At 41.4% G+C, this 115,343-nt stretch carries 108 protein-coding genes and 1 tRNA gene (2 of these 109 only partly in view); 60 read left to right on the top strand and 49 right to left on the bottom strand.

Going from position 1 to position 115,343, the window contains the following annotated elements; genetic code table 11:
• The 5 genes from metH to J0X14_RS10525 all read left to right on the top strand — a co-directional run.
• Positions 1-1,440, top strand: the 3' portion of a protein-coding gene (gene metH / locus J0X14_RS10545; protein WP_207097742.1) for a methionine synthase. Its footprint begins 1,281 nt before the window's first position; only the last 1,440 of its 2,721 coding nucleotides appear in the window; its start codon lies off the left edge, out of view; the stop codon is at positions 1,438-1,440.
• A 3-nt stretch (positions 1,441-1,443) separates the two neighbouring features.
• Complete coding sequence (gene metF, locus J0X14_RS10540; protein ID WP_207097741.1) at positions 1,444-2,397, top strand: methylenetetrahydrofolate reductase [NAD(P)H]; 954 nt, start codon at positions 1,444-1,446, stop codon at positions 2,395-2,397.
• Positions 2,398-2,416: 19 nt separating this feature from the next.
• Entirely contained in the window at positions 2,417-3,517 is a 1,101-nt protein-coding gene (locus J0X14_RS10535; RefSeq protein ID WP_207097740.1) for an acyloxyacyl hydrolase, read from the top strand.
• Positions 3,514-4,338, top strand: coding sequence for a head GIN domain-containing protein (locus J0X14_RS10530; RefSeq protein ID WP_207097739.1), 825 nt, complete (start codon positions 3,514-3,516; stop codon positions 4,336-4,338). Before J0X14_RS10535 ends, J0X14_RS10530 begins: the two co-directional genes overlap by 4 nt.
• A gap of 83 nt (positions 4,339-4,421) precedes the next feature.
• Positions 4,422-5,513, top strand: coding sequence for a serine hydrolase domain-containing protein (locus tag J0X14_RS10525; RefSeq protein WP_207097738.1), 1,092 nt, complete (start codon positions 4,422-4,424; stop codon positions 5,511-5,513).
• Between the two features lie 50 nt (positions 5,514-5,563).
• Here the strand turns inward: J0X14_RS10525 and J0X14_RS10520 are convergent, their stop codons facing one another.
• Genes J0X14_RS10520 through J0X14_RS10505 form a run of 4 tightly spaced genes read right to left on the bottom strand, consistent with a single transcriptional unit; the run spans position 5,564 to position 8,461 of the window.
• Complete coding sequence (locus J0X14_RS10520) at positions 5,564-6,244, bottom strand: hypothetical protein (RefSeq protein WP_242527996.1); 681 nt, start codon at positions 6,242-6,244, stop codon at positions 5,564-5,566.
• Positions 6,241-7,071 (bottom strand): ABC transporter permease, encoded by an 831-nt coding sequence (locus tag J0X14_RS10515; protein ID WP_207097737.1) that lies wholly within the window; start codon positions 7,069-7,071, stop codon positions 6,241-6,243. Before J0X14_RS10515 ends, J0X14_RS10520 begins: the two co-directional genes overlap by 4 nt.
• Positions 7,068-7,925 (bottom strand): ABC transporter ATP-binding protein, encoded by an 858-nt coding sequence (locus tag J0X14_RS10510; RefSeq protein WP_207097736.1) that lies wholly within the window; start codon positions 7,923-7,925, stop codon positions 7,068-7,070. Before J0X14_RS10510 ends, J0X14_RS10515 begins: the two co-directional genes overlap by 4 nt.
• Positions 7,922-8,461, bottom strand: a complete 540-nt coding sequence (locus J0X14_RS10505) for a hypothetical protein (RefSeq protein ID WP_207097735.1) — start codon at positions 8,459-8,461, stop codon at positions 7,922-7,924. The genes J0X14_RS10510 and J0X14_RS10505 overlap by 4 nt, the downstream gene beginning before the upstream one ends.
• A gap of 275 nt (positions 8,462-8,736) precedes the next feature.
• Between J0X14_RS10505 and J0X14_RS10500 the strand changes: the two genes are divergently transcribed.
• A complete protein-coding gene (locus tag J0X14_RS10500) occupies positions 8,737-9,459 on the top strand; it encodes a helix-turn-helix domain-containing protein (RefSeq protein ID WP_207097734.1) in 723 nt (240 codons plus the stop codon).
• Positions 9,460-9,524: 65 nt separating this feature from the next.
• A complete protein-coding gene (locus J0X14_RS10495; RefSeq protein ID WP_207097733.1) occupies positions 9,525-11,849 on the top strand; it encodes a TonB-dependent receptor domain-containing protein in 2,325 nt (774 codons plus the stop codon).
• A gap of 4 nt (positions 11,850-11,853) precedes the next feature.
• Here the strand turns inward: J0X14_RS10495 and J0X14_RS10490 are convergent, their stop codons facing one another.
• From J0X14_RS10490 to J0X14_RS10480, 3 genes are all read right to left on the bottom strand, one after another.
• On the bottom strand, positions 11,854-13,293 hold the full coding sequence (locus tag J0X14_RS10490; RefSeq protein WP_207097732.1) for a pyridoxal phosphate-dependent decarboxylase family protein: 1,440 nt from the start codon (positions 13,291-13,293) through the stop codon (positions 11,854-11,856).
• 67 nt (positions 13,294-13,360) lie between these two features.
• A complete protein-coding gene (gene gldA / locus J0X14_RS10485) occupies positions 13,361-14,254 on the bottom strand; it encodes a gliding motility-associated ABC transporter ATP-binding subunit GldA (RefSeq protein ID WP_207097731.1) in 894 nt (297 codons plus the stop codon).
• A complete protein-coding gene (locus J0X14_RS10480; RefSeq protein ID WP_207097730.1) occupies positions 14,255-14,599 on the bottom strand; it encodes a hypothetical protein in 345 nt (114 codons plus the stop codon).
• 346 nt (positions 14,600-14,945) lie between these two features.
• Here J0X14_RS10480 and J0X14_RS10475 point away from each other — a divergent pair, with 346 nt between their 5' ends.
• The 5 genes from J0X14_RS10475 (at position 14,946) to J0X14_RS10455 (ending at position 19,678) form a co-directional block, all read left to right on the top strand.
• Positions 14,946-15,776, top strand: a complete 831-nt coding sequence (locus J0X14_RS10475) for a prephenate dehydratase (protein ID WP_207097729.1) — start codon at positions 14,946-14,948, stop codon at positions 15,774-15,776.
• Positions 15,773-16,915: a pyridoxal phosphate-dependent aminotransferase gene (locus J0X14_RS10470; protein WP_207097728.1), complete on the top strand. Its 1,143-nt coding sequence runs from the start codon at positions 15,773-15,775 to the stop codon at positions 16,913-16,915. Before J0X14_RS10475 ends, J0X14_RS10470 begins: the two co-directional genes overlap by 4 nt.
• 2 nt (positions 16,916-16,917) lie before the next feature.
• Complete coding sequence (locus tag J0X14_RS10465; protein WP_207097727.1) at positions 16,918-17,778, top strand: prephenate dehydrogenase; 861 nt, start codon at positions 16,918-16,920, stop codon at positions 17,776-17,778.
• 8 nt (positions 17,779-17,786) lie between these two features.
• Positions 17,787-18,869 (top strand): bifunctional 3-deoxy-7-phosphoheptulonate synthase/chorismate mutase type II, encoded by a 1,083-nt coding sequence (locus J0X14_RS10460; protein WP_207097726.1) that lies wholly within the window; start codon positions 17,787-17,789, stop codon positions 18,867-18,869.
• Between the two features lie 134 nt (positions 18,870-19,003).
• Entirely contained in the window at positions 19,004-19,678 is a 675-nt protein-coding gene (locus tag J0X14_RS10455; RefSeq protein WP_207097725.1) for a head GIN domain-containing protein, read from the top strand.
• Between the two features lie 68 nt (positions 19,679-19,746).
• On the opposite strand, the gene J0X14_RS10450 is transcribed toward J0X14_RS10455, so the two are convergent.
• Positions 19,747-20,166, bottom strand: coding sequence for a hypothetical protein (locus tag J0X14_RS10450; RefSeq protein ID WP_410548703.1), 420 nt, complete (start codon positions 20,164-20,166; stop codon positions 19,747-19,749).
• Between the two features lie 137 nt (positions 20,167-20,303).
• The gene (locus J0X14_RS10445; RefSeq protein WP_207097723.1) at positions 20,304-20,744 is read right to left on the bottom strand and encodes a hypothetical protein; all 441 of its coding nucleotides are present in this window, start codon (positions 20,742-20,744) and stop codon (positions 20,304-20,306) included.
• A 94-nt stretch (positions 20,745-20,838) separates the two neighbouring features.
• Between J0X14_RS10445 and rsgA the strand changes: the two genes are divergently transcribed.
• The 13 genes from rsgA (at position 20,839) to J0X14_RS10380 (ending at position 35,891) form a co-directional block, all read left to right on the top strand.
• The gene (rsgA, locus tag J0X14_RS10440; RefSeq protein ID WP_207097722.1) at positions 20,839-21,780 is read left to right on the top strand and encodes a ribosome small subunit-dependent GTPase A; all 942 of its coding nucleotides are present in this window, start codon (positions 20,839-20,841) and stop codon (positions 21,778-21,780) included.
• Positions 21,777-22,229, top strand: a complete 453-nt coding sequence (dtd, locus tag J0X14_RS10435; RefSeq protein WP_207097721.1) for a D-aminoacyl-tRNA deacylase — start codon at positions 21,777-21,779, stop codon at positions 22,227-22,229. The genes rsgA and dtd overlap by 4 nt, the downstream gene beginning before the upstream one ends.
• 76 nt (positions 22,230-22,305) lie before the next feature.
• Positions 22,306-24,201 (top strand): DUF3857 domain-containing protein, encoded by a 1,896-nt coding sequence (locus J0X14_RS10430; RefSeq protein ID WP_207097720.1) that lies wholly within the window; start codon positions 22,306-22,308, stop codon positions 24,199-24,201.
• A 2-nt stretch (positions 24,202-24,203) separates the two neighbouring features.
• Positions 24,204-26,210: a DUF3857 domain-containing protein gene (locus tag J0X14_RS10425; protein ID WP_207097719.1), complete on the top strand. Its 2,007-nt coding sequence runs from the start codon at positions 24,204-24,206 to the stop codon at positions 26,208-26,210.
• A 14-nt stretch (positions 26,211-26,224) separates the two neighbouring features.
• Entirely contained in the window at positions 26,225-28,186 is a 1,962-nt protein-coding gene (locus J0X14_RS10420; RefSeq protein WP_207097718.1) for a DUF3857 domain-containing protein, read from the top strand.
• A gap of 66 nt (positions 28,187-28,252) precedes the next feature.
• Positions 28,253-28,579 carry a nucleotide pyrophosphohydrolase gene (locus tag J0X14_RS10415; protein ID WP_207097717.1) on the top strand — a complete coding sequence of 109 codons (327 nt, stop codon included), beginning with the start codon at positions 28,253-28,255 and terminating at the stop codon, positions 28,577-28,579.
• Between the two features lie 71 nt (positions 28,580-28,650).
• Positions 28,651-29,880, top strand: a complete 1,230-nt coding sequence (locus tag J0X14_RS10410; protein WP_207097716.1) for a 3-phosphoshikimate 1-carboxyvinyltransferase — start codon at positions 28,651-28,653, stop codon at positions 29,878-29,880.
• Positions 29,881-29,966: 86 nt separating this feature from the next.
• Complete coding sequence (queA, locus tag J0X14_RS10405) at positions 29,967-31,016, top strand: tRNA preQ1(34) S-adenosylmethionine ribosyltransferase-isomerase QueA (protein ID WP_207097715.1); 1,050 nt, start codon at positions 29,967-29,969, stop codon at positions 31,014-31,016.
• 76 nt (positions 31,017-31,092) lie between these two features.
• The gene (rlmN, locus tag J0X14_RS10400; protein ID WP_207098052.1) at positions 31,093-32,133 is read left to right on the top strand and encodes a 23S rRNA (adenine(2503)-C(2))-methyltransferase RlmN; all 1,041 of its coding nucleotides are present in this window, start codon (positions 31,093-31,095) and stop codon (positions 32,131-32,133) included.
• A gap of 215 nt (positions 32,134-32,348) precedes the next feature.
• Entirely contained in the window at positions 32,349-33,323 is a 975-nt protein-coding gene (locus tag J0X14_RS10395) for a polyprenyl synthetase family protein (RefSeq protein ID WP_207097714.1), read from the top strand.
• Positions 33,324-33,433: 110 nt separating this feature from the next.
• Entirely contained in the window at positions 33,434-34,003 is a 570-nt protein-coding gene (locus J0X14_RS10390) for an RNA polymerase sigma factor (RefSeq protein WP_207097713.1), read from the top strand.
• A 10-nt stretch (positions 34,004-34,013) separates the two neighbouring features.
• Positions 34,014-34,733, top strand: a complete 720-nt coding sequence (locus tag J0X14_RS10385) for a hypothetical protein (RefSeq protein WP_207097712.1) — start codon at positions 34,014-34,016, stop codon at positions 34,731-34,733.
• An 84-nt stretch (positions 34,734-34,817) separates the two neighbouring features.
• Entirely contained in the window at positions 34,818-35,891 is a 1,074-nt protein-coding gene (locus J0X14_RS10380; RefSeq protein WP_207097711.1) for a hypothetical protein, read from the top strand.
• Positions 35,892-35,940: 49 nt separating this feature from the next.
• Here J0X14_RS10380 and J0X14_RS10375 read toward each other — a convergent pair whose 3' ends face one another.
• Positions 35,941-36,183: a zinc-ribbon domain-containing protein gene (locus tag J0X14_RS10375; protein WP_207097710.1), complete on the bottom strand. Its 243-nt coding sequence runs from the start codon at positions 36,181-36,183 to the stop codon at positions 35,941-35,943.
• 120 nt (positions 36,184-36,303) lie between these two features.
• On the opposite strand from J0X14_RS10375, the gene J0X14_RS10370 reads away from it, so the two are divergent.
• Positions 36,304-36,933 carry a 2OG-Fe(II) oxygenase gene (locus tag J0X14_RS10370; RefSeq protein ID WP_242527994.1) on the top strand — a complete coding sequence of 210 codons (630 nt, stop codon included), beginning with the start codon at positions 36,304-36,306 and terminating at the stop codon, positions 36,931-36,933.
• A 3-nt stretch (positions 36,934-36,936) separates the two neighbouring features.
• Here J0X14_RS10370 and J0X14_RS10365 read toward each other — a convergent pair whose 3' ends face one another.
• From J0X14_RS10365 to J0X14_RS10355, 3 genes are all read right to left on the bottom strand, one after another.
• Positions 36,937-37,248: a phosphoribosylpyrophosphate synthetase gene (locus J0X14_RS10365; RefSeq protein ID WP_207097709.1), complete on the bottom strand. Its 312-nt coding sequence runs from the start codon at positions 37,246-37,248 to the stop codon at positions 36,937-36,939.
• 13 nt (positions 37,249-37,261) lie between these two features.
• The gene (locus J0X14_RS10360) at positions 37,262-39,112 is read right to left on the bottom strand and encodes a Xaa-Pro dipeptidyl-peptidase (protein ID WP_207098050.1); all 1,851 of its coding nucleotides are present in this window, start codon (positions 39,110-39,112) and stop codon (positions 37,262-37,264) included.
• A gap of 128 nt (positions 39,113-39,240) precedes the next feature.
• Positions 39,241-39,888, bottom strand: a complete 648-nt coding sequence (locus J0X14_RS10355) for a hypothetical protein (protein WP_207097708.1) — start codon at positions 39,886-39,888, stop codon at positions 39,241-39,243.
• A gap of 146 nt (positions 39,889-40,034) precedes the next feature.
• Here J0X14_RS10355 and dnaG point away from each other — a divergent pair, with 146 nt between their 5' ends.
• Entirely contained in the window at positions 40,035-42,008 is a 1,974-nt protein-coding gene (gene dnaG / locus J0X14_RS10350) for a DNA primase (protein ID WP_207097707.1), read from the top strand.
• Between the two features lie 57 nt (positions 42,009-42,065).
• On the opposite strand, the gene J0X14_RS10345 is transcribed toward dnaG, so the two are convergent.
• The gene (locus J0X14_RS10345; protein WP_207097706.1) at positions 42,066-42,695 is read right to left on the bottom strand and encodes a response regulator transcription factor; all 630 of its coding nucleotides are present in this window, start codon (positions 42,693-42,695) and stop codon (positions 42,066-42,068) included.
• Positions 42,696-42,854: 159 nt separating this feature from the next.
• Complete coding sequence (gene nadE, locus J0X14_RS10340; RefSeq protein ID WP_207097705.1) at positions 42,855-43,643, bottom strand: NAD(+) synthase; 789 nt, start codon at positions 43,641-43,643, stop codon at positions 42,855-42,857.
• A gap of 66 nt (positions 43,644-43,709) precedes the next feature.
• Here nadE and gldB point away from each other — a divergent pair, with 66 nt between their 5' ends.
• Entirely contained in the window at positions 43,710-44,699 is a 990-nt protein-coding gene (gene gldB / locus J0X14_RS10335; protein ID WP_207097704.1) for a gliding motility lipoprotein GldB, read from the top strand.
• A complete protein-coding gene (gene gldC, locus J0X14_RS10330; protein ID WP_207097703.1) occupies positions 44,699-45,037 on the top strand; it encodes a gliding motility protein GldC in 339 nt (112 codons plus the stop codon). Before gldB ends, gldC begins: the two co-directional genes overlap by 1 nt.
• A 1-nt stretch (position 45,038) precedes the next feature.
• Here gldC and J0X14_RS10325 read toward each other — a convergent pair whose 3' ends face one another.
• Positions 45,039-45,536 carry a hypothetical protein gene (locus tag J0X14_RS10325; RefSeq protein WP_207097702.1) on the bottom strand — a complete coding sequence of 166 codons (498 nt, stop codon included), beginning with the start codon at positions 45,534-45,536 and terminating at the stop codon, positions 45,039-45,041.
• A 59-nt stretch (positions 45,537-45,595) separates the two neighbouring features.
• Between J0X14_RS10325 and J0X14_RS10320 the strand changes: the two genes are divergently transcribed.
• Positions 45,596-45,985, top strand: coding sequence for a GTPase (locus J0X14_RS10320; protein ID WP_207097701.1), 390 nt, complete (start codon positions 45,596-45,598; stop codon positions 45,983-45,985).
• A 26-nt stretch (positions 45,986-46,011) separates the two neighbouring features.
• Here J0X14_RS10320 and J0X14_RS10315 read toward each other — a convergent pair whose 3' ends face one another.
• The 3 genes from J0X14_RS10315 to J0X14_RS10305 form a co-directional block, all read right to left on the bottom strand.
• Complete coding sequence (locus J0X14_RS10315; protein ID WP_207097700.1) at positions 46,012-46,740, bottom strand: pirin family protein; 729 nt, start codon at positions 46,738-46,740, stop codon at positions 46,012-46,014.
• Positions 46,741-46,851: 111 nt separating this feature from the next.
• The gene (yihA, locus tag J0X14_RS10310; protein WP_207097699.1) at positions 46,852-47,463 is read right to left on the bottom strand and encodes a ribosome biogenesis GTP-binding protein YihA/YsxC; all 612 of its coding nucleotides are present in this window, start codon (positions 47,461-47,463) and stop codon (positions 46,852-46,854) included.
• A 103-nt stretch (positions 47,464-47,566) separates the two neighbouring features.
• Positions 47,567-48,331, bottom strand: coding sequence for an alpha/beta fold hydrolase (locus tag J0X14_RS10305; protein ID WP_207097698.1), 765 nt, complete (start codon positions 48,329-48,331; stop codon positions 47,567-47,569).
• A 266-nt stretch (positions 48,332-48,597) separates the two neighbouring features.
• On the opposite strand from J0X14_RS10305, the gene mraZ reads away from it, so the two are divergent.
• The 15 genes from mraZ (at position 48,598) to J0X14_RS10230 (ending at position 65,017) form a co-directional block, all read left to right on the top strand.
• A complete protein-coding gene (mraZ, locus tag J0X14_RS10300; protein ID WP_207097697.1) occupies positions 48,598-49,053 on the top strand; it encodes a division/cell wall cluster transcriptional repressor MraZ in 456 nt (151 codons plus the stop codon).
• Positions 49,046-49,948, top strand: coding sequence for a 16S rRNA (cytosine(1402)-N(4))-methyltransferase RsmH (gene rsmH / locus J0X14_RS10295; RefSeq protein WP_207098049.1), 903 nt, complete (start codon positions 49,046-49,048; stop codon positions 49,946-49,948). The genes mraZ and rsmH overlap by 8 nt, the downstream gene beginning before the upstream one ends.
• 103 nt (positions 49,949-50,051) lie before the next feature.
• Complete coding sequence (locus J0X14_RS10290; RefSeq protein ID WP_207097696.1) at positions 50,052-50,369, top strand: FtsL-like putative cell division protein; 318 nt, start codon at positions 50,052-50,054, stop codon at positions 50,367-50,369.
• Positions 50,369-52,378: a penicillin-binding protein gene (locus tag J0X14_RS10285; RefSeq protein ID WP_207097695.1), complete on the top strand. Its 2,010-nt coding sequence runs from the start codon at positions 50,369-50,371 to the stop codon at positions 52,376-52,378. The genes J0X14_RS10290 and J0X14_RS10285 overlap by 1 nt, the downstream gene beginning before the upstream one ends.
• Positions 52,375-53,838: a UDP-N-acetylmuramoyl-L-alanyl-D-glutamate--2,6-diaminopimelate ligase gene (locus tag J0X14_RS10280; protein WP_207097694.1), complete on the top strand. Its 1,464-nt coding sequence runs from the start codon at positions 52,375-52,377 to the stop codon at positions 53,836-53,838. The genes J0X14_RS10285 and J0X14_RS10280 overlap by 4 nt, the downstream gene beginning before the upstream one ends.
• 140 nt (positions 53,839-53,978) lie before the next feature.
• Complete coding sequence (gene mraY / locus J0X14_RS10275; RefSeq protein ID WP_207097693.1) at positions 53,979-55,199, top strand: phospho-N-acetylmuramoyl-pentapeptide-transferase; 1,221 nt, start codon at positions 53,979-53,981, stop codon at positions 55,197-55,199.
• A complete protein-coding gene (gene murD / locus J0X14_RS10270; protein WP_207097692.1) occupies positions 55,200-56,534 on the top strand; it encodes a UDP-N-acetylmuramoyl-L-alanine--D-glutamate ligase in 1,335 nt (444 codons plus the stop codon).
• Between the two features lie 12 nt (positions 56,535-56,546).
• Positions 56,547-57,752 carry an FtsW/RodA/SpoVE family cell cycle protein gene (locus tag J0X14_RS10265; RefSeq protein ID WP_207097691.1) on the top strand — a complete coding sequence of 402 codons (1,206 nt, stop codon included), beginning with the start codon at positions 56,547-56,549 and terminating at the stop codon, positions 57,750-57,752.
• On the top strand, positions 57,739-58,833 hold the full coding sequence (gene murG / locus J0X14_RS10260; protein ID WP_207097690.1) for an undecaprenyldiphospho-muramoylpentapeptide beta-N-acetylglucosaminyltransferase: 1,095 nt from the start codon (positions 57,739-57,741) through the stop codon (positions 58,831-58,833). The genes J0X14_RS10265 and murG overlap by 14 nt, the downstream gene beginning before the upstream one ends.
• Positions 58,834-58,942: 109 nt before the next feature.
• A complete protein-coding gene (gene murC, locus J0X14_RS10255; RefSeq protein WP_207097689.1) occupies positions 58,943-60,292 on the top strand; it encodes a UDP-N-acetylmuramate--L-alanine ligase in 1,350 nt (449 codons plus the stop codon).
• Entirely contained in the window at positions 60,282-61,001 is a 720-nt protein-coding gene (locus J0X14_RS10250) for a cell division protein FtsQ/DivIB (RefSeq protein WP_207097688.1), read from the top strand. The genes murC and J0X14_RS10250 overlap by 11 nt, the downstream gene beginning before the upstream one ends.
• Positions 61,002-61,004: 3 nt before the next feature.
• Complete coding sequence (gene ftsA / locus J0X14_RS10245) at positions 61,005-62,330, top strand: cell division protein FtsA (RefSeq protein ID WP_207097687.1); 1,326 nt, start codon at positions 61,005-61,007, stop codon at positions 62,328-62,330.
• Between the two features lie 46 nt (positions 62,331-62,376).
• Positions 62,377-64,380, top strand: coding sequence for a cell division protein FtsZ (ftsZ, locus tag J0X14_RS10240; protein ID WP_207097686.1), 2,004 nt, complete (start codon positions 62,377-62,379; stop codon positions 64,378-64,380).
• Positions 64,381-64,482: 102 nt separating this feature from the next.
• On the top strand, positions 64,483-64,932 hold the full coding sequence (locus J0X14_RS10235) for a GatB/YqeY domain-containing protein (RefSeq protein WP_207097685.1): 450 nt from the start codon (positions 64,483-64,485) through the stop codon (positions 64,930-64,932).
• An 11-nt stretch (positions 64,933-64,943) separates the two neighbouring features.
• Positions 64,944-65,017 (top strand) — tRNA-Arg (locus J0X14_RS10230).
• A 73-nt stretch (positions 65,018-65,090) separates the two neighbouring features.
• On the opposite strand, the gene J0X14_RS10225 is transcribed toward J0X14_RS10230, so the two are convergent.
• The 3 genes from J0X14_RS10225 to J0X14_RS10215 all read right to left on the bottom strand — a co-directional run bounded on the left by J0X14_RS10225 (position 65,091) and on the right by J0X14_RS10215 (position 67,554).
• Positions 65,091-65,726 carry a hypothetical protein gene (locus tag J0X14_RS10225; protein WP_207097684.1) on the bottom strand — a complete coding sequence of 212 codons (636 nt, stop codon included), beginning with the start codon at positions 65,724-65,726 and terminating at the stop codon, positions 65,091-65,093.
• A gap of 67 nt (positions 65,727-65,793) precedes the next feature.
• Entirely contained in the window at positions 65,794-66,126 is a 333-nt protein-coding gene (locus J0X14_RS10220) for an ArsR/SmtB family transcription factor (RefSeq protein WP_207097683.1), read from the bottom strand.
• A gap of 72 nt (positions 66,127-66,198) precedes the next feature.
• Complete coding sequence (locus tag J0X14_RS10215; RefSeq protein ID WP_207097682.1) at positions 66,199-67,554, bottom strand: AGE family epimerase/isomerase; 1,356 nt, start codon at positions 67,552-67,554, stop codon at positions 66,199-66,201.
• A 200-nt stretch (positions 67,555-67,754) separates the two neighbouring features.
• Between J0X14_RS10215 and J0X14_RS10210 the strand changes: the two genes are divergently transcribed.
• The 4 genes from J0X14_RS10210 to J0X14_RS10195 all read left to right on the top strand — a co-directional run bounded on the left by J0X14_RS10210 (position 67,755) and on the right by J0X14_RS10195 (position 70,579).
• The gene (locus J0X14_RS10210; protein WP_207097681.1) at positions 67,755-68,198 is read left to right on the top strand and encodes a YHS domain-containing (seleno)protein; all 444 of its coding nucleotides are present in this window, start codon (positions 67,755-67,757) and stop codon (positions 68,196-68,198) included.
• 139 nt (positions 68,199-68,337) lie between these two features.
• On the top strand, positions 68,338-68,823 hold the full coding sequence (locus J0X14_RS10205; protein ID WP_207097680.1) for a DinB family protein: 486 nt from the start codon (positions 68,338-68,340) through the stop codon (positions 68,821-68,823).
• The gene (locus J0X14_RS10200) at positions 68,811-69,539 is read left to right on the top strand and encodes an NRDE family protein (protein WP_207097679.1); all 729 of its coding nucleotides are present in this window, start codon (positions 68,811-68,813) and stop codon (positions 69,537-69,539) included. The genes J0X14_RS10205 and J0X14_RS10200 overlap by 13 nt, the downstream gene beginning before the upstream one ends.
• Complete coding sequence (locus J0X14_RS10195; protein ID WP_207097678.1) at positions 69,536-70,579, top strand: D-alanine--D-alanine ligase; 1,044 nt, start codon at positions 69,536-69,538, stop codon at positions 70,577-70,579. Before J0X14_RS10200 ends, J0X14_RS10195 begins: the two co-directional genes overlap by 4 nt.
• A 12-nt stretch (positions 70,580-70,591) precedes the next feature.
• On the opposite strand, the gene J0X14_RS10190 is transcribed toward J0X14_RS10195, so the two are convergent.
• The 7 genes from J0X14_RS10190 to J0X14_RS10160 all read right to left on the bottom strand — a co-directional run bounded on the left by J0X14_RS10190 (position 70,592) and on the right by J0X14_RS10160 (position 78,856).
• Positions 70,592-71,341 carry a hypothetical protein gene (locus tag J0X14_RS10190; RefSeq protein WP_207097677.1) on the bottom strand — a complete coding sequence of 250 codons (750 nt, stop codon included), beginning with the start codon at positions 71,339-71,341 and terminating at the stop codon, positions 70,592-70,594.
• A gap of 44 nt (positions 71,342-71,385) precedes the next feature.
• The gene (locus tag J0X14_RS10185) at positions 71,386-72,372 is read right to left on the bottom strand and encodes a YpdA family putative bacillithiol disulfide reductase (RefSeq protein WP_207097676.1); all 987 of its coding nucleotides are present in this window, start codon (positions 72,370-72,372) and stop codon (positions 71,386-71,388) included.
• Positions 72,372-73,031, bottom strand: a complete 660-nt coding sequence (gene rpe, locus J0X14_RS10180; RefSeq protein ID WP_207097675.1) for a ribulose-phosphate 3-epimerase — start codon at positions 73,029-73,031, stop codon at positions 72,372-72,374. The genes J0X14_RS10185 and rpe overlap by 1 nt, the downstream gene beginning before the upstream one ends.
• A gap of 63 nt (positions 73,032-73,094) precedes the next feature.
• The gene (locus J0X14_RS10175) at positions 73,095-74,372 is read right to left on the bottom strand and encodes a serine hydrolase domain-containing protein (protein ID WP_242527991.1); all 1,278 of its coding nucleotides are present in this window, start codon (positions 74,370-74,372) and stop codon (positions 73,095-73,097) included.
• Between the two features lie 244 nt (positions 74,373-74,616).
• The gene (locus J0X14_RS10170; protein WP_207097673.1) at positions 74,617-76,827 is read right to left on the bottom strand and encodes a DUF5916 domain-containing protein; all 2,211 of its coding nucleotides are present in this window, start codon (positions 76,825-76,827) and stop codon (positions 74,617-74,619) included.
• Between the two features lie 201 nt (positions 76,828-77,028).
• Complete coding sequence (locus J0X14_RS10165; RefSeq protein ID WP_207097672.1) at positions 77,029-77,781, bottom strand: LytR/AlgR family response regulator transcription factor; 753 nt, start codon at positions 77,779-77,781, stop codon at positions 77,029-77,031.
• A gap of 7 nt (positions 77,782-77,788) precedes the next feature.
• The gene (locus J0X14_RS10160) at positions 77,789-78,856 is read right to left on the bottom strand and encodes a sensor histidine kinase (RefSeq protein ID WP_207097671.1); all 1,068 of its coding nucleotides are present in this window, start codon (positions 78,854-78,856) and stop codon (positions 77,789-77,791) included.
• 292 nt (positions 78,857-79,148) lie between these two features.
• Here J0X14_RS10160 and J0X14_RS10155 point away from each other — a divergent pair, with 292 nt between their 5' ends.
• From J0X14_RS10155 to J0X14_RS10140, 4 genes are read left to right on the top strand one after another with little or no spacing between them, the layout of a single operon-like run.
• The gene (locus tag J0X14_RS10155) at positions 79,149-80,870 is read left to right on the top strand and encodes an IlvD/Edd family dehydratase (protein WP_207097670.1); all 1,722 of its coding nucleotides are present in this window, start codon (positions 79,149-79,151) and stop codon (positions 80,868-80,870) included.
• A 26-nt stretch (positions 80,871-80,896) separates the two neighbouring features.
• Positions 80,897-82,228 (top strand): GntP family permease, encoded by a 1,332-nt coding sequence (locus tag J0X14_RS10150; protein WP_207097669.1) that lies wholly within the window; start codon positions 80,897-80,899, stop codon positions 82,226-82,228.
• 4 nt (positions 82,229-82,232) lie between these two features.
• Positions 82,233-83,066: a fumarylacetoacetate hydrolase family protein gene (locus J0X14_RS10145; protein WP_207097668.1), complete on the top strand. Its 834-nt coding sequence runs from the start codon at positions 82,233-82,235 to the stop codon at positions 83,064-83,066.
• A gap of 14 nt (positions 83,067-83,080) precedes the next feature.
• Positions 83,081-84,655, top strand: coding sequence for an aldehyde dehydrogenase (NADP(+)) (locus J0X14_RS10140; RefSeq protein WP_207097667.1), 1,575 nt, complete (start codon positions 83,081-83,083; stop codon positions 84,653-84,655).
• A gap of 180 nt (positions 84,656-84,835) precedes the next feature.
• On the opposite strand, the gene J0X14_RS10135 is transcribed toward J0X14_RS10140, so the two are convergent.
• From J0X14_RS10135 to rpsO, 3 genes are all read right to left on the bottom strand, one after another.
• Positions 84,836-85,699 carry an RNA polymerase sigma factor RpoD/SigA gene (locus J0X14_RS10135; protein WP_036382919.1) on the bottom strand — a complete coding sequence of 288 codons (864 nt, stop codon included), beginning with the start codon at positions 85,697-85,699 and terminating at the stop codon, positions 84,836-84,838.
• 163 nt (positions 85,700-85,862) lie between these two features.
• The gene (locus J0X14_RS10130; protein WP_207097666.1) at positions 85,863-88,094 is read right to left on the bottom strand and encodes a polyribonucleotide nucleotidyltransferase; all 2,232 of its coding nucleotides are present in this window, start codon (positions 88,092-88,094) and stop codon (positions 85,863-85,865) included.
• Between the two features lie 219 nt (positions 88,095-88,313).
• Complete coding sequence (rpsO, locus tag J0X14_RS10125) at positions 88,314-88,583, bottom strand: 30S ribosomal protein S15 (RefSeq protein ID WP_207097665.1); 270 nt, start codon at positions 88,581-88,583, stop codon at positions 88,314-88,316.
• Between the two features lie 150 nt (positions 88,584-88,733).
• Here rpsO and J0X14_RS10120 point away from each other — a divergent pair, with 150 nt between their 5' ends.
• Entirely contained in the window at positions 88,734-89,594 is an 861-nt protein-coding gene (locus tag J0X14_RS10120; protein ID WP_207097664.1) for a hypothetical protein, read from the top strand.
• A 133-nt stretch (positions 89,595-89,727) separates the two neighbouring features.
• Here the strand turns inward: J0X14_RS10120 and accD are convergent, their stop codons facing one another.
• From accD to J0X14_RS10105, 3 genes are read right to left on the bottom strand one after another with little or no spacing between them, the layout of a single operon-like run.
• A complete protein-coding gene (gene accD / locus J0X14_RS10115; RefSeq protein ID WP_207097663.1) occupies positions 89,728-90,588 on the bottom strand; it encodes an acetyl-CoA carboxylase, carboxyltransferase subunit beta in 861 nt (286 codons plus the stop codon).
• 27 nt (positions 90,589-90,615) lie between these two features.
• Positions 90,616-91,683: a class II fructose-bisphosphate aldolase gene (gene fbaA / locus J0X14_RS10110; protein WP_207097662.1), complete on the bottom strand. Its 1,068-nt coding sequence runs from the start codon at positions 91,681-91,683 to the stop codon at positions 90,616-90,618.
• A 55-nt stretch (positions 91,684-91,738) separates the two neighbouring features.
• Entirely contained in the window at positions 91,739-92,821 is a 1,083-nt protein-coding gene (locus J0X14_RS10105; RefSeq protein WP_207097661.1) for a serine hydrolase domain-containing protein, read from the bottom strand.
• Between the two features lie 202 nt (positions 92,822-93,023).
• Here J0X14_RS10105 and J0X14_RS10100 point away from each other — a divergent pair, with 202 nt between their 5' ends.
• Positions 93,024-94,073, top strand: coding sequence for a helix-turn-helix domain-containing protein (locus tag J0X14_RS10100; protein ID WP_207097660.1), 1,050 nt, complete (start codon positions 93,024-93,026; stop codon positions 94,071-94,073).
• A 32-nt stretch (positions 94,074-94,105) separates the two neighbouring features.
• Here J0X14_RS10100 and J0X14_RS10095 read toward each other — a convergent pair whose 3' ends face one another.
• Positions 94,106-96,694 carry a BamA/TamA family outer membrane protein gene (locus J0X14_RS10095; RefSeq protein WP_207098048.1) on the bottom strand — a complete coding sequence of 863 codons (2,589 nt, stop codon included), beginning with the start codon at positions 96,692-96,694 and terminating at the stop codon, positions 94,106-94,108.
• Between the two features lie 24 nt (positions 96,695-96,718).
• Between J0X14_RS10095 and J0X14_RS10090 the strand changes: the two genes are divergently transcribed.
• A complete protein-coding gene (locus J0X14_RS10090; protein ID WP_207097659.1) occupies positions 96,719-97,435 on the top strand; it encodes a TrmH family RNA methyltransferase in 717 nt (238 codons plus the stop codon).
• A gap of 55 nt (positions 97,436-97,490) precedes the next feature.
• On the opposite strand, the gene J0X14_RS10085 is transcribed toward J0X14_RS10090, so the two are convergent.
• From J0X14_RS10085 to ubiE, 3 genes are read right to left on the bottom strand one after another with little or no spacing between them, the layout of a single operon-like run.
• Complete coding sequence (locus tag J0X14_RS10085) at positions 97,491-97,901, bottom strand: DUF6326 family protein (protein ID WP_207097658.1); 411 nt, start codon at positions 97,899-97,901, stop codon at positions 97,491-97,493.
• 47 nt (positions 97,902-97,948) lie between these two features.
• Positions 97,949-98,647, bottom strand: coding sequence for a porin family protein (locus J0X14_RS10080; RefSeq protein ID WP_207097657.1), 699 nt, complete (start codon positions 98,645-98,647; stop codon positions 97,949-97,951).
• 4 nt (positions 98,648-98,651) lie between these two features.
• Positions 98,652-99,380 (bottom strand): bifunctional demethylmenaquinone methyltransferase/2-methoxy-6-polyprenyl-1,4-benzoquinol methylase UbiE, encoded by a 729-nt coding sequence (gene ubiE / locus J0X14_RS10075; RefSeq protein ID WP_207097656.1) that lies wholly within the window; start codon positions 99,378-99,380, stop codon positions 98,652-98,654.
• A gap of 195 nt (positions 99,381-99,575) precedes the next feature.
• On the opposite strand from ubiE, the gene trkA reads away from it, so the two are divergent.
• Entirely contained in the window at positions 99,576-100,925 is a 1,350-nt protein-coding gene (gene trkA / locus J0X14_RS10070; protein ID WP_207097655.1) for a Trk system potassium transporter TrkA, read from the top strand.
• Positions 100,925-102,415 carry a TrkH family potassium uptake protein gene (locus tag J0X14_RS10065; protein ID WP_207097654.1) on the top strand — a complete coding sequence of 497 codons (1,491 nt, stop codon included), beginning with the start codon at positions 100,925-100,927 and terminating at the stop codon, positions 102,413-102,415. The genes trkA and J0X14_RS10065 overlap by 1 nt, the downstream gene beginning before the upstream one ends.
• A gap of 54 nt (positions 102,416-102,469) precedes the next feature.
• Here J0X14_RS10065 and J0X14_RS10060 read toward each other — a convergent pair whose 3' ends face one another.
• On the bottom strand, positions 102,470-103,657 hold the full coding sequence (locus tag J0X14_RS10060) for a pyridoxal phosphate-dependent aminotransferase (RefSeq protein ID WP_207097653.1): 1,188 nt from the start codon (positions 103,655-103,657) through the stop codon (positions 102,470-102,472).
• A 16-nt stretch (positions 103,658-103,673) separates the two neighbouring features.
• Entirely contained in the window at positions 103,674-104,774 is a 1,101-nt protein-coding gene (locus J0X14_RS10055; RefSeq protein ID WP_207097652.1) for a fatty acid desaturase family protein, read from the bottom strand.
• A 114-nt stretch (positions 104,775-104,888) separates the two neighbouring features.
• On the opposite strand from J0X14_RS10055, the gene rsmG reads away from it, so the two are divergent.
• Positions 104,889-105,524, top strand: coding sequence for a 16S rRNA (guanine(527)-N(7))-methyltransferase RsmG (rsmG, locus tag J0X14_RS10050; protein WP_207097651.1), 636 nt, complete (start codon positions 104,889-104,891; stop codon positions 105,522-105,524).
• 288 nt (positions 105,525-105,812) lie between these two features.
• Here rsmG and J0X14_RS10045 read toward each other — a convergent pair whose 3' ends face one another.
• The 8 genes from J0X14_RS10045 to J0X14_RS10010 form a co-directional block, all read right to left on the bottom strand.
• Entirely contained in the window at positions 105,813-106,793 is a 981-nt protein-coding gene (locus J0X14_RS10045; RefSeq protein ID WP_207097650.1) for a prolyl oligopeptidase family serine peptidase, read from the bottom strand.
• Positions 106,790-107,827, bottom strand: coding sequence for a DJ-1/PfpI family protein (locus J0X14_RS10040; protein ID WP_207097649.1), 1,038 nt, complete (start codon positions 107,825-107,827; stop codon positions 106,790-106,792). Before J0X14_RS10040 ends, J0X14_RS10045 begins: the two co-directional genes overlap by 4 nt.
• A 74-nt stretch (positions 107,828-107,901) precedes the next feature.
• Complete coding sequence (locus J0X14_RS10035) at positions 107,902-108,870, bottom strand: GlxA family transcriptional regulator (RefSeq protein WP_207097648.1); 969 nt, start codon at positions 108,868-108,870, stop codon at positions 107,902-107,904.
• A 329-nt stretch (positions 108,871-109,199) separates the two neighbouring features.
• On the bottom strand, positions 109,200-110,048 hold the full coding sequence (locus J0X14_RS10030; RefSeq protein ID WP_207097647.1) for a hypothetical protein: 849 nt from the start codon (positions 110,046-110,048) through the stop codon (positions 109,200-109,202).
• A gap of 283 nt (positions 110,049-110,331) precedes the next feature.
• Entirely contained in the window at positions 110,332-111,960 is a 1,629-nt protein-coding gene (pruA, locus tag J0X14_RS10025) for an L-glutamate gamma-semialdehyde dehydrogenase (protein ID WP_207097646.1), read from the bottom strand.
• A 79-nt stretch (positions 111,961-112,039) separates the two neighbouring features.
• Positions 112,040-112,426 (bottom strand): Co2+/Mg2+ efflux protein ApaG, encoded by a 387-nt coding sequence (apaG, locus tag J0X14_RS10020; RefSeq protein ID WP_207097645.1) that lies wholly within the window; start codon positions 112,424-112,426, stop codon positions 112,040-112,042.
• 3 nt (positions 112,427-112,429) lie between these two features.
• Entirely contained in the window at positions 112,430-113,629 is a 1,200-nt protein-coding gene (locus tag J0X14_RS10015; RefSeq protein WP_207097644.1) for a DUF3667 domain-containing protein, read from the bottom strand.
• A gap of 29 nt (positions 113,630-113,658) precedes the next feature.
• Positions 113,659-114,882 (bottom strand): type IX secretion system plug protein domain-containing protein, encoded by a 1,224-nt coding sequence (locus J0X14_RS10010; protein WP_242527990.1) that lies wholly within the window; start codon positions 114,880-114,882, stop codon positions 113,659-113,661.
• Positions 114,883-115,054: 172 nt separating this feature from the next.
• On the opposite strand from J0X14_RS10010, the gene J0X14_RS10005 reads away from it, so the two are divergent.
• Positions 115,055-115,343: the 5' portion of a Na(+)-translocating NADH-quinone reductase subunit A gene (locus J0X14_RS10005; RefSeq protein WP_207097642.1), read on the top strand. 1,064 nt of this gene lie beyond the right edge of the window; 289 of the gene's 1,353 nt are visible here — the first part of the coding sequence; its start codon is at positions 115,055-115,057; its stop codon lies beyond the right edge, outside the window.

The following is a 115,343-nucleotide window of genomic DNA, read 5'->3' as shown; positions in this document are numbered from 1 at the left end:
GATATTGGTAAAAACATCGTGAGCGTGGTATTGGCCTGCAATAATTATGAAATTGTGGATTTGGGGGTAATGGTTCCTCCAGAAAAAATCATCAACAAGGCCAAGGAAGAACAAGTGGACATTATTGGTCTCAGCGGATTGATTACTCCTTCCTTGGATGAGATGGTGTTTTTGGCCAAGGAAATGGAGCGTCAAAACTTTGAGGTTCCCCTTTTGATTGGAGGTGCAACGACCAGCAAAGCCCATACCGCGGTAAAAATAGATCCAGTGTACAGCAAATCGGTGGTACACGTGAACGATGCCTCAAGAGCTGTAACAGTGGTGGGCGACTTGCTTCAGGATGAAACCTCCATCATGTATAAGAAATCCATCAAACTGGATTATGAGAGTTTTAGGGAAAAGTTCCTAAGTCGTTCCCGAACAAAGGAGTATTTGACCTTGGATGAGGCTCGAGAAAATAAACTAAAAATTGAATGGAATCCTTCGGAAATAAAAAAGCCCAACCAATTGGGCATTCAGGTTTGGGAGGATTTTGATTTGACCAAGCTGGAAGAGTTTATTGATTGGTCGCCGTTTTTTAGAAGCTGGGATTTGCATGGAAAATACCCGGATATTTTGACGGATGAAGTGGTTGGCGAACAGGCCAAGGAACTTTTTAAGGATGCGAAGGAGCTTTTGAAGAAAGTGTTGGATGAAAAATTATTGAAGGCCAAGGCCATTTTTGGGCTGTTTCCAGCAAATTCCATTAATGATGACGATATTGCCCTTGCCCTTCAACCAATAACAATGGACAATGGGTCATTGAGCGGAGTCGAAATGACCAAGGATGTGGTTTTCAGAACACTTCGTCAACAGCTCAAAAAGCGTGAGGGGGTGCCCAATATCGCTTTGGCGGATTTTATTGCACCAAAAGAATCTGGAATTCAGGATTACGTAGGCTGTTTTTGCGTGAGTACAGGATTTGGTACCCAAGAGTTGGCGGCCAAATTTGAGAAAGAGCATGATGATTACAACTCCATCATGATCAAAGCATTGGCCGATCGTTTGGCGGAAGCTTTTGCGGAATACCTCCATAAAGAAGTGCGAACCAAATATTGGGGTTATGCTGTTGATGAGGCTTTGGACAACGAAGCCTTGATTAAAGAGAAATATCAAGGAATTCGTCCAGCACCCGGGTATCCAGCCTGTCCAGATCACTTGGAAAAATTGACCATTTGGGAACTGTTGGGGGTAGAGGAAAAAATCGGAGTAAAGCTGACCGATAGTTTAGCCATGTGGCCTGCCGCCAGTGTTAGTGGGTATTATTTTGCACATCCGCAGGCGAAATATTTTGGATTGGGGAAAATAGAGCAAGATCAAGTAAAGGATTTTGCCAAAAGAAAAGATATAAAACTGGAGAAGGCCCAAAAATGGCTGGCTCCCAACATAGTTGACGAATAGCAAATGAAAGTAACCGACCATATTAAAAAGGCAAAAGGAAAAACGCTTTTTAGTTTTGAGCTCATACCACCGGTAAAGGGGAAGAGTATTCAAGAACTCTATAACAATATTGACCCTTTGATGGAATTTAAACCTCCATTTATTGATGTTACCACCTCAAGGGAGGAGTATGTGTACATTGATAGGGATGGTCTCTTGGATAAAAAACTCACCCGTATGCGACCCGGAACCTTGGGGATTTGTGCATCCATTAAACATAAATACAATGTAGATACAGTGCCCCATGTACTTTGTGGCGGATTCACCAAAGAAGAAACGGAGTATTTGTTGGTGGATTGTCATTATTTGGGAATTGAAAATGTAATGGCGCTTCGCGGTGACGCTATGAAAGAGGAAAAATATTTTGCTCCCACCAAAGGTGGACACCAATACGCGTCACAATTGGTAAAGCAAATCCAAGATATAAATACTGGAAATTATCTGCATGAAGTAATTGAGACCGATGACTGTTCCGATTTTTGCATTGGTGTGGCGGGGTATCCCGAAAAGCACATGGAAGCCCCTTCTTTAAAATCCGATTTAAAACGATTGAAGGAAAAAGTGGAATTGGGTGCGGATTACGTTGTAACACAGATGTTTTTTGACAATAAAAAATTCTTTGCCTTTGTGGAAGCTGCCCGTGAAATGGGTATTGATGTACCTATTATTCCAGGGATTAAGCCCATCGCCGTAAAAAGACACTTGCAGTTGCTCCCCCAAGTGTTTCGGGTGGATATTCCACAGGATTTGGTGGATGCCGTGGAAGCCTGCAAGACCAATAAGGAAGTGCGTCAAGTTGGGGTAGAGTGGTGCATTCAGCAGTCCAAGGAACTCAAGGAAGCGGGAGTACCCGTTTTGCATTATTACTCCATGGGAAAATCAGATAACATTAAGGCGGTTGCCAAGGAAGTGTTTTAAATTCCTACTTTAGTGCCCCATGAGGCCCCTTTTCTGTTTTATTACCTTCTTATGCCTTTGCTTTGGATACGCCCAAGACGAGGATATCCCCAAAAAATATGTGCTGGATGCCAGTCAGTTCTATGGATCCATACTGCTGCATAATCCGGATATTTCCCATTTGATTACTGATCATCCGACAGGATTTATTCTGGGCTTTAACAGAAAACGGTTTGGGTATGAGGATTGGGAATCCGAGTTTGGCTACCCCGACACCGGATTCTCATTTGTATATCAAGACATGAACAATCCCACCCTTGGAAAGAATTTTGGACTTTACGCCCATTACAATTTCTATTTCTTGAAGCGAAACTTACAGTTTCGGATTGGGCAGGGAGTTGCATACAGCACCAATCCATACGACAAACAGGAAAATTTTAGGAACAATGCCTATGGAACCTACCTATTGAGTACCACCATGGTAATGCTCAACTACCATAAGGAAAATTTGTTGGCCGGGTTGGGGTTAAAGGCAGGTATCTCACTCATCCATTACTCCAACGCCAATTTAAAGGCTCCAAATACCTCAACCAATACCATGGCCGTGAATTTTGGACTTACGTACGATTTGGACGGTGGAAAGGCTTATGAATATGTGGAACCGGGTCCCAAGGAAAAAATCACCGAACCCATTCGATATAACCTGGTACTGAGAGGCGGAGTTAATGAGAGCGATGTGATTAACTCAGGCCGTTACGGATTTTGGATTTTATCAACCTATGCCGATAAGCGATTGGGTCGAAAAAGTGCCATTCAATTTGGGGCCGATGTCTTCTTTTCCCATTTTTTAAAGGAGTTGATTCGGTTTCAATCCACTTCCTTTCCAGAAATGGATGTAGACCCTGATACCGATTATAAAAGGGTGGGTCTGTTCATTGGACATGAACTCTTTGTAAACAAATTGAGTGTTGTGACCCAATTGGGATATTATGTGTACTATCCTTTTGATTTTGAAGGAAGGATGTACAACAGAATAGGAATGAAACGGTATTTTGGGGATAAGGTCTTTGGGGCCATCACCCTAAAATCACATGGAGCAAAAGCGGAAGCTGTTGAATTTGGAATAGGGATACGGTTATGAAAGACAGAAAGTACGGCATACGAAGTACAAAGCGTCCCCTTGAGGGGACCTACCCGATGTTCAGGCGGGCTTTAGGGATGTCTTTGATGTTTCTTTTATTCATTCTAACTTCCTGCAATGGCGACAATGTGCCAGACTGCTTCCAAAATGCCGGAGATACGGTTCGGGAAGCGGTAGATGTTTCTGAGTTCAGTAAAATAACCGTTTTTGAGAATCTTAATGTGGTGCTCAAACAGGGCGAGGAGCAAAAAGTGGAGGTTGAAACTGGGGAGTTTCTTCGGAATGATGTTTCCGTGAAAGTCGAGGATAATCGGCTTATCCTAAGAAATGAAAACAGCTGCAATTATGTCCGTGAGTACGGGTTGACAACTATTTATGTCACCTCTCCCAATGTTTCAGAAATACGGAGCAGCACCGGATTGCTAATTTCTAGTGATGGCGTTCTCAATTACCCTAGCTTGACATTGATTTCTGAAAGTTTTAGCAACCCCGAGACAGAGACCACGGATGGCTCTTTTGATTTGGAAGTAAATTCTACCACTATCAGAATTGTTGTAAACGGCATAGCCTATTTTAAAGTGAGCGGTGCCACCACTAATTTTAATGTGACCGTGGCTGCTGGGGATTCCAGAGTAGAAGCTGATAATCTTATTTCCCAAAATGTAACTGTTAACCATAGGGGCTCCAACGATGTTTTTGTTAATCCTCAACAACGCATCAGTGGAGTGATTAGGGGTACGGGAGATGTCATCAGCTTTAATCGTCCACCCGAAGTTGAGGTTGATATACTTTTTAACGGTAGGTTAATTTTCCAGGACTGAACTTTTCTTCGATTTAATTAAAACAGGTTTCGCTTTCCTTTTTTTGGATTTCTCACTATGTTCGGAAGAACAAACCAGCAATATTGAGTCCACTGTTTGCCCATATCAAACAATTATTTTCAAATTCTCCAAGAACAAAACTGGAGGAAGGTCTTCGAGGCTTGGAAAAGGCGGATGCGATTTTTCATAATCTTGTGGCTGAAGGACAAGTCCCCGGAATGGCGGTTACTGTGCTCAAAAAAGGGCAAATCGTGCTTCAAAAAGGATATGGCTATGCCGATGTGGAACGGAAGGTCCCAGTAGATGCAAAACAAACTATATTTCGGATTGCCAGTATTTCCAAATGCATCACAGGATTGACCTTGGGTAAAATGCTGGAAGATGGTATTCTTGATTTGGATAGCTCATTTTATGACTACGTACCTTATTACTCCAAAAAAAAGTATGATTTTACCCTGCGCCAACTAGCAAGTCACACCGCAGGTATTCGGGGGTATCGGGGAAAGGAATACGCACTTGATCAACCGTATTCCATAAAAGATAGTGTTGAGGTGTTTAAAGATTCGCCTTTGGTTTTTGAACCTGGAAAGGGATATCTCTACAACAGTTTTGATTTTGTATTGCTCTCCTTGGCCATGCAAGAAGCCAGTGGAATGCCTTTTGAAGATTATGTGGCCGAAAATGTACTTCAACCTTTGGGGATGGGATATACATTTTCACCTTGTCAGGTCGAGCGCAGTCGAGACCTGTTGCAACAAAAAAAATTAAGATTGGCACAGTTCTATACTAAAACTTCACTCTGCTTCAAAAAAGCGCTTCCCGTAAACAATTCCTACAAATTGGCGGGTGGTGGATTTTTATCGACTAGCAGAGATGTAGCTTTGCTAGGTGAGGCCATATTGGAACAAAAGCTGCTCAAAAAAGAAACCTATGACCAATTGTTGACTTCACAGATGATTAATGGGAAATCGGTTTTTTATGGACTGGGATTTCAAGTGAGCCAAGATGCAAAAGGAAGGTCTTTTGTGGGGCACGTGGGAAACAGTGTTGGAACCTACACCAATTTTTTTGTGTATCCCAAGGAGGAATTGGTCATCTCTATTTTAATCAATTGTACCGACCCAAAAGTGCAGGAAAAATTGGATGGGGCCATTGATGCTTTGTTCCGTTTGTAAAAATTGCCAAAAAAAAGTTTGAGTGGTTTTATAAAACCAAAGACGTATCCCTATCTAGAAACTGAGGAGCCATATTTTATTTTGTAGTCTTTGAACATTAATATAATGCTTCCTGACTGTGATTCTTGTGAACGCATTTTTTTTCTGTCGATTTCTGCATTTTTCCCTAAAAAATTGAAGGGTAAGCGGAGCCGCTCCATTTCAAAGAAAATTTCTAGCTGCTCCGGCAATATGGTTGTTTTGTCGGAATATGTCATCTGAAGCGTAAAAGACCCCTCTTTTTTCGTGTGTATTTCTGTGCTTACAATTCGTGTCATCACCGTATCCATGACAATTTTGGCAATGCTGTAGTCTGATTTATCGTCATTTGGTATCACATTCACCACTTTATACGTTTTACCATTTTGTTTTTCAAAACCACGATTTACTGTTATAAAAGGGTGTTCAAACAGTTGGGACATGGTAACATCAAGTCCTTTTTTAGGGATCAGTATAAAATCATCTGAAGAAAACTGTAAGGGTTGATCTTTGGTATAGGTTACGGTGGCATACTTAGTGGGCATTTTAATGAAATCAGCATGAATGTCCAAACTCATGTCGGCCTGGTATGCAATGATGGCATCCAAGCGCTCCTTAATGGCCAACAAATCACTATCCACCTGCTGCGCAAAGGCAGAAGTACAACTAAAAAAAGTTCCAAAGAAATATAAGGTATACATGATATGCTTCATGAGATATCGTTTTTGGTGAAAATAAGCATGCCCAAGGCCATAACAAGTATACTATAAACAATGAGAAGGCCATTATTGATAATTATGGGTTGCCATGGTATTTCAAAGTGAAAAAAATACTGCCAACTTTCCCCAAGTTTAGCATAGAGTACTTTTCCAAATAATGAATCGCCATAGTCAATACGAATCAGCAAACTGGATACGATTAGAAAAAATGCCGCTACGATCCAAGTTATGGTGGCATCCTTAAAGCAAATGGCCATGGTTAAACTAACAACGGTATAAAAAACCATGGTTACACTTCCTGAGAAAAAAGCCCAAATCAATCTGTGAAAAGCATCATGGGGTTCATAAAAATTAAATGTGTCAAGATAGACGATTAGATCCCCTTGGCCAAAGATCAAGTAGGATAGGCCAAAGGCGGTAATCATGAGGAATAAAACGGATACTAGTGTAAATAGAATGGCTGCCAAATATTTACATGCAATAAATTTTAATTTATGTACCGGCTGTAGAAAAACCGTTTGCAAGGTTCCATCCTTGTATTCTGCCGTTAACAATCCTGAAATAATGATCATGAGCAGTAAGGGAAGGTGAAACCATAGTGTGTTTAAGATAACATAGACCAACAGGTTGCCGTTGAGGAGATTTCCTTCAAAGTAGAAGGTTTCCTTGAAATTGGTCAATAACAAGTCGATAAAAGAACGACCCTGGTAATAGGCACTAAAAAGAATGATGATCTCCATTACAAGTATGGCCCCCAAAGCGTAATAGGTTCTTCTTTGTTTGCATAATTTGAAGAGTTCAGCCCAAAATAATGCCCTCATTGTTCTGTTGGTTGAAATAGTTTATGTAGGTCAATTCTAGGTGTACAGGAATTTATGGTGATACCTTGAGCGGTCAGTTCCTGCAAAACTTTGCCAATATCAGCTGTTCCACATTCTATTTCCACTCCTAAACCCTGAACTTTTGGATTGTAGATTTTAAGTATGTCTGATTGCATCAATGCTTTTCCAACAATATGGTATTTGGTAGTATGTTGTGAAATAAGGTCTTCGGTGGCTTCCGATTTAATAATGGTGCCGTTTTGTATGACATAAAGGAAGTTACAGCACTTTTGAAGTTCATCCACATTATGCGAAGCAATGAGTACGGCAATACCATCTTTTTTAGCTAATTCCAGTATCAATTCCCTAAGGTTTTCCACACCAATCGGGTCAAGGCCAGAGAAAGGTTCGTCAAGGATAAGGCCTTCCGGTTGGTTAATAAGGGCAATGGCAATTCCAAGACGTTGTTGCATCCCCATGGAATAATTCTTTACGGGATCCTTTCTATCCAGTGGAAGGCCCACTTTTTCCAATAAGCCGTCTATAGCCATTTTTGACGTGGGAGCACCTTGAATTTTAGAAAAAAGATTAAGGTTTTCCCTAGCATTAAGATAGTTATAAAGACAAGGTTTTTCAATAATGCCCCCAAGCGGTTTTGGTCGAACAGAATTTACGGTTACCGAGCCTTCATCAGGCTTTACAAGGCCGAGCAACAATTTAAAAAGGGTTGACTTACCAGCCCCATTGGTGCCCAGCAACCCAGTCACAGTGCCGGAATTACATTGTATGTTTACGTCATCCACTGCTTTTAACCCACCATATTTTTTGCTTAAATTTTTTCCTGAAATGATCATATAGGAGAGACCTCTGAAAGTTGATGGTAATTGTACTTTGGAGTGTAATTCTTTTCAAGAAAAGTACGTGACCAGAAGTACTTTTTAAAAATAAATAAAGGATCGTTAACCATAAAATAGGGGATAAAATGATACCAACGCACACCTTGACTTGAATAGTACTCTTTTATTTCCTGAGCGAGATTAAGTTCTTTGGCTGCTTCTATGGCCGACATTCGCTGGCATTTTGATCTAATAAACGATCGGGCGATACGTGGTTGAAAGCCATGGGCAAAAAATAAGTCTTTGGCACGTTTGTAATCTTGGAAACGGGACCATCCATCCATAATGACCAGGAAAATATGTACAAAGGAAAAGAGAAAACATCCCACCCAAAAAGCAATAACATACCAGATTCCATTGGATAAGGCTATTTTGAGTTGCTCCCAAAATAAGTAAGATTCAAGGATGAACAGAACCAATGAAGCATATAAAAGCCTACCCACAAGGATATAAGAAACCAGCCAATGAGGTTGTTTTGGAAGATGGAGGTCCATATTCTGTTGTTTGGCCTTTAATTTGACATAAAATGCTCATGTTCAAGATAATCAATAATTTTTTTGAAATCGGTACTTTTCTGACTTTAAAAGAAATAAAGTCTTAAAGGTTGCCAAATCTAGAATCAAATTGAAAAGGGAATTTACTCCGCAAACAGAATCGAGAAATGTACCTTTGGTAAACCCTTTTTTCAAAAGTATGAAAAGAATAGAAGGGAAAATTGATGCTGTGTTCCACTTGTGAACTTCATGATTTTTATGGAAATTTATTCCAAATGGATGTGATAAGGTCTCTTTCTATTTTTTTGATACTTTTTTTGGTCAGCAATTTGTATGCTGAAGCCAAAGGTTTCTCTTTTGATGACTTTACCACATTACAGGATAGTATGCATTCCGAACTGAGCTCAAAAGAGTGGAAGAAATTCAAATATTTTGAAGAGAAACTGCAATCATCTGCCCTATCCATAAAGGAACAAGAATATCAACTGAGGGGATATGCCCGGGATTCCCTTCAAATTCTTCAGGTGAAGTTGGTGGCCATCAAGGTCTTGGATGAAAAAGACTTACTCAATCAGGATATTGCCGAAAATTCCGAATACTACATTGATTTACTGGAAAAGTTCAAACAAAGCGATATTCCTCTTACAGAATATCTTTTTCTGGAAGAAAAATTGGCCTATCTACACCAAGAAGTCCTCCATCGCCAATTGCAACAGAGCCGATGGTTGAATTTTGGACTTATTGCTCTTGTACTAGTGCTGGCATTTCTCATTATCCATCAAGTTCTAAAACAACGAAAACCTATACTTCCTGAGTTAAGCAAACAAGAAACTCTGGTGCGCAACCTCATTTTAGAGGGGAAGAGCAACAAGGAAATAGCCAGCGAGCTTTTTATCAGTTTGAGTACCGTAAAAAGCCATATTACCAATATTTATGGCAAACTCAACGTGGGGAATCGGAGGGAGCTTTTTGAAAACAGTACAGGTGCTAGCACCTAATTCAGACCCCTTAAGTTTTCCATTAACATCATCCAGATTTTACTTTGTTTCAAAACACAATCACGTTGAAACACATATTCTGGATTTTCTTTACAGTTGGCATTGTAGGAAATGCCCAAGCCCAATTTTCCATCAAGGGAGAAGTTTTTGATGCCAATAACCACCAAATTTCCATTGGTGATGTCTTGCTCTATTCCTTCAACAAGGAAGACATGATTAAATACACGACTTTGGTGGAGGGTAATTTTGAATTCGAAGGGGTTGCCCAAACATCGTATTGGTTGGAAGTTTCGGCTTTGGGTTATAAAACGCATTTCCAAGAAATTGCTATTTCTGAAAACCTAGAATTGTCCATTCAGCTCCTAGAAGAGGTAACCGAGCTGGAAAGTGTTGAGGTTGTCGCCTTAAAGAATCCCATTACTTCCAAGAATGGCAATTTTAAGATTGATGTCCAGAATCCGGTGTTCTCTTCCATGGTGGATCCCTTGGAGGTGTTATCCAAACTTCCCAATGTGCAAATTTCTCCAGAGCGGGAATCCATTTCAGTCATTGCAAAAGGGAATCCGCTCATTTATTTAGGCAATCAACGTATCAGTTTTGATGAGTTTACCGCACTGTCGGTCGATACCATTGAAAGCATTGAACTCATCAACAATCCTTCCCCAAAATATGAAGCGGAAGGACGGGCGGTGATTTTGATTCAACTGAAGAAAAATACTGAAAAGGGTACCACGGTAACCTTGGGTGAAACATTGTCCTTCAGACAGAACACCAACAACTACATCAGTACAAACGGGAATCATTCCAATGGAAAATGGAACCTTCGGGGGAATCTTAACTACAATACTATTGGGCAGTGGGAGAGCAACACCTTTGCGTTCGCCATTCCTGAGGAAAATATTTATTCCGATTATTTGGTGCTCATCCCTGACAATAAACGGATGCAGATTAATAGCGGATTTGGATTCTACTATCCCATCGATGATAACGACTACATTTCTTTTAACACCATTTTTCGTCGCCAAACCGATGATGCAGGTTTTGAAACCGAAACTTTGCTACAAAATGGGAGTGAGATAAATGAGATCACCTCTGAAACGGAGAACGATAACCGAAGGGATTATTTTAGCAGCAACTTCAATTTCAATAAAAGACTTAACCCAAATTTGAATTTGTTTACGGGGATCCAGTATTCCACTTTCAAGCAGAAGTTGCATACAGATATTTCAAATAATTATAACAATGAGGGCCTAGCGCTTGACCAGACCAGAAATCAAGATTACAACATTGAATCCTTGGCCGCACGTGTGGATTTTGAACAGACACTCTCTGAAAATTCACAATTGGATTTTGGGGTAAGTTGGAACGAGGCTAGGGCAGACGCCTTCAGTCAGGTTATTCAACCGGAAACCTTCAACGAAGATATCACCAGTTATGATTATGAAGAAAGTCTATATGCCATTTATGTCAACACCGCTTCCCAGATTAGCGGGAAGTTTAATTTAAATGTAGGGGCCAGAGTGGAATACAACCAAGTTGAAGGTCAGCTGGAAAACCACCCCCAACCTTTGGTGGAGCGAGAGAACACTCGAATATTTCCAAAAATGGGATTGAATTTTACCATAGACAGCACCAAAACCCTTTCTTTAAACTATGCCCGAAACATCAATCGGCCCAATTTCTCGCGAACCAGTTCCGTAAGGGTATTCATCAACCCATTTTTGGAAGCTGGGAACAATGTGGATTTGGTACCGGCCATTTCGGATGAGATTTCGACCAATCTTCAAATAGGGAATGTTTCCATATTCAGTGGCATCTATTCGAGGCAAAATCCCAGGTATTTTATGATTGGGTATAGTGAAAATGATACCGTAGCACTTCTAGCTGAGAACAATCTTGATAAAGAGTCTGGTTTTTATACTGGATTGACGATTCCGTTTTCCCATAAAAGTTGGTCTTCTACCAATTCGGTGAGCCTTAATTACAACAGAATAAAGGACTCGTCTGCAGTGGTCACCAAGGCCCAACCGTATCTGTATATCTATACCAACCAACAATTGAAAGTGGCCAAAGACACCATTGTTTCTGTCGGTGGATATGCGTTGACCTCAAGGAAGGAGGGCATTATTGAAAGAAATGGGATGATGGTGTTGAATGCATCGGTGACCACCATTTTTTTTGAGAAATTACAATGTGCCCTACGTTTCAATGACATCACCAAGGCCATGAACTATGATGAAAGTTATTCCATCAATGGGGTGGAGGCCAATGGCACCTATTATGCAGATGGGCAGGAAATGGTCCTCTCCGTAAAATATAGTTTTGGAGGAAATTCGGCGAACAAGTTCAAAAACAAGGATGTGGATGAGAATTTAAACCGAATCAATTGATTTCCTACAATTGCAGTTCTTTTTCCACCGCAAAATACTCACAGAGTTCAAAGGTTTCTTGAATGTCTTCTATCGTTGTTCTAGGGTTGATGAGACACATACGCAATACAATCTGTCCGTTAAGAATGGTAGTGACCAAAAGTGCTTCGCGAGATTCCACCACTTTTCCAGAAATATATTGGTTGATGGCATCCAATTCCTTTTCACTGTAGTTTTTTTCGATGGGATTGTACCTAAAATTGATGACGGCCAAAGTCGCCGGAAAAACAACCTCCCAATATTTGCTCTTCCGCAATTTGGATTCCACCTCCTCAGCCAAATCAATATTGTAGGTGATGGCATCCCGAAACTCTTTCAGACCAAAGGTTTTGAGCGACATGTAAAACTTCAATGCCCGGAATCTTCGCGTTAGCTGGATACCGTGGTCGTAAAAATTGATTTCCGAAGTATTTCCCTCAATATCCCTTAGATATTCCGGTTTTTCAGTGAACGTATGGCTCAGGTTTTTGTGGTTTCGCACCAACAAACAGCCCATTTCATAGGGTTGATAAAACCATTTATGGGGGTCAACCGTCAACGAATCCGCTTTTTCAATGCCTTTGAGAAGTTGCTTTCCCTTTTGGGAAAGGATGGCAGCAGCACCATAGGCACCATCAATATGAAACCAGATATCCTCTTTTTTGCAAATCTTGCTCAGTTCTACCAAAGGGTCGACCGTTCCAGTGTTTGTAGTTCCGGAGGTGGCAATCAAACAGAAGGGGTGAAGTCCTTCCAAACGATCTTTAGCAATACAATTTTTGAGTTTGTTGACCGCAAATTTGAATTCAATGTCCGTTGGGATAATGCGAATTTGTTCCTTTTTAAAGCCCAACACTCGAATAGCCTTGATATTGGAGGAGTGCGCTTGGTCTGAAAGATAAATCACAGCTTTGGAAAAATCATCTCCGCATTTGATGCGTCTTGCAGTTGTTATCGCTGTTAAATTCGCCATGGAACCACCACTGGTAAAAATACCGCCTCCTTTTTTCTTCGGGAATCCAAAAATCTTCAGTAACCATTGAATGGTAACAATCTCCAACTCAGCAGCGGCTGGGGAAGCAGCCCATCCTCCCGAAAATATGTTGTAGCCCGTAGCCAGTGTATCGGCCATGGCACTGATATAATTACTAGGGCCGGGCACAAAGGAATACGATTTTGGGTGCGACATCAACGTACTGGTGGTCATGACTTTTTCCAGAACAAAGTTCAACACTTGGGTCGGGTCGGTGCCTTCTTCGGGCGCTTCTTCTAGAAAAAGGGAGTCCATTTCCTCTCTTGAACCTAAGGCAACGGGTAATTTTTCACTTTGAGTATCATAGTGTTCCACGATGGCATCCACAATTTGGTAGCCATAGGTTTTCATGGCCTCTTTGGACAATTCTAATCTGGCGGGGTTCTTCTTCATGGAATCGTTTTACGTCTTCTCCGCAAAAATACCATATTTGAAATGGTTGAAAACTGATGTTGGATTCCTACGCGGTAAGTTCCGAGAACAAACTCTCCAGATTTTTGTTCTTTCGGCTCAGTTGAAGGGTTTTCAATTGGTTGTCGTGGGCAAAGTCAAACACAGCTGGGCGCATGTCTTTGGAAGTGGCAAAGGTAATTTCATAGACAAACCCCCCTGTATTTTTTACGTTGGAAACATTGGGCAATTGGTTGAGCAGCTGTTCTTCAACACGATAATCAAACTCCACCTCAATAATCTGCTCTTCCGATTCGCGGAGCTCCTCCAATTTTTTGTCCGCCACCAATTTCCCTTTGCTGATGATGATTACCCGATCACAGACAGCCTCCACTTCTTTCATAATGTGGGTGGAAAGCAAAATGGTCTTTTCCTTCCCAATTTCCCGGATAAGCTTTCGGATTTCCACCAATTGATTGGGGTCCAAACCTGTAGTGGGTTCGTCCAAAATCAAAACTTCGGGGTCATGCAACAAGGCTGCGGCCAATCCCACCCGCTGACGGTATCCTTTGGATAACTGTCCTATTTTTTTGTGCGACTCAGGGGTAAGTCCGGTTTGTTCAATGACCTCGCCGATTTTGGATTTGGATATCTGGTACACATCCGCATTAAAGGCTAAATATTCCTTTACATACATTTCCAAATACAGCGGATTGTGCTCGGGGAGGTAGCCAATACTTTTTTGAACATCCGTTTCCGAAGTCAATACATCAAATCCATTCACTTCGGCATCACCCGTGTCTGCTTTGTAATAGGTGGTCAAAATCCGCATCATGGTGGATTTTCCGGCGCCATTGGGACCTAAAAAGCCAACAATTTCCCCTTTATTGATGGAAAATGAGACATCGTCCAGTGCTTTTTGTGGGCCAAAGGTCTTGGTGATGTTGGTAACGGTGATGGACATTTAATTAATCTTCTGGTTAACTAGTTTTACAATTTTAGAAATTTCAAACAACTCACAGTTTTCTAAATAGTATTTCATTTTTTCCCCACTATAAGTCAATAATAACTGGTTCTTTTCGGTGTATTTACCTGATGAGCCACCTCCTGTAAATAAATCTATAATGAAACTTAAAATCGTTATTCCCCAGTTGGTCTGCTCGCGTTTAAAATTAAAATCTTCAAGTTTAGAATACTTGTAAACTGATATTGATTCAGCTAAACTGCCATCAATGATTTTTAATTCATCATTAAACAACTTAACCTCAAAGACTGGCTTTGCTCTTAAACTGAAAGTTTGGGAATCCATTTGAAAGATTTATCTAGAAATCAAAAATACGGTTTTAGAAGTTTTGATGTACATGGAAAGATTGAATTATGGAATGCATGGAATTCTTAAAAAAAGGAGTGTTCCTCAAAATAAAATGCAGTGAAGTTGGATTTTTTGAAAAAAATCAAAAAAAATTTGGGAACCGCTGTTCATTTTGGATTGAATGGCTATCTTAGCCGCAGATTTACAAAAAATGACAAGAACGTATTTCTGGAACGGTTTTTATTTTTACTTCTTTTTTCAAAGAAGTACGGGACTGTTTTGAATACGATTAAAGTATATAAACATGTAAAGTCCCGGTAAAAATCGGGGCTTTTTTTTTGCCATGGGTTTAAAAATTGCCATACAGGGAATAGAAGGATCTAACCACCATCAGGTGGCCAGTGATTTTTTTGGGGAAGACATAGAACTACTTGAGTGCCTTTCCTTTGATGCCATTATTGACCATTTGTTGGAGGGTAGAGCTGATAAGGGCATCATGGCCATTGAGAATTCAATAGCAGGTTCCATCATTCCAAATTACAATTTGGTGTACCACAATAAGATACACATCATTGGAGAGCATTATTTAAGTATCCATCACAATTTGATGGTGCTAAAGGGCACTTCCATCGAAGACATTAAAGAGGTGCATTCCCATCCGATGGCTTTGCTGCAGTGCAAGGAATTTTTAAAGGGACATCCCCACATTAAATTGGTGGAAAGTGTGGATACAGCGGAAACAGCAAAACGTATCAAAGAAGAAAAACTGGGGCATATTGCGGCCATTGCACCAAAGATGGCAGCAGAATTGTACGATTTGGATATCATCGCTCCAGAAATCCAAACGATAAAAAACAATGCCACTCGTTTTATCATCTTAAAAAAACAAAATAAGGTTTTACCCAAAGCCGAAATCAATAAGGCTTCATTACGATTTATAACAGATCATAAACGCGGAAGTTTAGCCACCGTTTTGAATGTGATGAGCGATTGTAACCTAAACCTGACCAAAATCCAGTCGCTACCCGTGATTGAAACGCCGTGGAAGTATGCCTTTTTTGTGGATGTCACTTTTGAAAACTACAAACACTTTTCAAAGGCCAAGGCTTTATTGGAAATTATGTCGGAGGATTTTACGGTTTTGGGCGAATATAAAAATGCATTGTTGTTATGATCACAGCCGATAGGTTACATAGCGTACAGGAATACTACTTCTCCAAAAAACTACGGGAAGTACGTGGGTTGATCAACCAAGGAAAACCTATCATCAATATGGGAATAGGAAGTCCGGATTTGGCACCATCACCTCAAGTTTTGGAGACGCTTCGCGACTCCATTACAGATTCGGGGGCACATCAATACCAAAGTTACCAAGGGTTGCCCCAATTACGGGAGGCCATTGCCGATTTTTATCAGCAGAAGTTCGGTGTATCGGTTGACCCCAATACGGAGATTTTGCCTTTGATGGGTTCCAAAGAGGGTATTATGCACATTAGCATGGCCTTTTTGAATGTAGGGGATGAAGTGTTGCTGCCCAACCCCGGTTATCCTACCTATACCTCGGTGACCAAATTGGTTGGAGGAGTCCCGGTTAATTATGACTTAACAGAAGAAAATGGGTGGTTCCCCGATTTAGAGGAACTTTCAAAGAAAGATTTATCCAGGGTAAAGTTAATGTGGGTGAGCTATCCGCACATGCCCACAGGAGCTACGGCTACTAAGGAACAATTAAAGAAATTGGTGGATTTCGCCCAAAAACATGAAATTTTATTGGTTAATGACAACCCGTATAGTTTTGTGTTGTCCAATAACCCTACCAGCATTTTGTCCATTGAGGGGGCTAAAGATTGCACTTTGGAACTCAACAGCCTCAGTAAGACCTTTAACATGGCAGGATGGCGTGTGGGTATGGTCTTGGGCAACGAGGAACACATTAATGCTGTTTTGAAGGTGAAGAGCAACATGGATTCTGGGATGTTCTACGGTATTCAAAAAGGAGCTGTGGCGGCCCTGCAAAGTGGACCAGAGTGGTTTGAGGAACTGGACAAGGTATATACCAAAAGACGGGAACTGATGTTCCAGCTGACAGAAAAGTTGGGATGTACCTATGATAAAAAAGCCGTTGGTATGTTTGTTTGGTGCAAGCTTCCCGAAGGAGCTGTTCCTTCCGAGGAATTCATAGATCAGGTGTTGTATGATAAAGACATTTTCATTGCTCCAGGAACCATTTTTGGCAGTAATGGAGAAGGATATATCCGTTTTTCACTCTGTGTGAAAGAAGAAAAAATAGAAGAAGCCATAGAAAGATTTTGATAATGGATATTGTTGTTATAGGTATTGGATTGATTGGGGGTTCTTTTGCAAAGGATGTCAAGAAACTGTACTCTGAAGTGCAAATTACTGGGGTCGACAAAAGTGAAGCCCATCTGGATGAGGCCTTGGAATTGGGATTGATTGATGCCAAAGGAAACTATGGTTCCTTGACATCAGCTGATTTGGTTTTTGTGAGCATTCCCGTAAATGCCCTAGTAGAGGAGTTGCCCAAGATTTTGGATGCGGCCGGAGATGAAACGGTTGTAGTTGATGCAGGCTCGACCAAAAGTTTGATTTGCCAATCTGTGGAGAATCACCCCAAGCGACGAAATTATATGGCGTGCCACCCCATTGCAGGTACGGAGTTTTCGGGACCATCTGCGGCCATTGAGGGATTGTATGATGGCAAGACCAATATTATCTGCGAAGTGGAGAAGACCGCTTTCAAGCTTCAGGAACGGGCTTTGGCCATTTTTCAGGATATGAACATGCGAATTCGCTATATGAATCCCGAAGCTCATGACAAGCATATCGCCTATGTATCGCATTTATCACACATCAGCTCATTTATGTTGGGAAAAACGGTAATTGAGAAAGAAAAAAATGAGCGTGATATTTTTGACATGGCGGGCAGTGGTTTTGAAAGTACCGTTCGTTTGGCAAAGAGTTCGCCCGATATGTGGGCACCCATTTTTGAACAGAACAAGGATAATGTGGTGGAGACGTTGGAAGAATACATCCAAAACCTGATAATGTTCAAAGCAATGATTGAGGAAAATGACTTTGAGCGTGTACACCAAGAAATGAGCAATACCAATAGAATAAAACAAATATTAAAAGGAATACCACTTACAAAAAAATAGAGAGTATTATGGAAAACAGGAAGGAAATGAGAAAATGGCTGGATGATATGAACTTGGGTCACCCCTTGGTGATCGCCGGTCCTTGTAGTGCAGAAACCGAGGAACAGGTGCTGAAAATAGCACATGAACTCAAGGACACCGATGTGAACTATTTTCGTTCCGGGATTTGGAAACCACGTACCCGTCCGGGCAATTTTGAGGGGGTTGGGGCCATCGGATTGAAATGGTTGCAGAAGGTTAAGGAAGAAACGGGCCTAAAGACGGCTACCGAAGTGGCCAATAAGGCCCATGTAGATTTGGCTTTGGAGCACGATATTGACCTTTTATGGATTGGGGCAAGATCTACGGTGAGTCCTTTTATCGTCCAAGAAATTGCTGATGCACTCAAAGGAACCGACAAAATTGTACTGGTAAAAAATCCAGTTAACCCAGACCTTTCTCTTTGGTTGGGTGCTGTGGAACGATTGTATTCTGCCGATATTGAAAAATTAGGGGTGATTCACAGAGGATTTTCAACCTATGAAAAAACCAAGTACCGAAATATTCCGGAATGGCAATTGGCCATTGAATTGCAGACCAAGTTTCCTGATTTGCCCATTATAAACGATCCTAGCCACATTACAGGGAAGCGTGACATGATTTTTGATGTGTCACAAACCGCATTGGACCTCAATTTTGATGGGTTGATCATAGAGACCCATTATGATCCGGACAATGCTTGGAGTGATGCTGCACAGCAAGTAACCCCAAAAACATTGATACAGATTATGAAAGACCTCCGTATCAGAAAAGAAACCGACGAAGAAGCCGAATACAACAGCAAATTGAGCAACTTAAGGGCTCAAATTGATGTCTTGGATAATCAATTGATCGACCTTTTGGGAAAACGTATGAAAGTTTCCGATGGTATCGGTGAGTTGAAGAAGCAAAAGAACGTGGCTGTGTTGCAAAGCAATCGTTGGAATGCTATCCTGGGCAATATGATTTTGGAAGGTGAACAACGCGGATTGAGCGAGGAGTTTGTGTTGCGGATGTTCAAGGCCATTCACCAAGAATCCATCAACCACCAAGAAAAAATCATTAACGCTTAGTTATATACTAAGACATAATTTAAAGCTGTTTGGAAGCAGAAATCTTAAAATTCTGGATTCCAAACAGTTTTTTTATGCCCAAACTGTAACAAAGGAGTTAGGGTGTGCTCTTTATAGGCGTAAATAACACTATCATGAGAAAAATATATACCCTTTGTTTGCTGTTTTTGCCCTTTACCTTTTTCGCACAGCGTATGATCGATACGGAAGTGGGTGATTTTGACAAGATCAAGGTTTTTGATTTAATCGAAGTGAATCTGATTCAATCTGATGAAAACCGGATAACCATAAAAGGTTGGAATGTGGACGATATTAAATGGACTAATAAAAATGGAGTCTTAAAACTTCGGATGCAGTTGGATAAAAAATTTCAAGGAGAAGATACATTTATTGAGGTGTACTATACCAATTTGGAGGTAATTGATGGCAACGAAGGCGCCCAAATTACCTGTAATGAATTGGTGACCAAAAGTAAGATAGAGCTGAAGGCCCAAGAAGGTGCACGCATACGAATAGGAATGGATGTGGACCATGCTGATGTTCGTGCAGTTACCGGAGGTATTGTTGAAGCAACAGGACTGGCCAAGAACCAGTCGATTGTAATCAACACTGGAGGTATTTTTGACGGAAGAAATTTGAGAACTTCAAGTACCGACGTAAAAATATCAGCAGGAGGTGAAGCCGATGTTTTTGCATCCGAGTTGGTGGACATTAACCTAACAGCTGGCGGCGATGTAACCGTATATGGAAATCCCAAAAGGGTACATAAGAAGACCTTCGCCGGGGGCAGGGTTTATATGCGGGACTGATTTAAAAAATAAAAAAAGCCCTTTGAATATTCAAAGGGCTTTTTTGTGTCATGATATGACTTTGCCAATTACTTTTTGAAAATGTATCGGGTAATAAAAATACCTTGGCCATCGCCTTTACCACCTTCACTTTCCACACCACTTACTACAAAAGCCAATTCCCATCCATTGGTAATCATGTCATTGATCATGGAAGTGATCACAGCATCATTGGCTGCAATGTTTTGGAAACGGATACCACCCAAGTTGTAGAAGTTCAATAATTTGGTTTCCTCAAAATTCTTCACTCGGATTTCACTTCGGTCAGATTTGTTCCTAGTGTTGTCGTCCTCGGTCTGTACACTTGTATATTCCTTGTAATCCTTGTCTTCAATGGCATTGATGATTCTAGATCTACCAAGACCATTAGGTACTATGGATTCCACACTAGTGATGACCTTGAATTCTTGTGCATTCATACCCAAGCCCATAACAAGTAAAAAACCCATTGATAATAACGTTTTTCTCATGATTTTTATGTGATTTATATTAGAAGGACAAGAAGGATCTCAAAGGGTTGCATCCAAGACAAAAAAAAGTCCTTTGAAATTTCAAAGGACTCTATAAATGCAATGCGCTATAAATTTTATTTCTTAAAAATATACCGAGTGATAAAAATACCTTGGCCATCGCCTTTACCACCTTCACTTTCCACACCACTTACTACAAAAGCCAATTCCCATCCATTGGTAATCATATCATTGATCATGGAAGTGATCACAGCATCATTGGCTGCAATGTTTTGGAAACGGATACCACCCAAGTTGTAGAAGTTCAATAATTTGGTTTCTTCAAAATTCTTCACTCGGATTTCACTTCGGTCAGACTTGTTCCTCGTGTTGTCATCTTCGGTCTGTACACTTGTATATTCCTTGTAATCCTTGTCTTCAAGGGCATTGATGATTCTAGATCTACCAAGGCCATTGGGCACAATGGATTCTACGCTGGTGATGACCTTGTACTGTTGGGCATTCATACTGAATGCGGCAGCTAGGGTTATCACTGCGCTAAAAATGATTTTTTTCATAATAAATAAGTTGTTGATTGTTAAAACTGTAGACAAAGATATACGCACAAAAAGAAGGATTATTGTTTCTTTGTAATGAAAATATGAACAAATAGTGAACGGTACTGTTTATAAATCTACCGGAAGTTGGTACACCGTAAAATCCGATGATGGGGAATTTTACGAATGTCGTATTAAGGGAAAGTTCCGTACCAAGGGCATTAAAAGCACAAATCCGGTAGCTGTGGGTGACCATGTGGTGTTTGAATTGGAAACCATTGGGGATGAAACCGTTGGGGTGATTTCAGAAATCAAGGAAAGGAAAAATTATATCATCCGTAAATCCGTAAAACTATCCAAACAGACCCATATTATTGCCGCCAATCTAGATCAGGTATTTTTATTGATCACTTTGAACAACCCCACCACATTTACCAGTTTTATAGATCGATTTTTGGTAACGGCGGAAGCGTATGATATTCCCGTGGTGCTCTTGTTCAACAAGATGGACATTTATGATGAGGAAGAAATGGTAGAAGTAAGCTATTTGATCCAGTTATATGCCAATATTGGCTACCATTGTATCGAAATTGCGGCCAAAGAAGGAAAAAATGTGGATAAGGTAAAAGAATTGATGCTGGATAAAACAAGCATGTTTGCCGGACATTCTGGCGTAGGTAAGTCCACTCTGGTCAATGCCTTGGAATCTGGTCTCAGATTAAAAACCGCAGAAATTTCCGAACAGCATCTGCAGGGGCAGCATACCACCACGTTTGCCGAGATGTATGATCTTTCCTTTGGGGCAAGAATCATCGATACCCCTGGAATCAAGGGATTTGGGATTGTGGATATGGATGACGATGAGATTGGGGATTATTTTCCAGAATTTTTCAAGCTGAAATCAGAATGCAAGTTCAACAACTGTTTGCATTTGGATGAGCCCAAATGTGCAGTTAAGGAAGCTTTGGAAAATGACGAGGTGGCCTGGAGCAGATATAGAAGTTATGTGCAAATGGTGACCGGAGAAGAGGAGAATCCATATAGAGAACGATCATGAGAGCTGTTATCCAAAGAGTGTCAAAGGCCAGTGTAACTGTTGATGGGAACATAATTTCAGCCATTGAATGTGGATTATTGGTGTTGTTGGGCATTGAAGATGCCGATGGAACCGAAGATATGGAGTGGCTTTCCAAGAAAATGGTCAACCTGCGTATTTTTAATGATGATGAAGGGGTGATGAACCGTTCAGTATTGGATGTTGATGGGGACATTATCGTGGTAAGCCAATTTACATTGCATGCACAGACCAAAAAGGGCAATAGACCTTCCTATATCAAAGCGGCAAAACCAGAAGTTGCCATACCCATGTATGAAGCATTTGTGCAAAAGTTGGAAGAAGATTTAGGAAAAAAGGTAGGTACGGGAATCTTTGGTGCCGACATGAAAGTGGAACTGCTGAATGATGGCCCAGTGACCATAGTAATCGATACAAAAAACAGAGAATAAAGTTTTTTATCGATTTTGTTATTTTTTTTGTAGGAAATTGGCCATATTGCCCCAATCAAACAACCAACTGATTTTAATGCGCTTACTTGCCAAATACCTACTTATAGCAACTTTTCATTTCTCATTTTCACAAGATTATAGCTATACTTTAATTCCAGATGAACTCTTAACCAATGCAGATGCTGTGGTTCGACTGGATAGGATGAACGTTGTGGTTACTGCACAAGATTTCATGCGAATTACTTCAAAAAGAGTGGTTACCGTTTTGAATGAGAATGGTGATGGTGATGTTCATGCCTACGCCTTCTATGACAAAAGCACTAAAATAACTGATCTCGAAGCTAGGATTCTTAATAAGCATGGTGAAGAAATCAAGAAAATCAAGAAAAAAGATTTTATAGATCAAAGCGCTGTGGATGGAGGTACCCTGTATTCAGATTCTAGAGTGCTCTATTTGCGCTATACGCCCACTGACTATCCTTACACTGTTGAGTTTACTAAAGAATATACCACCCCAAATACCGCTTTTGCACCCTCATGGAACTTTTTGGATGGATACCGGGTGAGTACCGAGAAAAGTGAGTTCGCGTTTAGCATGGAATGCGGAATTCCTTTCAGGCACAAAGAATCAAATTTTGAGTCATATCCTATAGAATTAAATGCCACAGATACAGAGATAAGCTATGTGGGCACAAACTTGGAAGCTATTGAAACGGAACCTTTGTCCCCATCATTTGTAGAATTTGCCCCTAATGTTAAGATAGCCTTGGACCGGTTTCATTTGGAAGGCGTGGATGGGTCTGCAAAGAACTGGGAAGAATTTGGACAGTGGATCAATGATGAGCTAATTTCAGGGAGGGATTACTTGGACCCAGGAACCATTGCCAAAGTCCAACAACTCGTTCAAAATGTGGATGACCCTCAAGAAAAAATCAGAAAAGTTTATGAATATGTGCAGGACAATACCCGATATATTAGTGTTCAATTGGGTATTGGTGGCTGGATGCCCATTAGCGCAGAAGAAGTGGACAGGGTAAAATATGGCGACTGCAAAGGGCTTACCAATTACACCAAAGCATTGCTGAAAGCAGTGGGTATTGAATCGTACTACACGGTATTGTTTGCGGGTAGGCACAAAAGGGATTTTGATACTGAATTTACCTCTATGCAAGGGAACCATGCGTTTTTAAATGTTCCAGTGGATGGGAAAGAACTTTGGTTGGAATGTACTAGCCAAATTACCCCTGTGAACCATTTGGGGATGTTTACAGATGACAGAAATGTATTGAAGATAACACCAACTGGAGGGGAAATAGTAAGAACAAGAACCTATACTGATGAAGAAAATTATCAGCTGACCAAAGCGGAATATTTTACCGAAGCCAATGGCAGTGTCAAAGGTAAAGTTCGCATTGTTTCAAAAGGTACGCAGTACGACCAAAAGTTTAGGCAGCCCTCCAAGACCAAGTTGGAGCAAGAGGAATTTTATAAAAGTTATTGGAGTTACATCAACAATCTGTCTCTGGGGGAAATTAATTTCAACAATGACAAAAAAGAGATATCCTTTTTGGAAGAAGTGGATATTAACGCGGAAAACTATCTGTCCAATACCGATGGAAAGCTACTTTTTGCCCCAAACTTGGGCAATAGGAATACCCATATACCGGAACGAAGCCGAAATAGGGAAAGAGAGCTGGTCATATCCAGAGGGTATTTGGATGAAGATGAATTCACCATCCATTTGCCCAAAGATTACAAAGTGGAAACACTTTTGGAACCCATTTTATTGGAAACAAAGTTTGGAAGCTACGAAGTGAAATTGGAGTCTAAAGAACCTGAAGTGTTGGTATACAACAGACGACTTCTCATAAAATCTGGAAGATATTCTAAAGAGGACTACAAATTGTACAGGGACTTTAGGAAACAAGTTGCACGCTATGACAATTCTAGAATCATATTAACCAAATCATAATCATGAAAACAAAATTATTTCTTTTCCTATTTGTGGGAATGCATCTCATGCACGCCAACGAAGTTAAATTTGGAAAGGTCTCCAAAGAAGAGGTCTCAGAAACCCAGCACCCCTTGGAATCTGATGCCCACGCTGCCATCCTTTACAAAAAGGAAAGGGTCTATTATAATTATGACTACAATAATGGTTGGAGCATGATGAAGGAGGCCCATTATCGTATCAAAATTTATGATAAAGAAGGTCTTGATTGGGCCACTTTGCAAGTCCCGTTGTATGTCTCAAATGGTGATGAAGAACGAATATCCGGGGTTAAGGGCTTCACGTTTAATCTTGAGAATGGGAAATTGGTAAGTGAAAAACTTAGAAAAGATGGCATTTTTGAAGAAGATGTAAACAAATACAGAAAGAAAGCATCCTTTACCATGCCCGAGGTCAAAGAAGGCAGCGTACTGGATATAGAATACAGAATACATTCCCCCCTTATTGGGTACATGGACGATTTTTGGTTTCAGTATGACATACCGGTGAATCATGCCGATGTACGCCTGGAAATCCCGGAATACTTCATTTTTAAAAAGTATAGCAGGGGTTTTTATCCTATTAAGCTCAATGAATTCAAAGAGGCGAGAAAAATAAGCGTCTCCTACAGATCGGCTGATGCCCAAGGAGGGGCAAAGACTTCAGCCAGAACGGGAGAACTAAATTTTACGGAATATGTATATGAAGTAAACGCTACCAACCTTCCTTCCCTAAAAGAGGAAAAGTTTACAAACAACATAGATAACTATAGAACAGCCATAAAATTTGAACTGGCCTCTACCCAATTTCCAAACAGCCCTTACAAAAACTATAGCCTAACTTGGGAAGGAGTGGCCAAATCAATTTATGATTATGATAGTTTTGGTTCAGAACTTAGGAAGACCAGTTATTTTGAGGATGATGTTGATCAAATCATAGCCGGAAAGACCAATGATATGGAAAAGGCGATGTTGATTTTTGAGTTTCTAAAGCAAAAAATGACATGGGATGAATACTATGGGGTATCCTGTTCCAATGATGGAGTACGAAAAGCGTACAAAGAAGGTTCTGGAAATGTGGCCGAAATTAATTTGATGCTCACCGCAATGTTAAGGCATGCAGGATTGAATGCCAACCCCATATTGGTCAGTACCAGGTCTAACGGAATACCGCTTTTCCCAACCACCGATGGGTTCAATTATGTAATTGCAGGGATGGAAGTGCAGGATGCCGTTATTCTTTTTGATGCCACTGAGAAAAATTCCTCCCCAAATGTTCTTCCCAATAGAGCCTTAAATTGGATGGGAAGATTGGTGCGCAAGGATGGAAGTTCATCTTCCGTGGATTTGATGCCAAAAGAATCATCCAGAGAAATACACTCCATTTATGCGGAAATTGGAGGAGATGGTTCTGTAAAGGGCAAGAAACGAACACATTATACCAATCAATTGGCACTTTCCTTTAGGAATATGATGGAGGGAACCGACCAAGATTCATATTTGGGAGATTTGGAGAATCATCATGGAGAAATGGAGATCTCATCCTACAGTCTTGAAAACAACGACAATCCATTAGAACCTATTTTGGAAACCTTTGAATTTGAAAAAGAAGACCAATGTGAGATCATTGGGGACAAAATCTATGTGAAGCCGATGTTGTTTTTAGCCCAGGTTGAGAACCCCTTTAAAATGGAAAAAAGGGATTACCCTGTAGACTTTATGTACCCCACCCAAGAAAGGTACATGATTGATTTGACCATTCCAGAGGGATATGCTATAGAATCATTGCCAGAAAGTGCCATGGTAAAGCTGCCGGAAGGCGCAGGAACATTCAAGTACAATATTTTGGCGGAAGGCAATCGGGTTAGACTAAATGTTTCCACCGAATTGAACTCAGCTATTTTTCCTTCCTCGTATTACGAAGCACTAAAGGAATACTACAAAAATTTGGTGCTGAAAGAATCGGAAAGAATAGTTTTGTCCAAGGTATAAGTATAAAGCATGTCATGGGAAGATTTATCCTGATTTTAGTATTTTTTGGGGGAACCTGGCTTTATGCACAGCAAGAGCCCGAATTTGGAGAACTTACCCAGTTTGAAAAGGGTTTTAAGTCTTATGAAAAGGACACAACAGCACATGCGGTCTATCTCTATGAAAAAGGAGAGAATTACTTTGAGGTTCGAGGGAATTTTATTTGGTTGATCAAAAAGTACCATGCCAAGAAAAAGATATTGGATAGGCAGGGCTTTGATGAAGCAGAAATAAGCATCCCGTATTACCACTCCGAGAAAAGCAAGGAGCAGGTCAATAAAATTAAGGCCATTACCCATAATGGCAATACACGCCACGTGGTATTGGAGAAAAATGTTTTTGATGTTGACCTCAGCGAACGTTGGTCAGAAAAAAGATTTACCTTTTCCGATGTGCAAGAAGGATCTATCTTGGAATATAGCTATGAGATCCAATCCCCGTTTTTTTATAACCTGACTGGATGGAATTTTCAGTCCGGAATCCCCAAAGTATACACAGAATATAATGCGCTTATTCCGGCAAACTATATCTACAACAGAACATTGGTTGGGGAAATTCCATTGGATATTAATGAGGCCGATGTGAGGAGAAGTTGCTTTTCGGTGCCAGGTTATCCAAAAGCGGCGGACTGTGAAAAGTTGAAATATGTAATGCGAGATGTTCCTGCCTTCAAGGATGACGAAGAATACATGTTGTCCTCCAGCAACTATCGATCAAGGTTGGAGTTTGAACTTTCAGAGCATTATGCGCTTAATGGAATACGGGAAAAATATACAAAGTCGTGGAAGGATGTAGACAAGGAGTTCAGGTCCGATAGGGATATTGGTGGCCAACTGCGGAAAAAGAATTTTTTTGAAAGAAATGTTTCTTTGGATATTATCACGGGCGATGAAGACCAATTGACCAAGGCAAAGAAGATATATTCCTTTGTAAAGGAGCACTATACTTGGAATGAAAAGTATGGCATTTTTCGGGATAATAGGGTAAAGGAAGCTTTTGAGGAGAGAATTGGAAATGTGGCCGAAATTAATATTACCCTTATTAACTTATTGAATGCCGCCGACATAAAAACTGATTTGATGATGATTTCCACGCGAAATCATGGCTTACCGAAAAGAAATCATCCCGTAATGTCTGACTTTAACTATTTGGTGGCCAAAGTGGATATTGATGGGGTCACCTACCTTTTAGATGCAACCGAAAAAGAATTGCCCTTTGGGATGCTGCCCTTTCGCTGTTTAAATTATTATGGCCGCGTTATGGACTTGGATGGTGAAAGTTATTGGTACGATATTAAGCCAGTGGATAGGAATGTAAAAAGTGTTAGGATTTCCATGGATTTGAACTTGGAAGAAGGAAAGATTACCGGTATTTTGGATGAGACTTCAATGGGGTATGAATCGTTCTTTAAAAGAGAAAAGATAAACGCCCTTTCAGAAGAGGAGTATTTAGACGAGGTTGAGAATGGGTTGGATGATTTTTATGTAGAAGCGTATGAGGTTGATCAGGACCAATCAGATGATCAAAAGTTAGTGGAACGCTTTTCATTTGAAATTCAGAATTTTGAGCATAAGGAGACTATCTATTTTGACCCCTTTATTACTCGTTTTTTTCCCGAAAACCCCTTTAAAGTTGAGAAACGGTATTACCCTGTTGATTTCGGATTTTTACGGAACTACAAATATGCTGCCAACATAAAAGTTCCAGAAGGGTATAGTGTGAAGGAACTTCCTGAGAGCATAAGTTTGGGACTACCTGAGAACAGTGGGATATTGAGACTGGTCTGTAACGAATCCCAAGGAGAGGTTTTTGTTCTTTTTGATCTGCAATTAAGGTCAACCCAATATACCAGTTCTGGATATGCCTATGTAAAGGAATTTTTTGAAAAAGCTGTATTGGCACAAAATCAAAGTTTTGTAGTTCTTGAAAAAAACTAGGAATTGGTCTAGGGTTCTTAAATTTGTTCCAAAGAAGCGGAATTACAAATTAAATTACCAATAAAGGTGGATATAAAAGGAGCACAACTAGCCGTTGACGAATGGATTAAAAACCATGGAGTACGCTATTTCAATGAGCTGACCAATATGGCGCAATTGACCGAAGAAGTTGGGGAGGTGGCCCGAATCATTGCCCGTCGATATGGGGAACAAAGTGAAAAAGAGTCGGATAAAGCCAAAGATTTAGGCGAGGAGCTGGCTGATGTACTGTTTGTAGTGCTCTGTTTGGCCAATCAGACCGGGATTGATCTTCAGGAAGCTTTTGACAAAAAGTTGGACCTGAAGGCTAAGCGGGACCATGACCGCCATCAAAATAACAAAAAGCTTAAATAAAGTTGTTGGTCTAAGGGGAGATTAGGCGCGTTTTTTCTAGTTTTGAACATTTATTTCAAACCAAGAGAGCATTGAGACTTCAGCTTACCATACCCCAAGAAAAAACCATTAAAAAAAGCATTCAAATAACGGGCTCCAAAAGTGAGACCAACCGCTCCTTGTTGCTTCAGGCGCTTTTTTCCAACCTGAAAATTGAGAACCTTTCCAATTCGGATGATGGTGAGGTTATGCAACAAGGTCTCAAAAAAACTTCGGGTGAGGTGGATATTCACCATGCCGGTACCGCAATGCGGTTTTTAACCGGGTATTTTGCTTCGCAAGCGGGTAAAGAAGTTATCTTGACTGGTTCACAGCGTATGCAGGAACGTCCCATCAAAATTTTGGTGGAAGCGCTTCGTGAACTAGGTGCAGAAATTGTTTATGTTAAGAATGAAGGCTACCCGCCCATCAAAATAACGGGAAAGAAATTGACTAAAAATAAGGTGTCGCTTCCGGCGAACATCAGCAGTCAGTATATTTCATCTCTACTTTTGATTGCCCCCAGTCTGGAAAATGGTTTGGAATTGGAGTTGGTAGGAAAAATAACTTCAGTTCCTTACATAAAAATGACCTTGGCCCTCTTGGAACAAATTGGAGTCAACACCTCTTTTGAGGGCAATCATATAAGAGTTGATCCAAGAGTTTCCGTTGGTGATACCACACTGGTGGTAGAATCGGATTGGAGTTCTGCCAGCTATTTTTATAGTATTGTGGCATTATGCAATGTGGGAACAGAAATTCAATTGTCCGCCTACAAGAGCAATTCATTGCAAGGAGACAGTGTTTTGGCCAAGATTTATACTGTTTTTGGGGTTGAAACCTCCTTTTCGAACAACACAATCACCTTGACCAAAGTTTCAGATAAAATTCCTTCCCATGTGGAATACGACCTTTCCAATGCCCCAGATACCGCCCAGACCATTGCCGTGACCTGTCTTGGATTGGGAATGGGCTGTCATCTCACAGGATTGCACACGCTACCTATAAAAGAGACTGATCGCTTGGCTGCCTTGCAGACCGAACTCAACAAATTGGGAGCTCAAGTGGAGATTGATTCAGAAAGTCTAACACTTCAGCCAACAGAAAACATTACATCTGATGTGGCCATAGATACCTATAATGATCACCGCATGGCCATGGCCTTTGCGCCTTTGGCCTTGCGAACTACCTTGTTCGTAAATGATGCTGGGGTGGTTTCCAAGTCTTATCCCGATTTTTGGAAAGACCTCACCGCACTGGGTATCGGCATTCAGGAAGTGTAATTGACATTTAATCACCAAATTACTTGACATCCCCTATGCCGAGGTTGTATATTTGCCATCTTTTAAAAAAATCAAAATAAGTCTACATGAAATTATCAAACTTCAACTTTGAGTTACCTAAAGAATTATTGGCCGAATATCCCGCAGAGAACCGGGACGAGTCAAAATTGATGGTGGTTCATCGGGATTCTGGAAAAATTGAACACAAAATGTTCAAGGATTTGATTGATTATTTTGATGAGGGAGATGTAATGGTGTTGAACAATACCAAAGTATTTCCTGCAAGACTTTATGGAAATAAAGAGAAGACCGGTGCCCGTATCGAAGTGTTTTTGCTGCGCGAGCTCAACCAAGAACAACGCCTATGGGATGTGCTGGTGGACCCTGCTCGAAAAATCAGGATTGGAAACAAGCTCTATTTTGGAGATGATGAAAGTTTGGTAGCTGAGGTTATCGATAATACTACCTCAAGAGGAAGAACCTTGCGTTTCCTTTATGACGGTTCCTATACCGATTTTAGAAGAAAATTGCGCGAATTGGGTCAGACCCCATTGCCAAAATACATCAAACGGGATGTGGAGCCAGAGGATGAGGACCGATACCAGACCATCTATGCCAAGTATGAGGGAGCTGTGGCGGCACCAACTGCTGGTTTGCACTTTTCTAAACATTTATTGAAGCGTTTGGAAATAAAAGGAATCGACTTTGCTGAGGTGACTTTGCATGTAGGCTTGGGAACGTTTAACCCAGTGGAAGTGGAAGACCTTTCCAAACACAAGATGGATAGCGAGGAATTGGTGATTGATGAAAAAGCTACGGAAGTGGTGAACTCGGCAAAAGACAACAAAAGAAAGGTTTGTGCCGTGGGAACTACCGTAATGCGAGGTCTAGAAAGTGCCGTGTCCTCCGAGCATACCTTGAACACTTTTGAAGGGTGGACCAACAAGTTCATTTTTCCTCCATACGATTTCAGCATTGCCAACTGTATGATTACCAACTTCCATTTACCCAAATCAACGTTGTTGATGATGGTATCTGCATTTGCTGGTCATGATTTGATCAAAAAAGCATACAAGCAGGCTATTTTGGAGGGATATCGCTTTTATTCCTACGGAGATGCCATGTTGATTCTGTAAATCAGAAAATCTTATACTATTAAAATCCCGTTTGATTCATAAATCGGCGGGATTTTTTCTTGACTATCTTTATCCAGTGGAAACCAAAAAGAAGGACATACGGGCATTGACGAAGGAGCAGCTCCGCGACTTTTTTGTGGCGCAGGGCGATAAGGCGTTCCGTGGCAATCAAGTCTACGAGTGGCTCTGGCAAAAATCGGCCCACTCCTTTGAGGCGATGACCAATATTTCCAAGGAAACCCGACAAATGTTGAAGGATAATTTTGTGATCAATCACATTCGGGTAGACCAAATGCAGCGCAGTTCAGATGGCACCATTAAAAATGCGGTGCGTTTGCACGATGGTTTGGTGGTGGAATCTGTTTTAATTCCCACAGAAACAAGAACAACGGCTTGTGTTTCCAGTCAGGTAGGGTGTAGTTTGGATTGTCGGTTTTGTGCCACGGCCCGACTCAAACGGATGCGTAACCTGAATCCTGATGAAATCTACGATCAGGTGGTAGCCATTGACAATGAAAGCCGATTGTATTTTGATCGTCCGCTGAGCAATATTGTTTTTATGGGGATGGGAGAACCTCTTATGAATTACAATAATGTGTTGCAGGCCATTGATAAAATTACTTCCCCGGAAGGACTGGGAATGTCACCCAAGAGAATCACTTTATCCACATCAGGGGTGCCCAAAATGATTCGGAAAATGGCCGATGAAGAGGTTAAATTCAAACTGGCGGTTTCCCTACATTCCGCTATTGATGAGGTACGGACTTCCATTATGCCTTTTAATGCCACTTTTCCCTTGAAGGATTTACGTGAAGCTCTGGAATATTGGTACAGTAAAACCAAAAATAGAATCACATACGAATATGTAGTGTGGCAAGGCATCAATGATACCCAAGAAGCGGTGGATGCTCTGGTCAAATTCTGCAAATTTGCTCCTTCCAAGGTCAACCTAATTGAATACAACCCCATTGACGATGGCGAATTCCAACAAGCTTCGGAAGTAGCTATAAAAATGTATCAGGACACTTTGGAAAGAAATGGAATCACGGTTACCGTTCGTCGTTCCCGAGGAAAGGATATTGATGCTGCCTGTGGACAATTGGCGAATAAACAATAAACAATCTCCAATTTACAATAAACAATATTTTTTCACCCAACACCCAACACCCAACACCCAACACCCAACACCCAACACCCAACACCCAACACCCAACACCCTGCAACTTACCGATACTATTGCCCCGCTAACTAAATCTTGTAGGATACTTCCATCAACTCTATCATTTTCGCTACTTTTAGGCTTTCAAAACCAAATTCGCCAAACCCGTCACGTTGAAGATAGTTTCTCAGATTAGGGAGCCCATAGAGGATGAAATGGAACTTTTTGAGGAGAAGTTTCTCAAGTCCATGTCGTCCAAAGTGGCCTTGTTCAATCGAATCACCTATTACATTGTAAACCGAAAGGGCAAGCAAATGCGACCCATGTTCGTGTTTTTGACCGCCAAATTGCTCAATGGGAGCGTAAATGAACGTACCTACACAGGCGCCTCCATTATTGAGTTGATACACACCGCAAGTTTGGTTCATGATGATGTGGTGGACGATAGCAATAAACGAAGGGGCTTTTTTTCCATCAATGCGTTGTGGAAGAACAAGATTGCTGTTTTGGTGGGTGATTTTTTGTTTTCCAAGGGACTCTTGGTTTCGTTGGAGAATAAGGACTATGACTTACTTCACATTATTTCCAATGCGGTGAGGGACATGAGCGAGGGCGAATTGCTCCAGATTGAAAAAGCTCGACTTCTGGACATTACGGAGGAGGTCTATTACGATATCATTCGACAAAAAACAGCGACCCTAATTGCGGCCTGTTGCAGCATGGGGGCTTGTTCCGTGAAACCAGATTCAGATGAAGTGGAAACGTTTCGAAAATTTGGGGAACTCTGTGGTATGGCATTTCAAATAAAAGATGATCTATTTGATTATGGTGCCGAGAAAATAGGTAAGCCTACAGGAATTGATATTAAAGAGCAAAAAATGACCCTCCCCTTAATCTACGCTCTAAACCATAGCGACAAGGAAAAGAAAAAGTGGCTTATCAATTCCATTAAAAACCACAATAAGGACAAGAAAAGGGTAAAAGAAGTGATTTCCTATGTCAAGGAAAAAGGAGGGCTGGATTATGCCGTAACCAAGATGCTCGAGTTTAAGGATGAAGCCCTTGCTATTTTGGACAACTATCCAGACTCTGAGTACAAAAGCTCACTTACCCTTATGGTCAATTACGTAGTGGACCGTAAAAAATAACGGTAGCATCCATCTGTTTTTCAGTTTTTTATCAAAAAAATAAAACTTCAGGCAACCTTTACTTTTTCTAATGCGTCTATCTTTATAGAAACAGTCTTGAAGCAACACTTTTGAAAATTATCTCTTTGTACGGTAATGAAAATTATTTGATCAAGAAGTCTGTCAAGGGAGACCAGCAGGCCCAAAGATTGTTGTATGATAAGTTTGCTCCCAAAATGTTGGGTGTCTGTCGACAGTATATCAAGGATTTGCATTTTGCAGAAGACGTTATGGTCAACGGATTCATCAAAGTTTTCAGAAATCTGGAGTCTTATCAAAACAAAGGCAGTTTTGAAGGATGGATACGGACCATCATGGTTCGGGAAAGTATCTCCTTTTTGCGCAAAAGGCAGTTTGTGGTCTATGATGATGAGGTTTTTGAAGCACAGCATGAGGAGTCAGTAGATAAGGAAGGACTTTTGGATGTGGAATATGTACAACACCTAATCGATGCATTGCCAGAGGGGTATAAAGCCGTATTCTTGCTCCATACCATTGAAGGCTACAGTCATCAGGAAATAGCCGAAATGCTGGAGATTTCTGAGGGAACTTCAAAATCACAATTATTCAAGGCTAGAAAGATGCTACAAGACCGCTTGACGCTCAAAGGAATGGCACCCAAAGTTAAATCAGGGGACTAAGGTTATTGATATGGATAAACTAGAAAAACATATTAAGGAAAAGTTGGAGGAGCGAACCATTGCCCCATCAGAAGGAGCTTGGGACAAAATCGCTTCACAGGTGAAGGAAAAGTCGCCAAAGAAAAGAAATTCATGGTTTCCCTATGCCATTGCCGCAAGTATTGCGGGGATAGTACTGATATCGGTCTTCTTTTTTACCAAGGATGATCCTGAAGTGAAACAGGCTCAGGTAGTGGATGCCGAGACCAAAATAGAAACGAATATACAGGAAGAGAAAACCGCTGTTGACGAGCTTCTGCAAAGAGAGGATTCCGAGGTAGCGGAAAAGGAATCTAATATTTCTGAAAGAAAGGAAGAATTGGACTTAAAGCAGTCAATTTATAGTTCGGCTGTAGCCAAACAAGAAACAAAACAGCCCTTGCAGGATGGGATTGAACTCAACTCGGATAAACTGATCGCACAAAAGGTGGAAGAAGTGGTGGCGCAGGTAGCCCTTATGGAAAGTACAAAACAGGACGTTTCTGATGCCGAAGTGGATTCGTTGCTGCGTGCAGCCCAGCGACAAATATTGGCAGATAGGTTATTCTCCAATGAGAAGTCGGTAGATGCTGGGGCTTTATTGGCGCAGGTTGAGGATGAGCTCGACGAATCGTTCCGGGATCAAATCTTTGATGCCCTAAAATCGGGTTACTTTAAACTACGAACTGCAGTGGCGGACCGAAACAAATAAAAATATTCATCAATCAAAAACAGACCTCTTTAACTTCCTGCCTAAAAAGGCGGGAAGGAGGGAGGTTTATAATCCAAAACAATCATGAAAACAATTACATTTTATGCAACACTTCTTTTGGTATTCCTAGTTTCCCAATGTGTCATTGGTCAAGAAGATTATGAAAGGGAAATCAAGGCATTAAAAGTAGAAAAGGAGCGAATTATTGAGCAAGAAAAAGAAGCCCTTAAAGAGGAGGTGAAAGGCATCAATAGGCGAGTGGAGCGAGGGGAAATATCTGAAGCCGAAGCAAAAGTACTCAAAGAGGATGTGGCCAAAAGAAGAGCCCTTAACATTGAGAACCGAACGGCCATAGTGGATAACAAAATTTCGTTGCTGGAAAGAAACAAAGGAGATGTTTTAACATTGTCGGAAACAGACACTTTGGACTATCACCACGGTCGTATTGGGATATTGATTGAAGGGGAAAGGCCATTTTACTTTGGTTCTGATAGGTGGAGGAAGAGGGAAGTAAGATACGATAGACGTACCTATTCGGATTTTGTTATGGCCATAGGGCTCAATAATGCATTGATTGAAGGGCAATCCTTGGACGATTCCCCATACAAGATTGGAGGAAGTCGGTTTTTTGAAATGGGTTGGCAATGGCGGACAAGGGTTTTTAAAAATTCTAACTGGTTACGGTTTAACTACGGGTTTTCATTTCAGTTTAATGGGTTGAAACCAGAAGGCAATCAAATATTTGTACAAGATGGCAATCAAACCGTTTTAGAAGAATTTGAATACGACTTGGACAAGTCCAAACTGCGCATGGACAACTTAGTTTTTCCTGTTCATTTTGAATTTGGTCCATCGCGTTTAAGAAAATCAGAGAAAATAATGCGCTATTCCATTCAAAACCAGTTTAGGGTAGGTCTTGGAGGTTATGGTGGGTTCAATTTAGGGACTCGCCAAAAACTTAAATATCGGAGGGATGGGGAAGATGTAAAGGATAAGCTCAAGAGGGATTACAATACCAGTGACCTGATTTATGGACTAAGCGGCTATATGGGCTTTGATGGAGTACTCCTCTATATAAAATATGATTTGAATCCCATCTTTAAGGATGCAGAGGTGAAACAGAATAACATATCACTGGGCCTTCGGTTCGATATTTAAATGTGGTGCGGTTGGGGGATGTGACTGTTTCCCAACCGTTCTTATTTGGTCAAGAGGATAGGGCACGCTCCATCTCCACGGTGAACTCTTCTTTATAGTACACTTTTTTGCAATGCGAGCATTCCGCGTAGCGCACATTGTTGATGGTAAAAATGGGAATCCAGAATAAATGGGCGTAGTTGGGCTGCACCACTGCGGTTAGGGATCCCGTTTGGTTACAATGCGGGCACATTACGTTGGTAAGCACCTTGGTTTCTTTTTTGCCAGGCCTACTTCCAAAAAAAAGAATCATGGTAAATGAATAGTTTTCAAATCGCTCTACTAAGGTATTGGTTTCTTTTCACTTAAAAAGGATAGGAGAATTGATTTCGCTTTTAATTATTCTCTACATTCGCTCACATTTTTTTAGCACTTGAATACGTATCACAGTTTGGAGCATTGGTTTTCTTGGATGGATGACCTCTCCGGTAAAGATTATGTGGTCATTGACCATTTTTTTCAGGATACCTTGTATGCTGAAATGAAATCTTTTTTTCTTGGAAAGTTATCCAATTTCACCGAAGCGGGAATAGGGACAAGTTTGGATAACCAGGTCAATAAAAACATAAGGGGTGATTTCACCTATTGGCTGGACCGAAAAAGGGATGTGCAATTGGAACCCTTTTGGGGTTTGTTGGATGAAATTATCTACATGTTCAATCGCTATTGCTATTTGAGTCTTTCAGGATACGAATTCCATTTGGCCCATTATCCTTCAGGAGGCCATTACGATAAACACTTGGACCAATTTGAAAACAGGAACAACCGAATGATCTCAGTGATTATTTATTTAAACGATAAATGGCAAAAAGGGGATGGGGGGGAACTGGAAATTTTTGAAGAAGACGGTTCAAGTTTCTTGGTGGAGCCTTTGGCCGCCCGTTGCGTATTATTTAAAAGTGCTGAGGTTCCCCATGCCGTTCTTGAAGCCCACAAGAGTCGGTTCAGTGTTACGGGATGGTTATTGTATAAACCTTCCGCACTTGGACGATTTTTGGGATAAAATTCAATCTTTTTTGTTGGGTATCTGCCGAATGAGTTCCACATTTTGACTATGTTCCGCACTGTAAGACATGACCAAGGTGCCTTTGGTACCATCCTTGGCTTCAATGGCAAAAACTGTGGATTGGTCATTTGGATTGGTCATACCTTCAAAACGGTAGGAACTTAGAATTTTAAGTTCGTTGGGGTGGTACTCTTTTTTGGAGTACAGTGCTTTTATGGAATTTTCCTCAGCCTCAAAATCTTCGGTAAAGTCTTCTTCTTGGGTAAGCGTGTTGACTGCTTCTGAAAGCGTGTCAAAATTATAATTTTTCATGTTACATCATTTTTCATTCATCTTCGTAGGTTGCTTCAATGTAAGATTTTTTTCCCCCAACCACAGGTAGTGAAATTGTGGTACCATCCAAATCCACAGTCAGCTCAGTACCAGGTTTTGGCCAAAGCGTGAATTCCTTGTCACTGGAAAAAATCATTAACCCAATCTGTTGCCCAGCAGGAATAATTTGGTCATCGGGCATTAAATCAAAGGTGACCTCATAGAATTTATTGGGAACCAAGGGTTTGCTTTCAGTGATGGATTGATAGTTCTGTGGGTCTGCCCATCCACGGGTAATAATATTGTCCGTAATCTGGGTGTTTCGACCTTCTGTCCACGGTAAGGACACCAACCAAACCGAGAGATTGGCAGCTGGTTTGCTACTGGAAAGCTTCACGCTAACTTTTGGGATGCCCGAAATGTGCAAATCCTTTGTCAATATGGGGGAAACATAAATTAACCGGTGATTGGTGAATTCTGCTTCTGCCAATGCTGACCCGGAAAAGGAATAATTGTCCACCAAAGTTTCTTTGCCCTGTTTGTTGGGTTTGTTGTGGGTCAAACCTCCTTGTGCCGGTGCCCCTTTTGTTAAAAAGAGGGTGACATCGGAAGCATCTGGATTGGGATAATCCTTGTAAGAGGTGGGTTGGTCCCTTTCATCATTCTCACGAACAATCCACGATTTGGGGTCATTTTCAACCCCATTTTCAATTCCGAATAAATAGCGGGTGAACCAACGGTTCATCATTTCAATGGGTGGCGGCCCGCCGTGTCCGTTCTGGTGGTAATAAATTTGAACGGGAAGACCCATTTCCCGAGCTTTGTCATAGATTCTATAGCTGTGTTCGGGCATTACGTTCCAATCATTGAATCCGTGCGACATCAATAAAGCGGCTTTCATGGGGGCCATATCGTTTAAATAATCCCGTCCAGCCCAAAAATCATTATAATCCCCAGTAATACGGTCTAGTCCGTTTTTCATTTCAGTATCACGGATGACTTTATTGTTTCTTGCCCTTTTCGACTTGTCTCCACTGTGTATAAAATCGTAGAGAACGTCAATATCTTCCCCTAGATATCCACCGGGAGACCGAACCAATCCATTGGAGCGGTAATAATGATAATAGGAAGTATTAGGAGCAATTGGGATGATGGCTTCCAAACCTTCAACACCGGTTGTGGCGGCAGCGAGGGGCAAGGTGCCATTGTATGAGGTGCCGGTCATGCCCACTTTTCCAGTGGACCAATACGCTTTAACTTCCTGGTTTCCATCACGTTCAGTATACCCTTTGGCACGTCCACAGAGCCAATCGATTACGGCTTTTGGGGCAAGGGACTCGTTATCCCCACCTACGGTGGGAGCACCATCGGAAAGTCCTGTTCCGGGAGACGAAGAGTGTACCACAATATAACCCCGAGGTACCCAAGTCCTGATCTGGGAGTTTGAAATTACGGGACGTTCCCCAATACGTAGTACCTCTGGGTGCTGTCTTGGCTTGCCCATTTCGCCTAATTCGTGTTTTACATCCCAAAATATACCATCTCCCAAACCGGCAGTACCGGCATAGTAAGGACTGGATTCATAAACCACCGGTAGTTTCAACCCTTCTGTCTCAGTTTGTTTGGGACGTGTTACATCTACATGCATTCTATCCAATTTACCATCACCATCAGAATCAAATGTGGTCTCTACCCATAAGTCATGTCGAATCCAATTTTCGGGGTCGGCAAAAGCCTCCACAACTTGTGCCTCACCATTGTCAAAAATGGGTTGGATTTTTTCGGCCATTTGGGCCATCAAGTCGGAACCACTTACCAAGAAGAATGAAATCAATAGGAATAATCGGAATTGTTTTTTCTGCATCATGTATTCTTTGTGTATTTTCAATTTAGCGTTACGTGCCCACATAGAAATTGGGCATAATACATTATGCTTCTAAGATACTAAATCTTAAAGGGTCAATAGGGTTATAGCTCGTCAAAAAATAGGGTTTAGTAGGTAATTATTTCTAGCTCACTATCTGCATAGTTATATCTAGCTCCAAGCTTGTTTCCATCAATCACACTTCTTTCTTGGCGACTTTGATCATAATATTCTATTTCAACTTTGTGTGATAACCCATCTAGCCCAAGTGCTACATCATCAAAAGAAAAATTAATTTTATTTTTTGAAGCGGTTATGTTGACATACTTTGGTATGCTAAGGTAATCGCCATCCACTATGGCACACATATCAAGATACCCCAAGTATTTAACCTCTTCTTTTTTAATATGATATATTGCAGTTCCCCAACATTCCTCTCCACCACTGGCAACTAGTGTTATAGTCCCATCCTCGATGTTTTCGGTCTCAAAAAAATAGGGAGACATATAATACGCATCTCCACCTCCCTTAGTTTCATAGATTTTGTTTTTTTGTTGATTTAGTACAATCATTCTTAGTCCATAATATCCATCAGGGTAGGTATCTTCTCCAATCAAATAAATATTGTAATTAAACAGATGTGCCTGATGAATATTGAAATTCTTTATGGAAATATCTGATGTAATATTATCGGTCTCACAGCGGTGGAATTTTCTGGTTTGTCCTAATATCGTATATGATAGTATAAACAAGAATAGACTGAAAATAACTTTCATGGTTTTGATTTTAAATACAAAAAGGAACTTTTTATTTTGTTTTTTTCATAGGAATTTATGAATCCCTATTTTGATCTGACAAATAATGTCGGTTCCCAAAATTTTCTTTTTATTTACCTTTAACAGCTCGTTCAACATAAAGCCACTTGATTTCAAAAACTACCATAGACAATGTATATGAAACCGCCCGGGTCGAGGAGGTAATCGGAGATTTTGTACAGTTGAAGAAATCGGGCTCCAACTTTAAAGGATTGAGTCCCTTTTCGGATGAACGTACCCCTAGTTTTATGGTGTCGCCCGTAAAACAGATTTGGAAGGACTTTAGTAGCGGAAAAGGGGGCAATGTAGTGGCTTTTTTAATGGAGCACGAGCATTTTACCTATCCCGAAGCCATTAAATACCTTGCCAAAAAATACAATATTGAAGTAGAGGAAACCGAGCAGACCGATGAACAAAAAGAGCAGGCCAATGAGCGGGAAAGCATGTTTTTGGTATCGGAATATGCCCAAAAGTATTTTACGGAAACTCTTTGGGAATCCGAACCAGGCAAGGCCATTGGATTAAGTTACTTCAAGGAGCGCGGTTTTACCGATGAGACCATAAAAAAGTTTGGACTGGGTTATAGTTTGGACGAGTGGGAAGCCTTTACCAAAAGTGCTCTGGATGAGGCCTATCAACTAGAATTTCTAGAGAAAACCGGGCTCACCATTGTTAAGGAGCAAACCGGAGGTGAAAAACGAACTTTTGATCGTTTCAAGGGACGGGTCATGTTTCCCATCCATTCCATGAGCGGAAGGGTTCTGGGGTTCGGTGGACGAATTTTGGGCAATGATAAAAAAGCCGCCAAGTATCTCAATTCTCCCGAAAGTGAGATTTACCACAAGAGCAAGGTGCTGTACGGGATTTATTTTGCCAAACAGGCCATTGCCAAAGAGGATAATTGCTATTTGGTGGAAGGGTACACGGATGTAATCCAAATGTACCAAAATGGGGTAGAAAATGTGGTTTCCTCTAGCGGAACGGCCTTGACCCCGGAACAGATTCGGTTGATAAATCGATTGACCAAAAACATCACTGTGCTTTTTGATGGGGATGCAGCGGGGTTGCGGGCTTCCCTTCGTGGTATTGATTTGATTTTGGAACAGGGCATGAACGTAAAGGTCTGTACCTTTCCGGAAGGCGAAGACCCCGATAGCTTTGCCAAAAACAACACCTATGAGGATTTGGTGCTCTATTTGGAGGAAAATGCCAAGGATTTTATTCAGTTTAAGACCTCTTTGTTGGCTAAAGAAGCGGCCAATGACCCCATAAAACGGGCAGACACTGTTCGAGATATTGTGAACAGCATCAGTAAGATTCCTGACCGTATCCAAAAGGAAATCTATATTCAGGAATGTGCCAAGATTATGCAGATTTCAGAGGAAGTGCTCTACAATACCTTGGCTCAAATCGACAAAAAGCAGGTCACCGATGCCAACAAAAAACTAAAGCAAGAGCGGAAAACCTTTGAAGTGGTCAAAAATGACCCTGTGGTGGAAAAGGTGGACGTACTTTACGAACTGGAACGCAAAATTATTGAGGTGCTTTTGTTGTATGGGAACCAAGAACAAGAATTTGAGGATTTGGTGTTGAAGGAAAATGAAGAAGGCGAGTTGGTGTTGGAGCCGGAAGTAGTAGAGGCTAAGGTCTATGAAAAAGTGTTTTTGGATCTTCAAGAAGATGAAATTGAATTGACCAACGAACAGTTCAGAGTCATTTATTACAAACTCATTGAAAACTTGAACGAGAATGAGACTTTCGCGGTCAATACCTTCATGACGGAGTTGGATCAAGAAATGGTACCAGAAATATCATCCATATTGATGGAAGAGGAGCAATATGTACTCCATGATTGGGAGCGAAAAGATATTTATCCAAAGGAAAAAGAACATGGAATTGCCCAGTTGGTGGGAGAGACCATCCTAACATTACGCTGTAACCTGATCAAAAATCGGATTCAAAAACTGCAAGAACAAACCCAGGACCATAATGGAGACAACACGGAGGTCTTGGAAGAGATTGTAAATTACCTTCAGTTGAACAAATTACTGAACGCCAAACTCAATAGGGTACTTTCTTAAAACAAAAAATCCCGAGCATTTGCCCGGGATTCACTTTAGTTAGTTTGGATTGGTTATTTAATAAAGTTCCAAAGCTTTGGCTTGCTGTAATAGGTCTACCAAATTATCCACGTTCAATTTTTTCATCAAGCGGGCTTTATAGGTACTTACGGTTTTTTCATTAAGGTTGAGCCCTTCAGCCACTTCTTTGTTTCGTTTTCCGCTGGCCAAAAGTTTTAGTACTTCGACCTCTCTGGAAGATAATTTTCTAAAGAATCTTCTCGGTTTTTGTGTTCCTTCATCAAATGCCAAGCGTTGTGCCAGTTCATTAGTGATGAACATGTTGCCTTCGCTTACCTTTTTTACAGCAGAGATGATATAATCCAAATCGGCAGTTTTAGAAAGGTAACCAAAAGCGCCAGCTCTAATGGTGCTCAAGGCATAAACGTCCTCAGATTGGCCGCTGTACATTAAGGTTTTTACATTGGGAAATTCCAGTTTCATCTTTCGCAAAGTAGCAATTCCATTGATTTCAGGAATATCCATTTCCAGGATGACAACATCCGGGGCTACCTTATTTAATGCTTCAAATAATTCTGAGGTTGTGGAAACATCTGCAATGATTTCAATATCTGGGCTAGATTCGAGCACTTGTTTTATACCAAGCCTGACAATGGGATGATTGTCAGCAATCAATACTTTTATCATTCGGTTTGAGTTTATTTATAATTGTTGGTTAGCTGCTTACTTATCGTAAGATAGCAAGCAAGATAACAATTTGGTGACGTAAAACTGTAATTTTTTTCTTAAAACCCTAGAATTTCTATGGTTTTTTTCGTCTTAAACTGGGTTTTTTGGGTTAAAAGGTCACTTTAAGTGCTCTGGAATCCCACAAATGGGTATGGGAATCATCTTGTGTTTATTAACAGTATTGTACCTTTTGTAAATAGCGAAAACTTCTTTTTCCCTATCGGAAAAATCTTCAACGGTCTTTCCTTCGTCATCCATTTTCATGGCCCATTCCAGTTCTGGGTAAGACGCCCCAATTTGGTCTTCATCCGTTCGGCTGTCCCCCCATAGTCCATCTGTGGGTGGAGCTTCCATAATATCTTGATTTACACCCAATACCCTTCCCACTTCATACACTTCGGTCTTTACCAAATCTGCAATGGGGCTAAGGTCAACCCCTCCATCACCATATTTGGTATAAAAGCCGATTCCAAAATCCTCGACCTTGTTTCCCGTTCCGGCAACCAAATACCCTTTTAGGGCTGCGAAGTAGTAAAGTGTGGTCATTCGCAATCTCGCCCGCGTATTGGCCAACGACATAAAACGTTCCTCTTCTGTTTCAACCTTTGGAAAGGCGGCCACCAAACTATCAAAGACAGGAGTAAGGTTTACGTCTTGGCGGGATACATTGGGAAAGTTTTCCATGAGCCAGTCAATATGCTTGTCTGCACGGGTCACTTGGTCTTTACCTTGGTGAATGGGCATTTCCACACATAAAAGGTCAAGTCCCGTTTTGGCACAAAGGGTAGAGGTCACTGCGGAATCTATTCCTCCCGAAACACCAATAACAAAACCTTTACATTTTGCATTGGTGGCATAATCCTTTAACCAGTCCACTATATGGGCGATTACCTTTTCTGTTTGCATATCGTACTATTTAGATTCATTAAATTACCTTTGTGCCCTGTAAATTTAAACCCTGTTGCCTTAAAAATGAAGAGGTCGTTGAAATACTTTGCCCATATTGGGGTTTTTGCTTCTATTTTTTTCTTATTTCTGGTTTTGGGTGGATGTAAGGAAACCGATAAAACTGAAGAAGAAATTGCCAAGATCTCTATCGATTTTCAAGTTTCACGATTTGATCGTGAGTTTGCCAATGCATCGGCTGATGATATTCCCCAGTTGAAGAAAAAATATCCCTACCTCTTTCCAGAACAGTTTCCTGATAGCATTTGGGTGAATAAATTATCAGATACCCTACAAATTGAACTATCTGAAGAAGTGGACAAGGTCTTTGGTGATTTTGAAGAAGAATCTGATGGCTTGGAGTCGCTTTTTAAACATATTACATATTATTTCCCTGGGTTTAAAGCTCCAAAAGTGGTGACATTGACTTCTGATGTTCGCTACAATGACCGAATCATCCTTACGGATACTCTCCTTTTAATAGGTCTGGATAATTATTTGGGAGAGGATCATCACTTTTATGAAGGAATCCAACGCTATATCGCTGCAGGTCTTGATAAAAAGTTTTTGACCTCTGATGTGGCAAGTGCTTTTGCCAAAAAAGTGCTCACGTATCCCAGAAATCGAACTTTTTTGTCCCGAATGGTGTATTATGGGAAGGAACTTTATTTAAAGGATAGATTGCTTCCATCCATTTCCGATGCCCAAAAAATGGGGTATTCCGATGAAGAAATGGATTGGGCCATGGCCAATGAAGAGCAGATGTGGCGCTATTTTGTGGAAGGAGAATTACTTTATAGCACTGATTCTGCATTGGACCGAAAATTTTTAGACCCAGCACCGTTCTCCAAGTTTGGTCTAGAGTTGGACAACGAGTCCCCTGGAAGATTGGGCCGATATATGGGATGGCAAATTGTACGGGCGTTTATGGAAAACAATACCATTAGTTTGCAGCAATTGCTGGATATGCCTGCAGACGAAATTTTAAAAGAATCAAATTACAAACCCAGAAAATAATGGCGGTAAAACATACTTCAGAAATTAAATTAACGGTAGGATTGGATGAAAACAGGGTTCCTGAAGCATTGACCTGGTCTGCCCAAGATGGCGGTGTGGAAAATGAAGAGGCCAAAGCCATGATGCTTTCGGTTTGGGATAGTAAGAACAGGGAATCTTTGAAGATTGATTTGTGGACCAAAGATATGCCGGTGGATGAAATGAAGATATTTTTTCATCAAACCTTGACCACCATGGCCGATACCTTTATGAAGGCCACCCAAGATGAAAAGATGACCGCTACCATGAAGGATTTCTGTGACTATTTCGCTGAAAAATTGGAGTTGGATAAACTCTAAATCAATTGATTGGTTCGTTCAGTCGATTGAACTGTGCTTTTTGTGCCCCTTGAAGATTTAATTGATGCTCAATCTTGTCTTTGGTGGGTTTTTTCAAATACAAATAGAAAAGCAGGAAGAGCCCAATAAACAAATAGGCAAAATTTTGGGTGTTGTAAAAAATTACAATGCTAAAAAGGGCAGCACCTTCGATCAAAGCGTAAGATATAATACATGCCGTTTGAAACCGGGCCAGTTTTTCCTTCAACCCCATAGCGTTGGAAATGTTTTTCACCATTTTTCTAAAAAGAAAATCACTTAGAAAAATGCTGCCCACCGCGATAATGGGAACGATGGCCAGAAATATATCGTCCGAATTGGAGAAACTCAAATGCGTATCTTGGATTTGAAAATAAAAGAAAACGGCCAAAATCAGGGGTGTAGCCAAAATACCCAAATGTAAAAAGGACAGTATTTTTACATATGAAGCTGGGGTAAAGCTATTTTTGGTGTCTTGCATGCCTTGCTTTTGATGTAAAGAAACATAAAATATGATAATGATGTAGCTTAGTCCTTGTAATGGAAAGTTTGACTTCAAAACAACTGATTTTTGTGTACAATGCCAATTCAGGGAAGCGCAATGCTTTGTTGGATAGCATGCACAAGGTGTTCAGCCCATCCACCTATGATTGTAACTTGTGTGATATTACCTTCGGTTTGGTGACAGAAAACAAGATTTGGAAGAAATTTCGGGAGCAAAGCAGTATCTCCATGACTTTTTTGCACAAGGATGAATTTACCAAAGTTTATGCGAGCAAGTTTGGTCACAAGTATACGTTTCCCATTGTTTTCATGGAAAATGAATATGATTTAGAGGTTTTTATTGCTACAGAAGAATTGAATGCACTTGAAACCCCTCAGGAATTGATTGATATGATTCAGGAGCGCACAAAAAAAATGCCCCAATAAAGGGGCATTTAGAAGTTGTTGGAGTTTTACCTTCCTATTTTTCCAAGACTCATGGGGACTTCCATCAATAGGACTCTACTATTAGAAAGTGATTTAAAATCAAAGGTATCAGTTTCCCAAAGACCGAAACCGTCTCTCTTTTCCAATTTTTGACCATTGATTTCCACTTCACCCTCTAAAATAAAGGCATAAACGCCGTTACCTTCTTTTTTTATCTTATATGTGTCGGTAGAGTCAGCCTCAAAATTACCTAAATGGAACCACGCATCTTGATGCACCCAAACTCCGGCATCTTCAGGATTTGGTGAAAGTACTTGATAAAATGCATTTTTCTTGGCAATATCCCTGATGGAGATTTGGTCGTAACGAGGTTCCACATTGCGTTCATTCGGGAACACCCAGATTTGAAGAAATTTAACGGCCTTATCCGCATTCTTGTTGTATTCGCTATGGTAAATGCCTGTTCCGGCGCTCATCACCTGAACATCACCTTCCTTAATCGTTGCCACATTGCCCATACTGTCCTTATGTTCCAAATCCCCTTCCAAGGGAATGGAAATGATTTCCATATTATCATGTGGATGGGTGCCAAACCCTTTTCCGGGAGCCACTTGGTCATCGTTCAATACCCGCAAGACCCCAAAATGCATCCGTTCTGGATTTTGGTAGCTGGCAAAACTAAAGGTATGATGACTGTTCAACCATCCATGATTAGCATGGCCTCGGGTGTTCGCTTTGTGCAAAACTGTTTTCATAGTAACCTCATTTAAAGTTGAATAAAGACAACGAAACGTTGTACTCTTGTAGATGACATCTAAGTCGTAATTACTACGGTTTTCTTACTTTTTTGGATGGTGTTAACCGTGCTATTGATTCTTAAAAAAATCTTGGTTGATGACATCAATGTATTCCAACAATTCTTCGCGCCCCATTCGGTTGGAAGATGAGGTGGTAAAATGTGGAGGAGCTTCCTCCCAAACACTGTCGGTCAATTTCTTTAAATAGGCATTGGCCTGTTTTTCAATGACCGCTGGTTTCAGTTTATCCGCCTTGGTAAAGATAATGGCGAAAGGAATCTGGTTCATGCCCAACCATTCCATAAATTCCAAATCCACAGGTTGGGGGTTGTGGCGGATATCCACTAAAACAAATGCGCAGACCAATTGCTTCCGTTTTTGAAAATACTCGGTGATGTATTTCTGAAAGGTTTTTTTGTCCTTTTTGGAAACCCGTGCATAGCCATACCCCGGTAAATCCACCAAAAACCAATTGTTGTTGATTTTAAAATGGTTGATGAGTTGCGTCTTACCCGGGCGACCCGAAGTTTTGGCCAGACCTTTGCGTTCCATCAACATATTTATCAATGAAGACTTCCCAACATTGGACCTTCCGATAAACGCATATTCGGGTAAGGGTTCATTTGGACATTTGGCAACATTGGAGTTGCTCATTACAAACTCAGCGGAAGTAATCTTCATGTTATTGGTCTGGATTTGAAAGCAAGATACAAGAATCAAAAGATACAAGAATCAAGAGTAAAGAAAACGTCTTGGTTCTTTCTTCTATTTGTCTTTTTTCCTTTTAAAAGTTACGCTTTTTCAGCCAGGCTTCAAGAATGCGGTTAAAATCTTCTGGATGCTCCATCATGGGGGCGTGACCACATTTTTCAATCCAAAAGAGGTCGGAATCCGGTAAAAGCTCGTGGAATTCCTTGGCTACGTTTGGAGGGGTAACCGTATCATTTTCACCCCAAATAATACAGGTTGGTGTTTTCATCGAAGGTAAATCCTTGGACATATTGTGGCGGATGGCACTTTTGGCAATGGCCAATGTCTTTACCAACTTCATCCGGTCGTTTACGGTGGCAAATACCTCATCAACGATTTCCTTGGTGGCTACTTCAGGATCGTAGAAAACATCTTGGGCTTTCTTCTTGATGAATTCATAATCACCGCGTTTGGGATACCCATCGCCCATGGCACTTTCATATAATCCAGAGCTTCCGGTAATGACCAAAGCTTTCACCATTTTTGGGAACATTTTGGTATGAAGCAGGCCAATGTGCCCTCCAAGGGAATTTCCCAAAAGAATAACATCCTTTAGTCCCTTGAACTCAATAAACTCTTCCAAAAACTTGGCGAAATTCTTCACAGTGGTCTTTAGCAGGGGCATATCGTAAATGGGTAGCTCGGGAATCAATACCTGATACCCTTGGGAAGGAAAGTATTCCGAGACCCCTTGAAAGTTGCTCAATCCACCCATGAGACCATGCAAGATAATCATGGGCGTTCCCTCACCCATTTCTATATATCGGTATTTGCCTTCCTCAATGATATGCTCTTCCATCAATAGTTAGTTGGTGCTAAGAGGGGCAAATATAGGCAATTCAAATCACACGGATTTCAGATTTTTTCTATCAATGCCGCAACTTTTTTAAGTTTTTCAGAGCAAGGGAATCCAACTCGTTAAAATTTGAAAGACTGTTCTTGGGGTCAAAATCCCGCTTTTTACCCTAAAAGTGGGGAATTTATTAACAAAAGTGTCTTTAAGTGGAGAAATGTGGAAATAAAATCTATATATTTGAGTTGTAATAAGTAACCAATTGATTTCTAGTGACCCATATCATAGGACAACATGATTGCAAAGCGGATTCCAAAGGGAGGGTTTTATTGCCCATTTCCTTGAAGAATCAGTTGTTGCCTGTTTTAAAGGATGGGTTCGTGATCAAACGGTCCGTTTTTCAACAGTGTTTGGAGCTGTATCCAAAGCAGGAGTTTGATGTTCTCATGCAAAAGGTGATGAAGAAGAGCAAAATCAACCGAAAGTATGATGCTTTCGTGCGAAACTTTGTAGCGGGTATGAAGGAAGTTGCCATTGATGGGGATTCTGGAAGATTACAAATACCCAAAAACCTTGTGGATTTCGCTGGAATTGAAAAAGAAGTGGTGCTCAACGCTGTTTTTGACAAGATAGAGATTTGGGACAAGGACAAGTATGAAAAAGTCTTGGCTGAGGGTGAGAAGGATTATGCCGATTTAGCGGAAGAGATTTTTGATGACGATGAATAGTTCCTATCACAATCCGGTGCTGTTGCAAGAATCGGTGGACGGATTGAATATAAAACCTAATGGAGTGTATGTGGATGTCACCTTTGGTGGCGGAGGGCACTCCACTGAAATATTGAAACGATTGGGCGAGGATGGAAAGTTGTTCGCATTTGATCAAGATGAGGATGCATTGCAAAATGCAATCGATAATGAACGATTTCAGCTGATCAACCAAAACTTTCGATATCTCAAACAGTATTTAAAGTTCTATGGCATTCGGAAAGTTGATGGAATCCTGGCGGATTTTGGGGTTTCTTCCCATCAGTTTGATGAGGCAAGCCGCGGTTTTTCCACTCGCTTCAATGCGGATTTGGACATGCGGATGAACAGAAACGATGAATTGTCTGCTTTTGAAGTGGTCAATTCCTATTCCCAAGAAGATTTAGCGTCGGTCTTGTTCCAATATGGCGAGTTGCGAAACGCAAACGCCATGGCCAAGGTCATTGTGGAAGCAAGGTCTCAGGTAACTATCAAAACCACGGACCAGCTCAAAACGGTTTTAGCTCGGTTTCTGCCCAAGATGAAGGAGAACAAGATTTTGGCGCAGATTTATCAAGCCATCCGTATTGAGGTCAACCAAGAAATTGAGGTGCTCAAGGAATTTTTGCTCCAAGTGCCGGAGGTTTTGGAAGATCGAGGGCGATTGAGTTTGATCAGTTACCACTCTTTGGAAGATCGATTGGTAAAACGGTTTATACGGTCCGGAAAATTTGAAGGAGAGCCGGAAAAAGATTTTTATGGGAACATCAATGTTCCTTTAAAAAAAGTAGGGGGATTGATAACTCCATCAGCAGAAGAAATAGCAAGGAACAACCGAGCGAGAAGTGCAAAACTCCGCATAGCGGAAAAGATATAGTTGCGTGATTGAGCTGTCACCCTGAGCACAGTCGAAGGGGCAGTCGAAAGATAAAATATGAGTGGATTCCCATTTTCATGGGAATAATAAAAGGAATACAAGAATGAAAAAGGGATTACTGGACATTTTAAAAGGAAAGTTTTTGGTGAGTGGAGATGCCCCCAAGAACTGGATGTTTTTATTGTTTGCCTCTTTTTTGGCCGCTTTAATGATTTCAAGCAGTCACCGTGCCGATAAAAAAGTATTGGAAATCGCTGCTTTGAACGAAGAAGTTAGAAAACTGCGAAGCGAATTTGTGGAAGGCCGTTCTCAAGTACAGCAATTAAAATTGGAATCCACTTTACGTAGGGAAGTGGCGCAACAAGGTCTGGTTCCATCCGAAAATCCTCCAAGGAAAATCAAAGTAAAATCAGCAGAGTAGTGGCGATATCTGAAAAAAATATCATGAACAGACTGTACCTCGTAGCTGGGGGTCTGCTTGTTTTGTCCATTGCTGTGGTGGTGAAGTTGGTGGATATCCAAATGGTGAAAGGGGAGGAATATAAAGAGTTGGCTCTGAGCAAAACCGAAAAAATGTTCACTATTGAGCCCAATCGTGGTAACCTGTATTCTGAAGATGGAAGTTTGTTGGCCGCTTCCGTACCCAAATATGAGATTCGATTCGATGCCAAGACTGTTTCTGAAGAAAACTTCCAAAAACATGTCGGTCCACTTTCCGATTCATTGGGTCTGTTGTTCAACAAACCTTCATCCCATTACCGTCAATTGTTTCGTAAAGCGAGGGCCAATGAAAATCGATACAAGTTGGTGGCTCGGAATGTGGATTACTTGGATTATGTAAAAATTAAGCAGTTTCCATTATTCAAATTAGGTCCATACAAAGGTGGATTCATTGAAACGCATCGCGTGGTTCGTGAATATCCGTTGGGTCAAATGGCTGCTCGAAGCATTGGTTACGAACGTGTTGATGAAAATGGATACTACACCCGCGTTGGTCTGGATGGTGCTTTTGGCGAATCTTATTTGCGTGGACATGAAGGGAAACGTTTAAAGCAACGAATCGCCAAAGGGCAATGGAAACCTGTCGGTTTGGACAACATTGTTGAACCACAAGATGGATTGGATGTGGTTTCCACCATCGATATCAACATTCAGGATATTGCCCATCACGAACTTTTGGCCCAGTTGGAAAAATATAAGGCGGACCATGGTTGCGTGGTGGTGATGGAAACCAAAACTGGTGAGGTCAAGGCGATTTCCAATTTGGGGCGCACTTCCGAAGGAAAATATTATGAAAAGTTGAACTATGCGGTGGGAGAATCCCATGAGCCCGGTTCCACCTTCAAGTTGATGTCTTTGGTAGCTGCGTTGGAAGATAAAGTGGTGGATACCAGTACCGTCATCGATACTGAAAAAGGTAGATATCGAATTTATGACGGAGTGGTAAAGGATTCCAAATGGGGTGGTTACGGAAAAATTTCTGTGGCAAAAGCTTTTGAACTGTCCTCGAACACCGCCTTTGCGAAAATTATCAACGAAAATTATAAGGAACAACCCGAAAAATTTGTGAATCGCCTCATGAACATGGGGCTTCATAAAAAATTGGGATTGCCCATCATAGGTGAGGGCGACCCTGTAATTCGGTACCCCGGCGATAAAGGATGGTCTGGAATCTCTTTAGGGTGGATGTCCCACGGGTATGAAGTATCTCTGACGCCGATGCAGACCTTGGCCTTTTACAATGCCATTGCCAATGATGGTGCATATGTAAAACCAAGACTCATCAAAGAAGTTCGCGAAGGAAATGATGTGGTCAAAAGGTTTGATAGGCAGGTGCTGAATTCTTCCATCTGTTCCGAAGAGACCGTAAAAAAAGTGCAGAAACTGATGAAGAATGTAGTGGAGAAAGACCATGGAACCGGACACAAGCTCTACTCCAAAAACTTTTCCATGGCAGGGAAAACAGGAACTGCACAGAAGAACTATGTAGAAAAAGATCCCGATAAGTTGGCCTATATCTCCACATTTGCGGGATACTTTCCAGCGGACAATCCAAAATATTCCTGCATAGTCATCATTCATGAGCCCGACAAAAGCGTGGGGTACTACGGTGCCGATGTTTCAGGTCCCGTGTTTAAATCCATGGCGCAGAAAATCCATGCTATTTCACCTTTGGTGGACGAAGTGGAGGAGAAGGTCTATGATGAAAAAACCTTGGAAGAAGACTATCAGCGATACTTTGCCCAAGTGCAAAAAAAATATGACACCGTTCCCGATGTAAAAGGAATGACAGGTATGGATGCCGTTTCACTGCTGGAAAATTTGGGTTTGGAAGTTGAGGTACATGGAAATGGAAAAGTAAAGAAACAGTCCATTGACAAAGGAACCGATATTAAAAAAGTAAAGAAAATAGTACTGGAGCTTTCATGAAGTTATTGAAGGACATATTATATGGTGTAAGCCTTTCCGCGGTGAGTGGGGATACCAACGTTATGGTAAATCTAGTCCATTTCGATTCCCGAAAAGTGTCAATGGATGATGTGTTTATTGCGGTTCGGGGAACCATCACCGATGGGCACAAGTTCATCCAAAAAGCTGTGGACTTGGGTGCACGAGCCATTGTGTGTGAAGAATTGCCGGAACTCATGGTTGATGGAGTGACTTACCTAAAAGTACCGGATTGCAACAGTGCTTTGGCTATTATTGCTGCCAATTTCTACGATAACCCTTCCAAAAACTTGAAGTTGGTCGGGGTTACCGGTACCAATGGAAAAACAACGGTTAGCACGCTACTTTATAATCTTTTCAAGAAAGCGGGTTATAAGGTGGGACTGCTTTCTACCATCAAAGTAATGGTGGACGACAAAGAATATCCTGCCAGCCATACCACACCAGATGTATTGACCATTAATGATTACTTGGTCAAAATGAATGCCGCTGGGGTGGAGTTTTGTTTTATGGAGGTGAGCTCGCATGGCATCCATCAGAAAAGATCCGAAGGATTGCATTTTGCCGGGGCCATTTTCACAAATTTGAGTCATGACCATTTGGATTACCACAAAACCTTTGCAGAATATAGGGATACCAAGAAAAAATTGTTCGATGGCCTTCCAAAAACGGCCTTCGCTTTAGTAAATATTGACGATAAAAACGGCTTGGTGATGTTGCAGAACACTAAGGCGAGAAAGTATACCTACGCTCTAAAATCGTATGCAGATTATAGAGCCCAGATTTTGGAGCGGCAGTTCAACGGGCAGTTGCTGAAGATGGATGATAACGAATTGTGGTCCAAATTGATAGGTGATTTCAATGCATACAACCTACTGGCCATTTATGCCACTGCAGATATTTTGGGATTGGAGAAGATTGAAATCCTGCGATTAATGAGTGAATTGGAGACCGTTGATGGACGGTTTCAATATTACATATCGAAAAAGAAAATTACGGCTATTGTTGATTATGCCCATACGCCGGATGCACTAAAAAATGTATTGATTACCATCAATGCATTGAGGACTGGAAATGAAAACGTCATCACCGTAGTGGGGTGTGGTGGTGACCGTGATAAGTCTAAGCGTCCGGTTATGGGTCATATCGCCTCTGAAATGAGCAATCAGGCCATTTTTACCTCGGACAACCCACGCACCGAATCACCTTCGGCCATTATTGAGGAAATGGAAGCTGGAGTGGAAGCCCAGAATACCAAAAAAGTATTGTCCATTGAAAACCGAAAGCAAGCTATAAAAACAGCATGCAAGCTGGCCGTGGCCAACGATATCATTTTAGTGGCCGGAAAAGGACATGAAACCTATCAGGAAACCAATGGGGTCCGGGTAGATTTTGATGATTTAAAAGAAGTGAAGGAAGCTTTGTCCAGTTTGGGCAAATAAATCAAAATAGATAAAAGATGAAAGAAACAGGAGACAGGAACCAAGAATATCGACCAGCCAGGTCTTTCAACTTAAGTCATATACCCTATGTCTTGAGTCTTGAGTCTTACGTCTTGTTTCTTAATTCTTAAGACAAAAGGATGCTATACTACTTGTTCGAATATTTGGAGAAGCAATACCAACTGCCTGGAGCGGGACTTTTCCAGTTCCTCACCTTTAGAGCGGCAATGTCGGTTTTGTTGTCTCTTTTGATTGCCATGGTCTACGGAAAACGAATCATTCTTTTTTTACAAAAAAAGCAAATCGGCGAGACCGTCCGCGATTTGGGACTGGAAGGACAACAACAAAAAGCAGGGACGCCTACCATGGGTGGTTTGATCATCATTTGGTCCACTCTTATTCCTGTACTGCTTTTTGCAGATGTGGAGAATATTTATGTCGTTCTTTTAATAATTACAACCGTTTGGATGGGCATCATTGGATTTATAGACGACTACATTAAGATTTTTAAGAAAGATAAAAAGGGATTAAAAGGAAGGTTTAAGGTAACGGGACAAGTTGTGTTAGGGTTGATAGTGGGGGCAACACTTTACTTTCATCCAGAAGTAACCCTAAAGGAGAAGGACAGCACCCGAATTACACAAAATTTTCAGGTTGAACAGGTTTATGGTGAGGAAGCCAAAGCGGTACGCACCAACGTGCCTTTCTTTAAAAACAATGAGTTGGACTATGCTGATTTTATCTCATGGATGGGTGAAGGAATGGAAGAATATGCATGGTTGATTTTTATTCCCGTAGTGATTTTCATCATCACCGCAGTGTCCAATGGAGCCAACCTTACGGATGGTATCGATGGATTGGCAGCAGGTTCTTCAGCTATTATTGTGCTCACCTTGGGCATTTTTGCCTGGGTTTCCGGTAATATTCAGTTTTCCAATTATCTCGACATCTTTTATTTACCCAGAGTGGGGGAATTAGTAGTGTTCATAGCAGCATTCGTGGGAGCCTTGGTCGGATTTTTATGGTACAATGCCTATCCAGCACAAGTTTTTATGGGCGATACGGGGAGTTTGACGATAGGGGGCGTCATTGCTGTAATCGCCATCATCGTTCGCAAAGAATTGTTGATTCCCATTCTATGCGGAATCTTTTTTGCCGAATCATTGTCGGTGATGTTGCAAGTGGGGTATTTCAAGCATACCAAAAAGAAATACGGAGAAGGAAAACGCATATTCTTGATGGCGCCTTTGCACCATCATTATCAGAAAAAATTATATCACGAGAGCAAAATAGTGACCCGCTTTTGGATCATTGGAATTTTATTGGCAATCATCAGTATTGTCACCCTTAAAATTCGATAGATGGCTCGCTTGGTGATACTTGGAGGAGGAGAAAGTGGTGTGGGAACCGCCATTTTGGGACAGAGAGAAGGATTTGAGGTCTTTGTTTCGGACAAAGGCGAAATAAAAGAGAAGTACAAAGAAGTTCTTGAACATTTTGAGATTGAATGGGAGTCTGGGCAGCATACTGAGTCCAAAATCATGAATGCCGATGTGGTCATGAAAAGCCCCGGTATTCCGGATAAGGTGCCGTTGGTGAAAGCGCTTGTTGAAAAAGAAATTCCGGTGATTTCGGAAATTGAGTTTGCATCAAAATACACGGATGCCACCTTAATTGGAATCACGGGAAGCAACGGCAAGACCACTACCACCATGCTCACCTACCACCTTTTAAAAAATGGAGGTTTGCAAGTGGGCATGGCCGGAAACATTGGCGATAGCTATGCCAAAATGGTGGCGGAACAGGATTTTGACCAGTATGTGTTGGAGATAAGTAGTTTTCAGTTGGATGGAATCGTGGATTTTAAACCCCACATCGCCATGATCACCAACATCACGCCCGACCACTTGGATCGTTACGAATACAAATTTGAAAATTATATCGCATCCAAATTCCGTATCGCCATGAATCAGGATGAGAATGATTACCTGATTTACGATGCAGATGATGAAGTGATTCCAGAGTGGTTAAAAGAACACCCAGTTCAATCCAAATTGATTCCTTTTTCGGTAAAACAAAAACTGAAGAAAGGAGCTTGGTTGGAAGACGATAAAATAATAATAGAAATAGAACAAAAAACCTTGGAAATGAGTACAGATATTTTGGCCTTGGAAGGGCAACACAACGTAAAGAACACCATGGCAGCCAGTATGGCAGCGTTGTTGGTGAAGGTTCGGAAGGAGACAATCCGCCAGAGTATCCAGTCGTTTCAGGGGGTGCCCCATAGATTGGAGAAGGTGTTGAAAATCAACCATGTAGAGTATATCAACGACTCCAAAGCAACCAATGTCAATGCCACCTTTTATGCCTTGGATGGTATCAAAAAGCCCATTGTTTGGATTGTTGGTGGTGTAGACAAGGGCAATGACTATGCAGAACTAATGCCATTGGTACGGGAAAAAGTAAAGGCTATTGTCTGTTTAGGAATGGACAATTCCAAGTTGGTGGATGCCTTTGGCAATGTCATTGATTTGATGGTGGAGACCTATTCCATGGAAGAGGCGGTGAAAGTGGCCTATAAAATTGCGGAGCGCGGAGATGCGGTTTTGTTGTCTCCAGCTTGTGCCAGTTTTGACCTTTTCCAGAATTATGAAGATCGCGGAGATCAGTTTAAAGCAGCAGTAAAAAACCTATAAAAAACATTAGCTATGTTGGCAGTGTTCAGAAATTTGAAAGGAGATAAAGCCATTTGGGGCGTCGTGGCCCTCTTGGCCCTTTTCTCATTTTTGCCTGTCTATAGTGCAAGTACCAATTTGGTATATGTCAACGATGATGGTACCACTTTGGGCCATTTGGTAAAACATGCCGTACTCTTGTTTTTGGGCTTTGGGATTATTTATGCGGTGCACCGCATCCCTACCCATTATTTTAAAGGGCTGTCTATTATTGCAATGCCCATTGTATTGCTGTTGTTGGGTTACACCTTGACCGTGGAAACGGAGATAGGTGGGGTTACCGCGAATCGATGGATTAAAATTCCGTTTGTAGGGGTCAATTTCCAGACTTCGACCTTGGCTTCGGTGGTCCTAATGATTTGGATTGCCCGCTACTTGACCAAGATTAAGGACGTTCAGATTACGTTTAAGGAAAGTATTTTACCGCTTTGGTTGCCAACCGCATTGGTGGTAATGCTGATTTTGCCTGAAAACTTTTCAACAGCGGCGATCATCTGTTTTTTGGTATTGGTACTCTGCTTTTTAGGCGGATACCCCTTAAAATATTTGTTCTCCATGGTTGGAGTGGGAATTGTATTGGCAGGAATGTTTCTGTTTGTGCTGTTCAAAGCTCCCGAGGTTTTGCCAGATAGAGCTGGGACCTGGAAATCAAGGATAGAGACTTTTATTCATCCCGAACAAGCCGATAAAGACGATTTACACCAATTGACCTTGGCGCAAATAGCTATTGCCGAAGGTGGAATCGTTGGAAAAGGGGCAGGGAAGAGCGTGATGAAGAATTTGTTGTCGCAGAGTACTTCGGATTTCATTTTTGCCATCATTATTGAAGAATATGGACTGTTGGGTGGAGGAGCACTCTTGTTTTTTTACTTGCTGTTGCTCTTCCGGATTGTGGTGGTGGCGCATTCAGCGAAGACGGTGTTTTCAAAATTATTGGTGATCGGGGTGGGATTGCCCATCGTTTTTCAAGCTTTCATCAATATGGCGGTGGTGGTGCAATTGTTTCCCGTAACGGGTCAGCCGTTACCCCTGATCAGCATGGGTGGAACATCAATATGGATGACCTGTATGGCCATCGGAATTGTGTTGAGTGCCAGCAATAAAACAGAGAATTTAGAGGAGCAATCCTATGACATAGATGAAACCAATCCTTTAGAAGTACTGAGTGGACAAATTTAGGTTTATACTTTCTGGAGGAGGCACCGGAGGACATATTTATCCGGCCATTGCCATAGCCAATGAATTAAAACGAAGGCACCCAAACGCGGAGTTTTTATTTGTAGGAGCAAAAGATAAAATGGAGATGGAAAAAGTACCACAGGCAGGATATGAGATAAAAGGCTTGTGGATAAGTGGAATACAGAGGAAACTGACATTGAAAAATCTCATGTTTCCCTTTAAACTGATAAGTAGTTTGTTAAGAGCACGCAAAATAGTGAAGCAATTTCAACCCGATGTCGCCATCGGGACGGGAGGTTTTGCCAGTGGACCATTGTTACGGATGGCTGCTACTGCGGGAATTCCCTGCGTGCTTCAAGAACAGAATTCCTTTGCGGGAATCACCAACAAACTGCTAGCTGGAAAAGCCAAGAAAATATGTGTGGCCTATGACGGAATGGAGCGGTTTTTTCCAAAGGAAAAAGTGGTAAAAACCGGAAACCCCATCCGAATGGATTTGGTGGATATAAAATCAGACAAGAAAGAGGCTTTTGATTTCTTTGGTTTGGATGAAAGCAAACAAGCCGTCTTGGTTTTGGGTGGTAGTCTAGGTGCGAGACGCATTAACCAATTAATTGAGAAAGAACTGCACTTTTTTGAAACGATGGGATTGCAGGTGCTTTGGCAGTGTGGCAAACTCTATTATGATGAGTACAAAAAACATGAATCTAGTTCTGTAAAGGTATTGGCCTTCGTCAACCGGATGGATTTGGCCTACGCTGCTGGGGATGTCATTATTTCTCGCGCAGGAGCAGGTTCTGTTTCGGAATTGTGCTTGGTGGGTAAACCAGTGTTATTTATTCCGTCTCCCAATGTGGCGGAGGACCATCAGACCCAGAATGCAAAAGCCTTGGTGGCCGAAGACGCCGCCATTATGTTGCGGGAAGCCGAGCTGGACGAAAAATTTGAAAAAAGCTTTGCAAAACTGATGGATTCCCAAGAGCTTCAGAATAAGCTCGGGGCCAACATCAAAAAAATGGCCATGCCCAAGGCCACGGAACATATTGTAGATGAAATTGAAAAATTGTTGAAAGTAAAATGAGGCAAGAGTGTATTCAAAATTTGAAAGTATGTCACCTTGAGCGCAGTCGAAAGGTGCTTGCTGTGGTGGATTTTGTTCTCGACTGCGCTCGAACTAACAATCCACAAGTATGAACATAAAGGACATCCATAGCGTCTATTTTATCGGTATCGGAGGGATTGGTATGTCCGCATTGGCCCGCTATTTCCAATTTGTTGGAAAACCAGTGGCTGGCTATGATAAAACCCCCACTCCAATCACAGATGGGTTGGTGGAGAAGGGTATTTCGGTTCATTTTGAGGACAATGTGGATATGATTCCAAAAACTTTTAAACAAGCTGGAACACTTGTGGTGTACACTCCCGCAGTGCCCGCTGCCCATTCCGAATTGCAATTTTTCAAAAACAACGGTTTTGAGATAAAAAAACGCTCCGAAGTGCTGGGCATCATTACAAAGGATACCTTTTGTTTGGCCGTGGCTGGGACGCATGGCAAAACCACAACATCTTGCATTTTGGCGCATTTAATGAAAGAATGCAACATGCCATTTACGGCATTTTTGGGTGGAGTTTCGGAGGATTTCAACAGCAATTTTGTATTGGAAGGCACTGAATATTCGGTGGTGGAAGCGGATGAGTTTGATCGTTCCTTTTTACGACTTTCTCCCAATGTGGCCTGCATTACTTCTATGGATGCCGACCATTTGGACATTTATGGCACTAAAGAAGAATTGCAGCAATCGTTTAAAGATTTTGCAGGAAAAATAAAACCCGGTGGAACACTTTTCGTGAAAAAGGGGCTTCCTCTTGAAGGTATAACATTTGGAATAGAAGATGGTTCGGACTACCGAATTGAACATATTGAAGTTGAACATGGAACCTACGTATTTGATTTAGTAACGCCCTCAGAGGTATTGAAACAAGTGCGTTTCAACAAACCCGGAAGGCACAATTTGCTCAATGGATTAGCTGCTTTCGCGATGGCGGTGCAAACTGGCTGCCCACCACACCGCCTTGCAGAAGCTTTATCCAGTTTTAAGGGAGTGCAGCGTAGGTTTTCGTATCAGATTAAGGAAAAGGACTTTGCTTTTATTGATGATTATGCCCATCATCCGGCTGAGATTGATGCAGTGTATCAGGCTATTCGAGAAGTGCATCCTGGAGAAAAGATTACAGTGATTTTTCAGCCACATCTGTTTTCACGTACGCGGGATTTCGCCGATGAGTTTGCCGAAAGTCTTTCACAATTTGATGTGATTTTACTAATGGAAATATATCCAGCCAGAGAGGAACCGATAGAAGGAATTACCTCAGGATGGCTATTGGAAAAAATAAAAAACCCCCACAAAAAATTGATTTTAAAATCAAAAATAATTGAAGAAATAAAACATTGTAAAACTGGAGTTTTGGTGGCGTTGGGAGCAGGAGATATTGGAATGGAAGTACCAAAAATCAAAAAAGAATTGGCGTATGCGAGTTAATTGGGATTACATAAAGCTGGTTTGCTTGTCCGTGGCTGTGGTGGGGCTTTACGGCTTTGCCGATCATCGGAGCAAACAGAAAAAAGTGGAGGGAATGACCGTTAAATTTGTGGGAGACAACAACTTGTATATCACTGAGGACGCGGTTAATAAATTGTTAATACAAAATTATGGGCCTGTAAAAAATAGGGCTAAAGAACAGTTAGTTTTGAATACCATAGAGGAGGTAATTCAATCCAACGCTATGGTTAAAAACGCCCAGGTCTATCTTACTGTAAACGGAGAACTTATCTCTAAGATTGTTCAGCGTAAACCGATTGGGAGAATTGAGGGAATCTCTAAATTTTATTTGGATGATTTGGGAGAGCGCATGCCTCTGTCAAAGCACCATTCGGCCAGGGTTCCCATCATCACAGGTGAGGTTACGGGGAAAACCTTGGAGGACGCTTATGTTATTTTGAACTATATCAACAACGATGATTTTCTTCGGAAAAATGTCATTGGGATACACATTGTGAAAGAAGGAAAATACCAACTGCGATTCCGAATGGAAAACTTTGTGGTAAATCTTGGAGGAGTGGAAAATCTTAATGAGAAGTTCAAAAATTTTATGGCTTTTTATGCGAAAGCATCCAAGGATTTGTCCTTGGCAGACTATGCAATAGTGAGTTTGGAGTTCAGCAATCAAGTGGTTTGCACCAAAATATAACGTATGGAACAGGGTAATTATTCAGTTGGATTGGATATTGGAACTACCAAGATTGTAGCAATCATTGGTAAGGAAAATGAGTATGGAAAAATAGAAATTTTAGGAACTGGAAAGTCCAAAAGTCTTGGTGTGCACCGTGGCGTGGTCAATAATATTACACAGACCATTTCGTCTATTCAGCAAGCCGTGGAACAGGCCGAAGTCAATTCGGGCTTGAAGATTGGTTCCGTGGTGGTGGGTATTGCAGGACAGCACATCCGAAGTCTTCATCATAGCGATTATATCACCCGACCAGATTCAGAAGAAGTCATTAACAATGAAGATTTGGACCGACTCTGCAATCAGGTCTACAAACTGGTGATGCTTCCCGGAGAGGAAATCATTCATGTATTGCCCCAAGAATACAAAGTGGACGGACAAACCGAGATTAAACAACCTAAAGGAATGTATGGCGGTCGTTTGGAAGCCAATTTCCACGTGGTGGTAGGCCAAGTATCGTCCATCAAAAACATTGGGCGATGCATTAAGAGTGCCGGATTGGATTTGGGTAACATTACCTTGGAGCCGCTAGCTTCTGCTGATGCCGTATTGAGTCAGGAAGAAAAAGAGGCCGGTGTGGCCTTGATTGATATAGGTGGTGGAACCACAGATTTGGCCATTTTTAAGGATGGTATTATTCGCCATACCGCGGTAATCCCATTTGGAGGTAATGTCATCACCGAAGATATCAAGGAAGGCTGTTCCATTATCGAAAAACAAGCAGAACTCCTCAAAATAAAATTTGGTTCCGCATGGCCCGGTGAAAACAAGGACAACGAGATTGTTTCCATTCCCGGACTTCGTGGTCGTGAGCCTAAAGAAATCACATTGAAGAACCTTTCCAAAATCATCCACGCTAGAGTGGTAGAGATTGTGGAACAGGTTTATGTTGAAATCAAGAACTATGGTCATGAAGAGCAAAAGAAAAAATTGATTGCAGGGATTGTATTGACCGGTGGTGGAAGCCAATTGAAGCATTTAAAGCAACTGGTGGAATACATTACCGGGATGGATACCCGAATCGGTTACCCCAATGAGCATTTAGCAGGAGATTCAGATGAAGAAGTAGCCAGTCCACTATATGCAACAGCAGTTGGTCTTTTGATGAATGCTTTGGAGTCTACAGGTAAGCAAGTTGTTGCTGAGGAAGAACAAATCCCTGAAGAAGAAAAGGTATTGGTGGGCCAAGAAGCTATGCAAGGTCAGTCAATGGCTTCAGATAAGGAACGAAAATCAATATTTGACAAATGGTCCGAGAAGTTGAAGGACTTTTTGGATAACGCAGAATAACCCCATACAAAGCAGAGTATAACCCCGTAAAAGAAACACAACCGTTATGAGTAAGAACGCCGAATTTGATAACATCGCTTTTGATTTGCCCAAGAACAAGAGCAACGTAATAAAAGTAATCGGAGTTGGAGGTGGAGGAAGCAATGCCATCAATCACATGTTCCAAGCAGGAATAAATGGAGTGGACTTCGTCATCTGCAATACAGACGCGCAAGCCCTGCAAAACAGTTCAGTGCCCAATAAAATCCAGTTAGGGGTTTCCTTGACAGAGGGACTTGGTGCAGGAGCAAACCCTGAGATTGGGGAACAGGCCGCTTTGGAAAGCATGGAAGACATTAAAGGTATGTTGGAGCACACTACCAAAATGGCCTTTATTACTGCGGGTATGGGCGGTGGAACAGGTACAGGAGCGGCTCCTGTAATTGCTAAGCTTGCCAAGGAAATGGATGTGCTTACCGTGGGGATTGTTACCATTCCCTTTCAGTTTGAAGGGGCCATGCGGAACAAACAGGCACAATTGGGGATAGAAAAATTGCGTGCCAATGTGGATTCGCTGATTGTTATTAACAACAACAAACTACGGGAAGTTTACGGTAATCTTGGGTTTAAAGCCGGATTCTCCAAAGCGGATGAAGTTTTGGCCACTGCAGCAAGGGGGATAGCAGAGGTAATTACACACCACTATACACAAAATATTGACCTCCGGGATGCCAAAACGGTACTTTCCAATAGTGGCACAGCCATTATGGGTTCTGCGACTGCTTCAGGTTCTGCCAGAGCCAACGAAGCCATCATGAAGGCCTTGGATTCACCCTTATTGAACGATAACAAAATCAATGGAGCGAAGAATGTGCTGTTACTGATTGTTTCCGGCTCGCAGGAAATTACGATTGATGAGATTGGAGAAATCAATGATCACATTCAAATTGAGGCTGGTCATGGCGCCAACATCATCATGGGTGTGGGCGAAGATGAAAGTTTAGGCGAAGCCATTGCTGTTACGGTTATCGCTACCGGTTTCAATGTTGACCAACAGGACGACATTGTCAACACCGAATCCAAAAAAGTGTTTTACACTTTGGAGGACGAACAGACTGCTGAGCAGGATTTGACCCCAGAGGCTACATCCGTACAGGAGGTGAAAATTGAAAAAGAAGAGCCGGTTCAACAACCCCAGGAGCCTACTATTGTAAAACACACTTTGGAAACTCCAGAGGAGGATGTCGATGAAATTAAGCCTAAAGCAAAGGTGGAGCCTTCAAAAATGGAAGAACCAGAGTCCGATTTAATCCCTACAACCAGCTATATCCGAAACTTCAATGTGTTTTATGAGGAGGTGGTTCCAGAGAATGTAGAGGATGATTTCATCATTATAGAAGCAAAGAAAATCATTAACGATATTGAGGTGATTGACCCCGAAGTGGTTTCGCCAACAGCCAAGGAAGACCAGTTTACTTTGAGCTTTGATATGCCTTTGAATAGCGAAGTAGAAGTAGAGGAAGAAGACGAAAAGGAGCATACGGTTACCTTTAATTTGGATGATGGTATTGGAGATGTAAAAGTCAACGAATATGTAGAGGTCAAGCCCGTTTTGGAATACAAGAAGGAGGGTGAAACCCGCTACAATTTGGAAGAGTACATGGAGTTGGAGAACAAACTCACCGGGGCTAAGTCAAAGGCAGAGACCCATGAGCCCAAATTGGTGGAGAATGAGTTGGTGTTTGAAAAGAAGACTATCAGAATGGAAGCGTCCAACGAGGGTGAAGGAAATTCCAATAGTGTGGATCCTTTTAACAGTTCCATCAGTGAATTATTGAAAGAGCGTGCCGATGAGCGTCGCAAAAAATTGAAAAATTTCAACTACAAGTTCCAAAATAATAGGAACAGCATAGACGAGATAGAAAAGCAGCCTGCATACAAACGCCAGGGAGTGGATTTAAACGACGTTCCCAAGGAGCAAAAAGTATCTAGGACCACATTGAGTGAGGACAGCAATGATGATTTGCAGTTGCGTTCCAATAACTCTTTTTTGCACGATAATGTTGATTAGTAGTGTTTAAATTGAAATCCATTTTTTAATGGAAAGCATAAGCCCGATAGTTAAGAGACTTTCGGGTTTATTTTTTATCTTCGCAGCCCAAAATATTCAGAAATGGATTTGCAGGAAAAAGTAATGACGGAAATGAAAGCCGCAATGAAGGCTAAGGACACGGTTGCCTTGGAATCATTGCGAGCGATCAAATCCGCTATTTTGTTGGCAAAAACGGAAAAAGTCGGTACTGAACTGTCAGAAGAAGATGAAATTAAGCTGGTTCAAAAGCTGGTAAAACAGCGTAAGGACAGTGCGACCATTTATCAACAGCAAGGCCGTGAAGATTTGGCTGAACCTGAATTGGCCCAAGTGGCGGTCATTGAAAAGTTTTTGCCAGAGCAGCTTTCAGAACAAGAGATTGAAAAAGTTGTGGTGCAGACCATCGATTCCATTGGTGCTTCTGGAATGCAGGATATGGGAAAGGTCATGGGCATTGTCTCCAAAGAATTGGCAGGGCAGGCCGATGGGAAGACCATTTCCAGTATCGTAAAAGCAAAATTGAGTTCATAAATAATATTTAAGGCCGCGTAGTTCAACTGGATAGAATATCAGATTTCGGCTCTGAGGGTTGAGGGTTCGAATCCTTCCGCGGTCACTAGAAGAAAAAGCCCCGCAACAATTGTTGCGGGGCTTTTTCTTTTTTTTTAATTCCTTTGAGATAAAGTATCCTAGTTTAAAAGGTTACTCATTTTAGCTTTTACGATGGCATTTACCTGGGCGGCTACATAAAGCATTTCGCGGGCAATGGCTTCACGGTTCTCAAATAATACTTCAGCATTTTGATTGGTCAAACCATCTTCAACGTAGACTTTTATGCTGTTGTCATCATCCAAGTTTAAAGAGTCAATATTTTTTCGCTCAACTTCCCAAAACCCGCTACCGTACTTTACATTGATGGTGTTTATTCTGATGTCCTTTTCATTTTTAACCTTAAAGCCGTGAGTTTCCAATTCTGAGAGATTTATGGGTTGCTCTGAACCCTTCACCCCTGCGGATTCAATAGAGAAGCTTTCATTAAGATTGTAATAAATGAGACCAGTGGTAAGCCATATCATGGCTAGTTGGCTTATTTCACTGTTAGCCTGATCGATAAAGGCCACAGTATAATTCTCTTTGTCCATATTGGATGCCATTCTGGAAGCCAACTGATTCAATACCATAGTTTTGTTTTCCGAAATTTCTGGAAATGTTTCGATTTGTTTTTCAATAGATTTTTTAATTTTTCCCCTTAGTTCTTGGGACATCACGGTTAGCGGAAGGCAAAGCAGCATAACTGCCAGTGCACGGATTAATTTAGTTTTCATTTTCTTCTTTTTAATTGTTGATATATTATTTTATCGCAATAAAACGATTAATGAAATCAAAAAAATACTAACAGCATTCTTCATCCAACGAAACTTGCTGATCTAGAAAAGTTTTGAACTTCTCCTTCATATTGTTCCAGTTTTCCATATTAACACAATAGCAGACACTGGTTCCTTCAACATCACCTTTTATCAATCCCATATTTCTCAGCTCTTTAAGGTGCTGTGAAACTGTAGGTTGAGCCAGTCCAATCTCATCGACTAGATCACCACAAACACACGACTGAACCTTAAAAAGGTGCTGCAAGATGGCTACTCTGGCTGGATGGGCAAATACCTTACCAATGAGTGCAAGCTCATTTTGATTGTCGGTAAAGATTTCGGTTTTGGCCAATCCCATATTTATCAATTTATTGCAATATTACGATTAATATTTAATCCAGTATTGGATTAAAGGAAAATTATCGGAAAACTACTTAACTTTTGTGCCTTCTTTTAAAGTTTCTATACAAGTGGACAAGGCTCGGTAGTTATGGTAGGCACTTTTCCAAATATTACCCTTAGGATTGTTTTTGGTTTCTGGCCGGGTATCCAATCCCCATGAGTACCAGCCTCCGTGTTCTTTGTCCATGAGATAAGTGTTGGTGTATTCCCAAAGCTTGTCGAAATGAGCCCTATATTTCAATGAATCATTCGGAAAATAGGAGTCCATTAACAATAAACTGTTCAGTCCTTCGGCTTGGGTCCACCAATTTTTATGGTGATTTACAATGGTGATGGAATCTTCATCTTTAAAATAATAGCCGCCATCATAGAAACCACCAAGGTCGTTGTCCCATCCATTTTCTAAGGAATGGTCCACCATTTTTTTGCCTTTAATCAGGGTTTCATCAAACTGCCAATTGTCGAGAACCTCTGAGGCTTCCAACATCAAAAATGCCGTTTCCACATCATGCCCGAAAGTGACATGGTCCTGATAATAATGGGCCGATATGGTATCCTTTGGTGCATCTTTAAAGGATACATGGGTCCAATCCCCTTCAAAATAGAGGTTCATATAGCCTTTTTCGGTGGTAAAGGTATCGCGAATCAAAGTCAACATTTCCTTGACCCGCTCTTCCACAATAGCATCGGGCCAAACCTCATAAAGCATGGTCAAGGCCTCCAACAAGTGAATGGAACTGTTGTAATCTTTGTAGCCTATATTGGAGCTTGTGACTGTATTTGCTGTACGTTCAACTGGTGTTCCATCAATATTTAGGGTTTGATAATAGCCTTTGTGGATGCTATCATGACTTCCTTTTTCCAACCAGTTGAAGGTTTTTTTGGCCAAATCCAGGGCTTCTTCATTTTTAGAGGCATGGTAGTAGGCCGCCAGTCCGTATATGGCAAAAGAATTTCCATACGCTGTTTTGCTACCTTCCAAGGGTTCACCTTCCTTGGTAACCAGGTTGTGGAACCCTCCATTGATTTCATCCCACATGTGGTCCCGTAAAAATCGGAATCCATGTTCGGCATTAGTAAGGTACTCTTCTTTTCGTTCAGGGTTGTACTCAGCGGCCACGGCATTGGTCCAAACGTGCCTGGCTTGGGTAACGATCATTTTATTCTGATTTTCACCTACCTTAAAATCATACGTAAGTTCGCTATAAAAGCCACCGTCAACCGTGTCCACGGCCAAAGGGTACCATTTATCCAACAGTTGCTCATAGGCAGCGGTTTCAAGAGCTGTAATAAGGTCGTTGTTAGAAGTATTTTTTTTCTCTTTTGTGGAACATCCAATGAGCAGTGCAATGAAGAAAAATGAAAGTGTCCAGCTATGTTTCATGGTTATGATAGATATGTGCACACTAAAGATAGAATAATCTCAATATTTTAGGAATTGGCCGAAGAATTCTCAAACAATTGGATTAAAAAGTGAAAAATTTCGGATTCCTTTTGAAAGGAAGTGGTTTCTGTTTGGACTAAAAACCGGAAATCCACGAACTATCTGATGGATATCTTGCATGAAAATTTTAATCGTTGCACATGAAAAAGAGAATATTGGTACTTTTTTTAATTGTTAGCACTGTTCTTCAAGCGCAGTCCATAGATTATAATACCAAACGGGGATACGCTGCCAATGGTTATGATGTAGTTTCTTATTTTGAGGGTAAACCCCAAGAAGGACTCAAGGAAATTTCCACGAAATATGATGGTATCAATTATAAATTTTCCAATCAGGAACATTTGGCAGAATTTAAAGCAAATCCTGAAAAATATATCCCCCAATATGGAGGTTACTGTGCCTATGCGGTAGCTGTTTCAAGTAAAAAGGTGAGCATAAACCCAGAAACGTATGAAATTAAGGACGGTAAATTGTACCTTTTCTACAACGCAGGAAGAACCAATACACTGGAACTTTGGCGCAACGAATCGACTAATGAATTAAGGGCCAAAGCCGATATGAATTGGAAAAAAATTAAACATTAGTAGTATTTCAAATGTGTTCAAATTCAACCTATATGGATATTTTGAGTCTACGGATTTAATGTCCCTGTTTTGGATTTTCTTTCTATCTTATGATCATATTGGTCAAAAAACAACTTAACTATAAAACATTGTAATCATCATGTTCAAATCTTCCATAGATACCCTTGAGCAGTTTATGCAAATTCTCTTACAACTTCCACAGGAGTGCTACGCCCAGTCATGCAAAGTGCTTTCCAATTCCAGCATTGGCCAGCATACCCGACACATTATTGAACTTTATCTTTGTTTGATCCACGGGTATGACAATGCGAATGTATCTTACGATAGTAGGGAACGTAACCATAGGATTGAGAATGAACTGCCCTATGCCATTGAACAGTTGAAATTGATACAAACCCAATTGGAGCGGCCCAACAAACCCGTTAAGGTTACCTATGAGTTGGGCGATTCGGAAACATGCTTGGAGTCCAATTATTTTCGTGAGGTAATGTATAACTTGGAACATACCATACACCATCAGGCTCTAATAAAAGTGGGGATTGAACATTTTACGACTCTTCAACTTCCAGAATCCTTTGGTGTGGCCCCGTCCACCATGCAACACCGACAGGCATGTGCACAGTAAGTTTTATTTCTCGAAATAATCGTTATTACATCACCTCCAATCGGGATGAACATGTTTCCCGTCCTTTGGCGTATCAACCTCAGGAAAAAACCATTAATGATGTAAAAGTGTTGTTTCCCAAAGATCCTAAAGCGGGTGGCACATGGTTTGCCATTAATGAGCTTGGGGTGGTCTCCGTCTTGTTGAACGGTGCGTATGTGCGGCATCAATCCAAAGGAAGTTATGTGAAAAGCAGGGGATTGGTGTTATTGGATGTGATTAGCTCACTTCATCCAGAAACGACTCTTCAACAAATGGATTTATACAATATTGAGCCCTTCACCCTTATATTGCTCAACGGAAGTTTATTGGAGTTCAGGTGGGATGGCAACCAAAAATATTTTACCCCTCTGGACAAAGCAAAAGATCATATTTGGTCTTCTGTTACTTTGTATACTGATGATGTAATTGCCAAGAGGGCCTCTTTGTTCGATTCATTTCTGAGGAAAAAAGAGCACATTGAAGCCAAGGACGTTGTGGATTTCCATTCCAATAACCATAAAGATTTTGAAAATGGTTTTATCATTGATCGGGAAACAGGTCTAAAAACCTTTAGTGTGACCCAAACGGTATTAGATCAAGAGGAAATTTTGATGCGCCATATCGATTTGCTCAGTGATACCACATATGAGGTGCCTTTTTTTCTAAATGATTCACTTTCAGTATCCGTGAAATGAGTGTCTGGAAATTAAAATGGCACAAACTTACCCATTGGGAATATTGGCCGCTGTGGGCTATTTATTATCCATTGTTTCCCGTTTGGCTCTACTATTCCATAAAAGCACGTTCTTTTTTCTTTTTTAATGCTGCAAATCCATCTATGAAGCACGGGGGTATGGCCATGGTTTCCAAAATGGAAATTTATAATATGATTCCCCAACAATATATTCCCAAAACAGTTTTTATCGCCAAGGATGAGACCTCAGAAAATGCTTTGGAGCGCATTTTGGGTTCGAATATTGAATTTCCTTTTATTGCCAAGCCGGATATTGGCATAAAAGCCTTTGGGGTGGACAAAATTCACACTAAAGCTGAATTCAAAAGCTACTTGCTAAGGACACCTTCCCATTTTTTGGTACAGGAACTTATTCCTTTTACCAAGGAATTGGGCATCTTTTACGTACGCAAACCCGGAGCCGACAAAGGGAAAATTACGGGTATGGTATCCAAAGAGTTTCTTTCGGTGATAGGGGATGGCAAAAGCACCATTGAGCAATTGATTAAAAAAAATCCCCGAAGTCATTTGCAATTAAAGGCCCTTGACCAAAAGTTGGGTGATGAACTCAACATAGTGCTCACCAAAGGTGAAAAATTTGTTTTAGTACCCTTTGGGAGTCACACCAGAGGGGCAAGGTTTGTGGACATTACCCATAAATTAAATGCGGATTTGGAACAAGTTATTGACGCTATCTGCTCTCAAATGAATGAGTTTCACTACGGTCGTTTGGATGTGTTATATAACTCGTTTGAAGAACTGTGCGAGGGTAAAAATTTCTGTGTGATTGAGATCAATGGGGCTGGGGGAGAGGCTACCCATATTTATGACCCGAAACATTCCCTCTTTTTTGCATGGCGGGAGATTACCAAACACTGGGGCTTTATGAATGAGGTGAGCATCCTCAACCATAAAAAAGGCCATTCATATCTGAGTTTTAGGGGAGGTAGGGCCATGCTTCGGGAACATCATGCCTTGGAGGCCCAGATTCGGTTGGTTTGATGGGTTAAAGCCTTATTTTTTATAAGCAAGCAATGCTTCCCTAAAAAACTGAAGTCCAATTTCCTCGGTTACATTAGAAGCAGGTAGAATTGCCCCTTTGAACCCATTATTGTGCCATTTTCCATGTGATAACGGTGGAAAGGCCCACGTACGCAGGCTGGTATTACCTCGGTAGCCACTGATATAAAAATAGAAGTCATCTACCATATTGTCTGGGATGGCCAGCCCCAACCCAATTGATTTTCCGGAACCGTCATGCAGATGGGCAAAAGCACCTGTGTCAAAATGGTGCGGCCACACCCGGATTTCAGATTCCAGCGCTTCTTCCTGTAAAAAAGTACTTAACACATTTTGAGCCAAGGTTCGTAAACGTACCAATTCTTCTACTTCATCTTTGCTATGCCAGTAGTAGGTTTTGAGTTCATCCATGGCATAAGGAAGACCATAGTGAAGTTGATACTCATAAGGCTTCGAAAAATTGGTGCCTTGTGCCATGCTATGAAGCCAATCCAACACTTCTTGGTGAGTTTTTCCTTCTAGGGAAAAGGATTGGGGATTGCCGGATTTCCAATCCAAGGCAAAGGTTGTATAATTTAAACCCAGTTGGGTTCCTGAATCATCCAAAGGCCAGGTTAACAAACTTTTTTCAGTAGTGGAAAACCCCATATTGGTATGACTGTCATCTTCCAAGTGTTCCAGAAAACTTTTTCCGGCCATGGCCAAATACTGTGATGCCAAATGGAATTGTTGAAGCATTTTCATGGTAACGAAGTGTGTCCCCTGAAATTACAAAATTTTGAGTGTTTTCAGGAATCCTTTTCAGCCAATTGTAGCTTCTGCTTTATGGCCTTCATAATGATGGGTGCATGGATTCGGGAATTTTCAATAAACCATTTATGGGTTTCCATACCGCCGCAAATCACCCCTGCCAAAAACAAACCGGGAATGTTGGTTTCCATCGTTTCTGGATTATAGGAGGGTAGTCGTTTTTCATCTTCTGAAAGCTGAATACCAAGTTTTTCCAGAAACTCAAAATTCGGCATATATCCGGTTAGGGCAAGCACAAAATCATTGGCAAGGGTCACTTCACCCTCTGCAGTGTCCACAACAATTTCATGCGCTTTGATTTCTTTCACGGTGGAATTGTAGTATGCTTTAATGCTGCCTTCCTCAATTCGGTTGATGATATCTGGACGTACCCAATATTTTACGCGTTGGCCCACTTCCGGTCCTCGAATGATGAGCGTGACCTCTGCACCTTTCCGCCAGCACTCCAAAGCGGCATCAATGGCTGAATTACTGGCACCTACCACCGCCAATTTTTGACTGGCATAAAAGTGGGGGTCTTTGTAATAGTGCGAAACCTTGGGCAAATCCTCCCCAGGAACATTTATTTTATTGGGTAAATCGTAAAACCCGGTAGCCACGATTATATTTTTGGCATTGTAGTGGTCTTTGTCAGTCTTTACGTTAAAGATTTCCCCTTTTTTTTCAACCTCCAGTACCTTTTCAAAAAGATGAATATTTAAATCATTGGAAGTCACAATTCGGCGATAGTATTCCAAAGCCTCATTGCGTTTGGGTTTGGCTTCCTTGCTGATAAAGGGAATGTCATCAATCTCCAACTTCTCCGAAGAGGAGAAAAACTGCATGTTAATGGGGTAGTTGAACAAAGAATTTACAATGGGTCCCTTTTCAATGATGACATAGGAAATCCCTTGCTTTTTAGCCTCTAGACCGCAAGCAATGCCTATTGGCCCTCCTCCAATAATAACAATATCAAACTCTTGCATTAGGCAATCTGTTCTTTTAGGTCTGTAATGGTTTGGGTTGGATTCTCACTTGAAAACACAAAATTGCCAGCTACCAAAATATCCACACCCGTATCCACCAATTTTTTGGCATTGGTCGCATTTACCCCACCATCAATTTCAATCAGGGCATTGGAATTTTTCTGTTGGATGAGCTTTTTTAGATCCGACACCTTTTTGTAGGTATGCTCAATAAACGACTGTCCTCCAAAACCGGGATTTACACTCATCAAATTGACGATGTCAACATCTTGAATGATATCTTCCAATAAGTCAATAGAGGTATGTGGATTCATGGCCACGCCAGCTTTCATGCCTTCATCTTTAATGGCTTGTAAGGTTCTGTGCAAATGGCGGCAAGCTTCATAATGCACAGTTAGGTTGTGAACTCCAAGGTCTGCAAACGTCTTGATGTACCGATCAGGGTCAACAATCATCAAGTGTGTGTCCAAGGTCTTCTTGGCATGCTTGGCAATAGCTTTTACCACAGGCATTCCAAAAGAAATGTTGGGTACAAAGACACCATCCATGATGTCCAAATGAAACCAATCGGCCTCACTTTGGTTCACCATTTCAATATCGCGCTGTAAGTTGGCAAAATCTGATGCCAGTAGGGAAGGTGCAATAATCTTTTTGCTCATGTAAGAATCAACTAATTCTTTACAAAGGTAGTGAAATGTTGCACTTTACCCTACAGGTATGGTCTATTCAGGTGTGCTTTCTTCTTGGGTATAAGGTCCATAAACGGCATCCCTGAATCTTTTGTGCAATGTGCCATTAAACGGAAAAATCTGAACGAAGAACACAGCGGTGAGGTCGTTCACAGGATCTACCCAAAAAAGTGTACTGGCTGCACCATCCCAAAAGAATTCGCCCACAACTCCATTATTTTCTTCTGCGGAAGCTGGGGGACGCAATCTTACGGCAAAGTCAATACCAAAACCAACCTGCCCCTTGCTGGGTAACCAAGAGCGTTCTTCAATACTTTCATCCAAGTGATTGGTGGCCATAAGTTTCACGGTGGTTGAATCGAGGACTTGAACCCCTTCTAAAGTGCCTTTGTTGACCAACATTTGGGCAAAACGCATGTAGTTATCCAAAGTGGAGGTAAATCCCCAACCGCCTGGGGTCAAGGGCCATTTTGCATAGTTGTAGGCATGTGCCTCTTCGTTGGGCAGTTGAATCAGGGAATCCCCATCATGCCTATAGGCAGAAGACATCCGGTTTCTATCCGATTCGGGAACAAAATATCGGGTTTCATTCATTTTTAAAGGGTCCAATACATGCTCTTGTACATACTCGGCATACGGTTGTCCTGAAAGAAGTTCCACCAAGTACGCCTGTACGTCAACGGAGATGCCATATTCCCAATGCTCCCCTGGATGGTACCCCAAAGGAACGCTGCTCAATTTCTTGGCCATATCCGCCAGCGTGTTTTCTCGGTTCAAAGCATCTGCTTCGGCTATGGCTTCGCCCAAACCGGGAAGATCCCGTCTACCTGAAAAACCAGCGGTGTGCCGGGTAATGTCTCGAATGGTAATAGCTCGTTTGGCAGGTTCCAAAATCATTTCGCCAGCAATGGAATCGTAGCCCGTGTAGACCTGCATGTTGGCAAATTCCGGGGCGTATTTTTCCAAAGGGTCATCCAATTGGAACTTTCCTTCTTCATATAAAGTCATCAGCGCAGTTCCGGTTATGGGCTTGGTCATGGAATAGATTTGTACCAAGGTATTGCGCTCCATGGGCTTTTTGTTTTTGAGGTCTGCATGACCAAAGGCATTGTAATAGACCTCCTCGCCATTTTCAAAAATCAAGGCCGAGGCTCCGGCTACATCACCGAGATCAATAAAGCTTTGTAGGGTGGAGTCAATTCTTGTTTTTACGGATTCATCAACTAGATAATTGATTTTTTCTTCTTCCTGTTTTTTGCAGGACGCGAAAAAGAGCAGGGCCACTGTTAAAATGGATAGAGTTTGTTTCATTATGTGCATTGGTTAAAATTTGTTAGGCTTTGGAGGTAAACAAATCGGACTAATGAGAGAAGAAAGGTAGCAAATAATTGAACAACCAATAATCTTTATGATTTAAAAATCAAAAATATAACAAGTTCATCCTGATTGTTTTAGAGAAATAACGAATAAGAGTGTGCTTCATTTCAATTGATTTTGAAGCAATTCCATTTTTCAAAATGCATTTCGGTTTTTGCCAATTGATGGAAGACATCTTTTATAACCAATACGTGACTTTGAGCACAATAGACCTGTTTTTAATGCCCAGTCCAGTGGTGTCATGATTTTCGTTGTAGATGAGAAAAATGTCGGACATGGGGCTGTACCGCCATTGCAAACGAGAGAACGCACTGAAATTATCATTCCTGGAGGTGTACTGGAGCACATTGGTGAAAAATAGCTTATTGGAGAAGCTGATATTACCGTTGAATCTGACCAAATGTAGATTTTTCTTTCCGTAGCCATCCGCCAAACGGATATCATTGTAATCATAAGTGATTCCAAAAGTACCCCATGGCCGAAACCGGAAAGAACCTTGAACCATGGCTCCCAAGCGTGTTCCATTGTAGAAGCTTCCATATCCGGTCAGTGTATTCCATACAAAAGTTTTACGCACATCGGAACTGTATTGCACATCAAATCTGGAGAATGAATAGTTGTCAACTGGAATTGGGGTGAACTCATCTCCGATCAACGAAGTTGGGAAGAGAAGGTCTACTTCTTGGTTGCGCGCAATAAGGTTGAGCTTGGCCGTATTTCGATATTCAAAATCGTAGGCAAAATTGTTATGACGTTCATTAAATGTACCGTCATTGTTCAGGTAGAGATTGTTCCAAGTTCGAATGCCGTGATAGTTAAACTTCCGGTTTTCCCGTTCTGGAAAAAAGAGATACCGCACCCAAGGATTAATTAAAGTGTAACCCACCCGGATGGTCTCTTCAGTCTCCGCATTGTAATTATCCAACCGGGGATTGATTCCCAATTCTGTGATGTAATTATCTCCTACCACATTAAAGAGCCATCCGGTTTTAAACCGCTTTGAATTATAGGAACCCCAAAAACCATAAAAGTGGGTGTCATCAAAATTTTCCGGGGTCATAGAGTTATGATACATGGTTGTGGTGTTGAGCTTTCCGCTTTCCGAGACGTAGGTAAACTCCAATCCCAGATTTCTGGAATATTCCATTTCTGTGGTATTACTGGTGGCCTGACGGTTCATAAACATCCCCTTAATGACCGACCGTTTCAGTATCTTTTGTTGAAAGGCTGCCACGCTATAGTTTTGGGCTGCAAATTCATCCGTACGGCGGGTCTGGACATCCATGACGCCAATGCGTAAGTTGGGGGTAATGTTACCGGTTAGTCTGCCCCCAAAGTCTATGGGGATGGGTTCACCGTCATTAAGGCCTATCCTTCGTGAAAAAAACGGTTTGATGTCATAGGTTCCGAAGTTGGAAAAGATGTCATTGTTCTCCAGAAAGAAATTCCGCTGTTCAGGCAAAAAGATATCGAACCGAGTAATATTGGTTACCTGCTGGTCCACATCGGCATTGGAAAAGTCAGGGAACAAGGTTAGATCTAAATTTAAATTACTGGTCAAAGCCACCTTTACGTCCCCACCCAAATCACTTTTCAATTCTGCTTCTTCTTGCTCGCTGTTTTCATAGTCACGTAGTGATGAAGAAGTTACATAAGGATTTAAAATAAAGGTTCCCTTTGCTTTTTCTGGACTTTGGTCCCATACCAATGACCCCATGTAGTTCATGCCAACCCCATTAAAATTCACCGGAAATTGAGTCCATGTGGTGTACACATTGTTGCTTTTGTCACCTCGAATAAAGTTGATCCCCCAATGTCGTTGATTGGCATTGTATCGCAAGGTCTTAAAGGGGATGGAAATCTCTACGACCCAATAATCCTCATATTGCACTGTTTTTGAAGCCCATTTGTTATCCCAATTCTCCGAACTGTATGTTTGTGCACCCTCCAAAGTTAGCGTGCCCTCTATTTCTGCACCGCCAGCGGTTACCCCAAACATAAAGCCACTCTGTTTGGTATTTACAGGATCCAAGGCCACCGTAAAATTATCACTGCCCCAAAAATCCTCATCATTATCACGCACCAAGGACTGTACGATTCGTTTCCCTTGGTCATAACACTTAGCCACCACATATAAGTGGTGTTCGTCATACGTCAATTTTACTTCAGTCTGGTTTTGTGCTTCACCTTCGTCAATGGGCCAGTGATTCATGAATGAGGAGGTCGTCTCATGTTCGGCCCATTCATTATCTCCAATGACGCCATCCAATGTTATGGGTATTGTTGTTCTTTTAATCTGATATTGATATTGGGCTCGGGTATCGCTACCATTTTGTGAAAATCCAAATGTGACCAATAGGAGGAAGGTCAGCGACCATACAGTTTTCATGTACTGTTCGTTTTTTGATGATACCCAAAGAACCACCGCATTGCCTATTTTTACAAACAGATTTTGGATATGCCATGCATCTTGGAGCAAATGACGTCTGACTACTGTTCAGTGCCGAAAATGTCTTTTTGAATGTTGTTGACGCTACGGAAGGAGCATTAAAGCTTTATTTAAGAAATGCTTAACGCCGTTGAGGTTAAACTAGTGGGGATAATCCTGTAAAATGGTCATGGCATGGGACCTGTAGTTTCTTCCAATGGGAAGTTCCTTGCCACCCACTTCGGCCATTATGGTATTGAACGCAGAAACTTTCTCCAAAGCCACAATAAAGGATCTGTGGATTCTCACAAACTTGTTGTTGGGCAGTTTTTCCTCCAAATATCCAATGCGTTGTGTGGTTTGAATCTCCCCGGTGGACGTATGGATGGTCACCTTGTCATTTAAACTTTCCAAATAAAGAATTTCGGACAGGTCGAGTTTTACAGTTTTCCGTTGAGATTTTATATAAAGAAGTTCAGGTTCTGTTTTTGGTATGGAGGTGTTCTCCTTTTGCTGTGGGTAATTTTCAATAGTCCCTTGCAAATGGTGCCCGGTCAGAAATTTGTTTGCTTTGGTGATGGTCTTCATAAAACGCCCTAAGGAAATGGGTTTTAGCAGATAGTCAATCGCATCCAGTTCAAACGCCTTGATGGCAAACTCACGATAAGCCGTTGTAAAGACCACTAACGGGGCGGGATTAAGGGATTCAAGTAGCTCCAAACCGTTGATTTTAGGCATCTTGATGTCCAAGAAAACAAGATCTATATTCCCTTTTTGTAAATGACAAAAGGCTTCAACAGCATTGGGGCATACTGCCACAATCTCCAAATTATCCATTTGATCGGCGTATTTTACCAGCACTTTTCTGGCCAATGGCTCGTCGTCCACAATAATACATCTAATCGTTCTGTCCATAACTTGACTATGAATTTACGCCACTTAGATCAATTTCCAATTTTACCAAAAACCGATCGGGTTCCTCCTGTATCTCCAAATGATGCTCATTCGGAAAAAAGAGTGCCAATCTTCGTTTTACATTCTTTAGGCCAATATTCTTGTCCCCATCCAATTCTTCTCTCTCCTCAGCGGGGGCCTTGCTGTTCTCAACAGTAAACTGAAGCTGCTTGTTGTCCGATTTTAGATGTATGCTAATGTATGAATCCTCGAGTAAGGTATCAGCTCCATGTTTAAAGGCATTTTCCACAAAGGGGAGGAGCAGCAATGGCGGAATGAAACATTCAACATTGTCATTTTCAAAGGTTGTGGAAATGGTGAGCTTGTCCCCATATCGCAACTGTTCCAAAGCCACTAGGTTCATAAGTTCTTCCCATTCTTTTTGAACGGAAATCAAATGGTCGTTACAATCGTACAACATATAGTCCAAAAACTTGGACAGCCCCAATACGGCATCAGGGGTTTTCTCAGATTTTTCCAATGAAAGCGAATAAATGCTATTTAAGGTATTGAAGAGAAAATGGGGATGGATTTGAGCCTTTAAAAATTTAAGTTCGGTCTCAATCTTTTCTTTTTCAAGCTCTTTATTGATTTGTTCCTTTTTGTAATAGAACCGTTGCAATTTAATGGACATGGCCACAAAAACCGGAGTATAAACACTGAGCATGGCGTTGATGACCTTTGGAAGGTACCATAAGGGGTCTTTCCAATGCTCTTCTTCAGGATTGAACCAATGATAGAGATATGTCCAACTCATATACCGATCTAATAATGCCATGGAAACTGCAAGAATAATGGACAGTACAATATACATTGTAGTCTTTTTGGGGTACAGATACTTGGGCATCAAGTAGTACAAAGTGATGTAAGTGGGAATCAACTTCCAGGGCAATAGAAATAACAACTGTAAGACCTCATCAAAATAATTATTGCCCTCATAGCTGCCCCAAAAAATGGTGTAAAACAAGATATAGGCCAGCCAAAAAAGAATATGGTAGTAGATTCTGTGCTTTGTCCCAAAAAACTTCTCAATCATGAACGAGGTTCTCTTTGAAATTTGCCAAATTTATTTGGAGAAACCCCAATGCGCATTGGCAAAAACAAATTTTTAGGTGAAAATACGAAATCGGGATAAGGTTTTCGGACAAAGCAAGGTAGACAACGGCTTTTGTACGGCAAACATCAGCATCTTTACGTAAAGGAATATGATATTTTTTTGATTAGGTGGATGGTTTAAGAAATCACGATTCGTATTTATTTTGTTTGAGGCTGAATCCTCTTATTTTTATCGCAATCGATTGAGTATATTTAGACAGTCATAAAAATAAATGAAAACAAACAAGAAAAACTTACGTAGTAAAGAGTGGTTTGGAAGCAATGATAAGATGGGGTTTGTACACCGTTCTTGGCTACGTAACCAAGGCTATCCCGATGATATGTTCAGGGGACGGCCAGTAATTGGAATATGCAATACTTGGTCAGAATTGACTCCTTGCAATGGACATTTACGGGAGTTTGCTGAAATTGTAAAAAAAGGGGTTTTGGAAGCTGGGGGATTTCCTTTGGAATTTCCGGTGATGTCACTCGGAGAGACCATCATGCGTCCCACCACCATGCTTTTCAGAAATTTGGCCAGTATGGATGTAGAGGAATCCATTAGGGCAAATCCTTTAGATGGGATTGTATTGCTGACCGGTTGTGATAAAACCACCCCATCCACCATTATGGGAGCCTGTAGTGTGGACCTGCCTACCATTGTGGTACCTGGTGGACCCATGCTCAACGGAAAGTTTAGGGGAGGTGAAATAGGTTCAGGATCATTCAATTGGATGATCAAGGAGAAACAGAAAAAAGACAAATTTACCGAGGAGGATTTCTTGGAAGCCGAAATATGTGCCGCACGTAGTGCCGGACACTGTAATACTATGGGGACAGCCTCAACGATGGCTACCATGGCAGAGGCTTTGGGATTGACATTACCTGGGGCATCTGCCATTCCCGCGGTTGATGCTCGAAAAAAGGTAATGGCCCAACTCTCTGGAAGACGAATAGTGGAGATGGTGAATGAAGATTTGACCCTGTCCAAAATACTGACCCGGGAGGCTTTTGAAAATGCCATCGTGGTGAATGCTGCCGTGGGTGGTTCCACAAACCTTATCATCCACTTGATTGCCATCGCTGGGAGAATGAGAGTTCCCTTAAAATTGGAAGATTTTGATGATTTAGGAAGCAAAATTCCCCTTTTGGTCAACCTCATGCCTTCTGGAAAACACTTAATGGAAGATTATTTTTATGCAGGTGGCCTTTCTGTTGTTCTAAAAGAATTAAAATCCAAACTCCATACAACTATCACAGCAAATGGCAAATCCCATCATGAGAATTATGAGAAAGCTGTTTGCTATAATGAAGAGGTTATTTCAAAATGGGAAACCCCTTTTCAAAAAGAGGCCGGGATAGCGGTATTAAAAGGGAATTTATGTGAGAATGGTGCTGTGATAAAGCCATCAGCAGCTACTCCTGAGCTGATGAAACATCGGGGAAAAGCTGTAGTGTTTACCAGTATGGATGATTACCATGCCCGGGTGGATGATCCTGATTTGGATATTGATGCGGATAGCGTAATTGTACTTCAAAATGTAGGCCCAAAAGGGTATCCAGGAATGCCAGAAGTTGGAAATGTAGACCTCCCTGAAAAATTGATTCTGCAGGGGGTGAAGGACATGGTTCGAATTTCAGATGGTAGAATGAGTGGAACCGCATATGGAACGGTTGTTTTGCACGTCTCTCCCGAATCAGCCATTGGAGGGAACCTTGCCTTGGTCCAAAATGGGGATTATATAGAGCTCGATGTTGAAAATAGGCGCTTACATCTCGATGTTTCCGTGGAAGAATTAGAAAAAAGAAGGGCAGCTTGGTCTCCGCCAAAACCCCATACAGAGCGTGGGTATGTAAAAATCTATCTGAACCATGTGGAACAAGCAGAAAAAGGAGCGGACCTTGATATTTTGGTAGGAGGTTCTGGAAGCGAAGTAAAAGGAGACCTACATTAATAATCACCAAAATATAACCACCACTTATGTTAGTTGTTTATTTACTATTAAGTATTGCCCTAATCATTCTAATGATCAATTATCTGCGGTTGCATCCGTTTTTGGCGCTTTTTATAGTGGCTATATTTTTTGGGTTTGCAGCCGGAATGGACTACAGCCTCATTTTGGATACAATCAATGATGGTTTTGGCGGAACGTTGGGCAAAATAGGACTGGTCATCATCTTTGGGGTGATCATTGGAGCCTTTTTGGAAAACACAGGAGGTGCTTATGCACTCGCAGAAGCAGTCATTAAGGTAGTGGGGAAAAAACGGGTTGCTGCAGCCATGGGAATTTTAGGATACTTTGTATCCATTCCCGTATATGCGGATAGTGGGTTTATCTTGTTGTCCCCTTTGAACAAAAGTTTGTCCAAAAAAGCAGGTATTAGTTTGGCGGGTTCAGCAGTTGCTTTGGCCATGGGGTTGACAGTGACCCACAATTTGGTACCCCCCACACCTGGACCAATTGCCGCTGCAGGGATTTTAAATGCTGATTTAGGTTTGGTTTTGGCTTTAGCCATTCCAATTAGTATATTGGCCTTGGTCATGGCTTTGGTTTTTGCCACAAAGTTTGCCGCTAAAACCTATATTGAGCCAAATCCTGATATTTCTCAGGAAAGCATAGACCTTAAAATGAAGACCGCACCTTCTGCCTTTAAGGCTTCTTTGCCCATTGTGGTACCCATCATCTTGATTATGATCAACTCAAGAATGAAAACCATTGATGCACAGGACATTGCTGGATGGCAATCTTTTCTTCAATTTTTGGGAGAGCCGGTCATCGCTTTGGTCATTGGAATGTTTTTGGCTTTTTCACTACCCAAAAAGCTAAAAAAAGAATTAATATCTACTGAGGGGTGGGTTGGCAAGGCCCTAAAGGAATCGGCCAATATTTTATTGATAACCGGAGCTGGAGGTGTATTTGGAAAGATGCTCCAAAATTCGGGAATTGCCGATGTTATGGGAGAAGCTTTAAGTGATTTGAACCTTAGTTTTTTCCTGCCGTTTTTAATAGCATCAGCTATTAAATTGGCACAAGGCTCTTCAACGGTGGCCTTAATTACCACAGCTTCCATTATGTTGCCGATGATGCCAAGTTTGGGTATGGAAAGTGAAATGGACAAAGCGTTGTTGGTAGTATCGATTGGAGCAGGTTCTATGGTGGTCTCCCATGCCAATGACAGTTTTTTCTGGGTAATGACCCAGATGAGTGGAATGAATGTCAGTCAAGGGTACAAGCTTCAGAGTTTAGGAACTTTGGTCGTTGGACTGACCTCGATAATTGCAATATTAATCATAAGTCTATTTGTAAATTAAAACCATGAAAGTTTATCGAACATCTAAAGGGATTTTACTTCAGGCTGAAGGCAAATTCTACTTGAGTGACGCAAGTTGGGATGAATTCATCAATGATGATAGCCTTTTTCAGAAGTGTCAATCCATTATTAATCAAAATCAGCCTATAGAAAATGGTCCGGAACTGGTTTCAAATCATTTGTTGAAACCTATCGAAAATCAAGAAATTTGGGCCACTGGCGTTACCTACTACAACAGTAAAATGGGTCGTCAGGAAGAAGCTAAAGAAGCCGGTGGCGGCGACTTTTACGAACGTGTCTACAATGCGGAAAGACCAGAATTGTTTTTCAAGTCAACTGCGGCCAGAGCGGTCGGGCATTTGGATAAAGTGGCCATTCGTGATGACTCCACTTGGGACGTTCCCGAGCCAGAACTCACACTTTGCATTACATCCACAGGAAAGATTGTAGGCTACACCATTGGTAACGACATGAGCAGCCGAAGTATTGAGGGTGAAAATCCACTCTACTTGCCACAAGCAAAAAATTATGACCGAAGCGCTGCTATTGGTCCCTGTATTTTGGTCACCGACGAACCTTTTCCCCAAGATTCTAAAATTTACTTGGAGATCGTGAGAAATGGAAGCAAGGTTTTCTCGGGTGAAATAGGAGTAGATCAAATTGTACGCAAGTTCGAGGATATTGTTCAGTACCTTTACAAACATACTACCTATCCTTACGGCAGTTTTTTAATGACAGGAACTGGTATTGTGCCCGACTCAAACTTTACACTGGCACAGAATGATGAAATCAATATCACTATTGATAACATAGGAACATTAACAAACACAATTGGATAAATTAATCCCAAAACATGCAATTACAAGGCAAGAATTACCTAGGAAATGAGAAATCGGCCTTAGGGGCCAACACGTTTTATGGAATTAACCCCAGCACTGGAGAAAATCTGGAGACTGCCTTTACGGAGGCCGTTGAAGGAGAAATAAATATAGCCGTTGAAAAGGCGGAAAAGGCCTTCAAGGTCTATAAAAACAAATCGGGAGCCGAAAAAGCAGCCTTTTTGGATACCATAGCTGATGAAATATTGGCACTTGGCGATTCATTGGTGCAACGTGCTTGTGCAGAAACGGGTCTGCCCGAAGGAAGAATTACCGGAGAGCGAGGCAGAACCATGGGACAAATGAAATTATTTGCCACGGTTCTACGGGAAGGTTCATGGGTAGATGCACGAATTGATGAAGCTATGCCGGATAGACAACCGCTTCCAAGGGTAGATATTAGGAGTATGCTACGTCCCTTGGGCCCGGTTGCCGTATTTGGTGCCAGTAACTTTCCTTTAGCGTTTTCAGTAGCGGGAGGAGATACAGCAAGTGCCTTGGCAGCAGGTTGCCCAGTGGTGGTAAAAGCCCACCCAGCGCACCCTGGAACCTGCGAATTGGTAGCGGAAGCCATCATTTCAGCAGCTAAAAAAACCGGAATGCCTGATGGTGTATTCTCCATGGTTCATGGCATTTCCCACGAAGTGGGCATGGGCTTGGTAGGCCATAGCAGTATTCATGCCGTTGGATTTACAGGGTCCCTTAGAGGTGGTAGAGCGTTATTTGATGCTGCCTCAAGACGGGTGAACCCAATTCCCGTTTACGCGGAAATGGGAAGTACCAATCCTGTGTTTATTTTACCGGGTGCCATGGCTGAAAAAGGCGAGGAACTCAGCCAACAACTTCATGGGTCCTTTACCTTGGGTGTTGGCCAGTTTTGTACGAATCCCGGGGTGGTCATTGCCCACGATTCTGAAGAGACCAAAGCATTCAAGACGTCATTGACCAGTTTGGTAGCGGAATCCAACTCATCCGCCATGCTTACTTCAGGTATTCACAATGCTTTTGACGGTGGCGTAAAGGAATTGTCATCGCAACAAGGGGTTAAATTCTTGGCCAAAGGTGCCGATGCCGGAGGAAATCATGGAAATGCCAATCTATTTGCGACAGAGGGTAAAAACTTTTTGTCCAATACGCTGTTGGAAGAAGAAGTATTTGGTCCATCAACCTTATTGGTGAATACTTCCGATAACAGTGAAATGCTTGAAATAGCCCGAAACCTGCATGGTCATTTAACGGCAACTATCCATGGAACGGAAGAAGATTTATTGAACAACAAGGAGCTTATCAATATTTTGGAGGAAAAAGTGGGGCGTTTGTTGATTAACGGATTTCCAACCGGAGTTGAAGTATGCCATGCCATGGTACATGGTGGTCCGTATCCTGCAACCACAGATTCACGGTCTACCTCCGTTGGAACAAAAGCCATTGAGCGTTTTGCGAGACAAGTTTGTTATCAAAACTTCCCAGATGCTATTTTGCCTGCCGAATTGAAAAAGGAGAATCCATTACAAATAATGCGATTGGTAAATGGGGAGAAAAAGAGATAAAATCTCCTAAAAACTTGATTGTATAAAATGAAAAAACTCCGGTAATCAGCCGGAGTTTATTCATCAATCAAAAAACGAACAGTCATGATAAACTGTTGTAGGTATCCAAATTACAACTTTCCTGCCAAAAAAACAATTTAAGACGAGTTTAACTGTAATTTGTGGTGTAAATTTTACAATTTACCCTAAATATGTCTTTAAAATCTTACTTCTAGACGTATGTTTTAGACGTCTAATAGCCTTTTCCTTGATTTGACGAACACGCTCCCTAGTCAAATCAAAAGTCTCCCCAATCTCCTCCAAAGTCATGGAGTGCTGTCCGGCCAAACCGAAGTAAAGCCTGATAACATCAGCTTCTCTGGGGGTCAAGGTTTCCAAAGCGCGCTCAATTTCAGTGCGCAAAGATTCGTGCAATAACTCTTTATCTGGATTCGGAGATTCCCCACTACGCAATACATCATACAAGTTGGAATCCTCACCATCGATTAAAGGAGCATCCATGGATACGTGTCGACCTGAGTTTTTCAAAGATTGCTTTACATCTTCCACCGTCATGTCCAATTCTTTGGCAATTTCCTCTGCAGAAGGTACACGCTCATGTGCTTGCTCCAAGAAAGCAAAAGTTTTATTGATTTTGTTAATGGAACCGATTTTGTTCAACGGCAAACGCACAATACGGGATTGTTCAGCCAATGCTTGTAGAATGGATTGACGAATCCACCAAACGGCATAGGAAATGAATTTAAATCCACGAGTTTCATCAAAACGTTGTGCGGCTTTGATCAGTCCCAAATTCCCCTCATTGATCAAATCGGGGAGGGTCAATCCTTGGTTTTGATACTGTTTAGCAACAGAAACCACGAATCTGAGGTTGGCTTTAGTTAATTTTTCCAAGGCCACCTGGTCTCCGGCTTTAATACGCTGGGCCAACTCTACTTCTTCATCGGCAGTGATCAAATCCACCTTACCGATTTCCTGCAAGTACTTGTCCAACGATGCGGTTTCCCTGTTGGTAACCTGTTTTGTAATCTTTAACTGTCTCATTTAATTTTCCCTTCAAATTAAGTTTTTGAACCGAAGCTCATTAGTTTATACGTAGAAAAAACCAAAATGTTACAATTTGCTAAAATTTATTTGTAAATAATTTCCTAAAAACAGAAAACCCTAGGATTTCCTAGGGTTCTCAAGATATTAGTTTGAAAGGCTCTTAATCCCTTCTTGGTTTTCTATCTCTATCCCGATTTCCACCTCTGCGGTCACCTCCACCTCTACGGTCTCCACCTCGATCGTTGTTGCGAGGTCTTTCTTGATACCCTTCTGGTTTTGGCAACAAAGCCTTTCTGGAAACTTTTTCCTTGCGGGTCTTGGGGTCAATACCGAAGTATTTCACATCGATGACATCACCTAAGTTCACAACATCGGTCACATTTTCGGTACGTTCCCAAGCCAATTCAGAAACGTGAAGCAGTACTTCATTTCCTGGGGCATCGGTATACTCCACAACAGCACCAAAATCCAATACTTTGATAACTTTTACTTCGTAAACACTTCCCACTTCAGGTTTGAACATCAACGCATCGATTTTGGCCAATACCATGTCGATACCATCTTGATCGGTACCCAAGATTTCCACAATACCTTCTTCGGTATCAGGGTCTTCGTTGATAACAATGGTTGTCTTGGATTTCTTCTGAAGATCTTGGATAACCTCTCCACCTTTACCAATAAGGGCGCCGATAAATTCACCAGGAATGATTCTGGTAATGATTTTTGGAGCGTAGGATTTCACCTCTGGTCTTGGCTCGGCAATGGTGTCGGTCAATTCTTTTAGGATATGCATCCTACCAGCATTGGCCTGCATCAAGGCTTTTACCAAAATCTCATAAGAAAGACCTTTTACTTTGATGTCCATTTGGCAAGCGGTGATACCATCGGCGGTACCGGTTACCTTGAAGTCCATATCACCCAAGTGATCCTCATCACCCAAAATATCGGAAAGAACAGCAAATTTGCCGGTTTCGGTATCTGTGATCAACCCCATGGCAATACCAGAGACTGGTTTTTTCAATTGAATTCCAGCATCCATCAACGCCATAGTACCCGAACAAACGGTTGCCATGGAAGACGAACCGTTGGACTCCAATACTTCAGAAACCACACGAACGGTATACGGACAATCTTCTGGAATCATTTTTTTCAAGGCACGTTGTGCCAAGTTACCATGACCTACCTCTCTACGGGAAGTACCACGTATTGGTCGTGCTTCACCAGTGGAGAAAGGAGGGAAGTTATAGTGCAAATAGAATGTTTCTTCACCTTCGTAAGATGGCATGTCAATTTGGTTGGCCTCTCTTGAGGTTCCCAAAGTAACAGTTGCCAACGCTTGGGTTTCTCCACGAGTAAAGATGGAAGAACCGTGTACACTTGGCAAGTAATCCACTTCACACCAAATTGGGCGAATATCGGTGGTCTTACGACCATCCAAACGAAGTCCTTCTTCCAAGGTTAGGTTACGAACGGCTTCTTTTTCGGCTTTGTGGTAGTATTTGGACACCAATCCACCGATTTCTTCCAACTCTTCCTCAGAAAAACTTGCTTTGATTTCTTCCTTGATGGCAGCGAAAGCTTCGCTACGCTCTTTTTTGGAAGAACCCGCTTTGGCCACTTCATACACCTTATCATAGGCCATGTCATGGATTTTCTTCTGAAGGTCTTCGTCTTCAGCCTCGGGTTCGTATTCTCTGGTTTCTTTCTTTCCGAAGGCTTCGGCCAATTTTACCTGAGCAGCACATTGTACTTTAATGGCTTCATGGGCAAATTTGATGGCTTCAACCATTTCCTCTTCGGAAATCTCGGCCATTTCACCTTCCACCATCATCACAGAATCTTCAGAAGCACCAATAACCATATCGATATCAGAGTTCTTCAACTGCTCAAATGTTGGGTTGATGATGAATTGACCGTCAACACGACCTACACGAACCTCAGAAATGGGACATTCAAAAGGAAGGTCGGACAATTGAATGGCAGCCGAAGCAGCCAATCCGGCCATCGCATCGGGCATAACCTCTTCGTCATGCGACATCAATTGAATCATTACCTGAGTTTCAGAGTGGTAGTCTTTTGGGAACAATGGGCGCAAAACCCTGTCCACCAAACGCATGGTCAATACCTCACCATCGCTGGGTCTGGCCTCACGCTTAAAGAATCCGCCGGGATAACGTCCTGCAGCGGCAAATTTTTCACGATAATCCACGGTTAGTGGCAAAAAGTCCACATCCGCAGCTTGATAATTGGAGACAACGGTACATAACAACATGCACTTGCCTGATTGGACAACCACAGAACCATGGGCCTGTTTTGCCAATTTTCCGGTTTCAATAGAAATTTCTCTACCGTCACCAAGGTCAATGACCTCTTTAAAAGTTTTTGGAATCATACAAATAATCTTACCCGTGTAAAAGATACGGGTCGTTAAACATTTGGTCTACCGCCATCCGGACGGTCGGGTTGTGTTGTTGTTGTGTTGGCCTTTCGACCTGACCAATGAAAAACTATGTGAAGCTTTTTGTGTTTGCCCAAGTTGCAGCTTGGGACTTAGGTTTGTTGGAGCCCGTCCAACTAAAACAAAGGGGAAGCCAAAGCCTCCCCATCGTTTTTATTTTCTAATACCTAATTCCTTAATCAAAGAACGGTATTTTTCAATATCTTTTTTCTTTAGGTAATCCAAAAGACTACGTCTTTTACCTACCAATGCAACCAAAGAACGCTCAGTGTTGTAATCTTTGTGGTTCCTTTTAAGGTGTTCAGTTAAGTGGTTGATACGGTGTGTGAACAATGCAATTTGCCCTTCCGTAGAACCAGTGTTGCTCTCAGAGCCGCCGTGTTTCTTGAAAATCTCGGCTTTTACTTCTTTCGTTAAATACATTCCAATATTTATTTAAATGATTTTTATGTATTGATTGACCTTCAATCAGCGTGCAAAGATAATCCTTTTTTTGAATTCATGAATTATGTTAGCAAATTAAACCTTTTTGGTTGAGTTGGGTCAAAGCAACAAACCATAAATTTTATCAACATGAAAAAGAATCTTAAATCGATGAGCCTTGTTCTGGGAGTGCTATTGCTGACAGCTGCTTCTTGTAGCAAGGACGAATCCACCAATGAAGAGTTGTCCAGTACTGAAGTCATTTCTGCGACAGAACTAAAGTTCAGCGATGAGACTGAGATGATTTCCGAAGAAATCACGGCCATAGCGGAAGATGTATATGCCGCTGACGAAATCTCAACAACTTCAAAAATGAATTATCATTCAGATTATCTACCCGAATGCGTACTCGTTACCATTGAACTTACCGATACTACAAAAGATGTTACCCTGAATTTTGGGGAAGGTTGCGAAATGCCCAACGGAAATGCCTTGAGTGGGAATGTGTATCTAAGTTATGCGCTGGATATGGAAGCTGCTTCAAATACCATAAGCTTGAATTTGGAAAACTTTGTTTTTAATGGTGTTGCCGTGGAAGGTTCAGCAAGTATTGTTAGGGTACGTTCCAATGAAAATGGAAATCCTCAAGGTACGGCCAATGCCAACTTTACTTCAACTTGGCCTGATGGAAATACTACTTCGTATACAGGAATCCGCACTCGGGAATGGATAGAGGGCTTTGGAACCGGTTTTTGGGGCGATAATGTGTTCTTGATTACAGGGAAACGAACGTATGTGAGCAGGGCAGGGAATGAATTTGTAAAAGAAGTGATTACACCGCTCCGAAGGGAAATGTCCTGCAGGTTTATTGTAAGTGGTGTTTTGGAAATCTCAAGATTTGGAAATACCGTGATTTTAGATTTTGGTGACGGTAGTTGTGATGCCAAGGGCATCTTGACCTATGAAGATGGCACAGAACAGGAAATTTTCTTGAGACGTTTTAAAAATTAGCTGTGAATTGAAAATTAAAAACTGCATGTCACATCGAGCGCAGTCGAGATGTTTTTAACTTAAATTCAACAAAAGGTTCTCGACTGCGCTCGAACTGACATAAAATGAAAAAGCCCCGATTTCGGGGCTTTTTTTATGCTCTTATGGGTTGATTTGAAATCAAGTCGATATACAGATTGACTTTCTTTTTCAAATCGCTTCGGTGGACGATAAAGTCCAAGAACCCATGCTCTTTCAAAAATTCAGAGGTTTGGAAACCATCCGGTAGGTCTTTTCCAACGGTATCCTTCACTACTCTGGGACCGGCAAACCCAATCAATGCTCCAGGTTCAGCGATATTGATGTCGCCCAACATGGCATAAGAAGCTGTTGTTCCCCCGGTTGTGGGGTCGGTACACAATGAGATATACGGAATTTTAGCTTCTGCCAACTGGGCCAATTTTGCTGATGTTTTTGCCAATTGCATAAGGGAGAGTGCGGCTTCCATCATTCGGGCACCACCTGATTTTGAAATCATCAGGAACGGAACCTTTTTCTTTTTGGCCACATCAATGGCGCGCGAGATTTTTTCACCTACTACGCTACCCATGGAACCTCCAATAAAACTGAAATCCATACAGGCGATGACAATATCTTTTCCCATTGATTTTCCTACTGCAGTGCGAACGGCATCCTTAAGCCCTGTTTTTTGTTGGGCTGCTTTAAGGCGCTCTGAATATTTTTTGGTGTCGACAAACTTCAAGGGGTCTTTGGCTGAAATATTTTCATCCAACTCCTTAAACTTGTTATCGTCAAAAAGAATCTCAAAATATTCCTTGCTGCCAATTCTAACATGGTAATCATCCTCTGGACTTACGTAGAAGTTTTTGGCAAGGTCTTCTGATTCAACAATTTTACCGGTAGGGGATTTATACCATAACCCCTTTGGGGTGTCCTTTTTCTCCTCTGTTAAGGTCTGTATTCCTTTTTCCTTTCTTTTAAACCAAGACGACATGCAATCAAAATTAAATTAAACGAAGGTTTACAAGGTATTGACGTTATTTAGATCTTCAAAGGCTTTTTTCAATCGAGCCACGAAAGTTTTTTCACCTTCACGAAGCCAAACACGTGGATCATAGAATTTTTTGTTGGGTTGGTCATCGCCTTCGGGGTTTCCTATTTGGGCTTGCAGGTAAGCCGATTTATCTTGGATATAATCCCGGATTCCAGTAAGGAAAGCATATTGTAAATCGGTATCGATGTTCATTTTAATGACACCATAGCCAATGGCTTCCCTAATTTCTTCCAAAGTGGAACCTGAACCGCCGTGGAATACAAAATCGATATGATTTTCCTCTACGCCATATTTTTTAGTAATAAACTCTTGGGAGTTCTTCAAGATTTTCGGAGTCAATTTTACGTTTCCGGGTTTGTAAACGCCGTGTACATTACCAAATGCGGCTGCAATGGTAAATCTGTGGCTCACTTTCGAAAGTTCTTCATAGGCGAAGGCCACTTCTTCGGGTTGGGTGTACAATTTGGAATCGTCAACATCGGTATTGTCCACACCATCTTCTTCACCTCCGGTGATTCCCAATTCGATTTCCAAAGTCATGTCCATTTTGCTCATGCGCTCCAAGTACGCTTTGCAAATTTCGATGTTCTCTTCAATGGGTTCTTCAGATAAATCGATCATATGGGAACTGAACAAGGATTTCCCTGTTGCTTTGTAATGTTCTTCACTGGCATCCAAAAGCCCATCAATCCAAGGCAATAATTTTTTGGCACAGTGATCGGTATGCAAAATCACGGTAGCACCGTAAGCTTCTGCCAATTGGTGTACGTGTTTGGCTCCGGCCACAGCTCCTAAAATAGCAGATTGTTGATTTTCGTTGGAAAGTCCCTTTCCTGCATTGAACTGGGCTCCTCCGTTGGAAAATTGAATGATAACGGGAGAATTCAATGAAGCAGCAGTCTCCATTACTGCATTTATAGTGTCGGACCCTACCACATTTACGGCCGGAAGGGCGTATCCGTTTTCCTTGGCATGTTTAAAAATTGCTTGCACTTCATCACCCGTGGCAACGCCTGGCTTAATATTGTGGGACATAGTTTAAGATGGTTTTCGTATTAAATTAGGCCACAAAAGTAATAAATACTATTATCTAATGTGCAATGTTTAATAACATGTATCCAATTTCGTAAACAAATTTAGGAGGTTTATCCACTCTATTCGTCAAACCAATTACAAATATGTCTTCAGCGGGTATCCAAATCATATTGCTCTGGAAGCCATTGATGGCTCCACTTTTCTTTAAGATTTTAATATCATTTTTATTTTCTACTTCATATCCAAATCCAAAGCCGGTCTCATCACCATTGTTCAATTTGTAGGGAGATAACAAGAGATTTGTGGATTCATCATTTAATAAAAGTTTGTTTTCAATGGCCGATTTCCATATCAAAAGATCAGAAGTAGTGGAATACATGCTTCCGGCACCATCTACCCAGTTGAGGGAAAAAGGAAGGTAAATGTCTGGAACAAAATTATTCTGATCTGTAATATTATAACCTGATACTGTTTTTTTGTACAATTTTTTTGAAGAACCAACAAAGGTGCCTTCCATTTTTAGGGGTTGGATAATGTAATGTGCAATAGCCTCGGAAAAGGTTTTGGAAGTAACTTTTTCGATAATTTTAGCCAGTAATATATAGTTGGTATTACTGTATTCATATTTTTCTCCAGGAGGAAAACTGTATGGGGTGTCCAGCAGAAATTCAACAATCTCTTCGTAGGGTAGTTGTTGTGTGTACTGATCCATCAGGTTTTCCTTGTACAAAAAATCCTTGATACCGCTGGTGTGGGAGAGTAAATGTTCTATTTTGATACCAGCATTTGAAATTTTGGGGTTTTTAAAATATGCTGATATATCGTCAGATAGGCTCAACTTTTTCTCTTCGCACAATTTTAAAATGAGTACTGCAGTAAATTGCTTTGAAATAGATCCAATGGCATACGAGAAAGTTGGGTCGGAGGGTACCTCAAATTCATAATTGGCATAGCCTGTAGATTTGTCGTAGATGACCTCCCCTTTGTGATAAATCAATAGTGAGATACCAGGGGTTGAATCATACGCTTTCATTTCCCTATCCGCATACGTAAAAATAGATTTGTTTTGGCACAACAGGCTATGCGATAATGCAAGGGCCAATAAAACAATAACTTTTTTCAAATTTTCTGTGATCATTACCAAGTGGATTATATTGTGTGATGTAACTTTTTTATATGGGGGCAGTCTATCATAATAGCGAGACTTTTATATAGGTTTTAGTGAGGGATACCAAGCGATATTAACCAAATAAATTGACCCAAAAGTCCCAAAAAAATAATGGGAACAATTTTTTGGCCATCAGATTTGACATAGGTTAGATAAATTTTTAGAAAATTTTATGGACATTGGTTTTTTGGATGTTTTAGTATTTATTCTGGTATTTCAAAGTATCGGCTTCATTGGTTTTTTGTTCTACACGGACAGGGGGAATAGAGGTTGTAATCTATTGATTGGTGTGTTTCAATTGATTTTGGTAATCCGAATAGTATCCTATTACCTTCTTAACCCAGAGCATGTTCTTTTTGGATTTAGTTATGCACTGGCTTTTGCTTACGGACCAGTGCTATTCATCTTTTTTAAGACCTTATTGGAGGGGAAAGCATATGCCTATGGGGATTATTGGAAACACTTTCTTCCCTTCCTATTTTTTTGGGGAACATATCCTTTTTTCTATAAAAGAATTTATCTGTTCGAATTCATGATTGCCATAAGCATATGGAGCTATCATGTTTTAACAATCGTCTATTTTCTAAAAAGTAAGAGAAATAGAAATATGGATATGTCACATGTCAATTATAAATGGGTGACTTACTTTATGGTATTGTTGACACTACTGTTTTCCACTGCGGGTTTGATTACTTTCTTTATGGTTTCTGGTAACCTTCCAGCAATAAGGTTTGTTTTTGGATTGCAAATGTTTGCACATATATTGATCATCAATTTTTTTCTTTTCCATGGACTATCTTTTGGGAAAAGCTTCTTGGGGTATAACGGGATTCATAATAGGAATACCATACCAAATAAACCAGTTTTGAGCAAAGAAGAGTTGGATTATTATGCCTGTATCATTAAGTCTTCCATGGAGAAGGAGAGGATTTTTCTAGATCCGGAATTGAGTTTGATTTCTATATCACAAAGACTATCCATAGGCCCCAACATTTTATCTAGGGTCATACATCAAAAGTTCAACACAAACTTTTCAGACTTTGTCAATAACTATAGAGTGAATCATGCAAAAACCTTATTGAATACTTCCAATACAATATCCAAGAATGTTTCAGAAGTTATGTTTGAATCTGGATTTAATTCCAAGTCCACATTTTATAGGCATTTCAAGGACAAAACAGGAATATCCCCCAAGGAGTATCGTTTTGCACATGATAAGTAGGTTTTGATAATGTATTGACAGAAAACCTAAACTTAGAAAGGATAATTGATTCCGATATTGAAGACAGCTTTTCTGAAATTGAAATCACTGAACCACCGATCAGAGCCCACTTCAGCGGGATTGTAGGTCTTAAAGCCAACATCCAGCCTAAAGACAAAATAGGTGAAATCATATCGCAGTCCCATTCCTGAGCCCAAGGCTAAGTCGGCCAAGGAGGAAAAGTTGGTAAATATGGCATCGGGGTTCTTTTCACTGTCAAATACGTTCCAAATATTGCCAGCATCGGCAAAAAGGGCCCCTTTTACATCACCGGCAATGGGAAAACGATACTCCAGATTAAAGGCGAGCTTTAGGTTGGCCTCGTTGAAATCGTTGATGTTGTTGGTTTTTCCAGGTCCCAATTCGTAAGCATTCCAAGCCCTATTGTCGTTGGAACCCCCAGCAAAGTAACTTCGTACAAAGGGGATGTTGTCGGAATTTCCGTAGGGTACGGCCATGCCCATGAAGCTGCGAAAGGCCAGTACTTGGGAATCTCCTACCTGCCAGTGTCTTACATAATCGAACTCGGCTTTTATATATTGGGAAAAGGGGACTCCAAAAACCAAGAGTTGACCATCATCATTTTCATTGTACGGTACAACATTGGCTATAAGTGAAAGTAGGTTCCCTGCACTTTCCAGTTTTATCCTATACTGGTAAAAGTCTAGATCATTGATGTCTGACCTGCTGTTTTTAGTATGGGCAAAGTTGGTGGCAAAGATGAGGTTATTCTCGGTAAGACGCCTTCTTCGTTCCTCGATGCTGTTCACTTCTTCGAGTTGCTCTTGGGACACAGGAATTTCATTGTTCAGAACAGCTTGGGCGAAACCATTGGCGCCTTCGGGGATGATCAATCGCAAAGGGTCTGCTTCATTGTTCGAATCTTCAAAAAACGAAGCATATTGGGGATCGTCCTGAAAATCGTCCGCAACATCATCCAAATTGGCAAAAGTGTTTCGGTATACATTATAGAAATTATCCGGATTTACATTCCTCACAAACTCTACATTCAACAATTCCAGATTATTTCTTAATCGTGTTGAGGGAGACCAGTTATAGGAGAGTATGGAATTCAAGGATTGTTTGTCCAAGCCAATGTTTCGCTGAAAGTTGGTACCCGCCAACAACCTACTTTGGGGCAACATATAATGGGGAATGATTCTTTCCGTGTTAAAGGGCAGCCAGATTCTGGGAAAGGTAATATTTACATCACCACCAAGTTCCGAGGTAAAGGTCTCATTAGAGAGAGAGGCATCGCTCAATAGACCAATGGACCCCCTTGCAGAAATGTTCAGGGTTTCGGCTCCACCGAAAACATTTCGTGTAATCACGGATGTACTGAACGCAGTCCCCACTTGCTGAATGTTAGAGTGGGTCACATCAAAATTCATGTTCAGTGAAAATTTGGGCCTAGGGGCCAGATAGATGTTTGAGATCAACTGTGCTTTGGTTGTATCCGGGATAAATTCAATGTTGGGGTATTTAAAGGTATTCAGGTTGGTAATCTGTCGATAGGTTCGGATTCTGTCAATATCCCTATAAATACTATCTTTTTCAAAGAAAATAGCATCTGTAAGGGCCTTAGGTCTGTACTTAAGCTCGTCTTTGTAGTAAATGGTATAGTTTTCGTATTCCAAAGAATTCAAGGAGTCCGTTTCGTCTCCGAACACATAATCAGAATAAATATTGATTTTTTTAAGGCGATGGATGCGATACGGGTCAGCTATATCTGTACTATCTGCGGAACTCCTAAATTTTCTTATGTTGAGCTGTACGTCCATCAACTGGTCATCCGATGCCAGTGTGGTATCCCTTAATATATTATAGTTGATGGAACTTTCCTGAAAGTTGTACACCCCAGAGTTTCGGAATATGGTAGTGAGTCGCTCTCGTTCCAAGGTAAAGTTGTCCAGATCAAATTGTTCTCCTTTTTTTACAAACGAGCCCCTAGAAGAAGCATCGTAAATGGAATCCAGTTCTGGAGAGGTAATGTTTTTTTGAACGGTATCTATGATAAAAGGCTTTCCCAGATTCACTTTATAGTCCAGTTCAGCTCTTTTTTTTCTTTTTCCATCAACAATGGTATATGCAGCCGAGTTGTTGAAATAGCCCTTGCTGTTATAATAGGCCTCCAATCGATTTGTGGATTTATTGGTGAGAGCGGTATCTATGATTACGGGAGCTTCTCCAATTCTTTCCAAGAATTCGCTGAATCCTTTCACGATAAAGGACTCTTGGAGTCTGTTCACCTGTTTTTTGGAAAGTAAGTTGTTGAGTCTTTTTTCCCGCTTTTCCTTTCGGTGCAACCAATTCTGAAAAGAAGAATCTGGATTTTCCTTGGCCAAATTGTATAGATTCAATCGAAGGGGATATCCCAGGACACTGCTGTTGGGCTTTTGTGAGATAAGGCCTTTGATTTCACTGTCCGTAACCTTTTCATCATCTACGTAGATGGTGTTCTTGGTGAGCAATAACTCATCCTCACCAACCTTTTTAAGGGTGTTGCAACCAGCAGTGGTCAATATAAGCAACAATAATCCTATTTTTGCCCAGTTGCACAATAGACGTAAAGAACCCTTCATAGACGCCAAAAATACACGATTTAGATGGTTACGAAAAACCAAATTAAACTAGTTGTTAGCCTAAAGCAAAAAAAGTACCGATCTCAACATGGACTGTTTGTAGTGGAGGGGCAAAAGACGGTCAACGAGTTGCTGCAATGCGGTTTAAAACCCTATAAATTGTTTGTTGATGATTCACATAATCCCCATGATTTTGCAGGATTTGAGCTTGTTTCCAAAACCCTGTTAAAGCAAATGAGCAGTCTGGCCAACCCCAGTGGGGTGTTGGGGGTTTTTTATATACCCGATCCAAAAAAGATGGAAGAGTCTGATTGGATTGTGGCCTTGGATGCCATCCGGGATCCTGGAAATTTAGGCACCATCATAAGATTGTGCGATTGGTTTGGAGTAAAACATTTGGTATGTTCCGAAGATACGGTGGACTGCTACAATCCAAAGGTATTGCAAGCCACCATGGGATCCATTGCCAGGGTAAATATGATGTACACCAACCTTCAAAATTTTTTAGGGAAAACAAAATTGCCCGTTTATGGCACTTTTATGGACGGAGAACCCGTGTATGACAAAAAACTTCCTCTAGGCGGAATTTTGGTAATGGGCAATGAGGCTAACGGGATTTCCAATGAGATTAGTGGGTTCATCACGGAACGCATTTCAATACCTCAATTTGGAGAAGCCACGGCGGAGAGCCTTAATGTGGCCACGGCAACGGCTATTCTTCTGAATGAAATTAGAAGGTAGGTTTTGGGAACATTGGTTCACTTAATTGATCTTCAAGTGTAATTTTTTTTTTGACCTATTTTGTACTGGGCCACTTCCATGCTGATCTGATAATGAGCAATAGCAAAATCAATTCCAATAGCTCATAAAGCCGCCAATAAAACCATGCGTCTTGCTCGCCTATGAATTGTGTGCCGACAAGTACAAAAATATGGAATATGCCTACGATGATGTTCGCAAGGCGATTTGCTCTGGCCTTTAAGGTTACACAAAGTAATACCATAAGGCCGGGAAGTGCCATTAGAATGGCCGCTCCAAATAGAATCGGCTGTGTAAAACGCATCCCTTGCGAGTATCCTTCTGCGAGTTCTGCGACATGGCCCGGTTGATACAAAGACAATATATCGTTATAGATATATAAGAACATTAATGCTATCCAAAAAACAGCTAGTTTGGTCTTTACATTTGTCTTGGGATCCACTAACATTTGAGTATTCTTTTGTTGTTAGTTATTTGAACTTTGAGCCAACAATTTTACTCAAAAGTAAAATTGATAAAAATACCACGGGTTCGCATGGCGTTGATATTCCCGGTCCAGGGACTATTGGGATCATCATCAGGAACCAATTCATCCGAAAGGGCAAAAACACCTCGAATGGAGGGGGTGAACTTAAAGTATTCCGTATAAAAATCGATGCCAAAGCCCAATTCATAACCATAAACGTTCTTTTTCATCCGAAATTCACCACTGCTGTTATCGTCCAAGCTGTCTTCTTTGCTTCCCAAATTCATAGAAGTGTACACCCCGCCAATGATAAAAGGTTTCCAGTTACCAAAACGCTTGGTACTGGCTTTTAGGAGCAAAGGAAATCTAATGTAGGTGGAGCGTACTTCCCTAAGGGCATCAGCTTCATCGGTAAAACCGGGAAATCCCAAAGTTCTGGCTGTGTAGAGCAGTCCGGGCTCAAAACGGGCATCCAAAAATTCATTGATGCGCAATTCGCCTATCAATCCTACATTGAATCCAAAACTTTTATCGACCAAAACATCCCTGCCAATATCGTTTTTGTATTCAAATTGAAAATCGTATTGGTTAAAACCTAGATAATAGCCCCAATTCAAGAATCTCTTGTCCTCGGTCTGAAGATTCAGGATTTGGTCATCGGTAAACTGCGCCAAGGAAGTTGAGCATGCCAGTACTAGCAGACTGAACAGAAGAAAAACGTTTTTCATTAAACTATTTTGTCGCGACATAAATGGAGGCCACTCCAAATGTCTGGGGTTTGTTCTCTATTCCTATAAACCCAATTTTGGCCAAAATATTGTTGAAAGCCTCGCCGTGAGGGAAAACTGATGCGGATTCACTCAAATAGGCGTAGGCCGAACGGTCTTTGGAAAAAATTTTCCCGATGGTAGGAAGGATATAATTGCAGTAGAGGCGATACCCTTGTTTAAAAGGGAACTTTGTGGGCACTGAAGTTTCCAAGACCATAAAAGTGCCTCCCGGCTTTAGGACCCTGTAGATTTCGGCAAGCCCTTTTTCCAGATTTTCAAAATTCCGAACCCCAAAGCCCACGGTAATGGCATCAAACGAATTGTCTTCAAAAGGCAGGTCTTCGCTATCACCCACTACCATTTCTATGGTGTTTTGTAGATTTTTGTCCAATATCTTTTCCTTGCCCACTTCCAGCATACCAGGGGAAATGTCCAATCCGATAATTTTTTCAGCACCCGTTTTGGTCATGGCTATGGCCAAATCACCCGTACCAGTTGCAATATCCAAGATAGTTTTGGGTGCTTTTTTCTTGAGGAGATTCACCATGCGCTTACGCCATTTAAGATCTATTCCAAAAGAAATGACCCTGTTGAGCCCGTCATAGTTTTTGGAAATGGTATCGAACATCTGGCGAACCTGCTCCTTTTTTCCTAGTTGTGATTCCTTATAGGGCGTAACTTTTTTTGACATGGGTTGAATTTGGGAGCAAATATACAATTTAGCAATATGGCAGGTGTACAAAAATATTTGTGTAATTTTGCCCAGCAACGGGGGAACCTTCCCGTATGTTGTTAAAAATATGTCATTTAGACCACGGTCACTATTCTTTTTATCATTTGTAGCGCGCAAATTGAATATATTCAAGAACACATCTTATTTTAATCGATGAAAATCATAATTGCAGGAGCTGGTGAGGTAGGCTTTCATTTGGCAAAACTATTGTCTTATGAAGCACAGGATATTACATTGATCGATACAGACAAAGAAAGTTTGGCGTATGCAGATACTCATTTGGATATTAGGGTGCTTCGCGGTGATGCCACTTCCATACAAGTATTGCGGGAAGCCCGGGTGGAATCCTCGGAACTGGTGATTGGGGTAACGGCCTCGGAAACCACTAATCTTACCCTTTGCTTTTTGGCCAAGCAGCTGGGGTGTAAGCGTACCATAGCCCGAATTTCAAATACTGAGTTTATGGATAACCGTGAGTCCTTGCGGTTTGAGGATTTGGGCGTGGATGAATTAATTTCCCCAGAACGATTGGCTGCTATGGAAATCCAGTTGATGCTCAACCAATCCGCATTTAACGATACGTACGAGTTTGAGGGTGGATTGTTGACCATGTTCGGCGTTATTCTACCCAGAACGGCCCCATTTGTGGGTAAAATGGTGAAGGAAGCCGCGCAGATTTTTCCGGAACTCCACTTTATGCCCATCGCCCTACAACGTATGGGAACGCAATATACATTGATTCCCAGGGGGGATACCGTATTCAAGGAAGGGGATCAAGTGTATTTTATTACTTCGGATAAGGGGGTGGAAGAATTGTATAAGCTTACGGGCATGCAGAAACAGGATATTAAGAATGTTATGGTGCTCGGTGGAAGTAAAGTAGGATTTAAAACGGCCCGAGACCTTTGTAACAAACGATTCAATGTAAAGCTCATCGAGAAAAATAAGGAAAAGGCCTTTGATATTGCAGACGAATTACCCCATGCCTTGGTCATAAACGGTGATGGAAGAAATGTGGAGCTGCTGGAAGAGGAGAATCTGGAATCTATGGATGCATTCATTGCCGTTACGGGAAATTCCGAGACCAATATTATGTCCTGTTTGGTGGCCAAGTCCAAAAAAATTAAAAAGACCATCGCCTTGGTGGAGAACATGGATTATTTTCAGCTGTCGCATTCCATTGGGGTGGATACGCTAATAAATAAAAAACTACTTGCAGCAAATAGTATTTTCCGATATATCCGAAAAGGGGAGGTGTTGGCCTTAACTCGATTGAACAACCTCAATGCAGAGATTTTAGAGTTTGAAGTGAAGGCATCCTCGTTGGTCAATGGCGAAATCATTAGGGAATTAAACTTTCCCAGAGAGGCCAGTATTGGAGGTGTCATCAGAAATGGAGAAGGAATCATCGCTCTTGGGGACTTTAGGATTACCGAAGGTGATAAAGTGGTGGTCTGTTGTTTGCCCAAAGCTATCCCAAGGATAGAAAAGTTGTTCCTGTAATGAGACTCAATACTCGAATCATTATCCATATTCTGGGACTGTTGCTATTGTGCAATGGCTCATTTATGCTTTTGGCCGCTGTTGCCAGTGGCATTTATAAGGATGGTGCTACTTTGGACATAGCTCTTGCAGCCATTGTAACCATGCTTTTTGGGATGATGGCCATGTTCTACACACGTGGACACAAAAAAGAAGTAAAGCGCAGGGAAGGGTATATCGTGGTCACTTTTGGGTGGATTGTGATGTCCATTTCAGGGATGTTGCCCTATCTGTTTTCTGGGTCAATTCCCTCTATTACAGATGCTTTTTTTGAGACCATTTCCGGATATACCACCACAGGAGCATCTATTTTAAATGATATAGAATCCCTTCCCAAAGGGATTTTGCTTTGGCGCAGTCTAACTCACTGGATTGGGGGAATGGGTATTATTGTGTTGGCCATTGCCATATTACCATTGTTGGGTATTGGAGGGATGCAGTTGTTTGCCGCCGAAGCTCCGGGCCCCGGGGGGGATAAATTGCACCCTAGGATTACAGACACGGCTAAGCGCTTATGGCTGATTTATTTTGGGTATACTGTAGTGGAGACTTTGTTGCTGAAATTGGCAGGAATGACTTTTTTTGATGCCATTAACCATTCTTTGGCTACCATGTCCACTGGAGGTTTTTCCACCAAGAATGCCAGTTTAGCCTATTGGAACAACCAACCGATAATTCAATACATCACCATTGTTTTTATGTTTTTGGCAGGGAGCAATTTTGTACTGAGCTACTTTGCCTTTACAAAACGGGTGCAACGTATTTTAAACGATGAGGAGTTCAAGTATTATTTGGGGTTTATAGTAATCTTTTCCATACTGGTTGCCCTAGGTATATACCATAAGTCCAATGTAGAGGTGTCCGAATTTCACCCCATGGTTTGGGGTGAGGCGGAAAGTGCCTTTCGGCATGCTCTTTTTCAAGTGGTAGCTGTAATTACCACAACGGGTTTTGTAACAGCCGATTTTACCTCATGGACACCCTTTTTGACTGTATTTTTCTTTGGATTGATGTTTTTGGGGGGCTCTGCGGGATCAACAGCAGGGGGAATCAAAGTAATGCGTCACTTGATCATTATCAAAAACGGTATTTTGGAATTTAAACGAACCCTGCACCCCAATGCGATCATTCCTGTTCGATATAACCAAAAGACGGTTACCGAGCATATCGTGTACAATGTAATCGCTTTTTTTGTGCTGTATATGCTCTTGTTTATTATTGGGTCTTTGGTGTTGGGGTTCTTGGGACTTGATTTTATTTCTGCTGTGGGTGGTGCGGCTTCATCTCTGGGTAATGTAGGTCCGGCTTTTGGTAGTTTAAACCCGGTTAGCAATTATGATAGCCTCCCTGATGCTGGAAAGTGGTGGTGCGGATTCCTGATGTTATTGGGACGTTTGGAACTCTTTACCGTACTGATTCTTCTTACTCCATACTTCTGGAAGAAGACATAAAAAAACCTCCTAACATGTTTCATGTAGGAGGCTCTCTTTTTATAAGATATAGTTTTAAACTACCGCCTTAATTTGAGCAATGGCATCCCTAAGTTCTTTTTCTGAAGCAGCATACGAAATTCGAATGCAATTTGGGTTTCCAAAAGCTTCTCCGGTTACTGTCGCCACATTGGCATGCTCCAAAAGATAAAGTGCAAAATCTGATGCATTGTTAATCGTAACCCCGTTCAAGGTCTTTCCAAAGAAAGCCGAGATATCTGGAAATACATAGAACGCACCTTCGGGAACATTGAGGTTAAACCCTTCAATCTCTCCCAACAATTGCAACACCAAGTCCCTTCTTTGATGGAACTCATCAATCATGAACTTAATTTTGCTCACAGGTGCTTCCAAAGCTGTAATCACAGCTCGCTGTGCAATGGCGTTGGCACCACTGGTCACTTGTCCTTGTAATTTGGTACAGCCTTTGGCAATCCATTCAGGAGCACCAATATATCCAATACGCCATCCAGTCATAGCAAACGCTTTGGATACACCATTTACCGTAACGGTTCTGTCGTACATGCCATCAATTCCAGCAATACTGGTGTGACCACCTTCGGTAAAGTTGATATGCTCGTAGATTTCGTCGGAAACCACGTAAATGTCTGGGTGTTTTTTTAAAACCTCGGCCAGACCTTCCAATTCAGCTTGACTGTACACCGAACCACTGGGGTTACAGGGCGAACTGAACCAAATCATTCGGGTTTTAGGGGTAATGGCGGCCTCCAATTGTTGTGGGGTCATTTTAAAATCGGTATCGATACCGGTTTTTACTTCAACAGGAACCCCTTCGGCCAATTTTACAATGTCGCTATAGCTTACCCAATACGGAGCGGGTAGGATAACCTCATCACCGGGGTTCAATACTACCATGGCCACATTGAAAAGGGATTGCTTGGCTCCAGAGGACACCACAATTTGACTGGGACCATAGTCCAGGTTATTGTCTCGCTTAAATTTAAGCGTAATGGCCTTCTTCAACTCGGCATACCCATCAACTGGGGTATAGCTACTGTAATTATCATCAATGGCCTGCTTGGCGGCCTCTTTTATAAAATCAGGAATATTAAAGTCGGGCTCCCCCAAACTTAGTCCAATAATATCCTTTCCTTCATTCCGTAACTCCCTGGCTTTGGCAGCCATGGCCAAAGTTGCTGACGTGGACATGTTCTGAATCCTGTCAGATAAATGGTTGCTCATTGATTTTGCTATTTTACTAGTACTGAAGTGCTGGGTTTTTTCCCAATTCCTTCAAATGTTTGAAGTGCGAAATTATAGCTTTTCTGGTAGTTTTATACTCGTTGTAAGGCAAATTAAATTCCCTTGCCGTCTGTTTCACAATTTTGGAAATTTTTGTGTAGTGTATGTGGCTGATGTTTGGGAAAATATGGTGCTCTACCTGATGGTTAAGCCCTCCTGTAAACCAGTTTACAATCTTGTTTTTTGTGCCAAAATTCACGGTAGTGAACAGTTGGTGTATGGCCCACGTATTTTTCATATTGCCAGCTTCATCAGGCAAAGGTTGTTCGGCATCGTCCACTATATGTGCCAATTGGAATACGACGCTCAAGATGACCCCAGCCACGTAGTGCATAATAAAGAAGCCCAAAAGTACCTGCCACCATGCTACACCCCCAAAAATCATGGGAAGTGCAATCCAAATGATCAAATAGATGATTTTGGTAATCACTAAAGTACTCCAGTTGATAACTGGATTGGGCAGTTTTCCGTAACTTAATTTACGCTTCATATAGCGATACATCTGTTGGAAATCTGTAGTGATAGCCCAATTGAAGGTGAGCAATCCGTAAAGAAAAATGGAATAATAGTGTTGGAATCTATGATGTTTTTGCCATTCGGCATGTTTTGAGAAACGCAAAATCCTACCAGCTTCCATGTCTTCATCATGTTCGTGGATATTGGTGTAGGTATGGTGCAAAACATTGTGTTGAACCTGCCAGTTGTATACATTTCCGGCCAAAATATAGATACTACTACCCATTAATTTATTCACCCATTTTTTATTTGAATAGGCGCCGTGATTGCCATCATGCATCACGTTCATGCCCACACCGGCCATTCCCACTCCCATGGTGATGGAAAGCAAAAGATAGGCCCAAAAGGGAAGGTGAAGGGTTAAAATCAAAAAATAGGGGGTCAAAAAGATGGCAAACATCACTATCGTTTTCAAGTGAAGTTTCCAATTGCCGGTTTTCTTTATTTCATTTTCGTTGAAGTATTCGTTTACTCTTTTGTTCAGGGTTCTAAAAAACTGCGCTGAATCTTTTCTTGAAAACCGGATGGTACTCTTATCCATAAAAAAAATTTTTACAAAGGTAGCCAAAAAGCACCTTTTACAGTTACACCTACTTGTTAGAACGGTGTTAACGTGTTTAAAAGTATTAATTTTACCAAAATTAACAGCCTGCAGATGAATGCCGATTTGATTTTCAATTATTTTACAACGCTCACTGACGTGCAAAAACAACACTTTAGGGGTTTGGAAGCGTTATATCAGGACTGGAACCAGAAAATAAATGTGGTGTCCAGAAAAGATATTGATGAACTTTATCTACGGCATGTACTTCATTCTTTGGGAATTGCAAAAATTCAGTCGTTCAATGAAGGTGCAGAAATCCTTGATGTGGGAACCGGAGGTGGTTTTCCGGGAATTCCGCTGGCCATACTATTTCCAGAGGTGCATTTTACTCTTGTGGATGCCATCGGAAAAAAGGTGAAAGTGGTCCAAGAAGTAGTGGATGGGTTAAAATTGGACAATGTAACCGCTCTGCATTCCAGAGTGGAGGATATTGATGGAGAGTTTGATTTTATTGTGAGTCGTGCCGTAGCCGCAATGCCCACCTTTGTGCATTGGACCCGGGGAAAAATAAAAAAGGACCCCGCCCATGAACGTAAAAATGGTATTTTTTACCTAAAGGGCGGCGACCTTACCGAAGAATTAAAGGATTATAAAACCGTTCAGATCTTCGATTTAAAAGACTATTTTAAGGAGGATTTCTTTGAGACCAAAAAGGTGGTCTATCTGCCCCAGAAATTTCGGGGTTGATCTATATTTAGGTGTTCAGCATCCTATAATAGACCCCTCTGCACTTTCTGGAATACGTTTTGGCATACTGCCATTTCTCGTTCAACCACTTGGTCACTTTCCCCCAAACATTATCTCGCTCTTTCATTGTAAATGGGTTTTAATGTGTAAAGGTAAACAGATTACGTTCAGTTTACAATTAATTAACGTTAAATTTACATAAAGATTGCGCTGAAGTGTGCCTAATCTATGACAGGTTTCGCATTTAGAATTGATTTAATTACGTAAATAGTTGAAAATAAACAAATTTTATTCAAAAATCCCAATCTGTGCCAGCCAAGGTTTTATATACGAGAGAAGGTCATAACGCTCGTTGCTTTGGGTATTTAGAAAGTTATGGTCTCCATTAGGAAGGCTTACCACCTGAAAATTGGACCGGTTCAAACGGTTTAATTCTTCAATCGAGGCCTCAACGGGTATTACAGGGTCATTGGTGCCAAAGAACCAGAGTGTCTGTGTTTCCAGTTGTTCTAAAATATTTCTAGGGTCAAATCCTTTTTCACCATCAAAATTACCGAGCCTTTCGTGGGCTTCTGCAATGGATATCCCATTTTCATCCCCATCTCCAGTTAATTGACTAAAATAGTGCTCTTCCCCAGCGGAAACTGATACACCTTCACCTATGATCATAAAATCTATATCCAGGCTCTTTGAAGCCGCTAAGGGCATGATCCATCCAGCCTGACTTCCTCCAAAGAGGCCCAGTTTGGCTTGTTGGAGTTCTGGTTTCTTTTTTAACCAGTTCACACAGGCCAGAACATCAGCAGCAAGTAGATTGAACCAAGGTTCACTACGGGAAACGGTAAAATATTCGTAAGTACCACCCGATTCGCCAACCCCTCTTTTATCAAACGCCAATACCGCCATTCCTAACTGGGTGCCCAGTTTAGTGTAGAAGCCCACATCTTCATATGTGGAAGGGGCCGACCCATGTACAATGACTAAAACCCCTTTTATGTTTTCGGTATGCAATGGGGAATAGTAAGCAGCATTGAGTTCAATTGTATCACTTGGTATGCGAACTGCTTCTTTCTGATACCCTATATATTCACTGTGTTGATTAGTAATGAGTTCCATGCCGCAAACGGGGCAGGTCCCTGGCAGCGTATAACGCTCTTTATGGCAATCTGATGCGCAGGGAGGGCACCGATATTCCTTTTCTTGGCTATGGATACATGAGAAATGGATTAAGAAAATAAGCCCTACAGAGACTAAGTTTCTTAACCTCATAACTTCTGAAACAACTCTCCATCCTCACGAAGCTTAAACCCAATGATTTTATCAGCTTCATTTCTTTGAAAGAAAACAGGGCCATTCCCCACATCCGAAAAAACATCTTGGTTCTCATGGTACACCGGATAGGAAATACCATTGACGTTTGCCATGAGATTACCTTCATTCTCATTAAAGATCAATTTTAATTCTGAGTTATTCTCATATTGATACGTGCCCTCAAAGGCTTTGAAGAAGGAAATGGGTTTCTTCTGTGAATATGGATTGTCCTCTGAAAGTATCAGCCCATCACCCAACTTCCAATTATCATATTCCATATAATAGGCAGTACGCTTGGCCGCATTCAATCCTTGGAGTTTAGCCACCAAATGCAGGGCGCCATCTATTCCGGCCGATATCCCCGCTGTGGTAATGACCTTTCCATTATCCACAAAACGAACATTTTTACGCACATCGATTTTTGGATAGCCGGATTCTAAATTGTCCAGAGCATTATGGAAGGTCGTTGCGGTTTTTCCGTTCAATAATCCTGCTTCGGCTAAGACAAAGGCACCTGTGCAGACTGAAAAGTGATATTGCACATTTTCTTGCCGTTGTACCCAATCAATAACCTTTCGGTTCTGTGAGGCAGCTCCCGAATTCCCTCCAAAAAAGGCCAATATATCCGCCTCCGGGGCATTATCAACGCTATAATCCGGGGTTACAGTAAGTATACCTTGTGATTTTATAGGTGTTTGGGTTGCTGAAACCGTGAACACTTTGTATCCGGCATAGGCAAAAACCTCCATCGGTCCAGCAAAATCTAATACTTCAACCCCATCTTGGAGATAAAAAGCAATGGTTTTTGAGTCGCTTTTTTTGATAAGAACCATATTGCAATGGGAACATACCCCCGGGGCATCGTGTTCAACTTCATCGCATGATGCATTACAGGGTGGACAAATGTAAGTGGTTTCCAAAGGGATGCTGTTTTGAGCCATGGTACAAATAGTGGTTAGGCAGGTAGCCAAAAGAAAAATTAACTTGTTCATTTTTTGATGATTTTGTCAAAAGTACACCTAAGTATAGGGTCCTCAAAGGACAATCATCCGCAGTATTGGGACAATTAATGTTGCCAATTGGATGGGAGGGAGGTAGTATGCTTTTTTAGGAGTGACCGCAGTTGATTGGGACTTTGGAGTCCGCACTCCAGTGCAGTTACACTCACTTTTGACCCAGAACTGAGTAGTTGAACAGCGCGCTCCACTCGAAGCTTTTCCACATATTCCCCAATGGTAATTCCTATTGTTTTTTTGAACAAACGCGTCAGGTTTCGGGGACTCATATGGACATTTTCAGCGAGTTCTTCAATAGTGGTCTTGGTACTGAGGTTTTGTGCCAAGGTGTCCTGAACTTGGTGAATTTGGGTATCGATGTGGTTTCGGTATTGCAAAAATACACTCAGTTGGGGGTCGTTTTCAGTGCGGCGGAGGTAGATTACCACTTCCTTGGCAATTTTGGATGCAAAGACGGGCCCGAAAAGTTCTTCAATCAAAAAAAGCGATAAATCTATTCCTGAAGATACCCCAGCACTGGAATAGAGCGTTCCATCCCTGATGATCAACCTGTCCGATAATACTTTGGCCTTGGGGAATTGGGATTGAAAATGCTCTATGTATTTCCAATGGGTGGTACATTCCTTACCATTCAAAAGTCCGGCGAAACCCAAAAGATATGCCCCAGTGCAAACAGAACAAATTTTGGCACCATTCCCATGTTGTTCCTGAAGCCATTCAAAAAAAGAACGAAACGTTTGTGTGATATTTTCAGCAAACAAGATTTGGACATCCAAACCGGGAAGAAAAAGTAAATCATCTGGTCCTAGAACATGCTTGTGGAATGGGGTTAAATTGCCCAAAGAAATTCCTGCTACGGATTCTTGTTCAACAGCATCGTCTAAACCTAAATAAATGGTTTCAATTTTGGCACCATATTCCTTGGCTTCATAAAATAGATGGGCTGGCCCCGTAATATCCAACAGTTGAACCTCGGGAGGTACTAGAAAAAAGAATCTGAGGTTATCTTTTGTGGGCATGGTTATTTGTATAGTTCGTTTGTGTCCACCTTTGTAATGTCGGTGAACAATTGGTCCATTTTTGCACAAATAGCAGTATAAAACTACTCTCCTTTTTAAATCTCCAACCCTATATACTCACTTATTTTGAATCAAGGGCATTTGCTCCAAGCCCAACAACCCTTCTTGGAGTTGACCAAAATGATTTCTGCTCTTACATAAAAACATCCAAGGTTTATGAGGTCTCTTTTAATGACTTCTGCAAATTTCTAGGGCTTGAATTTGTTACTTATCCTTTAAAAGTTCGAAATTATTATTGCGCTAGGATGATGTATTATCAAAAGCAAAAATCACACCTCTATAAAATTTATATTGAGACATCTCTCCCAATTGTGGCTTTTATGAAAAGCACTTTCTAACAGTTTCCTTTTCTCACCCTTTTTAAATTTACCTTCTACTGTGAAAAAATTTAGCTTTGGGAAATTATTACTTTCCAAAAAAACCATTGGCCACTCAAAGACAGGTCCCTCATCTTCAAGGTCATCCTTTTGAAAACTGATTCTTAGTGTTTCCAATAAAGGCATCTCAGAGGTAAGTATGTTTTCAAAAGTCTGGAGTGAAATGTAATCAATATCTGAACCAACATCATAAAGATCCTTGTCAAACTCAAGGTTTCTAACTTTTGGCAGAGTCATTTTTTTACTCAACTCAAAGTATCCATAAAGTTCTATGCTTTGTAGGTTTGGCATTTTTTCCAAAAGCTTTCCAATATCTCCTAAAGATCCATATACACATTCTGAATTGTGAAATAATTCATGTACTCCTAGCACAATTTCCGTGAGTTGTGGAAAATATCCCCGACTTACTATATCTAGTAATTTTGAATAGTCGTAAGCTGGAAAATCCTCACCCCAGGAAAAGTTGAAGGAAGAATGACCGATAACAAGCCTTTTAGTGAGTTTTGGATATGGCGAATCAATATAGAGTTTCATTAAATCAAGGCAACCATCAGCAAGATAGAACTTAAAGCCATCTAGGTGTTTGGGAAGTTTTTCAAATTTGGATAAAGAGTAAGACTCCCAAGGCTCTACCCCCAAAACACAATATGTAAGATTACCCGATTCAGAATCAGATTCTATTCCTCTCCGGTTTTCCGGTATCTTCAGGATTTCATTTTCAAATTTCTGTCTGGAATCCATTTTAGTAGGAAATTTATAAAAAAGCAGGATCTATGCTACATAACCGCTCCTTATTCATATGGATTATAAATAAGCATGTTTTTGCTGATTTTTCCACTATCGCGGTTCCCTTAATACTATCGGAGGCATAGGGAGGTGGTAATTATGGTTTCTTTGGCGGCCTATGGTAGCATGGCCAATACATAGGGTCTAGGCGTAGACAATTGGTGTTTGTGATACCATAAAAATAGCCGTTATCTCCTCATTTTGGAAATAACGGCCATCAATTTAAGTTACTTCGGGATTATCCCAAGAAAGGGTAACGATAATCCTCTGGTGTTACAAAGGTCTCTTTAATCAATCGTGGAGAAACCCAGCGCAACAAGTTTTGGGCAGAACCAGCCTTGTCATTGGTGCCTGATGCTCTTGCGCCACCAAAAGGTTGTTGGCCTACAACGGCCCCAGTGGGCTTGTCGTTGATGTAGAAGTTACCGGCGCAATTCTGCAACGCTTGGGTAGCTTCATCAATGGCGTAGCGGTCAGCGGAAAGCACAGCTCCCGTCAATGCGTATTCGGAAGTGCCATCCACCAATTTCAAGGTGTCGGCCCAATCTTTGTCGTCATAAACATATATCGTGACCACGGGACCAAAAAGCTCGGTGCACATGGTCGTGTATTTTGGATCTGTGGTCAAAATCACAGTCGGCTCTACAAAATACCCTACGGATTTGTCATAGTTGCCACCTGCTATGATTTCTGCATTGTCATCCGATTTGGCTTGATCGATGTATTTGGCCAGTTTATCAAAAGAACCTTCGTGGATCACTGCTGTGATAAAGTTGCTCATATCGGCAGGTGATCCCGGTTTATTGAAAGATGCTAAATCAGCCTTTACAAAATCCAAGATTTCATTGGCTGTGGATTTTGGCAAATATACCCGTGATGCCGCGCTACATTTTTGTCCTTGAAGCTCAAAAGCACCCCTAACAATGGCTGTGGACACTTGTTTGGGTTTTGCGGTGGGATGTGCAATGATAAAATCCTTTCCACCAGTTTCCCCAACAATCCTTGGATAGGTTTTATAGTTGTGGATATTGGTTCCGATTTGTTTCCAAAGTTCCTTGAATACAAAAGTGGACCCGGTAAAGTGCAACCCAGAAAAATCTGGACTCGAGAGGACCGTATCCGAAATCATTACAGGATCTCCAGTAATCATGTTGATGACTCCATCGGGAAGACCAGCTTCCTTAAAGACATCCATGATCACCTTGGCAGAGAATACCTGACTATCACTAGGTTTCCAAATGACAACATTACCCATCATGGCCATACAAGAAGGCAAGTTTCCAGCAATGGCCGTAAAGTTAAACGGGGTTATGGCATAGGTGAAACCTTCCAATGGTCTATATTCCACACGATTCCAAATACCTTCGGAGGATTCTGGCTGTTCCGCATAGATTTGCGACATGTATTCCACATTGAACCTCAAAAAATCGATAAGTTCACAGGCAGCATCAATTTCAGCCTGATGGATGGTTTTGGACTGCGCCATCATGGTGGCAGCATTAATTTTTGCCCTATACGGGCCTGCAATGAGGTCGGCTGCTTTTAAAAAAACGGCAGCACGTTGTTCCCAGGTTAAATTGGCCCAAGCCTCTCGGGCTTCCAAACAACTTGAAATTGCCGCTTCAACGTGTTGTTTTTCGGCCAAATGATACTGTCCCACCACATGTTGGTGTTCGTGTGGGGGCGACATTGGTTTGGTGCTTCCTGTTTTAATTTCCTTGGAGCCGATGTAAAGTGGCACCTCAACGTTTCCGTTGTAGTAGGTGTTGTACTGCTCCAGTACTTCTTCGCGTTCTGGTGTGCCGGGGGCATAACTTTTTACCGGTTCGTTATACGCACTCGGGACTTGAAAAAACCCTTTTCCCATAAAAATGTTTAATTTTTGATATTAACAATTCATTCCGTCAAAGGTAAGGAAACAAAGGGCGAACAGAAAATGTTATGGATTAGTTTATGGCAAATGGAGCGGCAAATTTGAAAGCTGGTATTTCCACCTCAAATTCTTGGGCCGTAGCCAGGTTTACCATCTGATAATGCCCATGCATGGCTCCAATGGGAGAAGCCAACAGACAACCTGAGCTATAGGTGTGGGACTTTCCGGGCTTGATGACAGGTTTTCTGCCAATTACACCTTCTCCATCTATGGTTTCAATGTCTTTGAGGGCGTCAAAAACATCCCAATGCCTTGCTGTAAGCTGAACGACATCCCTGCTTAAGTTTTCAATGGTAATGGTATACCCAAAGGCATAGTGCATTTTGTAATTTTTGAAAAAAGTGCCTTCAAAACTGGTTTGCACCGATACCTTGATCCCTTTTGTAACTTGAGTAAACATAGACTAATAGGTAAAAACACTTCCTGTTAACAACATGATTACCGCGAATACCGCCAAAAAGGTAAATATGGTGTTCAGAAAGAGATATTTGACAATGGTTTTAAACGTTCCCTGCCCGTAAAACTTCTTCATGGCCAAATACAGATACACACTAAAAATAGTGATAAATATAGCTGCACTTGTCACATCAAAAATAGCATCTATTATCAAGCTAAGGATGAGCAAGATAAATAATAACGATTGGTTGTGAAAGCTAAAAATGAGATGATCGGTGTAGGTGTATTTTTTTCTGATGTACACCAACCAAATGAACACTGCAAACACGGGTAAGAAGAAGAAAATAACAAATGGGAGTTTGGAGATGGTGGAATTGATAAAACTTCCCGGTTGCCGTGATACCTTCAATATACTATTTGAAAATTGAAAAGCCATTTTATTGGAAATCGAGCTTTCAATCTTGTATTTTTCCTGCGCCTCTTGAAAACTGTACAAGGTGTCTACTTGAATCATCCGTCCAAAAAATTCCATTTTTGAAGAAAATCCATTCACGCCAGATTTTTCCTCTTCCAAGCTTTTAAAATACCCTGAAGGGTCTGCAGCCATAAGGGAATCCTTGTTGGCCTTCTGTTGGCTAATTGTTGTTATCAGTGAATTTATAGCATCCATCCCTTCCTTAACATCCGTGGTGTCAGTATCTATAGAATCCAATTGCGCAAAAACCTTTTCTCTTTGCTTTTTCAGTTCCACACTATCTGTAGTAAAAGAGCCCGATTTAATATTGTAGCTCACCGGTGTTCCACTTGCTAAAATGTTGCCGTCAAACCCAGAAGCAGCCCTATCTAAACTGGCAAACCGGTTATTAAAGGTGACCATTAAAAAATAGAGGAAGGCCAAGCTCAGCAAAAACCGAAAAGGATTTGTATACGTCACCCGTTTTCCATTGATGTAATCTTTGGTAATGGTGCCCGGTCTGGCTAATAAGGCGGTTAAGGTTTTCAGGAGTTTTGAGTCGTAGTTGATGAGGCCTGAGAAAAATTCATCCAAAAAATCCTTTAAAGTCAACTTTTTGGTACTGTTGGCTTGCGAACAATGGGGGCAATATTTATCACTGGCATCCAATGGATGTCCACAGTTTAAACACTGGTCACCTCTATACCTGAGTTCATAGCGGCCTTTACTGACCAAGCTGTCTTTTTTACCCATGCCCCGTTAGGATTTGGAGCTAAAGATAGTTAATTGCTGATAGTTGCGGAATTCACGGAACCTATACCTATTATACTATCATACAGATCTCCAAAATTTCTGTAATATACTAAAATGAGATAGTTGTTTTCGGTAAAATGAAAATTGCCGCTCACATAATTGGGCTCCAAGGTGCCGTTGGCACGCTCCACAACATACTTATAGTTGTAAAAGCCTTGTTTCATCATTAGGGTAACCTCAAACTTTCCGGTATCTTCATTGAAGGTCATTTTATTTTCCTCGGAAAGTCCATAATTGTTGAACTTGCCCACTACATACACGTTGTCCAATCCAATCTCATTGGTATAGGGGAGGCTAAAGTCCACTTTAGTGTATTCCGCTTCGCGGGAAACATCCTCGCCTTGCAAAGTCCGAACCACAAAATCCCCATTGATATCCGGGAAATAGGTGTACGGTCTATCATACCGAAATTCATTGGTGAACAGATAATGGTGGTAGACGTCCTCAAATTCAATGCGCGAAATGGCGAACGTTGGAGACCGTAAATCCTTGGTATCAAAATTTAGAAACTCATTACCGCCAAAAAAACTGGTTTCTTGGTCGTATTTGTAGACGAGTTCTGAACCGATCGTAAACTGGGGTTTGATATTGTACAAGGCTGTGGGCCAATAATGGTTCTGCAAAATAGCGACCTTTACCTCGTTTTTGGGGTTTACCACAGGAAATCCAGCGGTATTGATATTGAATTGCACCACCTGCTTTTCATTCAGAAAATTAAAATCACGGGAGCGCTTTACCAGGCCACCCACTGCAACAGCATCCCGGTATACCACAAACCTTCTCGAAAATTGAAGCTCCCCATAGCTGTTATAGATTTCCAGCACATAGTTGCCACTGACCTTCAACCGTACATTTTCATTGGGAATGGTCAATCTATAATTGGAATAAGGCTGTAAAGTGGTGTAGCTGTTCTCGTAATCAATGATACGCTGGTTGTCATTTCCCACCAAATACTGGGATTTTAAGAGTTGGGATGGAGTCCAATCGTAATCACAATGAATAATCTTATAATAATAATCCTGTTCCCTTGCCGTAAGGTCATCAAATTCCAAAGTCATGGATTCGCCCAACAGAATCACTGGAAATTGGTCCTCAGTAGGTCCCCTAAAAATGATGGTCTTTATATTTTCTGGAGGATTTACCTCTTCCTGTACTTGGGCAAAAATGCCAGTGACAAAAAAACATAAAACCATTTGTTTGATCAAAAAGCGCATTTAGGGCGTATTTTTCGGGTAAAGGTAAACAAAAACTATGCCTTGGGAATTTAGCTCGATGTAATCCCATTTTTATGGTTAATAATTATGAAAACATCCCTTTTAGTGCTAAATTTGCCACCGATTTTGATAACAAAAGGTCTACAACAATATGTCTAAAGACATCCGGATTAGAAAGGGGTTGGATATCAACCTTATCGGGGCAGCAGAACAGACTACTTCCAAAGCCGTTTTAAGTAACGTGTATGCCCTAAACCTAAATGATTTTCACGGAATCACCCCTAAAATGCTGGTAAAGCAAGGGGACGAGGTAAAAGCGGGAGAACCACTTTTTTATAACAAGAACAACGAAGAAATGCACTTTGTGTCTCCCGTGAGTGGAGAGCTGGTGGAAATTGTTCGTGGGGCTAGAAGAAGAATCTTGACCCTCAAGGTTCTTG

The organism is Allomuricauda sp. CAU 1633, from assembly GCF_017313225.1.
Taxonomy (GTDB): Bacteria; Bacteroidota; Bacteroidia; order Flavobacteriales; family Flavobacteriaceae; genus Flagellimonas.
This window is presented reverse-complemented; position numbering and strand designations above follow the sequence as displayed.

Bases quoted from the DNA above. Each gene is read 5' to 3' on its own strand.
- J0X14_RS10225 (WP_207097684.1), bottom strand. From the start codon at position 65,726: ATGAAAACTAAATTAATCCGTGCACTGGCAGTTATGCTGCTTTGCCTT.
- J0X14_RS10235 (WP_207097685.1), top strand. From the start codon at position 64,483: ATGGATTTGCAGGAAAAAGTAATGACGGAAATGAAAGCCGCAATGAAG.
- J0X14_RS10105 (WP_207097661.1), bottom strand. From the start codon at position 92,821: ATGATCACAGAAAATTTGAAAAAAGTTATTGTTTTATTGGCCCTTGCA.
- J0X14_RS10490 (WP_207097732.1), bottom strand. From the start codon at position 13,293: ATGAAGAAGAACCCCGCCAGATTAGAATTGTCCAAAGAGGCCATGAAA.
- J0X14_RS10060 (WP_207097653.1), bottom strand. From the start codon at position 103,657: ATGAGCAACCATTTATCTGACAGGATTCAGAACATGTCCACGTCAGCA.
- J0X14_RS10095 (WP_207098048.1), bottom strand. From the start codon at position 96,694: ATGAAGGGTTCTTTACGTCTATTGTGCAACTGGGCAAAAATAGGATTA.
- J0X14_RS10365 (WP_207097709.1), bottom strand. From the start codon at position 37,248: ATGAAAAATTATAATTTTGACACGCTTTCAGAAGCAGTCAACACGCTT.
- J0X14_RS10445 (WP_207097723.1), bottom strand. From the start codon at position 20,744: ATGAAAAAAATCATTTTTAGCGCAGTGATAACCCTAGCTGCCGCATTC.
- J0X14_RS10420 (WP_207097718.1), top strand. From the start codon at position 26,225: ATGGGAAGATTTATCCTGATTTTAGTATTTTTTGGGGGAACCTGGCTT.
- J0X14_RS10280 (WP_207097694.1), top strand. From the start codon at position 52,375: ATGAAGTTATTGAAGGACATATTATATGGTGTAAGCCTTTCCGCGGTG.
- J0X14_RS10305 (WP_207097698.1), bottom strand. From the start codon at position 48,331: ATGGAAGAGCATATCATTGAGGAAGGCAAATACCGATATATAGAAATG.
- J0X14_RS10045 (WP_207097650.1), bottom strand. From the start codon at position 106,793: ATGAGGTTAAGAAACTTAGTCTCTGTAGGGCTTATTTTCTTAATCCAT.
- J0X14_RS10460 (WP_207097726.1), top strand. From the start codon at position 17,787: ATGGAAAACAGGAAGGAAATGAGAAAATGGCTGGATGATATGAACTTG.
- rsmG (WP_207097651.1), top strand. From the start codon at position 104,889: ATGAATGCCGATTTGATTTTCAATTATTTTACAACGCTCACTGACGTG.
- nadE (WP_207097705.1), bottom strand. From the start codon at position 43,643: ATGCAAACAGAAAAGGTAATCGCCCATATAGTGGACTGGTTAAAGGAT.
- J0X14_RS10290 (WP_207097696.1), top strand. From the start codon at position 50,052: ATGAAAAAGGGATTACTGGACATTTTAAAAGGAAAGTTTTTGGTGAGT.
- ftsZ (WP_207097686.1), top strand. From the start codon at position 62,377: ATGAGTAAGAACGCCGAATTTGATAACATCGCTTTTGATTTGCCCAAG.
- J0X14_RS10220 (WP_207097683.1), bottom strand. From the start codon at position 66,126: ATGGGATTGGCCAAAACCGAAATCTTTACCGACAATCAAAATGAGCTT.
- gldA (WP_207097731.1), bottom strand. From the start codon at position 14,254: ATGTCCATCACCGTTACCAACATCACCAAGACCTTTGGCCCACAAAAA.
- J0X14_RS10090 (WP_207097659.1), top strand. From the start codon at position 96,719: ATGGTTACGAAAAACCAAATTAAACTAGTTGTTAGCCTAAAGCAAAAA.
- J0X14_RS10475 (WP_207097729.1), top strand. From the start codon at position 14,946: ATGGGTTTAAAAATTGCCATACAGGGAATAGAAGGATCTAACCACCAT.
- J0X14_RS10520 (WP_242527996.1), bottom strand. From the start codon at position 6,244: ATGAAGCATATCATGTATACCTTATATTTCTTTGGAACTTTTTTTAGT.
- J0X14_RS10530 (WP_207097739.1), top strand. From the start codon at position 3,514: ATGAAAGACAGAAAGTACGGCATACGAAGTACAAAGCGTCCCCTTGAG.
- J0X14_RS10315 (WP_207097700.1), bottom strand. From the start codon at position 46,740: ATGAAAACAGTTTTGCACAAAGCGAACACCCGAGGCCATGCTAATCAT.
- J0X14_RS10185 (WP_207097676.1), bottom strand. From the start codon at position 72,372: ATGCAAGAGTTTGATATTGTTATTATTGGAGGAGGGCCAATAGGCATT.
- J0X14_RS10100 (WP_207097660.1), top strand. From the start codon at position 93,024: ATGGACATTGGTTTTTTGGATGTTTTAGTATTTATTCTGGTATTTCAA.
- J0X14_RS10210 (WP_207097681.1), top strand. From the start codon at position 67,755: ATGAAAAAGAGAATATTGGTACTTTTTTTAATTGTTAGCACTGTTCTT.
- J0X14_RS10175 (WP_242527991.1), bottom strand. From the start codon at position 74,372: ATGAAACAAACTCTATCCATTTTAACAGTGGCCCTGCTCTTTTTCGCG.
- J0X14_RS10160 (WP_207097671.1), bottom strand. From the start codon at position 78,856: ATGATTGAGAAGTTTTTTGGGACAAAGCACAGAATCTACTACCATATT.
- rpsO (WP_207097665.1), bottom strand. From the start codon at position 88,583: ATGTATTTAACGAAAGAAGTAAAAGCCGAGATTTTCAAGAAACACGGC.
- mraY (WP_207097693.1), top strand. From the start codon at position 53,979: ATGCTATACTACTTGTTCGAATATTTGGAGAAGCAATACCAACTGCCT.
- J0X14_RS10145 (WP_207097668.1), top strand. From the start codon at position 82,233: ATGAAAGTTTATCGAACATCTAAAGGGATTTTACTTCAGGCTGAAGGC.
- J0X14_RS10320 (WP_207097701.1), top strand. From the start codon at position 45,596: ATGGAAAGTTTGACTTCAAAACAACTGATTTTTGTGTACAATGCCAAT.
- J0X14_RS10535 (WP_207097740.1), top strand. From the start codon at position 2,417: ATGAGGCCCCTTTTCTGTTTTATTACCTTCTTATGCCTTTGCTTTGGA.
- J0X14_RS10150 (WP_207097669.1), top strand. From the start codon at position 80,897: ATGTTAGTTGTTTATTTACTATTAAGTATTGCCCTAATCATTCTAATG.
- J0X14_RS10135 (WP_036382919.1), bottom strand. From the start codon at position 85,699: ATGAGACAGTTAAAGATTACAAAACAGGTTACCAACAGGGAAACCGCA.
- J0X14_RS10120 (WP_207097664.1), top strand. From the start codon at position 88,734: ATGAAAAAGAATCTTAAATCGATGAGCCTTGTTCTGGGAGTGCTATTG.
- J0X14_RS10215 (WP_207097682.1), bottom strand. From the start codon at position 67,554: ATGAAACATAGCTGGACACTTTCATTTTTCTTCATTGCACTGCTCATT.
- J0X14_RS10380 (WP_207097711.1), top strand. From the start codon at position 34,818: ATGAAAACAATTACATTTTATGCAACACTTCTTTTGGTATTCCTAGTT.
- J0X14_RS10040 (WP_207097649.1), bottom strand. From the start codon at position 107,827: ATGAACAAGTTAATTTTTCTTTTGGCTACCTGCCTAACCACTATTTGT.
- ubiE (WP_207097656.1), bottom strand. From the start codon at position 99,380: ATGTCAAAAAAAGTTACGCCCTATAAGGAATCACAACTAGGAAAAAAG.
- J0X14_RS10515 (WP_207097737.1), bottom strand. From the start codon at position 7,071: ATGAGGGCATTATTTTGGGCTGAACTCTTCAAATTATGCAAACAAAGA.
- J0X14_RS10035 (WP_207097648.1), bottom strand. From the start codon at position 108,870: ATGCCCACAAAAGATAACCTCAGATTCTTTTTTCTAGTACCTCCCGAG.
- J0X14_RS10345 (WP_207097706.1), bottom strand. From the start codon at position 42,695: ATGATAAAAGTATTGATTGCTGACAATCATCCCATTGTCAGGCTTGGT.
- rpe (WP_207097675.1), bottom strand. From the start codon at position 73,031: ATGAGCAAAAAGATTATTGCACCTTCCCTACTGGCATCAGATTTTGCC.
- dtd (WP_207097721.1), top strand. From the start codon at position 21,777: ATGAGAGCTGTTATCCAAAGAGTGTCAAAGGCCAGTGTAACTGTTGAT.
- apaG (WP_207097645.1), bottom strand. From the start codon at position 112,426: ATGTTTACTCAAGTTACAAAAGGGATCAAGGTATCGGTGCAAACCAGT.
- fbaA (WP_207097662.1), bottom strand. From the start codon at position 91,683: ATGTCCCACAATATTAAGCCAGGCGTTGCCACGGGTGATGAAGTGCAA.
- J0X14_RS10085 (WP_207097658.1), bottom strand. From the start codon at position 97,901: ATGTTAGTGGATCCCAAGACAAATGTAAAGACCAAACTAGCTGTTTTT.
- J0X14_RS10010 (WP_242527990.1), bottom strand. From the start codon at position 114,882: ATGGTTTTATGTTTTTTTGTCACTGGCATTTTTGCCCAAGTACAGGAA.
- murD (WP_207097692.1), top strand. From the start codon at position 55,200: ATGGCTCGCTTGGTGATACTTGGAGGAGGAGAAAGTGGTGTGGGAACC.
- J0X14_RS10480 (WP_207097730.1), bottom strand. From the start codon at position 14,599: ATGGATTCCCAAACTTTCAGTTTAAGAGCAAAGCCAGTCTTTGAGGTT.
- J0X14_RS10250 (WP_207097688.1), top strand. From the start codon at position 60,282: ATGCGAGTTAATTGGGATTACATAAAGCTGGTTTGCTTGTCCGTGGCT.
- J0X14_RS10510 (WP_207097736.1), bottom strand. From the start codon at position 7,925: ATGATCATTTCAGGAAAAAATTTAAGCAAAAAATATGGTGGGTTAAAA.
- J0X14_RS10080 (WP_207097657.1), bottom strand. From the start codon at position 98,647: ATGAAAAACGTTTTTCTTCTGTTCAGTCTGCTAGTACTGGCATGCTCA.
- J0X14_RS10325 (WP_207097702.1), bottom strand. From the start codon at position 45,536: ATGCAAGACACCAAAAATAGCTTTACCCCAGCTTCATATGTAAAAATA.
- J0X14_RS10170 (WP_207097673.1), bottom strand. From the start codon at position 76,827: ATGAAAACTGTATGGTCGCTGACCTTCCTCCTATTGGTCACATTTGGA.
- ftsA (WP_207097687.1), top strand. From the start codon at position 61,005: ATGGAACAGGGTAATTATTCAGTTGGATTGGATATTGGAACTACCAAG.
- J0X14_RS10450 (WP_410548703.1), bottom strand. From the start codon at position 20,166: ATGGGTTTTTTACTTGTTATGGGCTTGGGTATGAATGCACAAGAATTC.
- J0X14_RS10470 (WP_207097728.1), top strand. From the start codon at position 15,773: ATGATCACAGCCGATAGGTTACATAGCGTACAGGAATACTACTTCTCC.
- J0X14_RS10190 (WP_207097677.1), bottom strand. From the start codon at position 71,341: ATGAAAATGCTTCAACAATTCCATTTGGCATCACAGTATTTGGCCATG.
- queA (WP_207097715.1), top strand. From the start codon at position 29,967: ATGAAATTATCAAACTTCAACTTTGAGTTACCTAAAGAATTATTGGCC.
- J0X14_RS10200 (WP_207097679.1), top strand. From the start codon at position 68,811: ATGTGCACAGTAAGTTTTATTTCTCGAAATAATCGTTATTACATCACC.
- J0X14_RS10155 (WP_207097670.1), top strand. From the start codon at position 79,149: ATGAAAACAAACAAGAAAAACTTACGTAGTAAAGAGTGGTTTGGAAGC.
- J0X14_RS10265 (WP_207097691.1), top strand. From the start codon at position 56,547: ATGTTGGCAGTGTTCAGAAATTTGAAAGGAGATAAAGCCATTTGGGGC.
- J0X14_RS10065 (WP_207097654.1), top strand. From the start codon at position 100,925: ATGAGACTCAATACTCGAATCATTATCCATATTCTGGGACTGTTGCTA.
- pruA (WP_207097646.1), bottom strand. From the start codon at position 111,960: ATGGGAAAAGGGTTTTTTCAAGTCCCGAGTGCGTATAACGAACCGGTA.
- murC (WP_207097689.1), top strand. From the start codon at position 58,943: ATGAACATAAAGGACATCCATAGCGTCTATTTTATCGGTATCGGAGGG.
- metF (WP_207097741.1), top strand. From the start codon at position 1,444: ATGAAAGTAACCGACCATATTAAAAAGGCAAAAGGAAAAACGCTTTTT.
- gldC (WP_207097703.1), top strand. From the start codon at position 44,699: ATGGCGGTAAAACATACTTCAGAAATTAAATTAACGGTAGGATTGGAT.
- J0X14_RS10360 (WP_207098050.1), bottom strand. From the start codon at position 39,112: ATGCAGAAAAAACAATTCCGATTATTCCTATTGATTTCATTCTTCTTG.
- gldB (WP_207097704.1), top strand. From the start codon at position 43,710: ATGAAGAGGTCGTTGAAATACTTTGCCCATATTGGGGTTTTTGCTTCT.
- J0X14_RS10130 (WP_207097666.1), bottom strand. From the start codon at position 88,094: ATGATTCCAAAAACTTTTAAAGAGGTCATTGACCTTGGTGACGGTAGA.
- J0X14_RS10500 (WP_207097734.1), top strand. From the start codon at position 8,737: ATGGATGTGATAAGGTCTCTTTCTATTTTTTTGATACTTTTTTTGGTC.
- rsmH (WP_207098049.1), top strand. From the start codon at position 49,046: ATGAATAGTTCCTATCACAATCCGGTGCTGTTGCAAGAATCGGTGGAC.
- J0X14_RS10425 (WP_207097719.1), top strand. From the start codon at position 24,204: ATGAAAACAAAATTATTTCTTTTCCTATTTGTGGGAATGCATCTCATG.
- J0X14_RS10055 (WP_207097652.1), bottom strand. From the start codon at position 104,774: ATGGATAAGAGTACCATCCGGTTTTCAAGAAAAGATTCAGCGCAGTTT.
- J0X14_RS10385 (WP_207097712.1), top strand. From the start codon at position 34,014: ATGGATAAACTAGAAAAACATATTAAGGAAAAGTTGGAGGAGCGAACC.
- J0X14_RS10030 (WP_207097647.1), bottom strand. From the start codon at position 110,048: ATGGATTCCAGACAGAAATTTGAAAATGAAATCCTGAAGATACCGGAA.
- J0X14_RS10465 (WP_207097727.1), top strand. From the start codon at position 16,918: ATGGATATTGTTGTTATAGGTATTGGATTGATTGGGGGTTCTTTTGCA.
- J0X14_RS10375 (WP_207097710.1), bottom strand. From the start codon at position 36,183: ATGATTCTTTTTTTTGGAAGTAGGCCTGGCAAAAAAGAAACCAAGGTG.
- J0X14_RS10505 (WP_207097735.1), bottom strand. From the start codon at position 8,461: ATGGACCTCCATCTTCCAAAACAACCTCATTGGCTGGTTTCTTATATC.
- J0X14_RS10195 (WP_207097678.1), top strand. From the start codon at position 69,536: ATGAGTGTCTGGAAATTAAAATGGCACAAACTTACCCATTGGGAATAT.
- J0X14_RS10430 (WP_207097720.1), top strand. From the start codon at position 22,306: ATGCGCTTACTTGCCAAATACCTACTTATAGCAACTTTTCATTTCTCA.
- J0X14_RS10015 (WP_207097644.1), bottom strand. From the start codon at position 113,629: ATGGGTAAAAAAGACAGCTTGGTCAGTAAAGGCCGCTATGAACTCAGG.
- yihA (WP_207097699.1), bottom strand. From the start codon at position 47,463: ATGAAGATTACTTCCGCTGAGTTTGTAATGAGCAACTCCAATGTTGCC.
- accD (WP_207097663.1), bottom strand. From the start codon at position 90,588: ATGTCGTCTTGGTTTAAAAGAAAGGAAAAAGGAATACAGACCTTAACA.
- J0X14_RS10455 (WP_207097725.1), top strand. From the start codon at position 19,004: ATGAGAAAAATATATACCCTTTGTTTGCTGTTTTTGCCCTTTACCTTT.
- J0X14_RS10140 (WP_207097667.1), top strand. From the start codon at position 83,081: ATGCAATTACAAGGCAAGAATTACCTAGGAAATGAGAAATCGGCCTTA.
- J0X14_RS10165 (WP_207097672.1), bottom strand. From the start codon at position 77,781: ATGGACAGAACGATTAGATGTATTATTGTGGACGACGAGCCATTGGCC.
- trkA (WP_207097655.1), top strand. From the start codon at position 99,576: ATGAAAATCATAATTGCAGGAGCTGGTGAGGTAGGCTTTCATTTGGCA.
- J0X14_RS10205 (WP_207097680.1), top strand. From the start codon at position 68,338: ATGTTCAAATCTTCCATAGATACCCTTGAGCAGTTTATGCAAATTCTC.
- J0X14_RS10355 (WP_207097708.1), bottom strand. From the start codon at position 39,888: ATGAAAGTTATTTTCAGTCTATTCTTGTTTATACTATCATATACGATA.